Source organism: Williamsia sp. MIQD14 (genome assembly GCF_051025635.1).
Taxonomy (GTDB): domain Bacteria; phylum Actinomycetota; class Actinomycetes; order Mycobacteriales; family Mycobacteriaceae; genus Williamsia_A.
Window position 1 is genome coordinate 1 of record NZ_JBPFDG010000006.1, and the last position, 115,343, is coordinate 115,343.

Below are 115,343 nucleotides of genomic sequence, written 5' to 3' on the forward strand. Positions count from 1 at the left end.
GACGGTGTCGGGGCCGCGGGGGCGGGTGCCGCCGGGGTCGGGGCAGCCGGTGCCGGTGCGGGCGCCGCTGCGGCCGCGGCCGAGGCCGGGCTCGGTGCGGACGGCTTGCGGCCACCGGGCTTGGCGCCCGAACCGGGAGACGGTGCGGGGGTCGCCGTGCCGGCCGAGGCCGTCCCGTTCTGGGCCGAGCCGTTCGAGGCCGCGGGCGCGCCGGAGGCGGCCGGGAACGACTCACGCAGTCGACGCGCGACCGGTGCCTCGACGGTGGATGACGCTGATTTGACGAATTCGCCCTGCTCGCTCAATCGAGCCAGGACTTGTTTGCTCGTGACGCCGAGTTCTTTTGCCAACTCGTGCACGCGGGCCTTGCCTGCCACTGCTCTCCTCACTGGGAGGTCGAGCGGGCTGCCCGCTGCGACCTCGGATTACGTTAGAAACGTGCTCATCGTGGGAACTTCACGGTGTGCTCATGTCTTCTGCCACCCGTTCTGCCGGGGACTCGCGTCCTCGGCTCTCGACCGGTCACCGATGTGACCGGCTCGTGCCCACGGTCGCCCTGCGACCGCCTGTACTTCGCGCTCAGGAATCTCCGCTCCCGGCCATCTCTCTCTCGAGACGGTCGGCGTCGGCGGTGAGTCCCGGCACCCTGAGCGCCGGTCCGAAGGCCTTGCGCCGCACCGCCGCCCGGATGCACTCCGGACTGTGATGCAGCCAGGCACCACGCCCCGGCATGGTTGAGGTGCGGTCGATCGTCACGACCGGCGCACCCTGCTCGACTGCTGCCACGACCCGCACGAGATCTGCGGCCGCGGCTCGCGTCCGACATCCGATGCACGTTCGCACGGGACCGGTGGTCGTCAGCGCTTTTTCTACCATCGGAGAGTCTACCGCCCGCCGCAAATCGCCGACGCCGCGACGCCGAGCCGGGGTGTCGGCCCTCAGGGTCGGTCCGCCGAACCCGCCGCCTCGGCCGCGACCTCGGCATCGGACCGGATGTCGATGCGCCATCCGGTCAGTCGGGCGGCCAGGCGGGCGTTCTGCCCCTCTTTGCCGATGGCCAGCGACAGTTGGTAGTCGGGGACGACGACACGGGCGGCCTTGGCCACCGGATCGACCACGGTCACCGACACCACCTTCGACGGCGACAGCGCGTTGCCGACGAACACCGCCGGGTCGGTGTCGAAGTCGATGATGTCGATCTTCTCGTCGCCCAGTTCCCGCATCACGTTGCGCACCCGCTGACCCATCGGGCCGATGCAGGCACCCTTGGCGTTGAGGCCGGCGACGCCGGTGTGGACGGCGATCTTCGACCGGTGGCCGGCCTCGCGTGCGACCGCGACGATCTCGACCGAACCGTCCTCGATCTCGGGCACCTCGAGGGAGAAGAGCTTCCGTACGAGGTTGGGATGGGTGCGCGAGAGGGTGATCTGCGGACCGCGGGCGCCACGGGCGACGCCGACGACGTAGCACTTGATGCGGTCGCCGTGCTTGTAGGTCTCGCCGGGCACCTGCTCGGCCGAGGGCATGACGCCCTCGGTGCCGGTGGCCTCGCTGCCGATCCGGACGATCACCATGCCGCGGGCATTGGCCCGGGAGTCCTGCTGGACCACGCCGCCGACGATCTGCCCCTCGTGCGCCACGTAGTCGCCGAAGTTCTTCTCGTTCTCCGCGTCACGCAGACGCTGCAAGATGACCTGGCGGGCGGTCGTCGCGGCGATGCGGCCGAAACCCTCGGGGGTGTCGTCCCATTCGGAGATCAGTTGGTCGTTCTCGTCGCGGGTCTGCGCCATCACCCGCACCGCGCCGGTCTTGCGGTTCACGTCGATCCGCGCGTGCTGGGCGAAGCCCTCGGTGTGGCGGTAGGCGGTGATCAGCGCGGTCTCGATGGCGGTGATCACCGTGTCGATCGAGATCCCCTTGTCGGACTCGATCATCCGCAGTGCGGCGATGTCGATGTTCATGCGTGTCCTCTCGTGGCGTCGGGCGCCTGCACGGAGTCGGAGGGTGGGTCGGTGGCGGTGTGCGGGTCGGTGTCGCGGGGGGATTCCTCCCACACCGCGACGGGGGCACGGGAGTCGGTCTCCTCGGGCAGGCCGCACAGATGGCGTTCGTCGCGCGTGGCACGGCCGAAGTCGACCTGCACCACGGCCTTCGCGACCTCGGCGACCGACAGGGTCCGGACGGTACTGCGACCGCGCTCGGTGACGACGACGTCGACGGTCGACTCGTCGTCCCCGAGCCGACCGACACGACCGGCGATCGCGTTCCCGTCGACGAGGTCGACGACGACCTTGCGACCCTGCGCGCGGCGCCAGTGCCGGGGCCTGGTCAGCGGACGGTCGACCCCGGGCGTGGTGACCTCGAGGGTGTAGCGCAGTGCGCCCAGCACGGGCGGATCGGCCGCGTCGAGAACCTCGGAGACGGCGCGACTGAGGTCGGCGAGGAGATCGAGGTCGCCGCCCTGCTCGGAGTCGACGGTCACCCTGACCACACTGCGATCGCCGGAACGGTGCACGGTCACGTCGTCGAGCTCGAAGCCCGCGTCACCGACGACCGGGGAGATCATGACGCTGATCGCCTGGCTGTCATCCGCCATGGGCGCCTCCTCGTCTGAAGTTGTCGCGCAGGGTGCTGCGCGTCGTGGCCGCCGTGGGCGACCGTGGTGCGAGTGGTGAGTTTACCCCGCCGACGGGGGTGCTCCGGTCCACGCCGGACGGGCGTGAGGACCCCGACAGGCGACACGGCCGACAGCCGCGCCGTCGGTCGGCACCGGGAACCGACTGGCAGTATGAACGCCTGTGACCGTCCTCCACCCCGCCCTCCTCACCCGGTCCGTCCTGACGCGGCGGGGCCTCCTGCGCAACACCGCGGTGGTGTCGACCGGTGTGGTTCTCGGTGCCGCGGGGCTCGCCGCCTGCGGCGACAGCGCCGAGGTGACCGAGGACATGCGCATCGCACAGCAGTTGCAACCGCTCTCGATCGCGGCCTCGGTCGATGCGGCGGCGGCGACCGCACTCGCCGCCCGGGCACCCGACCGTGCTGCCGCCCTCACGGTGATCGCGGCCGAGCGCCAGACCCACGCCACGCTGATCAACGACGAGATCGCACGGCTTTCCCCCGACGTCGCACGGCCCAGTTCGACCTCCGGGGTGGTCGCCGATCCGTCACCGGTCGCGACGACGGGCGGCGCGGCCGCACCGACATCCTCCGCGCCATCGGTGGCCGACGCGGCGGCCGCGGTGGCGACCGTCGACGATCTGCGTGCACGCCTGAGCGACGCCCGGTCGACCGCAGCGGGTCTCGCCGTCGCCGGGCAGGGCTACCGCGCCGGGATGCTCGGTTCGGTCGCCGCGGCACTGACCGCCGAGATCGAGGTGCAGCTCGCATGAGTGAGGCCACCGACGCCCTCGGCGCCGCGGTCGAGGCGGAGAACGCCGCCGTCTTCGTCTACGGGGTGGCCGTGGCCTACGCGGCCGCGTCCCGCCGCGACACCATCGCCGACTACACCGCCGAACACCGTTCGCGGCGCGACGAACTCGAACGCCTCATGATCGCGGCGAAGGCCGCCGCGCCGCTGCCGGCCGCGGGGTACGTCCCACCCGTCTCGATCACCGACCCGGTGACCGCCATTCAGGCGGTCCTCGCCGCCGAACAGGACTGCGCCCGCGCCTACCGTTCGCTGCTCGAACGCGCCGACGACCGGTCGCAGCGACAGGCCGGCGTCGATGCGCTCAGCGACTCCGCGCGACGGGCCGCGAACTGGCGTCTGGTGCTGCGGATCTCGCCGGCGACGGTCGCGTCACCGGGCACCCAGAGCTGACCGCACGTCGGCGACGGGGACCTCGCTGACCTCGCCGGTCGCACGGACGCGCACCTCCACGAGGCCGTCGACGAATCCGCGACCGACGACCACGATGTAGGGCGTGCCGAGCAGTTCGGCGTCTTTGAACTTGACCCCGGGTGAGGCCTTGCGGTCGTCGAGCAGCACCTCACGTCCCCAGGAGTCGAGGTCGGCGGCCAGCTCGTGGGCACCGGCGACGATGGCCTGGTCCTTCGCGTTCGCGATGACGACGTGGACGTCGAACGGCGCCACCGACTCCGGCCAGCACAGACCCTTCTCGTCGTGAGTCTGCTCGGCGATGACGGCGACCAGCCGCGACACCCCGACGCCGTAGGAGCCCTGGATGAGGCGGACGGGCTTGCCGTTCTCGCCGAGCACGTCGACCTCGAAGGCGTCGGTGTACTTCTGCCCGAGGGAGAAGATGTGCCCGATCTCGATGCCGCGCGCCGACACCAGCGTGCCGGTCCCGTCGGGTGACGGGTCGCCGTCGCGGATGGCGGCGGCCTCGACCGTGCCGTCGGCGACGAAGTCCCGCCCGGCGACCAGGCCGACGACGTGCTGGCCCTTCTCGTCGGCACCGGTGATCCAGCTCGTCCCGTCGACGACGCGGGGGTCGACCAGGTAGCGGACCCCGTGGGCGATCAGGCCGCGCGGACCGATGTAGCCCTTCACCAGGAACGGGTTGGCGACGAAGTCGGCCTCGTCGAGCAGTTCGACGGTCGAGGGCTCGAACGACGCCTCGAGACGCTTCATGTCGACCTCGCGGTCGCCGGGGACGCCGACGCCGACGATCTCGGGTTCCTTGCCCGGCACGCCGACCTTCACCATCACGTTCTTCAGGGTGTCGGCGGCGGTCACGGGTCGGTCGAGGGTGGCGTTCGCCCAGTCGACGAGGGTCGCGATGGTCGGGGTGGAACCGGTCTCGTACACCGTCGCCTCGGGCTGGCCCTCGATCGGGATCGCCGGCGGGCTGGGGGTGACGACGGCCTCGACGTTGGCGGCGTATCCCGACTCCGGTGAGCGGACGTAGGTGTCCTCACCCACCTCGCTCTCGGCGAGGAACTCCTCCGACGCGCTACCGCCCATGGCGCCGGAGGTGGCCGCGACGATGACGTAGCGGACGCCGAGACGGGCGAAGATCGCCTGGTAGGCCTCGCGGTGGGCGTCGTAGGAGGCCTTGGTGCCCGCCTCGTCGAGATCGAAGGAGTAGGAGTCCTTCATCACGAACTCGCGGCCGCGCAGGATCCCGGCGCGGGGTCGTTCCTCGTCGCGGTACTTCGTCTGGATCTGATAGAGCGTGACGGGCAGATCCTTGTAGGACGAGTACTCCCCCTTCACCAGCTGCGCGAAGAGTTCCTCATGTGTGGGGCCCAGCAGCATGTCCGCGCCGCGACGGTCCTTCAGCCGGAACAGCGCGTCGCCGTACTCGGTCCACCGACCTGTCGTCTCGTACGGCTCCCGCGGCAGCAGCGCGGGCAGCGAGATCTCCTGCGCACCGATGCGGTTCATCTCCTCGCGGACGACGTTCTCGACCCGGCGCAGCACCCGCAGACCCAGTGGCAGCCAGCTGTACACGCCGGGCGCGACGCGCCGCACGTATCCGGCGCGCACGAGCAGCTTGTGGCTCGGCACCTCCGCATCGGCGGGGTCGTCGCGCAGGGTGCGCAGGAACAGGGTCGACATACGGGTGATCACGGGGAGTCAGCCTAGTTGCTCGCCGGACCGCCGGCGTCGGCCGCTAGCGTGGTCGATCGTGCTCATCATCCTGCCGCCGTCGGAGACCAAGTCCGACGGAGGGCGTGGCGCCCCTCTCGATCTCGGCGCCCTGTCGTTCCCCGCGTTGACCCCCGTCCGGCAGCGCCTGGCCGACGCCCTGGTCGATCTCGCCCACGACCCCGAGGCAAGTGCCGTCGCGTTGGGGCTCGGTCGCACCCAGCTCGACGAGGTCGCGCGCAACGCCACGCTGTTCACCTCACCGACCCGCCCGGCGATCGAGCGCTACACCGGCGTCCTCTACGACGCCCTCGACGTCGGAGGGCTCACCCGCGCATCGACGACGAAGGCACGCGACCGGCTCGCGGTCGGGTCGGCGCTGTTCGGCGTGGTCCGCGCGGGCGACCCGATCCCCGCCTACCGACTCTCGGCGGCGTCGCGACTGCCGGGTCTGGGGACACTGGCGTCGCAGTGGAAGCCGGACCTGTCCGCCGCGCTGGAGGAGCTCGACACCGACCTCGTGATCGATCTGCGGTCGGGGGGCTATCGGGCGCTGGGCCCGGTCCCCGGGTCGATCGAGGTGACCGTCCTGACCGAGAACGCCGACGGGTCACGCAGCGTGGTCAGTCATTTCAACAAGCACCACAAGGGTGTGATGGCGCGGACGCTCGTCTCCACCCGCCGAATGGTGCGTGACATCTCGTCGCTGGCGTCGGTGGTCGCCGACGGGGGGCAACGCACTGAGATCGCCTCCGACCGCGAACTGATCATCCTCACCGACTGACCCGTGGGGGTCGGCGGCGGTCATCGGAGTCAGGCGGTGGTCTCGACCGGGCCGCCCTCGTTGGCGGCCTTCTGCGCCAACTGTCCCTCCGCGACCTCGTCGACGGTGAACCGCATGAAGAGCACCACCAGGCCGGTGAGCACGGCGATCGCCGACGCACAGACGAACGCGAGGCCGTAACCGTTGGCCAGGGCGTCGAGCTGGGAGGGGTTCATGTCCACGACGGGCGCGGTGGTCCCGCCCAGCGACAGGGTCCGCGAGGTGACGATGGCGCCGACGATGACCAGACCGATACCGCCGCCGAGGTTCTGACCGACCTGCACCATGGCGGTGACCGGACCGACCTCGTTGACACCGACGCCTGCGACCGCGGCGAGGGTGAGCGGGATCGACGCGACACCGACGCCGAAGCCGATCACGATGACCGGGACGAAGATCGACGGGAAGTAGCTCGGCGACGAGGTCGCGATGCTCGCCGCGTAGAGGCAGCCACCGAGGATGCAGGCGCCGCCCACGACGACGATCCACCGGCACTGCACCCGCTGCGCGAGCCGCGACGCGAGGAACGCACCGACGCCGAGGCCGTACGCGAACGGCACGACGGCCAGGCCGCTCTGCAGCGGCGTGTAGGTGATGATCCCCTGCAGGAACAGGGCGATGTAGACCGCCATCGTCATGAGGATCGCGCCCGACAGCAGGATCGACACCAGCGCGGCGACACGACTGAGGTTGCGGAACAGGGAGAACGGGAGGATGGGGTTCTCGGCCCGGCGTTCGACGAAGACGAACGCGATCCAGGCCGCGATCGCGAGGACGGCCGGGATCAGCACGATCGGTCGTACCCATCCCCCGGGACCCTCGTTGACGGCGAACACCAGCAGCGAGGCACCCGCGGTCGCGAGGACGGCGCCGGGGACGTCGAGGGCGAGGCGGCTGCCCTGTGACTCGGCGAGGAACGCGACGGCCCCGACGACGACGAGCAGGCCGATGGGGACGTTGATGAGGAAGACCAGTCGCCACGACACCTCGGTGAGCGCACCGCCCACGATGAGTCCGGCGACCGATCCGATACCGCTCATCGCGGCGTACACCGCGAAGGCTCGGCTCCGGGGTTTACCGGGCGCGTAGGTGGTGGTCACCAACGCCATCGCGGTCGGTGCGGCGACGGCCGCCGATGCGCCCTGCAGGGCACGACCCACCACGAGGCTCGCCTCGTCCCACGCGAGGCCGCAGAGCAGCGAGGTGAGGGTGAAGGCGGCGACGCCGAAGACGAACATCTTGCGGCGCCCGAAGGTGTCGCCGAGGCGTCCGCCGAGCAACATGAGACCGCCGAAGGCGATGACGTAGGCGGTGATGATCCAGTTGCCGCTGGACTCGCTCAGTCCGAGCGCGTCACGGATACGGGGCAGGGCGAGGGCCGCGACGGTGCCGTCGAGGACCACCAGCAGCTGCATGCCACCGAGGACGAAGATGGGCCAGCCGAACACACGGGATTGCCCGACGCTCGGCGCACGGGTCGTCGAATCGGCGGTCATGACCTCCGACGCTACCGGTCGTCGGTCGTGGCGCGGAAATCCGAGCGCGCCGGGTGCGGCCGGGCAGGGGTCAGACGCCGACGCGCCCCAGCGTCCCGCTCGCGGCGTCGAAGGCCGCGACCTCACCGACGACCACGATCGCCGGCGGTCGTACCGACTGACCGCGGGCGTCGTCGGCGACGGCGGCGAGAGTGGAGGTGAGACGCCGCTGCCCCGGCATGGAGCCCTGTTCGATCACCGCGACGGGGGTCTGCGGGTCGCGTCCGCCGGTGATCAGCGCCTCGGTGAACTGCTCGAGGCGTTCGACGGCCATCATCAGCACCAGGGTGCCCTTGAGCCGCCCCAGCGCCGACCAGTCGACGAGCGACTCGGGGTGTCCGGGCGGCAGATGCCCGGACACGACGACCACCTCGTGGGTGACCCCGCGATGGGTCACCGGGATGCCCGCGGCGGCCGGCGCGGCGATGGCGCTGGTGATGCCGGGCACAACCGTCACCGGGATGCCTGCTTGCACACATGCGGCGAGTTCCTCGAAGCCGCGTCCGTAGACGTAGGGGTCGCCGCCCTTGAGACGGACGACGAACTTGCCGGCGCGGGCGTTGTCGACGAGGGCGTCGTTGATCGCCTCCTGCTTCATGGCCCGCCCGTAGGGCACCTTGGCCGCGTCGATGATCTCGACCCACGGGGCGAGTTCGGCCAACAGGGCGGGCGGGGCGAGGCGGTCGGCGACGACGACGTCGGCCGCGGCGAGCAGTCGGCGCCCGCGCACGGTGATGAGCTCGGGGTCGCCGGGTCCCCCGCCTACCAGCGCGACCCCCGCGGGGTGACTGCCCTGCGAGGGCGTGCCGAGCGAGCCGTCGAGCAGTCCCTGCGCGATCTCCGAACGGATACGTGCTGACCGTCGGTGATCACCCGAGGCCAGGACCCCGATATTGAGGCGGTCGTGCTGGACCGAGGCCGGGGTGACCGCCGTGCCGTGGCGGGCGTCGTCGGCGCGGACACAGAAGATGTGGCGTTCCTCGGCCTCGGCGACGACCTCGGCGTTCACCTGCGGGTCGTCGGTGCAGGCCAGGGCGTACCAGGCGCCGGCGAGATCGCCGGGGCGGTAGGCCCGGGTGGTGACGGTGATGCCGGGGAACGACTCCACCGTCGGCGTGGGGTCGAGGGCGATGACGTGGATGTCGGCGCCGCTCGCGGCGAGGGTGCCCAGGCGTCGCGACACGACCGATCCCCCGCCGATGAGGACGACCCGGCGGCCACGCAGATCGAGCCCGACGAGGTAGTGCTCCTCGTCGGGGTGCGCGTCGCGCCCCGTCACGTCAGGGACTGATCCAGGCATGGCAGAACCGTACCGACGTCGCCGGCGTGACGGTCCTCACCCTCGGCCGCCGCGGCGGCGGCCGCGATGAGTCGCGCCACCGAGTCGGGGGCGCCCGCGGGGTGGGTGTGCAGGTACGACGCGTGCACCGAGCCGCAGGCCACCCCGTCGCGGCACGCGACACCGGCCTTGCGCCAGGCCCACGCGTGGTCGATCGGTCCGATCGCCTCGACGGTGCTGCGGTGGAATTCGTGTCCGGTGATGCGGTCGCCGGCGGCGAAGAGCATCGAGTCGGACACCGCGACCGCGTCGCGATAGCCGAGGGTGAGAGTGGGTCCGAAGTGCCCACGCACGTCGACCACACCGGCCATGGTGTGTCCGTCGAGATCCTGTGCGAGATAGAGCAATCCGGCGCACTCGGCGTGGACGGGGCGTCCGGAGCGCGCGTGTGCGGCGACGTCGGCGAGCATCGGCGTGTTCGCGGCCAGCGCGTGGACGTGCTCCTCGGGGAAGCCGCCGCCGATGATGAGGGCGTCGGTGCCCGGCGGCAGCCGGTCGTGCATCGGGTCGACGGTGACGACCTCGGCCCCCGCCGCGGTGAGCATCTCGGTGTGTTCGGCGTAGCCGAAGGTGAAGGCGGCTCCGCCGGCGACGGCGACACGCACCGGCCGGGTCGGCGTTGACAGGCGCAGGCGCTCGCGGGCACCGGCGATCTCGTCGTCGGCCGACCAGGGGGTGGCAGGTCGGGGCGAACGGGCCCGGGCCGCGGCGACGACGGCGGCCAGGTCGGCGGTGGCCGCGACGAGTTCGGTCATGGCCGCCACGGCCGTCTGCGCGGCACCGCCGTGTTCGGCGGCGGGGATGAGTCCGAGGTGGCGGGAGGGCACGACGAGTTCCGGTGCGCGGCGCAGCACCGCGAACACCGGCAGTCCGACCCGGTCGCACGCCTGTCGCAGGACGTGCTCGTGACGCGGTGACCCGACGCGGTTGAGGATGACGCCGCAGATGTCGACGTCCGGGTCGAAACTGCGCAGCCCGTGCAGGATGGCGGCGAGGGTCTGGCTGTGTCCCGAGGCGTCGATGACGAGGACGACCGGGGCACCGAGCAGGGCCGCGACGTGGGCCGTCGATCCATGGGCGTGGCCCTCGGGCATCGCCCCGCCGGCGTCGGTGTCGTCGGCGATGCGGCCGTCGAACAGGCCCATGACGCCCTCGATGACCGCGATGTCGGCCCCGCGGGAGCCGGCGGCGAACAGGCCGGGGACGCGGTGGGCGCCGACGAGATTCGGGTCGAGGTTGCGTCCGGGGCGTCCGGCCGCGACGGCGTGGTAGCCGGGGTCGATGAAATCGGGACCCACCTTGAACGGCGCGACCCGGTGGCCCGCACGGGTGAGGGCACCGATGAGTCCGGTGGCGACGGTGGTCTTGCCGCTACCCGACGACGGTGCGGCGACGACGATTGCGGGGATCACCATTCGATGCCCCGCTGTCCCTTGCGACCGGCGTCCATGGGGTGCTTTGTCTTGGTCATGTCGGTGACGAGGTCGGCGGCGTCGACCAGTGCCTCCGGCGCGCGACGCCCGGTGATCACGACGTGTTGCTTGCCGGGGCGCTCGCGCAGCACCTCGAGGACCTCCTCGAGGTCGATCCATCCCCAGCCCAGCGGGTAGGTGAACTCGTCGAGGACGTAGAAATCGTGGGTCTCGGCGCGCAGTCGTCGGGCGATCTCGGTCCACCCGGCGCGGGCCTGGTCGGCGTGGTCGGCCTCGGCCTGGTCGCCGTGGCGGATCCACGACCAGCCCGACCCCATCTTGTGCCATTCGACGGGTCCGCCCTGGCCGGTGCGGGCGTGCACCTCACCGAGAGCGGTCATGGCGGTCTCCTCGCCGACCTTCCATTTCGCGTTCTTGACGAACTGGAACACGCCGATGTCCATGCCCGCGTTCCAGGCGCGCATCGCCATCCCGAAGGCGGCCGTCGACTTGCCCTTGCCGTCGCCGGTGTGGACCGCGAGCAGCGCGGTGTTACGACGTTGACGCGTGGTCAGACCGTCGTCGGGCACGACGGCGGGGACTCCCTGTGGCACGCGGGCGCTCCTCTCACGGGTGGTCGGATCTGTCGGGCGGTCGGACCGGTCGCGGCGTCAGGCGGCCCGGCGCACGGCTCCGGCGACCGCGTCGGCGGTGACGTCGTCGACGGTGACGTGGGTGGCATCGAGGTGAACGGCAAGCGTACGCGCCAGTCCGAGCCGGACGATGCCCTGCTCGCAGTCGACGACCACCGAGTTCACGCCCCGACGGCGCAGTCGGTCGGCGGCGGCCGCGGCGCGGCCGGTCGCGTCGGGACCGCTGGTGGCCCGGCCGTCGGTGAGCACGACGAGCAGCGGACGGCGTCGCGGATCGGTGTGCCGGGCGCGGTCGATGAGCACGGCGGCCTCGGTGAGGCCCTCGGCGAGCGGTGTGCGTCCGCCGGTGCGTACACCGCTCAGCCCCCGCAGGGCGATGCTCACCGATCGGGTCGGCGGGACAACCACCTGTGCCGACGATCCGCGCAGGACCACCACGGCGACACGGTCGCGTCGTTGGTAGGAGTCGCGCAGCAGCGCCGCGCAGGCGCCGCTGACCGCGTCGAGGCGGCGGCGCGCGGTCATCGATCCGGAGAGGTCCACCGCGAACACGACGAGGTTGCCCTCGCGTCCGACGCGGACCGCGCCGCGGAGGTCGTCGGCGGTGATGGAGAGGCCGCCGGTCGTGAGGCGGTCGTCGTCGCGGTGACGACCGGCCGCGGCGAGGACGGTCGCGGTGAGGTGCACACCGGAGTGCAGCGTCTCGGTCGCGCCGATGGTCTGGCCGCGTCGGCTCCGTGCGGGTGAGCGCCGACCCGGGTCACCGTGGCCGACACCGGCGACCCGCATCATGCGGGTGACCCCCGCGCGCAGTGTGCCGCGGCGGTCGTCGACGGACAGGTCGATCGGGGTCGGCGCCGATCCTGTGGAGTCCGGTCCCGACGAGGCCGGGGTCGGTTCGCGAGGGGCGGCCGACGGTTCGGGTGCGTCGGCGGGTGGCCCGGCCAGGTGGTCGGGCGTGGGACCGTCGACGGCCGACGGCGCGTCGTCGGACGGTCGTCCCGAGGGTGGTGGCGATCCTCCCGGGGGCGGCGACCCCGGTCCCCCGTCGGGATCGGTGTCGGGGTCGGGATCGCCGTCGGGCGAACCGCCGGACGCATCCGACGGCGCACGATCGGTCTGCTCGGCGGCGGTGTCCATCGCCGCGTCGAGGTCGTCGCGGCTCATGTCGGTGTCGTCGAACGGGTCGCGCCGACGTCGGTGCGGCAGAGCGAGTTCCACCGCGACGCGCACGTCGGTCTCGTCGACGGCGGCCGCACCGCGCCAGGCGGCATGGGCGCGGGCGGTGCGGGCCACGACGATGTCGCCGCGCAGTCCGTCGACGTCGAGGTGAGTACAGACCGCGGCGATGCGCCGCATCTCCTTCGTGGGCACCGACACCGACTCGACCGCGGCGCGCGCGGAGGCGATGGCCGCCGCGGTCTCGACGTCGCGCTCGGCCCAACGCGCGGCGAACCCGGCGGGGTCGGCGTCGTAGTCCATGCGGCGGGTGATGACCTCGACGCGCTCGTCGACGTCGCGGGGTGCGGTCACCGCGACGGTGAGCCCGAACCGGTCGAGCAGCTGGGGTCGCAGCTCGCCCTCCTCGGGGTTCATCGTCCCGACGAGCACGAACCGTGCGTCGTAGCTGTGCGACACCGAGTCCCGCTCGACGGTGACCCGTCCCATCGCCGCCGCGTCGAGCAACAGGTCGACGAGGTGGTCGGCGAGCAGGTTCACCTCGTCGATGTAGAGCACGCCGCCGTCGGCGGACGAGAGCAGGCCGGGGGTGAACGCGGCGTCGCCGTCGCGCAGGATGCGCGCCACGTCGAGGGACCCCACCACCCGGTCGTCGGTGGCGCCGATCGGCAGCTCCACCACCCGTCCGGTGGTGTTCGTCACGGGGTCGGCCGGGAGCAGCGGCGCCAGGGCACGCACGATCGTCGACTTGGCCGTTCCCTTCTCACCGCGCAGCAGGACCCCGCCGATGCCGGGCGAGATGGCGCACAGGATCAGTGCAAGCTTCAGCGACTCCTGGCCCACCACCGCGCTGAACGGGAAGGGTGCTCGCAGCGGTTCGGGGGCACCGTGGGGTCCGGTGGTGCGGTGACGATCGGGATCCGGGTGGGATCGAGAGGTCACGACGGCTGCCAGGGCTCCCCGCCACCGCGGCGCATCGGCACGTGCGGGATGCCGTCGAGCAGGTACTCCTCGCCCTCGGGCGCGAAGCCGTGCTTGGCGTACATGTCGACGAGGTAGGTCTGCGCGTGGATGCGACACGCGTGCGAACCGACCTCGGCGAGCGCGGTGCGCAGCAGACGGGTGGTGTGGCCCTGGCCGCGGTGCGCGCGGTCGGTGCACAGGCGACCGATCCGGAACGACTTGCCGTCCTCGTGCTCCTCGAGCAGACGCAGGGTGCAGACGACCTCGCCGTCCTCCTCGAGCCAGAGGTGTCGGGTGTCGGTGTCGAGATCGAGCCCGTCGAGTTCGGGGTACGGGCACGACTGCTCCACCACGAACACGTCGACGCGCAGTTTCAGGATCTTGTAGAAGGTGGCGATGTCCAGGTCGAGAGCCCAGCTGCGGTGCAGGGACGCGGTGGCAGTCATGTGGTCGTGACTATCACACCGACGTGGGGGCCGCCACGCGGCGGTCGGTGCCCGCGACGGGTTGCTCGGCCGGTGTGGACGACAGTTCGAGCACCTTCGACGTCCAGTCCCAGACCTCGCGGAACAGCGACGGCGTCGTGTTCAACTTCTGCCCGAACGACGGGATCATGTCGGTCAACGCGGGCTTCCAGCTCTCGAAGTGGCGCGGGAAGCACCGCTCGAGGACGTCGAGCATCGCGGGCACGGCGGTCGACGCACCGGGTGAGGCGCCCAGCAGACCGGCCATGGTGCCGTCGGCGGAGTTGACGACCGCGGTGCCGAACTCGAGCGCCCCGTTCATGGGGCCCTTCTTGCGGATGACCTGTACGCGCTGCCCGGCGGTGATCAGCTCCCAGTCGCCGCCCACCGCGCGGGGGACGAACTCCTGCAACGTCTTGACCCGATCGGCAGGGCCGGCCGCGAGCTCGCTGATGAGGTACTTGAGGAGTCCGAACTCCTTCGGCGCGATGCTGGCGATCGGGAACGCGTTGAACGGTGTGATCGACGTCAGCAGGTCGAGGTTCGACCCCTCCTTGAGGAACTTCGGCGACCATCCCGCGTACGGCCCGAACAGCAGCCCCGGCTTGTGGTTGATGACGCGGGTGTCGAGGTGGGGCACCGACATCGGCGGTGCACCGACCGCGGCGCGGCCGTAGACCTTCGCCTGGTGCTCGTCGATCAGTTCGGGGTTGGTGCAGCGGAAGAACGCGCCCGAGACGGGGAACCCGCCGAACTGCCGCGCCTCCTTGATGCCGGACTTCTGCAGCAGGTGCAGGGCACCGCCACCGGCGCCGACGAACACGAACCCGGCATGGATCTTCTGCTTGCGCTTGGTGCGCAGGTTGACGACCTTGACGATCCAGCTGCCGTCGGACTGCTTGTCGAGGTCGGTCACGGCGTGGCCGAAGTTGACCGAACCGCCCTCGGCGACCGAGTTGAGCAGCTTCTGGGTCAGCGCGCCGAAGTCGACGTCGGTGCCGTTCTCGTACCAGTTGAGCGCGACCGGGTCGGCGAAGTCCCGACCCTCCGACATCAGCGGGAGCTTCTTCGCGAACAGCGCGTCGTCGTCGATGTACTCCATGTCGGCGAACAGCGTCTGGCTCGCGAGGGCGTCGTACCGCTTGCGCAGGTAGTCGACGCCGTCCTCGCCGTGACAGAAGCTCACGTGCGGGATGGGGTTGATGAACTCCGAGGGGGTGTCGAGGATCCCCTTCTCGATGGCGTGGGCCCAGAACTGGCGCGACACCTGGAACTGCTCGTTGATGGTGATCGCCTTGGAGATGTCGACACTGCCGTCGGCGGCCTGCGGGGTGTAGTTGAGCTCACACAGCGCCGAGTGTCCGGTGCCAGCGTTGTTCCACGGGTCGCTGCTCTCCGCGGCGGCGGCGTCGAGGCGCTCGAACACCGAGATCGACCAGTCGGGCTGGAGTTGCCGGATCAGTGCGCCCAGCGTGGCGCTCATGATCCCGGCCCCGATGAGCACGACGTCGGTCTTGGTCGTATCTGGGTTGTCGTGTGTGTTCTTGTCGCCGGCCACGTCCTGCTCAACTCCCTTGTCGTCGACCGCTTCTACCGGTCGGCAGGTTGAATGATTCCATTCTCCCTCATCAGGGTGCCCTGGGATAAGCCGGTGTGGGAAAACCCACCGGATCGCCGACGGCGGTCACCGCGCGGCCGCAATTCGTGACCGCCACTACAGTCGGGGCGTGGCACACGACTGGGAACCCGACGTCCTCGGACCGGATTTCGCGGCACTGACCATCGATCTCGGGTCCGATCCCGACGGCGAGACGGACGTCACCGCCACCCTGGTGCGTCATCTGCGGTCCGAACCCGACACCGACGACGAGCATCCCGGCGGCCCGCGGCCGTCGGTGCTCTACGTCCACGGCTTCACCGACTACTTCTTCCAGGCGCCGCTCGCGACGGCGTTCGCCGACGCGGGCTACGACTTCTACGCCCTCGATCTGCGCAAGTGCGGTCGGTCGCGGCGGCCCGGGCACACCCCGCATTTCGTCTCCGATCTCGCGCTCTACGACCGTGAACTCGACGCGGCGCTCGACATCATCGACGCCGCCGCCCCGGGCACACCGGTCGTCGTCGCGGCGCACTCGACGGGCGGGTTGATCACCGCGTTGTGGCTCGACCGCCTCCGTGCGACCGATCCGGGTCGCCACGGCCGCATCACCGGGCAGGTCCTCAACAGCCCGTGGTTCGACCTGCAGGGCGCGCCGGCGCTGCGCAGCTGGGGAACGGTGGCAGTCCGTGCGATCTCCCGGGTCGCGCCGTTCGGTGTGCTCCCCAACCGGCTGCCCGGCGGCTACGGGGAGAGCCTGCACGTCAGTGCCCACGGCGAGTGGGAGTACGACCTGGAGCTCAAGCCGCTCGGCGGGTTCCCCGTCACGTTCGGTTTCCTCGCCGCGGTGCGTCGCGGACACGCCGCGCTGCACCGGGGAATCGACACCGGCGTCCCGTCGTTGGTCCTGCGGTCGGCGCGGTCACTCCTCGGTGGGCCCTACCGCCCCGAGATCGACACCGCCGACACCGTTCTCGACACCGAGCAGATCGCGCGCTGGAGCGGGTGCCTGGGCAACCGGGTGACCGCGGTGCCGATCGAGGGAGCCCGCCACGACGTGTTCCTCTCCCGCGAGGAGCCCCGGGCGGTCGCCTACGCAGAACTGTCGAGGTGGTTGACGGAGAACACCGCAACCCTCTCGGTCCGTCGTTCGATCGAACCCCCACCCGCGGGATCGTCGCGCACCACGCGCGGCGTCTCGTGACCATCAGGAGCGTGCACACATGACAGACGTCGACCTCGCCATCATCGGTTCCGGCAGCGGCAACTCGATCCCCGACGACCGGTTCGACGACTGGTCGATCGCCATCTTCGAGAAGGGCGTCTACGGCGGCACCTGCCTCAACGTCGGCTGCATCCCCACGAAGATGTACGTCTACGCCGGCGAGGTCGCCGAGACCATCCGCGAATCCGCCCGCTACGGCATCGACAGCCACATCGACGACGTGCGGTGGCGCGACATCGTCACCCGGGTGTTCGGCCGGATCGACCCGATCTCGCTGGGCGGGCAGCAGTACCGGGAGGACAAGTGCGACAACATCTCCGTCCTGCACTCGCACGTGCGCTTCGCCGGGACCACCGATGACGGCCGGTACCGCCTGCTGACCGATGCCGGAGACGAGGTGATCGCCCGCAGGGTCGTGATCGCGGCGGGCTCGCGGTCGTTCATCCCCGAGGCGATCGCCTCGGGCAGCGCACCGTTCCACACCAATGAGGACGTGATGCGCCTCGCGTCACTGCCGCGGCACCTCGTGATCGTCGGCGGCGGGTACATCAGCGCCGAGTTCGCCCACGTCTTCGCCTCGCTCGGTACCGAGGTCACCATCATCGCCCGCGGCGACAAGCTGTTGCGCCATCTCGACGCCGACATCTCCGACCGCTTCACCGAGATCGCGAGCAAGCGGTTCGACGTGCGGTTCGAGGCCTCGGTGACCGGCACGAAGATCGGCGACGAGGGCGCGGTGATCGTCGAGTTGTCCGACGGGTCGTCGGTGACCGCCGATGCGCTGCTCGTCGCGACCGGCCGGACCCCCAACGGCGACGGTCTGCATCTCGACACCATCGGCGTCTCGCTCGACGACGCCGGACGCGTGGAGTGCGACGAGTTCGGCCGCACCGCCGCACGGGACGTGTGGACCCTGGGCGATGTCAGCTCGCCCCACCAGCTCAAGCACGTCGCCAACCACGAGGCGCGGGTCATCCAGGCGAACCTGTTGCGCGACTGGGACGCCGACGATCTGGAGATGTTCGACCACCGGTTCGTGCCCGCCGCGGTGTTCACCCACCCGCAGATCGCATCGGTCGGTCTCACCGAGGCGCAGGCACGCGAGCAGGGCCTCGACATCACCGTCAAGGTGCAGGACTACGGCGACGTCGCCTACGGCTGGGCGATGGAGGACACCACCGGCCTGTGCAAGATCGTCGCCGAGCGCGGCACCGGACGGATCCTGGGCGCGCACCTCATCGGCCCGCAGGCCCCCACGGTGATCCAGCCGGTCATCCAGGCCATGCACTTCGGGCTCGACGCCACCTCGATGGCCAAGGGCCAGTACTGGATCCACCCGGCCATGCCCGAGGTGCTCGAGAACGCATTGCTCGGGCTCGACATCTGACCGGTGGTCGGAGACGCCTGGGTGGTGGGACGCGCCTGGGTGGTGTGAGGCGCCCGGGTGGTGGGGGCGCCTACCCGAGCGTCAGGTGATCGGATCCGGCCGACGCGACACCGTCGCGGGCGAAGTCGGCCCACCGGCGACGGATGCGAGGTCCGAGGTCGGTGAGCGACGAGGTGGCGTCGGCGCCCAGCATCGCTGCGTCCGACCATGCCTGCGGTGTCCCGAGCAGGAACGGGATCTCGATGCTGTGGCACGCTCCGACGCCGTAATCGTCGGCACTCCAGGTGAACTCGTAGGTCACCGCGCGACCACCGGCGTCGCGGTGCGCGGCGGCGAACGCCTTCGCCGGACCGGAGAACGCCCGCCGCGTCACGATCGCGGTGAGCAGTCTGCGCAGGGTCGACCCGGCGACCGGTAGGTGCGCGAGCCGCTGCAGTCGAGGGATGGCCTCGACGAAGGGGCTGCCGTCGTCGGAGGTCCACCCGATGAGGACCTCGACGTCCCGGGCGACCGCGCCGCGGCGTGCGGCGACCTCGGTCGGTGCGGGGAGCGGGTGTTCGCCGTACTGCGGGCCGAACGCCATCCCCGAGGCGAACCCGAAATCGGTGGCGGCGGCCAGCGCGGCGGTGTGGGCGGCGAGGACGTCGTCGATCGCGAGGCCACCGGGGTCGTCGCCGAGCGCGCCGCGGGCGGCGTCGCCCATCGCCGCCGACATCGCCGTGGCGTCGCCGCGCAGTGCGAGGGGCGCACTCTGCAGCACCGCCCGGATGAACAGACCCCGCGCGCCGTCGGCGACGAGCAGAGCGGCGATCGAGTCGGCGCCGGCGGAGTGGCCGAACACCGTCACCGCGTGCGGGTCTCCCCCGAAGGCGCCGATGGTGTCGCGCACCCACCGCAGCGCCGCGATCTGGTCGAGGAGTCCGAGATTGGCCGGGGCGACACCGTCGATACCGAGGTATCCGAGGATCCCGAGGCGGTAGGTGACGGTGACGACGACGACGTCGTTCTCCCGGGCGAGCGCCTCGGGATCGTACTTCTCGCTCTCGCCGCCGCCGGAGACGTAGGCGCCGCCGTGCAGCCACACCATCACCGGTCGTGGGCGACCGTCGGGCGTCGGCGCGGTCACCGACACCCGCAGGCAGTCCTCGTCGAGATCGAGCCCGGTGAGCATCGGACCGGTCACCGACTCGATCCGCGACGGCAGCTGCGGGCAGGCCGGGCCGCGGTGGGTCGCGTCGAGGGTGTCGGTCCAGGTCGCCACGGGCACACAGGGTTCGAACCGTCGCGCACGGGCGTAACGCATCCCGCGCGCGAACAGCAGGCCGTCGGTGTGGACGGCGCGAACGGGTCCCGACGGGGTGTCGACGACCAGGGTGTCGAAGGTCATGGCGTCATCGTGGCATCCCGGGCGCGGGCCCTCAGACGTCGGGACCGCGCTGATCCCGCGCGGCGCGGCGTTGCGCCTCGGCGCGCTCGCGGACCGTGCGACGGAACTCATCCTCGGCGCGGGCGTCGTCGGCGGCCGATCGCACCGGGGCCACGGCGGGCTTCGGACGCTCTCGCGGCGGGCGCTGCTCGCCGGGATGCGGGCCGCCGTCGCCGTGAGGGTCGTCCTTCGACGGGCGTCCCAGCGCGAACCAGGCGATCGGTCCGAGCAGCGGGAGGACCATCGCGCCGAGCACCCACACCATCTTCGGCAGGCCCCGGACGGTGCGTCCGTCGGCCACGACGATGTCGACGGCAACCGCGATGATGATGACGGCATAGATCAGGACGAGATACGGCATCGCGCCACCACCTCCTGCGCGGGTGTCGGATCGCAACTGCGGTGCATCGCGGGGCCCTAGAAGGTCGCCGAGCGCAGGGCGATCTCGCTGGCCAGGGCGGCCGGCGCGTTCTGCGGGATCCAGTGGTCGACTCCGGGCAGCTCGCAGAAGCGGTAGTCGGAGTAGACCATCCGTCCGCTGCCCTCCGCCTGTCCCCGCCCGAGCGCGGTGTCGCCGTCGCTCCACACCACGGTGGTCGGCACCTCGATGGGCGGACACGCAAGGTTGGCCTTGATGTCGCCGGTGAAGTTCGCGCGGTACCAGTTGATGGCACCGGTCAGCCCGGAGCGTTCCAGGAGCGGCGCCACGGAGTCGTCGGGCACGATGCTGCGCAGGAACGCGGCGTCGTCGGCGAGGAGTCCGTCCTCGGCCGAGGGGTCGATCAACTTCGGGATGTAGGACGATCGCTCGCGCTGGTCACCGTCGTTCGCCAACGCGCCCGAGATGGCACCGGGGTGGCCCACGCTGACCGCGACGAGACCGGTGAGGCGACCCGGGTGGCGTCCGGCGAGATGCCATGCGACCAGTGCGCCCCAGTCGTGTCCGACGACCAGCGCGTAGGAGATCCCGAGTGCATCGAGGATGCCGACGGCGTCGTCGACGAGATGGGGCAGCCGGTAGGCATCGACGTCGGCCGGTCGTGCACCCGGGGAGTACCCACGCTGATCGGGCACCACGGTGCGCAGACCGGAGTCGTGCAGCCGGGGCACGACGTCGTCGAAACACGTTCCGCTGCTGGGGAAACCGTGCAACAGCAGCACGACGGGGCCGGTGGCGGGCCCACCGACGCGGACGGTGAACTCGTGGTCACCGACGGTCACGATCTGCGTGTCGACGTTCATCACCTCGAGCCTACGTGGCGCTCCGGCGAGGCGGCGCCGCTCGTGGACGTCAGTCCGAGGGTGACCGTCGGCAGGGTCGGCGGTACGCCGTCGGCGAGGAGGGTGTCGATCGCCGCGAGGTCGACGTGATCGCTGAAAAGATCCGCGATCCGGTCGATCTGCGCCATCCGGGCGGCGTCGACGTCGGTGTCGGGGGCCACGACGAAGCGGGGTTTGCCGACCCGCTCGGCGACCTCGGCGAGCAGCGCGCGCCGCACCACACCGTTGGCCAGCAGGCCGTGCCAGTGGGTGCCCCACACCGCACCGACCACGCTGCCCTCGGGGCCGTTGTCGGCGTCGACGATCCAGTGCGGATGCGGCGCCGAGCGGGCGAGTCTGCCGTGGTGGATCTCGTAGCCGGTGATCGTCGGCCCGCCGGCACCGTCGAGGTGACCGGCGACCTCCCGGACCAGCTTGGTCTCGGCGAAGACGATGTCGATGTCGAGCAGCCCGAGTCCGCCGACGACGCCGCCACCGGACTCGACCGTGTCGTCGATCCGTCGCGCCAGCATCTGGTAGCCACCGCACACGCCGACGATCGGACGTCCCCGTTCGGCCCGCTCGATCAGGGCGCCGTCCAGACCGCGTGCGCGAACCCACGCGAGGTCGGACACGGTGGCCCGGGTGCCCGGCAGCACCACGAGGTCGGCGGCGGCCACCGAGGCCATGTCGTCGACCCACCGGACGTCGACACCCGGTTCGCACGCGAGCGCTTCGAGGTCGGTCGAGTTCGACAGTCGTGGGAGTCGGATGGCGGCGACGGTGAGGCGTTGCGACCCCTGCGCCGGGGTCGACGGACCGATCGCCCGCCCGATCGGCGACGACAGCGAGTCCTCGGCGTCGAGCCAGAGGTCGTCGGCCCACGGGATGACCCCGAGGGTGCTGCGGCCACACAGCTCCTCGAGCTGACGCAGGCCGGGGTCGAGGATGGATTGCGCGCCACGGAACTTGTTGATGAGGAACCCGGCGACCCGCGCCTGATCGTCGGGCGGGAGGGCGGCGACGCTGCCGAGCAGGTGCGCCAGCACTCCCCCGCGGTCGATGTCACCGACGACGATCACCGGTATGTCGGCGGCGGCCGCGAGTCCCATGTTGGCGATGTCGGTGGCGCGGAGGTTGATCTCGGCGATCGACCCGGCGCCCTCGCACACGACGACGTCGAAATCGGCACGCAGCGAGTCGAGTTCGGAGGCGACGACGTCGGCGAGGGCGGCTCGGCGCGCGTGGTAGTCGGTCGCGGTGATCCACCCGTCGGCGACCCCGCGGACCACGACCTGCGACCGGCGGTCGCTGCCGGGTTTGAGGAGCACCGGGTTGAACCGTGTCGAGGGTGCGAGGCCGCAGGCGAACGCCTGCATCCCCTGCGCCCGTCCGATCTCGCCGCCGTCGGCGGTGACGACGGAGTTGTTCGACATGTTCTGCGCCTTGAACGGCGCGACCGACAGACCTCGACGGTGGAGAACGCGGCACAACCCGGCCACGAGAAGGCTCTTGCCCGCGTCGGAACTGGTGCCGCCGATCAGGAGTGCACCGCTCACCGACGCACTACTCCGAGGGCAGCGTGAGGATCTCGGCGCCGTCGTCGGTGACGACGAGGGTGTGCTCGAACTGGGCGGTCCACTTCTTGTCGCGGGTGACCACCGTCCAGTCGTCGTCCCACATGTCCCACGCGAGCGTCCCGAGGTTGATCATCGGCTCGATCGTGAAGACCATGCCCGGTTCCATCACCGTGTCCACGTTCGGCTGGTCGTAGTGCAGGACGATCAGCCCGTTGTGGAAGGTCTCGCCGATCCCGTGGCCGGTGAAGTCCCGCACCACGGAGTAGCCGAAGCGGTTCGCGTAGGCCTCGATGACCCGCCCGATGACGTTGAGTTCGCGACCGGGCCGCACGGCCTTGATGGCCCGCATGGTGGCGGTGTGCGTGCGCTCGACGAGATCGGCGTGTTCGGCGCTGACGTCGCCGGCGAGGAAGGTCGCGTTCGTGTCGCCGTGGACACCGTCGATGTAGGCGGTGACGTCGATGTTGACGATGTCGCCGTCGGAGATGACCGTCGAGTCCGGGATTCCGTGGCAGATCACCTCGTTGAGCGAGGTGCAGCACGACTTGGGGAACCCGCGGTAGCCGAGGGTGGACGGGTAGGCGCCGTGATCGATCATGTACTCGTGCGCGATCCGGTCCAGCGCGTCGGTCGTCACCCCCGGGGCCACGGCCTTACCCGCCTCGGCGAGCGCGTCGGCCGCGATGCGACCGGCGACGCGCATCTTCTCGATCGTCTCCGGCGTCTGTACCCACGGCTCGTGGCCCTCGTTCACGCCTGCGCGCCACGCGTACTCCGGTCTCGGGATCGACGGCGGCACCGGCAGGGTCGGCGAGACGACCCCCGGCTCCAGTGCGGTGCGTACGGACATGCCGTCCATCGTATCCGGCACCAATGGTGCGGACGGCGGGGCCGGGTGCGTCAGTCGAGGAAATCCGGCGGCAGCGCGGTGAAGAAGTCACGGGTCACCGCGACGGCGTTGTCCGAACTCGCGCCGAGCACCACCAGCGTCGCGAAGGCGAGGTCGCCGCGGTAGCCGGCGAACCATGCGTGCGAACCGCCGGGGACCTCGGCCTCACCGGTCTTGCCGTAGACCTCGCCCTGATCCTTGATGCGGTCGGCGGTGCCGTCCACCACGACCGCGCGCATCATCGGCCGCAGCTGCCGGATCACCGCGGGACTGATGGTCGGGTGCGGACCCGACACGGTGGTCGCGCGGTCGAGGATGAGCTGCGGGACCGGGGTGGAGCCGTGGGCCACGGTCGCCGCGACCAGGGCCAGACCGAACGGGCTGGTGAGCACCTTGCCCTGACCGAAGCCATCCTCGGTGCGGGAGATCAGCTCCGGCGCGATCGGTACCGAGCCGGAGTCGACCGGGATACCGGGGACGTCGTAGCGGGTGCCGATGCCCATCGACGCCGCGGCGTTGGCCAGATCCGAGGGCCCCATCTCGCTGGCGAGCTTCGCGAAGGTGGTGTTGCACGACTTCGCGAAGGCCTGCAGCATCGACACGTCGCCGAGGGAGAAGTTGTCGTAGTTGGGGATGGTGCGCTCCCCGATCGTCACCGCGCCCGGACATCCCACGGTCGTCGACGGGGTCGACAGACCGGTACCGATCGCCGCGGCCGAGGTGACCATCTTGAACGTCGAGCCCGGCGGGTACTGACCGATGGTCGCGAGCGGTCCGACCTTGTCGGCGAGCGCGTTCTGCGCGACGGCCAACAGCCGACCGGTCGACGGCTGGATCACCACCATCATCGTCTGGAACCGCGACGCGGCGTCGACCGCCCGTTGCGCGGCCTGCTGGACGCTGCGGGACAGGCTGATCGACACCGACGGCGAGGGCGCGGGATCGACCTCGGCCAGCACCCCGGCGGTGGCGCCGTTGGCGTTGAGCGACAACACCCGCCATCCGGCCTTGCCGTCGAGGTCGCTGGCGACCTGCTTCTTGACCTGGCCGAGCAGATCGGGCGCGAAGGTCGGGTCGGTGGGCACCAGGTCGGCGAGGTCGGTGCTGGTGACCCCCGGGATGGCGGCCAGCAGGTCGCTGACCTGGTCGAACTGGCCGCGGTCGAGGGTGGCGACGGAGTAGGTGCCGCTGATCGCGGTGGCGCCCTCGGCGATCGCCTGGGCGCTGACCGTCGGGACGAACCGGCCGATCACCGACGCCAACTGCGTGGCCGAGTCGGAGACCGATCCCGATGCCGCGGCCGTCGACGCGTCGATCCCGACCCGATAGACCGTCCCGGGAACGAGCACCGACGACCCGTCGGACTCGTTCACCGATCCCACCGGGGCGGGGATCGTCTCCAGTGACATCCGTTGCGTCGCACCGAGATCGGGATGGATGTCGGTCGAGTCCCACCGCACCTGCCAGCCCGAGTCGGCCCGGGCCATGCTCAGCGTGGCCGTGTACTTCCACGTCTGGGCGCGCGGGAGGGTCCAGGCGTAGGTGACGTCGACCGTCGCGGTGTCACCGGAGACCTTGGTGCGGCCCGCGGTGGCCGACATCGCCGACGCCTGCAGTCCCGACCACGCCGCGTCGATGTCGGTCGACGCCTGCTGGGGAGAGTCGGTGCGGGCCGCCGCCTGGTCGGTGCGGTGGTTGCCGAACACGTCGAGGAAGGACGCCGCGGCCGCGCGGGGCCCGTCGTCGGTGTCGGAGCACGCCGTCCCCGCGGCCACGATGATCGCGGCCACCGCCACGGCGCCCAGACGTGCTGCGAGTCGGCGCGATCGAGGCGGGTGCGAAGTCGTCATCGGCACCGAGACTAGGTGCCCCGTCCCCCGTCATCGTGGTGCCACGCAGCGCATCCACCTGAGAATCTCCCACTTGTCCCCCGGCGGGTGGGTCAGTCGACGAGAACGGTCGCGAACGTGCCGACCTCGGTGAAACCGACCTTCGCGTAGGCGGCGCGGGCCGCGGTGTTGAATCCGTTGACGTAGAGGCTCGACGTGCGGCCCTCGGCGGCGATCGCGGAGACCACCGCTGCGGTGCCCGACGCCCCGAGTCCCTCGCCGCGTCGGTGGTGCGCGACCCACACGCCCTGGATCTGGCCGACGCCGGCCGACATCGAGCCGATCTCGGCCTTGAACACGACCTCACCGTTCTCGAACCGCGCGAACGCGCGCCCGGCGGCGATGAGTGAGGCGATGCGTCGCCGGTAGGACCGTCCGCCGTCCCCGGCGCACGGGTCGACGCCGACCTCGCCGTGGAACATCTCGATGGCGGCGGGCAGATAGGCGTCGATCTCGCTGATGCGCACGCGGCGCACGGCGCGGTCGGGTCCCACCGACGGCGGCCCGGTCATCGCGAGCAGGGGTTGGTCGGCGCGGACCTCACGGGCCGGACCCCAGTGCGCCTTCGCGTGCTCCCAGAACGCCAGGACGTGCTCGGCTCGCCCGACGATCGACGAACACACGCGCGGGTTGCGGGTCGCGCGCGCGGCGAACATCTCCATGTCGGCGGCGTCACCGAGCATCGGGATGAGGTTGGCGCCCGAGAAGCACAGCGAGGTCGTCGGTTCGGTGTTCGTCCACAGCTCGCCGCCGAGCAGGCGCGGGGTGACGCCCTGCTCCTCCACGCGCGCGGCCACCATGCACATCGCGACCGGGTCGAGAGCCAGTGCGGCACCGACCGCCTCGGCGTCACGCGCGCCGAGGGGCTTGTCGCCCAGCAACTTCAACACGGTCGCTCCCGGCCCGGGCAGTCGTGACTCGGCCCGTCGGACGACGGGTCGAGAGGTGGAGACGGTCCGCGGTGTCGCAGGCGTCGGTGGGCTATCCGACGCTGACGACCGGCGATCCGGTGGTGGCCCCATCGCCAGTCTCCCCCGAATCGGCGGCAATGCGAAGAGCTTCTTCGATCAGAGTTTCCACGATCTGCGCCTCGGGCACGGTCTTGATGACCTCGCCCTTCACGAAGATCTGTCCGCGACCGTTCCCCGAGGCCACGCCCAGGTCGGCCTCGCGGGCCTCGCCCGGACCGTTCACGACGCAGCCCATGACCGCGACGCGCAACGGCACCTCCATGCCCTCGAGCCCGGCACTGACCTCGTCGGCGAGCTTGTAGACATCGACCTGCGCGCGGCCACACGACGGGCAGGAGACGATCTCGAGCTTGCGGGGACGCAGGTTGAGCGACTGCAGGATCTGGTCGCCGACCTTGATCTCCTCGGCCGGCGGAGCCGACAGCGACACGCGGATGGTGTCGCCGATGCCGTCGGAGAGCAACGCGCCGAAGGCGACCGCGGACTTGATGGTGCCCTGGAACGCCGGGCCGGCCTCGGTGACGCCGAGGTGCAACGGGTAGTCCGACTGCGCGGCGAGCTGGCGGTAGGCCTCGACCATGATGACCGGGTCGTTGTGCTTCACCGAGATCTTGATGTCACCGAACCCGTGCTCCTCGAACAGACCCGCCTCCCACAGCGCCGACTCCACGAGGGCCTCGGGCGTCGCCTTGCCGTACTTGGCCAGCAGTCGCGGGTCGAGCGATCCGGCGTTGACGCCGATGCGGATCGGGATGTTCGCATCCTTCGCGGCGAGGGCGACGTCCTTCACCCGGCCGTCGAATTCCTTGATGTTGCCGGGGTTCACGCGGACCGCGGCGCATCCGGCGTCGATGGCGGCGAAGATGTAGCGCGGCTGGAAATGGATGTCGGCGATCACCGGGATCTGGCTCTTCTTCGCGATCACCGCGAGGGCGTCGGCGTCCTCCTGGCGCGGGCACGCCACACGCACGATGTCGCAGCCCGACGCGGTGAGCTCGGCGATCTGCTGCAGGGTGGCGTTGATGTCGTGGGTCTTGGTCGTCGTCATCGACTGCACCGAGATCGGGTGGTCGCTGCCGACACCGACCGTGCCGACCTGGATCTGGCGCGTCTTCCGGCGGGGCGCGAGCACCGGCGGCGGTGCAGCGGGCATGCCGAGTCCGATGGACATCGGACCGGAGGTGGGATCGCTGGGCATGAGGGTGCCTTCCTAGAAGACCTTGATGGGATTGATGATGTCGGCGGAGAGGGTGAGGACCATGTAGCAGCCCATCACCGCGAGCACCGCGTACGTGGCGGGCATGAGCTTGAGGTAGTCGACGGGCCCCTTCGCGATCTTGCCGAGGCGTCGGCGGATCGCGTTGCGGCCCTTCTCGTATCCGATGAGCGCCATGTGGCCACCGTCGAGGGGCAGCAACGGCACGAGGTTGAACAGGCCGAGAAAGAAGTTGATGCTGGCGAGCAGGAAGATGAAGAAGCTCCACGATCCGCGCTCGGCGGCCTGGCCACCGATGACCGAGGCGCCGTAGACGCTGACCGGGGTGTCGGCGGCGCGCTCACCGCCGGTCACCGACGTCCACAGGGCGCCGACCTTCTGCGGCAGCGACAGCAGCGCGTCCCACGTACGCGCCACCAGTTGACCGGTGAACACCACGGCCCCGGGGACCGCGGTCAGCGCCGTGTATTCCTTGATCCCGTTGTCGCCCAGACCGACCCCGATGGCGCCGACGGTGGCGGTCGAGGTGGCGCCGTCGCTCGCGCGGACCGGCCGCTGGACCTGCGACACCGGCACGGTGAGCGTCTGCTCGCGTCCGTCGCGCTCGACGGTGAGGACCACCGACCCGGTGGCCTTCTGGATCGCCGAGACCAGATCGCCCGAGTTGTCGCCGCGGTCACCGTTCACCGCGATCACCCGGTCGCCGGTGCGCAGACCGGCAGCCTGGGCCGGGCTGCCGCCCGAGCACGGGGTGAGGTCGCCGTTGGGCTGCACGGACGGCGCCACACACGCCATCGAGGTCACTGACACCTCGGTCTTGCCGTTGAGCATCGGCAACCCGGAGGTGACCGCCAGGATGACGATGAGCACGAACCCGAGGATGAAGTTCTGCATGGGTCCGGCGAGCAGCACCACGAGCCGCTTCCACGCCTTCTGGCGGTACATCGCGCGGTGTTCGAAGCGCGGGTCGATCTCGTCGTAGGTGGTCATGCCGGCGATGTCGCAGAAGCCACCGAGCGGCAGAGCCTTGATGCCGTACTCGGTCTCTCCCCGCCTGACCGACCAGAGCGTGGGGCCGAAACCGACGAAGTAGCGGCGCACCAGCATGCCGGTGCGCTGAGCGGCCCACATGTGCCCACACTCGTGCCACGCGATCGACGCCAGCAGACCGACCGCGAACAGCAACACACCCAGGATGAAACCCACCGCGCTCGAGACCTCCAGTTCGTCGTTGTCGCACTCGGACGCCGGACCACCCGGCGATCACCTCGCGTGGCGTGTGACCAGTTCATGTGCGCGGTGACGAGCCCAGTCGTCGGCCGCGAGAACCTCCTCCACGGTACTCGGCGTGGCCGTCCACTCGTCGGCCTGCGCGAGCACGTCACCGATGACGCCCACGATCCGCGGGAACGCGATCGTGCCCGCGAAGAACCCGTCGGCCGCGGCCTCGTTGGCCGCGTTGAACACCGCGGTCAGCGATCCGCCCCGCGTGCCCGCCGAACGGGCCAGGTCGATCGCCGGGAACACCTCGGAGTCGACGGGTTCGAAGGTCCACGACGACGCCGTCGAGAAGTCGCAGGCGGCCGAGGCACCGGGTACCCGTCGTGGCCATCCGAGGGCCAGGGCAATCGGCAGCTTCATCGACGGTGGTGACGCCTTGGCGACCGTGGCGCCGTCGACGAAGGTCACCATCGAGTGCACGATCGACTGCGGGTGCACGGTGACGTCGATGCGGTCATAGGGCACCCCGAACAGCAGGTGCGCCTCGACGACCTCGAGGGCCTTGTTCACCAAGGTGGCCGAGTTCAGCGTGATCATCGGGCCCATCGACCACGTGGGGTGCTTGCCCGCCTGCTCGGGCGTCACCGACTCGAGCTGTTCGGCGGTGTGACCGCGGAAGGGTCCACCGGACGCGGTCAACACCAGGCGGTCGACCTCGGCCGCGGTGCCGGCACGCAGGCACTGCGCGATGGCCGAGTGTTCGGAGTCGACGGGGACGATCTGATCGGGGGCGGCCGCGGCGAGCACCAACGCGCCCCCGGCGACCAGCGATTCCTTGTTCGCGAGCGCGAGCGATGCGCCCGTCGCGAGGGCGGCGAGGGTGGGTCGCAGGCCCAGCGATCCGACGACGGCGTTGAGGACGACATCGGCGGGCACCGACTCGACGAGGTCGCACATCGCGTCGGGACCCGAACGCACCGCCGGCCATCCCATCCGGTCGGCGAGAGCCCGGGCGGCGTCGGGGTCGGCGACGGCGACGGCCCCGGCACCGAGCCCCAGAGTGCGGATCTGCTCTGCGAGGACGTCGAGGGTGGACCCGCCCGCCCCGATCCCGACGACGGTGAACAGGCCGGGGTTCGCGGCGATCACCTCGAGGGCCTGCACACCGATCGAGCCGGTGGAGCCGAGGATCAGGACTCGCCGCACGGCGGGGGCGTCGGTGGAGGTCACCGACTCATTGTGGTGGGCGGTGGTGGGTGTGCCAATGTCGGGCCACGTCGGCACGTCGGGCGATCCACACGCGGTCGTGGGACTGCACGTGGTCGAGGAATCGCTCGAGCGCCGCGATGCGGGCCGGTCGGCCCACGATCCGGCAGTGCAGACCGATCGACAGCATGGCCGGCGCGCCGGCGAGGCCCTCGGTGTAGAGCACGTCGAAGGCGTCGCGCAGGTGTGCGAAGAAGTCCTCACCGGTCGAGAACCCCGACGACGACGAGAAGCGCATGTCGTTGGTGTCGAGGGTGTAGGGCACGACGAGGTGGTGCCCGGGGGCCCCGCCTGCGGGTGCGGGCGCCGGGACCCAGTACGGCAGATCGTCGGCGTAGCTGTCGGAGTCGTAGAGGAAACCGCCGTGGGCGATCACCAACGACCGGGTGTTCGGGGAGTCGCGGCCGGTGTACCAGCCGACGGGGGCCTGCCCGGTGATCTCGGTGAGCAGGTCGACCGCCTCGGCCATGTGCGCGCGTTCGATCTCGGGTGCGGTCTCCTGATAGTTGAGCCACCGCAGGCCGTGCGCGGCGATCTCGTGACCCCGCTCGACGAAGGCGTTCGCGACGTCGGTGTTGCGGGCCATCGCCTGGGCGACGGCGAACACCGTCAGCGGCAGCTCCCGACGGTCGAACGTCCGCAACACGCGCCACACCCCGGCGCGGGACCCGTACTCGTAGAGCGACTCCATGCTCATGTGGCGGTCGGGGTAGGCGGCCGGCGCGGCCATCTCGGAGAGGAAGGTCTCACTCGCCGGGTCGCCGTCGAGGACGTTGTTCTCCGAGCCCTCCTCGTAGTTCAGGACGAACGAGACGGCGATCGCGGCATCGTCGGGCCACCGCGGGTGGGGACGGTGCTCGCCGTACCCCACGAGGTCGCGGGGCAGGTTCTCGGACCGGTATCTCGACAGCGACACGCCCGTCATCCTCCCATCGTCGATGCGCCGGTGCACCGGGTCGGGTGCCGACGATATGCTGTGCCTACTACGCGCCATCGTTGACCGCGGCCGACGGCCGCGACACCGGTCATTACAAGGAGAACCCAGTGGCAAGCAGCGAGGTCGAGCACGCCGACACCCACTCCCACGAGGTCGAGGTCGTCGACACCGGGTGGGCCCACGAGCCGCCGGATGCCCCCTCGGCCCGTTTCGGATGGCACGGCGAGAGCCTGCCCGCGATGCGTATCGCCGGTTGGATCAGCGGCATCGCGCTGCTGGCGATGATCATCGGCAACCACCAGGGACACGTCGAGGACCTGTACCTGATCGGTTTCACCGCGGCACTGTGGTTTGTGCTGCTGCGCGACGTGTACCTGCGCCGCGGCAAGTGGCGTAACTGACCGCGCCGGTCTAGCCCTCGGCCGCCAGCTGACCGCAGGCGGCGGCGATCTCCTGCCCACGGGTGTCGCGCACGGTGCACGCCACTCCCCCGGCCACCACCCGTCGCACGAACTCCCGCTCGACCGACTTGGGTGCGGCATCCCATTCGCTGCCCGGTGTCGGGTTGAGCGGGATGACGTTCACGTGCACGAGCTGCCCGAGATGCTTGCGCAGTCGTTTCGCCAGGAGATCGGCGCGCCACGGTTGATCGTTGACGTCCTTGATGAGGGCGTACTCGATCGAGACGCGTCGACCCGAGGTGTCGGCGTAATACCTTGCGGCGGTGAGGACCTCGTCGACCGACCACCGGTTGTTGACCGGCACGAGCGTGTCGCGGAGTTCGTCGTCGGGGGTGTGTAGCGACACCGCGAGACGTACCTGCCACCCCTCGTCGGCCAGGCGTCGGATCGCCGGGGCCAGGCCCACCGTCGAGACGGTCACCGATCGCTGCGAGATGCCGAGACCGTCGGGGGCCGGCGAGATGATCCGCGACACCGCGTCGCGGACCCGGTTGTAGTTCGCGAGCGGTTCGCCCATCCCCATGAACACCACGTTCGACAGTCGGCGCGTGTCCGTGCGTCCGCCCGACAGCTCGCCGTCGGCGACCGCACGCGCCGCGGCGCGGACCTGGTCGACGATCTCGGCGGTCGACAGGTTGCGGTCGAGACCGCCCTGGCCGGTCGCGCAGAACGGGCACGCCATGCCGCAGCCCGCCTGCGACGAGACGCAGACCGTGGTGCGGTCGGAGTAGCCCATGAGCACCGACTCGAGCATCGTGCCGTCGTGCAGGCGCCACAGCGTCTTGCGCGTGGTGCCGTCGTCGCACGAGATGTGACGCACCGGGGTCATCAAGGTGGGGAACAGTTCCCGGCCGACCGACTCCCGGATCGACGCCGGGAGATCGGTCATCTCCTCGGGGTCGGCGCACAGCCGTGTGTAGTACTGCCGGGCGAGCTGATCGGCGCGGAACGCCGGCAGACCCAGCTTCGCCACCGCCTCGGCGCGCTGCGTGCGATCGAGGTCGGCGAGATGCGTCGGCGGCCGCCCCCGCTTCGGGGCGTCGAACACCAAGGGGAGCACCGGACCTGCCATGTGTCGACGGTCTCGCACTCCGGCCCGGAAATCCAATCGTGCGGCGGGTCGCGGCACCCAACGTCCGCCGCAGCGCGAGTCGACAGGCGATGATGGACCCATGACATACAACGAGCCGGTCGACGGCGATCCCACCCCCTCCTCCTCGGGTCTGCCTGCCGCCGATGCGGCCTCGGGCCCCGACCACGTCGAGGCCGACAAGCAGGCCGCGGTGAAGCAGGCCCTCAGCGACGTCCAGCACACCCGCACGAAGTCGGCGTGGGTCGGCATCATCGTGGGCGCCATCGTGCTCATCCTGCTGCTGGTGTTCATCGTGCAGAACCTCGACAGTCGGTCGATCCAGCTGTTCTTCTGGGAGGTCAACCTGCCGCAGGGCGTGAGCCTGCTCATCGCCGCGATCGCCGGAGCGCTCATCACCGCGGTCGTGGGTGGTGCGCGCATGTTCCAGGTGCGTCGCGCGGTGCGCAAGGTCTGAGGCCCGGATCGTCGCGTGTCGCGTCCGTCCGGGCGCGACACGCGGCGGTCGGTGTGCGGCTGTGGCGGACCGAACGGACTAGAGCAGGGCGCCGAGGATGGCCCACACCACGAACGCCGACGGCAGGATCGAGTCGAGTCGATCCATGATGCCGCCGTGGCCGGGGAGCAGCGTGCCCATGTCCTTGATCCCGAGGTCGCGCTTGACCTGTGACTCGACGAGGTCGCCCAGCGTCGCGCACACCACCAACACCGGCCCGAGGATCAGGCCGATCCACCAGTGGGCGTCGACCAGGTAGGTGACGACGAGCACGGCGCCGACCGTCCCGAACACGAGCGACCCCGCCATGCCCTCCCACGATTTCTTGGGTGAGATGGCGGGCACCATGGGGTGTTTGCCGAACAGGACGCCTGCGGTGTACCCACCCACGTCGGAGCACACCACCACGATCATGAGCGTCAGCACGCGCGCCCAACCGTGGCTCTGCAACACCATGGCGACGGCGAACGAGGCCAACAGCGGAAGCCACGCGAGGATCAGCACCGTCACGGCGAGATCGCGCAGATAGTTGACCGGCGCCGTGGTCCGGCCCTGCGACAACAACTTCCAGATCATCGCGACGAGGACCGTCGCCACGAACGACACCAGCGCGCCGGTGGCGCCGAAGGGCCACGCGGTCCACATGATCGCCTGGCCACCACCGATGAGCGGGATGATCCCCACGTCGTAGCCACCGGCGCGGACCCGCTTGGCGACCTCCCAGGTCGCCACTGCGATCGACACCGCCACCACCGGGATCCAGACCAGCGGCGCGAACACGAGGATCAGGATGACGCCGACACCGAGGCCGCCGCCGACGGCGATGGCCGCGGGCAGATCGCGGCCGGCCCGGGACTTCTTCTCCGGTTCCCCGGGCGACGGCGGGTCCGAGACAGACGGGTCCGGATGGGACGGGTCTGGATGGGACGGGTCTGGGGCGGCCGTCGGCCTCGCTTCACTCACACCCAGTCCTTGTCTGTCGTTCCGGTGGCTCCGCCACTGCTGGTCGTCCTCGGCCCCGGTCGCCGGCATGGCCGGTCGCCCTGTCGGGTCACACCTCGAGGAGTTCGCCCTCTTTGCGCGTCACCAGGTCGTCGACCTGCGCGACGTAGCCTGCGGTGGTCTTGTCGAGGTCCTTCTCGGCCCTGTTCACCTCGTCCTCGCCGGCCTCGCCGTCCTTCTGGATGCGCTTGAGCTCGTCGGCGGCCTTGCGACGGACGTTGCGGATGGAGATCTTCGCGTCCTCGCCCTTCGACTTCACCTGCTTCACCAGCTCGCGGCGACGCTCCTCGGTCAGCTGCGGGATGGCCACCCGGATGATGTTGCCGTCGTTGGTGGGGTTCACGCCGAGGTCGGAGTTGCGGATGGCGGTCTCGATCGCGTTCAGCGACGACGCCTCGTAGGGCTTGATGATGATCATCCGCGCCTCGGGGGCGGTGATCGACGAGACCTGCGTGATCGGCGTCATCGCACCGTAGTAGTCGATGACGATGCGGTTGAACATCGACGGGTTCGCGCGTCCGGTCCGGATCGACCCCATGTCGTCCTTGGCCACACCGACGGCTTTCTCCATCTTCTCCTCGGCGTCGAAGAGTGCTTCGTCGATCACGGTTTCGCCTCCGTTGTGTGCTCGCTGCGGGTCGCGCGATTCGTGCTGCTGTGGCTGGTGGTGATCACGTGGTGACCAGGGTTCCGATCTTCTCACCCGCCACCGCACGCGCGATGTTCCCCTCGCGCAACAGGTTGAACACCAGCATCGGCATCTTGTTGTCCATGCAGAGGCTGAACGCGGTGGAGTCGGCGACGGCGAGACCCTTCTCGATCACCTCGCGGTGGCTGATCTCGCTGTAGAGCGTCGCGTCGGGGTTCGTGCGCGGGTCGTCGGAGTAGACGCCGTCGACCGCCTTGGCCATCAGGACGACCTCGGCCTTGATCTCGAGCGCGCGCTGCGCGGCGGTGGTGTCGGTGGAGAAGTACGGCATGCCCATGCCGGCGCCGAAGATGACCACGCGCCCCTTCTCGAGGTGACGCTGGGCGCGCAGCGGGATGTAGGGCTCGGCCACCTGACCCATGGTGATCGCGGTCTGCACCCTGGTCACCACGCCCGACTTCTCCAGGAAGTCCTGCAGCGCAAGGCTGTTCATGACGGTGCCGAGCATGCCCATGTAGTCCGAGCGACTGCGCTCGAGTCCACGCTGCTGCAGTTCGGCGCCGCGGAAGAAGTTGCCGCCGCCGATCACGACCGCCACCTGCACGCCACTGCGGACGACCTCGGAGATCTGGGCGGCCACGGTGGAGACCACATCGGGATCGAGCCCGACCTTGCCGCCGCCGAACATCTCACCGCCGAGTTTGAGGACCACGCGACGGAAACCGGGGCGCGCTCCCCCGTCGATCTCGGTCACATCATGCCTTCCGCTCACCGCTCACCGGACCGGCGACCCGGGCCACCACGGGTGGCGTCGGAGGAGACCGGTTGTCGGCAGTAATCCTATGCGTACACGACAGGCCCCGGTGAGCGCGGTGCTCACCGGGGCCTGTCGTGGATCACGGTCGGGTCGGTCAGGCCTGTCCGACCTCGAAGCGCGAGAACGCGGTCACGGTGACGCCGGCCTCGTCGAGGACGGCCTTGACCGTCTTCTTCGAGTCCTGCACCGACGACTGGTCGATGAGCACGACGTCCTTGTAGAAGCCGTTGACGCGTCCCTCGACGATCTTGGGCAGCGCCTGCTCGGGCTTGCCCTCCTCGCGGGCGGTCTTCTCGGCGATGGACCGCTCGTTCTCGACGATGTCGGCGGGGACCTCGTCGCGGGTGGCGTAGCGGGCCTTGAGCGCGGCGACCTGCATGGCGGCACCGCGCGCGGCCTCAGCCGCCTCGGCACCGTCACCGGTGTACTGCACGAGGACGCCGACGGCCGGGGGGAGGTCCGAGGCACGCTTGTGGAGGTAGCTCGCGACGGGACCGTCGTAGGACACGACGCGACGCAGTTCGAGCTTCTCGCCGATCTTCGCCGACAGCGCGGCCACGGCCTCGGTGACGGTCTGATCGCCGAGCTTCGCCGCCCCGAGCGACTCCAGGTCGGTCGCCTTCTGCTCGGCGGCCGCGGTGACGACGGCGTCGGCGAGCTTCTGGAACTCGTCGTTCTTGGCCACGAAGTCGGTCTCGCAGTTGATCTCGATCATGACGCCGTCGCGGGTGGCGACGAGGCCTTCGGCGGTGGACCGCTCGGCGCGCTTGCCGACGTCCTTCGCGCCCTTGATGCGGAGCTGTTCGACGGCCTTGTCGAAGTCGCCGTCGTTGTCGGCGAGGGCGTTCTTGCAGTCGAGCATTCCCGAGCCCGTGAGCTCGCGGAGACGCTTGACATCGGCAGCGGTGTAGTTCGCCATGTGCGGCGAGCCTCCTTCATCGGTGTCGCGACGCCCACGCTCGGTGGCGCGTCGTCGCGTCGTGTGGTGCCGACGTCGTGTGACGCCGACGGGTGTCAGACGCGATTCGGGCGCCGGGCCTGGTGTGGCCCGACGCCCTCGTCGTCGCTCGAGCCCGAGGGCTCGATCGATCAGGCCTGTGCGGGCGCCTCGTCGGCGGCTGCGGGCGCCGCCTCGGTGGTGGCGGCCGGGGCGGTCGCCTCGACGGCCGGTGCCTCGGTGCCTGCGGCGGGGGTCGTCGCCTGGGTGAGCAGTTCCTGCTCCCACTCGGCGAGCGGCTCGCCCGCTCCGGCCTCGGGCTTGGTGTCGCCGGCGTTCTGTCCGGCACGAGCCTGGACGCCCTCGGCGACCGCCGAGGCGACGACGCGGGTCAGCAGCGCCGCGCTGCGGATGGCGTCGTCGTTACCCGGGATCGGGTAGTCGACCAGGTCGGGATCGCAGTTGGTGTCGAGGATCGCGATGACCGGGATGTTCAGTTTGCGGGCCTCGCCGACGGCGATGTGCTCCTTGTTGGTGTCCACGATCCACACGGCCGACGGCACGCGGGCCATGTCGCGGATACCGCCGAGGGTGCGGTCGAGCTTGGTCATCTCACGCGTGAGCATGAGGATTTCCTTCTTGGTGCGACCCTCGAAACCGCCGGTCTGCTCCATCGTCTCGAGCTCCTTGAGACGCAGGAGACGCTTGTGGACGGTGGAGAAATTGGTGAGCATGCCGCCGAGCCAGCGCTGGTTCACGTACGGCATGCCGACGCGGGTCGCCTCTGCGGCGATCGACTCCTGGGCCTGCTTCTTGGTGCCGACGAACAGGACGGTGCCGCCGTGGGCGACGGTCTCCTTGACGAACTCGTAGGCCTTGTCGATGTAGGTCAGCGTCTGCTGCAGATCGATGATGTAGATGCCGTTGCGATCGGTGAAGATGAATCGCTTCATCTTGGGATTCCAACGACGGGTCTGGTGCCCGAAATGAGCGCCGCTGTCCAGCAGCTGCTTCATGGTCACTACAGCCATGTGTGTGTTCTTCTTCCGTGTGCAGTTGGTCGTCGGGAACGTTGTGCGCCCGACCCTGACGCCTGGGTCCGGTCAGAACCGTGCGGATCGGGATCCGACGGACTGCCTGATCGGAGGTGTTCCGGGCGCGAGCCCCGCATGTGCGAGGTGCCACCCGGTGTCGCAGGCGTGCGAAGTCACCCCGCCGATGAGGACGGAGTGCGTCGTTCAGTGTACGCACGGGCCGCCCCGCCCACGAAATCGCTGATCGACGACGGAACCGCAGGTCGTCGGCCACCGTCTGAACCGGTGTGAGCACAGATGTCGCCGGAGACGACCCGGTCGCGAACCACACCGGACGTGCCGGGTCGTCGATGCGGGACGAGGGGTCGGCGACATCTGCGCTCGTCTCGTCGCGACGAGGCGCGTCGGCACCGTTCCGGACGTGGTTCACCACCGACCTGGGGAGGTCGGTGGTGGGTCTCGTGGCTCTGGTGGCGGTGCTCCTCGTGGCGATCCTCGCCGTGCCCGGGCCCGCGCGGGGCGAGGGGCTCACCCCGGGCGGGTACGGGTGGCCGCTGCGTCCGCGCCCCGAGGTGGTCCGGGGTTTCGATCCGCCGGCGAAGCGGTGGCTCGCGGGGCATCGCGGGGTCGATCTCGCCGCCGCGACCGGCGCACCGGTGTTCTCGGCCGGGTCGGGTGTGGTGCGTTTCGCCGGCGTGGTCGCCGGGAAGCCCGTGGTGTCGGTGATGCACCCCGACGGTGTCCTCACCACGTATGAACCGGTGGCCGCGACGGTGTCGGTGGGAACCGCGGTCGTGCGTGGGACACCGTTGGGAACCCTCGACGGGGTCCACCCCGGCTGCGCGGACGCGTGTCTGCACTGGGGTGCACGACGTGGATCGGGCTCGGCGGCCCGCTATCTGAACCCGTTGGCCCTGCTCGGGGTGGTCCGCGTCCGGCTCAAACCCGTCGGCGACGTCGTCGCAGCCACGCCGGTCGGCCCTCAGGCCCGGGGATGGGCCTGACGGTGGACGGCACGGAGACGCTCCACACCGACGTGGGTGTACAGCTGCGTGGTCGCCAGCGAGGAGTGCCCGAGGAGTTCCTGCACCACGCGCAGGTCGGCGCCACCCTCGAGCAGGTGGGTCGCCGCCGAGTGGCGCAGACCGTGGGGGCCGATGTCGGGCGCCCCGTCGACGGCGCGCGTGGCCGCATGGACCACGGTGCGCGCCATCCGGGGGTCGAGTCGCCCGCCCTTCGCCCCGAGCAACAGCGCCGATCCCGACGTCGGGCCCGCCAGCGCAGGGCGGCCCCGTGCGCGCCACGCGTCGAGCGCCGCCCCGGCGGGTGCGCCGAAGGGCACCGTGCGTTGCTTGTCGCCCTTGCCGACCACGCGGAGCACGCGGCGGCCGTCGTCGACGTCGTCGAGATCGAGACCACAGAGCTCCCCCACCCGGATACCGGTGGCGTAGAGGATCTCGAGGATCGCTGTGTCGCGCAGCATGATCGGGGTCGAGCCCGCCCGCCTGTCCCCGCTCGGCCCGCGCGCCACGGCTGCGACGTCGGGCTCGGGCCGGGCGGCGCCGGTCATCACGCTGCGAGCCTGATCCGGCGAGAGGACGGCCGGCAGGGTGCGATGGGCGCGGGGGGCCTGGAGCCGTGTTGCGGCGTCGTGGGGCATCACGCCTTCGCGGGCCGCCCAGGTGCAGAAGGTCTTCACCGACGACACCTGCCGCGCGATGGTGGTGCGGGCGGCACCGCGCCGCGTCGACTCGGCCAGCCAGGCGCGCAGCACCGCGAGGTCGATCTCGGCGAGCGACACCCGTCGTGCGCCGGCGAAGCTGACCAGCGCGCGCACGTCACCGACGTAGGCGCGGATCGTGTGCTCGCTGCTGCCCCGTTCGTAACGGAGGTACGACTCGAATTCGCCGAGTCGGGTCGAGGAGGTGCTCACGACGACCAGCCAACACCGCGGCCGGTGTGCAGCCCGGCCCTGACACGCTCATCGTGACCAAAGCGTTCCCGCCCGATCACCGGTTCACGAGGCGACGGTCGCGCTCTCCTCGGCCGCTCGCAGCTCGGCCTTCCATGCCCGGAAGCCCTCCTCGGTGCGTCCGCGACGCCAGTACCCGGAGATGGAGGCGCGCCGCGCCGACACACCGCGTTCGGAGCGGATGTAGCGCCGCAGGTTGTGCATGACGGCCTGCGCCTCGCCGTGGATGAAGACGTGCGGCTCCCCGTCGAGCCACGGGGCGTCGCGGACCGCGCGGATCAGTGGCGCGTTGTCGCCGGCCACGTCGTCGGCGGCGGTGTCGGAGCCCGCGCCGCGGTGGACCCAGGTGATCCGGGCGTCGTCCGGGGCGGCGAGTGCGATCTCGTCCTCGGGTCCGGCGACCTCGATGAAGGCGTGCGCGGTCGCGGTCGCCGGAAGCGCCTCGAGGGCCGCGGCGAGTGCGGGGAGTCCCGCCTCGTCGGAGGCGAGCAGGTGCCACGGCGCGTCGCGATCGGGGCGGTATCCGCTCCCGGGACCGAGGAAGCGCACGACGTCGCCGACCCGGGCCGAGGCGGCCCAGGGTCCGGCGATGCCCTCGGTGCCGTGGACGACGAAGTCGATGGCGATCTCGCGACGTTCGGGGTCGACCGATCGCACGGTGTAGGTCCGCAACACGGGTTGCTGCTCGGGACCGAACTCGGCGCGGATCCGCTCGAGGTCGTACGGGTCCGGGTAGGTCACGCCCGGGACTCCGAAGAGGATCTTGACGTAGGCGTCGGTGTCGTCGCTCGCGGCGAAGTCGGAGAAGCCCGGCCCACCGAGGCGGACCCGCATCATGTGCGGGGTGAGCCACTCGGTGTCGGTGACCTCCATGGTGTTCAGTCGCTTGGCCATACCGGCAAGCGTACACCTCGAATTAGGACACCCTAAGTTGCATCCGGGCGGGCGTCAGCCCGGTCCCTCGCGCATGCCCCACGGCTGCCCGTAGCCGCCCTCGGATTCCGGACGTGCCATCAACTCCAGGAACGGTGACGCCTCGAAGGCCTCGGGGCCGAGCACACCCGACCCTGTCCACGCCCCGGTGGCGAGCAGTTCCAGCGCGATGACCGGGCCGAGCGCGGTCTGCCAGACGACGCACTGTGTCCCGTACTCGCGCATGGTCCACTCGTTGTCGCTGACGTGATAGAGGTAGACCTCCCGCGCCACACCGTCTTTCGTCCCCGTGACCCACATCCCCGCGCACGTCTTGCCTGTCATCACCGGGCCGATCGTCGCAGGGTCGGGCAGCGCCGCCGCCACGACGTCGCGCGGCGACACCGACACCGGTCCGTCGGCCGAGCGCACCCGGATCGGCTCGGTCGCATCGAGTCCCAGGGTGTGCAGCGTCTGCAGGACGCCGATGAACTCGGCGCCCAGGCCGTACTTGAAGGTGACGCGGCGCGCGTCGAGCCATCGGGGCATGAGGAGCACCTCCTCGTGCTCGACGTTCACGCACTCGACCGGTCCGATGCCCTCGGGGAACACGAAGGTCTCGGGTTCGGAGAACGGCGCGGTCGTGAACCAGCCGCGGTCGCGCTCCCACACCACCGGCGGGTTGAGACATTCCTCGATGGTGGTCCAGATGGAGAATGACGGCGCGAACATCTCCGCACCGTTCTCGTCGCGGACGACGAGGTTCGCGCCGTCACGGGTGCCGAGTTCGTCGACGGTGTCGAACAGTTCGTCGCAGGCATATCGGGCGAAGACGTCGGACAGTCCCGGCTCGACGCCCATCCCGACGAGAGCCAGTCGGCCCGCGGCGACCCAGTCGTCGTGCGCGGCGAACTGCTGCTCCCCCAACATCACCCCGGTCCGGGTGTGTGGGTCGGTCGGGTGGGGTGTGCTGAGACTCATCGCCATGTCGAGGTAGTCGGCGCCGGCGGCCAGGGCGCCGGCGAACACGGTCGGCACGAAGGCGGGTTCCACGGCGTTCATGACGTGCGTCGCCCCGTGCTCGCGGGCGAGTGCGGCCACCGCGTCGGCGTCGGACGCGTCGATGCGCGCCGCGGTGAACCTGGTGGCCGCGATGTCGCCGTGCCGGTCGGTGATCGCCGCCACCGTGCGCTCCGCGCGGGCGAGGTCGTAGTCGGCGACGACGAGGTGGTCGAAGAAGTCGCGGCGGGCGGCGATCCTCGCGAGGGCGTCACCCACTCCACCGGCGCCGACCAGGAGGATGCGGATGCCCGGATGTGCCATACCTCAGCTTAGGTGGTCGCGGCCGCGCGCCACGGCGATGCTGTTGATCCAGGCATCCTGCAGCGCCAGGCCGGATTCGTACTCGCGGACCATACGCTCGCCCGACGGTGTACGGATGACGAGGAAGTGCCCGATCAGTGCGCTCGCATCGCCGAGACCCGCGGTGGCGATCTGGTGTCGGTAACTCGAGGCGATCCATCCGATGTCGCTCGGCCCGATCGCGACACGCACGATCTGTCGTGCCTGTCCCACGCTCTCGGCGACGCAGCCCTCGACGTCGAGGCCGACGGCGATTTCGCCGTCGGCGACGGCCGCGAGAACCGCGTCACGCGCGGCCAGTTCGCGGACGGCACGGTCGGCGAGCGGGAGCAGGCTCGGGGTCGACCCGGCGGCGATCGCGGTCAGGGCCGCAACCGCATCGGTCGCCTCGGTGCGCGTGAGGACACCCCGGTCGGTCTCGCGCAGGAACAGTTCGAACGCCTCGTGGTTGGAGTCGGGCAACGGCGCAGAGTCCATGACTCCTCCCTCCGCGAACGGTCATCGGACAACTGTGGGGAGCCTATCGCCGGCGACCGACGCTCGAGGGTTCCCGGCGCGACCGACCGTCATCGCCGCGGGAGGCTCCACGTCGCCCCGTCCGAGACCGCGCGCCCGTGCACCTCCATCCGCGCGAGAGTCGATCGCACACGGGTGATGTCGGCGTCGCACGCGGTCGCGATGTCGGCCGGGGTGACGCCGCCCCGCTTCCCGATCGCCGCCGCGACGCGTGTCTCGAACGGGTCGGTCTCACCGCGCTCGGCTGGAACGGAGGAGAGCGCATCCGAGCCGTCGGGCGAGACGAGTCGCTCCAGGGCGGCGACGTCGCCGACGAGCGCGGCGTCGCCGTCGCTGATCAGCGCGTGGCACCCCACCGACATCGCCGAGGTGGCCGGACCCGGCACGGCGCCGAGCGGGATGCCCAGCCGCCGCGCCCACGCGGCGGTGTTCTTCGCGCCGCTGCGGTGTCCGGCCTCGACGACCACGACCGCCTTCGACAGCGCCGCGACGAGCCGATTGCGCGCGAGGAACCGATGCCGCGACGCCCCCATGCCCGGCGGGTACTCGGTCACGACGGCTCCGTTCCGGGCGATCTCGTCGAACAGCAGTCCGTGGTCGGTCGGGTAGTCGATGTCGAGACCACACGCCATCACCGCGACGGTGTCACCGCGGGCGGCCAGCGCCGACCGGTGTGCGGCACTGTCGATGCCGTACGCGCCGCCGGAGATGACGCAGCGACCGTGGTCGACGAGCCCGGTGGCGAGGACCGCGGCCATCCGGGTGCCGTAGCCGCTGGCGGCACGCGAACCCACGAGGGCCACAGCGCGTTCCGACGATTTCGTTATCGAACCCGGGCCCCGTTTCCACAGCACGAGCGGCGGGCCTCCGCGCGCCGAGGTCTCGGCCGTGCTCAGGCCGTGCAGCGCCCACGCGGGCCAGTCCTCGTCGTCGGCGGTCATCAGTCGCCCGCCGAGTCTCTCGGCGACGAGGAGGTCGTGATCGGGGTCGACGAGATGATGGCGCGACGCCGTCGACCGCGCCACCGCCTGATGGCCCTCGGGGAAGCGTCGCGAGCGCACTGCCGCCGCGGCGTCGCGCACCCCGACCGCATCGACGAGCCGCGCGATCGATGCCGCGGGCGGCTCGGCCACACCGGCGAGATACGCCCACGCGCGCAGCTCCCGCGAGTCGATCACCGTCGGGGTCACGATGTGCGGATCGGTCGGGGCCGGCGGGGTCGGCGGGCGCGGCATCGTGTCGTCGACGAGGTCGTCGTCGGGCGAGCCGCCGACCGCGCCATCTGTTCTGACCATCGGTGTGTCGCTCACGCGTATCCCCTGTCCCGGAACAGCAATGCCTGTGCCACCTCGTCCTCCGTCGGTTGTGTGAGCCCGCCGAGATCGGCGAGTGTCCATGCCAGGCGGAGAGCTCGGTCGGCCCCTCGCGCGGTGACGCGTCCGTCGCGCAGGAACAGCTCGATCGGCCGGATGGCCGCGCTCGCGAGCCGGAACCGTTGCCGCAGAACCGAACCGGGTACCTCACTGTTGGTCTGCCACCCGTGGTCGGACCACCGTTCGCGCGCCGTCGTGCGAGCTGCCGACACCCGGGCTCGCACCTCGGCACTGCTCTCCCCGGTCGGGTTCATGAGTGCGGTGTTGCCCGGCGGGTCCATCCGGACGCGGATGTCGACCCGATCCATCAACGGTCCCGAGAGCTTCCCGAGGTAGCGTCGCCGGACCTGCGCCGAACAGACACAGTCGACGTCGGACGCCGGGGCGCACGGACACGGGTTGGCCGACAGGATCAGCTGGAACCGTGCCGGCATCACCGCGACACCGTCACGACGCATCACACGGGTCTCCCCGTCCTCGAGCGGTGTGCGCAGCGATTCGAGTGCCTTCACGCCGAGTTCGGCGCACTCGTCGAGGAACAGCACGCCCCGGTGGGCACGCGACACCGCGCCGGGTCTGGCCATCCCGGTGCCACCACCCACCAACGCGGTCTGCGACGTCGAGTGGTGCGGGGCGATGAACGGCGGCTCGGTGATGAGCGGTCGACCCACCGGCAGCGTCCCGGCGATCGAGTGGATCGCGGTCACCTCCAGTTGTTCGGTCTCACTCAGGGGCGGCAGGATGCCCGGCAACCGTCGCGCGAGCATGGTCTTGCCGATCCCGGGCGGGCCGGTCATGAACAGGTGATGTGCACCTGCGGCGGCGATCTCGAGGGCGTAACGCGCCTCGGCCTGACCCACCACGTCGGCGAGATCGGGTACCGCGGGAGCCGCCGCGACCACACCGACCTCACACACCGTGTCCAATGCACGCTCACCGGCCAGCCACGCGATCACCTCCCGCAGGGTGCTCGCCCCACCGACCTCGACACCGGGGACCAGCGCCGCCTCGGCCACGTTCGTCAGCGGCACCACCACCCGCGCGAAACCGGCGGCGCGCGCGGCCACCACCGACGGCAACACCCCGCGCACCCCACGGATGCGGCCGTCGAGTGCGAGTTCCCCGATGAACACGGTGTCGTCGAGATGGTGGGTCGCCACCAGGTCCTTGGCGGCGAGCACCGCCAACGCGATGGCGACATCGTGGTTGGAGCCCCCTTTGGGGACCGTCGCCGGCGACAGGTTCAGCGTGATCCGCCCCTCGGGCCAGGTGCGGTCACTGTTCGCGATCGCCGCCCGGACACGGTCTTTCGACTCCCGCAGGGATGCATCGGCCAGACCGACCAGCTGCACGCCGGGCAGGCCCTGACCGATGAACGCCTCGATCTCGACCATCTGCCCCTCGACACCGGCCACCGCCGCCGAGCGCGCTCGACCCAGCGACATCAGAGCGCCCCCGCCATCAGAAGACACCCCGCAGATGCGACACGGTGCACACGCCCGCGACATCGATCCGCACGGCGACGACGTCGAACCGGATGGTCGGCCAGTGTCGCTCGGATTCGGCGAGCCACAGACCGGCCAGTCGACGCAGCCGCCGATACTTGTCCGGCGTCACCGCCTGCGCCGGATCGCCGAACATGACACCGGTGCGCGTCTTGACCTCGACGATCACCAGGGATCCGCCACCCCCATCGGTCGGATCGACGGCGACCACGTCGATCTCGCCGTACCGACACCGCCAGTTGCGGTCGAGTACCGACCATCCCGCCGCGGTCAGGTACTCGACCGCGGTGTCCTCACCCCGCCGACCGATCAGCTGTCGTCGGTTCGGTTGCCTGCTCTGCATCGCCACGGGGCAACCCTGACCGCCGATCCCGACCGCGTCGGCCCCCGCGGCACCCGAGCCCGATGGTTCTGTGCAGGACGACGTTCCTGTGCACAACCGGACCCCTTCGCAGGTCCGGGGCGCGCCGCGCTCAGTCGTTCAGCGCGCGGGCGAACTGGGGCCACGAGGCGTGGAGGCTGTCCTGCCAGTACGGCCAGCTGTGGGTTCCTGCGGGCGGCAGACGGAAGGTCGCGGGGATGTCGAGCGCGCTCAGACGCGATCTCAGGGCGACTGTGCAGCGCCGCACGGCGGTCTCGATCACCGCGCCGACCCCGATCCGGGAGACGAGTTCACCGACGTTGCCGTCGATACCCGGCCCGGTGATGGTGTCGTACTGTCCGGGCAGCCCCGAACTGGCCGAGATGAACAGCGATGTGCCGCGCAGCCGTTCGGCGTTGATGTAGGGGTCGTTCTCGCGCCACCGCGGATCGGTCGACACGCCCCACAGGTTGTCGGCGTTGCCGCCGCCACGGGCGACGGTGAGACGGACATAGGCCTGACCCATGGGATCGGCGGTCATCGCGCAGCCGCTGTAGGCGCCGACGGCGCGGTAGAGGCCCGGGTTCTTCTCGGCAAGCTGCAACACCGACGTACCGGCCATGGAGATGCCGGCGAGCGCGTTGCGGCCGTTGCCCCCGAACCTGGCATCCATCAGCGGGGGCAGTTCGCGGGTGAGATAGGTGGCCCACTTCTGGTGTCCGAGTACCGGGTCGTCACGGATCCAGTCGGCGAAGTAGCTGGCCGTGCCGCCCATGGGCACCACGACGGTCACGTTCTTGTCGGCGAAGAAGTCGACGATGTCGGTCTGGTCGAACCAGCTGCTGTCGTTGAACCCGCCCTGGGCGCCGTTGAGGAGATACAGCGTGGGATGCGGCACGCCGGGATCGCGGGCGGGCAGGACTCGCACCTGCATGTCGGCCCGCATCGCGGCGGAGCGGACCCGGAGGTAGCGGACTCCGTGAGGTCCGGTGGACTCGCCGACCACTGTCGCCGACATCGCTGCCGAGGGCGCCTGCGTGGTCGGTGCGGCGGTGGCCGCGGGGACGGCAGCGGCTCCCAGGCCCACGATCAGCGCGACGATCACACCGCCCACCAGCGATGACATCCTGCGTCCGCGGACTCCCGTGCGCGTCGACACGGGCCGGTCGGTCACCCTCGCCATCACTCCCCCTGCTCCCACTCCCCGACGATCGTCACACCGGGACGGCCGCCGCCTCGACGGCCACCACCCAGCGGACGCTCCGGCGACGGTATCCCAGGCACGCGCCCACTCCACGATTTGATATCGCGAACTATTCAGTCAGACAGGCACATTGACAGCCCCTTGGAACAGGTCACAAGTCCGATGTCCGATTCCGGGAGCATCGTTGCTTCGACCACACATCGGACGGTACCTTCCGTGCATTCGAACACGGCCCCGACGGCTCTGACACCCTCGGTTCCGCCCCCACGGCCCTGCTCCGACAGGGTCCCCTCGCGACAGTCGATGATGCCGCCACCGTCCACGGCCGGTTCGAAGCCCACCGTTCCGGCCGACCGACTCTCGTGACCGGAGACATCGTCGGGGACATCACACGCCGAAGGGAACCCTCATGCCCGGATCATCAGCCGCGGACGCACGACGGACGACGACGGGTGCGATCGCATGATCGATTTCGGCCTCATCGACGAGTGGGAGCCTCGCGGCGGCACGCTCACCAGCTGGACCGCGACGCCCGCCTCCGTGGCGCGCGCCGCGTCGGCACCCGCACATCCGGTGCCCGCATCGCACCAGCAGGAGGAGTACCTGCGCGCGGCCGCACGCAACAGTCGCGCCGGCTTCCGGTTCTCGCGCCTGTGTCTGATCTCTTTCGACCTCGAGGGCACACTCGACCGCGAGGCGATGACCGCGACGGTCAACGCGTTCATCCGCCGCCACGACACGTTCCTCAGCTGGTTCTCCCACACCGCCGAGGACGACGCGATCGTGCGTCACGTCATCGACCCCGACGGTGTCGAGTTCGCACCGACGACACACGGTCATCGCGAGCACGCCGCCGAGATCCGCACCCACGTGCAGGACGAGACCCCCGGACCGTTCCACTGGGATTGCTTCACCTTCGGCACGATCGAGCGCGAGACCGGGTTCACGATCTACTTCGCGGTCGACCACCTGAACTCCGACGGCGTCTCGCAGGCCCTCGCGTGCGTCGACCTGATCGCCCTCTACGGCAACGAGCTCGGCGGCGGCTCGAACCCGCCGGCACAGCCGGGCAGCTACCTCGACTACTGCCGACGCGAGCGTGAGGGCACCGCGATCCTGACCGCCGAGTCGCCGCAGATCGCGCGATGGCTGTCGCTGCTGGCCGACAACGGCGGCCGCCTGCCCACCTTCCCGCTCGATCTCGGTGCCGGCGGCGCGGACTACACCCGCAGCGCCATCACGACCGTCCGCGTCTACGACGACGATGCGTCCGGACAACGGCTCGAGGACGTCTGCCGCGCACACGGCGCCGGTGTCGCCGCCGGCGTCATGGCCGCGGCCGCGCTCGTCGCCCACGAGTTCACCGGGACCGAGCACTACCTCGGGATGACGCCGAAGAACACCCGGTCGACGGCGAGCGAGTTCACCTCGGTCGGCTGGTTCACCAACCTCATCCCGGTGGTGGTCGACGTCGACGCCGACTCCACCTTCACCTCCATCGTCGGCCCGGCGCAGGAGTCCTTCGCGGCGGGCAAGACGATGTCGGAGGTGTCGCTGCACCGGGTGCTGCAGCTCATCGACGCTGACTCCGACATCGACATCGCCCCGGGGTGGGTGGTGCCCATGGTCAGCTACATCGACGTGCGCAAGCTCCCCGGCGCGCAGATGTTCGACCACATCAACGGTGGGGTGTTCGGCAACCGCGGCAGTTCCGAGGAGGTCTACCTCTGGGTGAACCGCTTCCCCGACTACACGGTGATGACGCTGCTCTACCCCGACTCCGATCAGGCGCGGGACTCCATCAAGCTCTACATCGACCGACTGCTGGGCGTATTCGGGTCGATCGCCGCCACGGGCGACTACAGCCTCGCGGCGGCGTCGACCACGCGGTGACCTCCACCTCCACCGACGACGCCACGACAACAGTGGCCCGTCGTGCGTGGCCCGCCTTCGCCGCATGTCTGGTGGCGGTGTTCATGCAGATGGTCGACACGACGATCGTCAACATCGCACTGCCCGATCTCACCACCGACCTCGGAGCGTCGTCGGCCGATCAACTGCTGGTCCTGACGGTCTACACATTGGCGTTCGCGTGCACGCTCATGACGGCCTCACGTATCGGGGAACGCCTCGGACGACGACGGGTCTTCATCGCCGCGCTGGCGGGGTTCACCCTCGCCTCGCTCCTGTGCGGGACGGCTGCGGGACCCGGCGAGTTGATCGCCGCGCGCGGACTGCAGGGCGCGTGCGCCGCGTTCGCCTCAGCGCAGACGATCGCCATCATCTCGGCGATTTTTCCCAGGGCTCGCCACGGCCTGGTGTTCGGTGTCTACGGTGCCACCGCCGGCGTCGCGGCGATGCTCGGCCCGGTCCTCGGCGGCGCACTCGTGGGACTCGACGCCTTCGGACTCGGTTGGCGCACCATCTTTCTCGTCAACCTGCCGTTCGGGATCATCGCCTGCGTCATCGCCGCGCGGGCGATGCCCCCGGTGGTCGGGACGCTGCGCGAATCCCTCGACGCGGTCGGCGTCGCGCTGTCGACGGTCGGACTGTTCCTGCTGATCTACCCCTTGTCGACCGGCCGCGAGAAGGGCTGGCCGGTGTGGTTGCTGGGGATGCTGGTCCTCTCGGTCGCCGTCCTCGTCGCCTTCGTACTCCACGAACGCGCCCTGCTGCGGCGCGGCGGCGCTCCCCTGCTGCGTCTCGACCTGTTCGCCGAACGATCTTTCGCGGTCGGCGCGGTGCTGTCACTGCTGTTCTTCAGCGTCTTCACCGCGTTCTTCTTCACCGTCTCGATCACCACGCAGTTCGGTCTCGGCTACTCGCCGCTGCACACCGGACTCATCACGCTGCCGTTCGCACTCGGCGCGGCGGTCGGGTCGCTGCTGTCGCCACTGGTGGTGACGCGGATCGGTCCGCGGACCCTGACGGTCGGGATGGTCGTCTTCGCGGTGTCGGTCGCGTGGATGGCGGTCGTGATCGATCCCGCGCGCCACGACATCGCCCTCGCGACCCTCATCGCGCCGCTGGTCCTCGGGGGCCTGGGCACCGGGATCTTCGTCGCGCCGTTGCAGGCCGTGATCCTGTCGGGGACGACGTCGCGCACGGTCGGTTCGGCGTCGGGGACGATCCCCACGGTCCAGCAGATCGGCGGGTCGGTGGGCCTGGCGATCATCGGGATCGTGTTCTTCGCCCTGGTGGGGTCGGCGTCGTCGGCCGGGGCGTCGGCGGGGGCCGACGATCTGCGGACACGTCTGGGCGACACCGCCGTCCCGGCCGTCGCACAACCCGTCGTCGTGAGCCGGTTCAGCGACTGCGTGTCGCGGCAGTTGTCGTCCCCGCGCCCTGAGGTGTCCCCACCGGGATGCTCGACGCAGGCCGGCGCCGCGACCGAGGCCGGTCCGCAGGCCGCGATCATCCGTGCGGCACAGCCGGCGTTGCAGCCGGCCGCCCGGGTCGCCGCGGCACGGGCGTTCCTCGAGGCGTTCTCGACGATCATGTGGATCATCTGCGCCACCGCGGCGGCGGTCGCGGCGCTCAGCCTCGCCGTCCCCCGGGCACGGGTGACCGTGCCGGTCGGGACGCCGGCGTCAGTCGGGTAACGCGCCGTCCTCGGGCAGACGCAGCTCCGACTTCTCGAGTTCCTCGATGTTGACGTCCTTGAACGTGATCACGCGGACCTGCTTGACGAAGCGTGCCGGCCGGTACATGTCCCACACCCAGGCGTCGGACATCCGCAGTTCGAAGTAGACCTCGCCGTCGGCGTTGCGCGGGACCAGGTCGACCGCGTTGGCGAGGTAGAACCGCCGTTCGGTCTCCACGACGTAGGTGAACTGCCCGACCACGTCCTTGTACTCGCGGTACAGCGAGAGTTCCATCTCGGTCTCGTACTTCTCGAGATCCTCCGCACTCATGGAGGTCAGCCTAGTCACCCATCGGTGGTCACTCGTCTGCGGCCGTCGTGACACGGACGCGCTCACGGACGTTGCGGTAGGACATCCGGTGTTCGCGGGACGGGCCGAGGCGGTCGAGGGCCGACATGTGCAGCTCGGTGCTGTAGCCCTTGTGAACGGCGAAGTCGTATCCGGGCAGGTCGTTCTCCATCGCGACCATGATGCGGTCGCGGGTGACCTTGGCCAGGATGCTGGCCGCCGCGATACACGCCGCCGCACCGTCGCCGCCGATGACGGGGAGCGACGGCACGGTGAGGCCGGGCACCACGAACCCGTCGGAGAGCACGTATCCCAGTGTCACGTCCAGTGTGGCCACCGCACGCCGCATGCCCTCGATGTTGGCGACGTGGATCCCGATCCGGTCGACCTCGTCGGCGTCGACGATCACGACACTGCTCGCGACAGCATGACGGGTGATCGACCGGTAGAGCGTCTCGCGCATCGTCGGGGTGAGGCGCTTGGAGTCGTCGAGGTCGGCGAGTGACACCAACTGGGTGGGCTTGAGGACGCAGGCGGCGACGACCAGCGGACCCGCACACGCACCGCGACCGGCCTCGTCGACACCGGCCACCGGCCCGAGACCGCTGTTGTGGAGCGCGAATTCGTAGGTGCGCAGGCTGGACGCCTTGCGGACGGGCGCCCGGGGTGGCCACCGGTTCACGTCACTCCCCGCTACTTCTGCGGGTTGTGCGCGCCCACACCACCGATCCGGGAGAACGGATAGATGATGAAACGCACCTTGCCGCGGATGTCGGAGACCGGGACGGTGCCGTTGAGCTCGTCGGTGATGTGGTAGCGCGAGTCGGCCGAGTTGCCGCGGTTGTCGCCCATCACCCAGACGTTGCCCTTCGGCACGGTGACCGGACCGAAGTCGGGGCCGAGGCAGCTGCTCAGGGTGCCGTTGTCGGAGACGACCAGGCCGGTGTTCACCTGCGCGTCCTGCTGTTGCAGCGCCTTGTCGACGTAGGGCTCGGTGAGGGGCTTGCCGTTGACGGTCACGCCGACCTTGTCGGCGTTGCGGCACTGCACGGTCTGGCCGCCGACGGCGATGACGCGCTTGACGAGATCGTTCTCGTCCGGCGGGGCGAACCCGAACCACGACAGCGCGTCCTGGGCGCCGCGCAGGATCGTGTTGTCCGATCGCGGTGAGGTCCAGCCCTCGTCCCACGACTGGGTCGGCGCCTTGAACACGACGACGTCGCCGGGTGCGGGATCGTTGAACCGGTAGGTGAGCTTGTCGATCACGATGCGGTCGTTGGTGCACCCGGTGCACCCGTGCAGCGTGTTCTCCATCGACTCCGACGGGATCACGTACTGCCGACCGATGAAGGTCTGCAGGATCCACGTGAGCACGAGGACGCTGACGATGATGATCGCGGTCTCGCGCAGCGCGGACCGCTTACGACCGGAGCGCGGGACGTCCGAGCGGTCGTCGCGAGTTCGCCAGGGGCGGTGGGTGTCCGACTCGCCGTCATCGGTGGCGCGGGCGTCGTCGAACCGGTCCTGCGGGCTGTCCTGGCGGGGGGTGTCGGGCACGACGATCAGCCTAGTGGACGCGCCGAGGGAGCCGGGTCGACCGTGAGGTCGGTGCCCGGCCCGCTGGGCAACGTCAGCGCTTTTCCTTGATCTTGGCGGCCTTGCCGCGCAGGTCGCGAAGGTAGTAGAGCTTCGCGCGACGGACGTCACCGCGGGTGATCACGTCGACCTTGGCGATGTTCGGGCTGTGGATCGGGAAGGTGCGCTCGACACCGACGCCGAACGAGACCTTGCGCACGGTGAAGGTCTCCTGGAGACCGCCACCCTGGCGACGGATCACGACGCCCTTGAACACCTGGACGCGCTCCTTGGAACCCTCGATGACCTTGACGTGCACGTCGAGGGTGTCACCGGGCCGGAAGGCCGGGATGTCGTCGCGCATCGACTGCTTGTCGAGAAAGTCCAGGGTGTTCATCTGCGGATCCAATCGCTGGTCATCGTCACTGAGTCAGAGGAACCTGGCGGCCGGCGCCGCGGACGGCGACACGGTTCGACCGGTTCGTGATCTAGTCGTGGGGTTCGCCGGACGGTGGCACGGACTGCATCGACCTCGACGCAGCCGCGTCTCCCTCGAACGGCAACCCGACCATTGTGCCAGAGCGCCCCCTCCGGGCGGAAATCGACGACGACGTGGACGCGACGCCGACCGTTCCGGCGGCCGGGGTGACCGCCGACCCCGGTGGCGGCGGTGCGGCGTGCACCACCTCGTCGAGCACCGACTCGGCCTCGGAGATGGCGTGCGGGACATCCGGTCGTCCGGCCATGAGGTCCTGCAGATAGATCTTCGCGCGGATCAGCGGGCGCCGCAGTCGGCGCTCGCGCGACATCGCCCGCTCCATCCGGCGCGGTCGGTGGGTGTAGCGCCACCGCGCCCACGGCGATCCCGGGCGGGCGAGTCGCAGGGCGCCCACCAGCAGGAGCGGCCAGGCGAAGATGCCGATCAGTCCGGTCCAGATCTTTCCCTTGGCCAGCACGACGGCGGCGAACACCAGACTGGCCGCGGCGAGCGCGACGGTGACGGCCACCTCGCCCCACCCGTCGTCGGGCGAGAGTCCCGACAACTGGAACAACTCGAGCGGGCGGAACCCGAGCAGGACCATGCCGGTCGCGCCGAGTGCGGCCCACACCGCGTCGATCGAGGCACGCCCCTCCTCGGCCCAGTAGACGTCGCGCAGGTAGAAGATGAGTGCGAACTCGTCGAGGACCAGCGCCGCACCGATCCCGAAGAAGCACGCGAGGACCGACAGCGTGGTCTGCGAGCCGGTGACCGACACCGCGACGATCGACACACCCGACACCAGCGAGACAACGACCCCGAAGACCATGTGGTGGACGTGGGTCGCACCGGTGCTCACGTTGCCGAACCACCACGAGACGTCGGCGCGGATGAGCCGCACGCTGACGCGGGTGCAGACGAAACCGACGATGAACCCGATGAAGAACAGGAACAGCGGGAGGCGCCCGGCGTCGAGGATGTCGTGGGTGAACCAGTGGTGCACCAGGTCAGGCTAGTCCAGCGAATCGCCGTGGATGCCGGACTCGGGCGCGGTGATCAGTGGGGTCGCCGGACGCGGACCCGAGCCCGAGTCGTCCAGCAGATCGGGGCGGCGCGCCCGGGTGCGCTTGAGGGACTGTTCGCGACGCCAGCGGGTGATCGCGGCGTGGTCGCCGCCGAGGAGCACCGGCGGCACGCGCAGCCCGCGCCAGTGTTCGGGTCGGGTGTAGCTCGGCCCCTCCAGCAGTCCGTCGGAGAACGAATCCTGCTGGTGCGACGCGGCGTTGCCCAGGACGCCGTCGATGAGGCGCACGATCGACTCGATCATGGTGATCGCGGCGACCTCGCCCCCGATCAGGACGTAGTCGCCGATGGACAGCTCGCGCACACGGGCACGCCGCGCGACGTCGTCGACGACGCGCTGGTCGATGCCCTCGTAGCGACCGCACGCGAACACCAGATGCGACTCGTCGCGCAGCTCCTCCGCGACGCGCTGGGTGAACGGTTCGCCGGCGGGTGTCGGGACCACCAGGACGGCGTCGTCGGGGCACACGTCGTCGAGGCACGGACCCCACACCTGTGGCTTCATCACCATGCCGGGCCCGCCCCCGTACGGAGAGTCGTCGACGGCACGGTGGACGTCATGGGTCCACTCACGCAGGTCGTGGACGTCGACGGCCAGGATGCCGCGGTCGATGGCGCGACCGAGCAGCGCCATCCGGAGCGGGTCGAGGTACTCGGGGAAGATCGACACGACGTCGATCCGCATCCGCGGCGACGGATCGGTCATTCGAGGTCGAGCAATCCGTCCGGCGGATCGATCTCGATGCCCTCGGTGGTGACCGTCGGGACGATCTCGGTGACGAACGGCACGAGCACCTCCCGACCCTGCGGGGTGCGGACCACGAGGGTGTCGCCGCCGGGCAGGTGCAGGATCTCGGAGAGCTCGCCCAACGGATCACCGGCGACGGTCGTCACCGGGACGCCGATCAGTTCGTGGTCGTAGAACTCGTCGGGGTCGGTGCCGGAGTCGACGTCGGCGGTGTCGATCAGGAACAACACGCCCCGCAGGTCGTCGGCGGCACCACGGTCGTCGACGCCGTCGATGCGCAGCAGCATCCGTCCGCCGTGCTCGCGCGCGCCGGAGACGACGAACTCCCGTTCTCCCCCGCCCCTGGGCAGACGCCCGCGCAGGCGGGAGCCGTCGGCGAAACGGGTGTCGGGGTCGTCGGTGCGTACATCGACGACGACCTCGCCGCGGACGCCGTGAGATTTCACGATGCGTCCGACGACGAGGTCCATCGAATCGGTCTGTTCGGCGATCGGGCGATCAGCGATCGGTGTCGACGATGTCGAGACGCACACCGCGGCCACCGATGCCGGTCACCAGGGTGCGCAGCGCGGTGGCGGTGCGACCGCCCCGGCCGATGACCTTGCCCAGGTCCTCGGGGTGCACGTGCACCTCGACCATCCGTCCCCGGCGACCGGTGATCATGTCCACCGAGACGTCGTCGGGGTTGGCGACGATACCGCGCACCAGGTGCTCGATGGCGTCGGCGACGACAGTGCTCACGCGTCCGTCCCGGCGGACTCGGCGGCCGGTGCGGCGTCGGCGGCGGGCTCGTCGGCCTTCTTCGCGGCCTTCTTCTTCGGGGTGGTGGCCTCGACGGCGGGCTCGCTGTCGGCGGCGGCGAGGGCCGCGTTGAACAGGTCGAGCTTGCTGGTCTTGGGCTCCTTCACCTTGAGGGTGCCCTCGGCGCCCGGGAGGCCCTTGAACTTCTGCCAGTCACCGGTGACCTTGAGCAGCGCCGCGACGGGCTCGGTGGGCTGTGCGCCCACGCCCAGCCAGTACTGCGCGCGCTCGGAGTCGATCTCGATGAGGCTGGGCTCTTCCTTCGGGTGGTACTTGCCGATGGTCTCGATCGCACGACCGTCGCGACGGGTGCGGGCGTCGGCGACGACGATCCGGTACTGCGGGTTGCGGATCTTGCCGAGGCGGGTGAGCTTGATCTTGACAGCCATTGTTTCTCTCTCATCTGCGGTCACAGTGCAATTCAGCGACCCACCCGGTGTGGTGGGCCCGGTTTTGCGGTTTGTGGTGGTGTGACCGTCGGGCGGTGCGTGACCGGGTCCGACGAACCAGCGGCCCATTCTGCCACGCAGGGGTGGCCCCGACGAAATCTCGCGTGCGGGTGCTCTCTACAGGACGGCGCCGCCGCAGACGACGGCGCGCGGGGCACGCAGCGCCTCGAGGTCGACGCGGGGATCGGCGTCGAGAATGATCAGGTCGGCCCGGTCGCCCTCGGCGATCGTCCCGGCATCGAGCCAGCGACGCGATCCCACGGTCGCCGCGGCCAGCACCTGCCCGGCGTCGAGTCCGATGGAGGTGAGCGCCAGCATCTCGTCGACGATGCGCCCGTGCTCGACGAAGCCGCCGGCGTCGGTGCCGGCGTAGATGGCCACTCCGGCCTCGGCGGCGTGCGCGAACACCTCCCGCGCGCCGGCGTGCAGTGCGCGCATGTGGGCCTGATAGGTCGGGAAGCGATCGGCGCCGTCGGCGATGGACGGGAAGTTCTCGACCTGGATCAGCGTCGGCACGAGCGCGATGTCGCGCTGCGCCATCGCCGCGATGAGGTCGTCGGTGAGTCCGGTGCCGTGTTCGATGCAGTCGAAGCCGGCGGCGATCACGCCGTGCAGGGCGTCGGTGCCGAAGATGTGCGCGGTGATGCGCGCACTCTCCTCGTGTGCGGCCGCCGCGGCCGCGACGAGCTGGGCGTCGGTCCACAGCGGTGCGAGGTCGCCGACCTCGCGGTCGATCCAGTCCCCCACCAGCTTCACCCAGCCGTCGCCGTCGCGGGCCTGACGCCGAACCTCGTCGGCGAGGGTGTCGGGATCGTCGAGTTCGACGCCGTAGCCACGCAGGTAGCGCTTGGTGCGTGCGATGTGGCGGCCGGACCGGACGAACCGTGGACCGTGCGGATCGGCGTCGAGCGGGTGGGTGTCGAGCGGCGACCCGACCTCACGTATCAACAACGCCCCGGCGCGGGCGTCGAGGTCGGCGAACCCGCGGGCCTGCTCGAGGGTGACGCCGAGCCCGGGTGCGATGCCGACGTGGTTGTGGGCGTCGACCAGTCCGGAGGTGATCCACCCGCGGTCGCAGACGGTCCGTGCGCCCGACACCGGCTCGAACGTGATCATCCCGTCACGGGTCCAGAACTCGACCGGGGTGTCGTCGTCGACGCGGTGACCGCGGAAATGCAGTGGCGCCGTGGCTGACTCGGGCATCGTGGTTCGCTGCGACGCGCGTGGGCGTCAGCCGCGCTTCTTCGGCTTCTGGAACTGCGAGACGTCGATGCCCTCGAGTCCCGGCGGGAGCTGGTCGAGTCCGGCGGGCATGTTCGACAGGTCCGGGAACCCGGCGGGCATGCCCGGCATCCCCATCCCGGGCATGCCACCGCGCATCTTCGGCGGGGTGGGCCCGCGACCGGTGCCCTTCTTCCCCTTCTTGCCCTTCTTGCTGCGGTTGTTCCGTCGGTTCGCGCCGGGCATGCCCATACGCCCCGACATGGCCGCCATCATCTTGCGCGCCTCGTAGAAGCGGTCGACGAGCTGATTGACCTCGCTCACCGCCACCCCGGAGCCGTTGGCGATGCGCAGTCGGCGTGAGGCGTTGATGATCTTCGGGTTGTCGCGCTCGGCGGGGGTCATGCCGCGGATGATCGCCTGTACGCGGTCGAGCTGCTTGTCGTCGACCTGGCTCAGGGCGTCCTTCATCTGACCGGCGCCGGGCAGCATGCCGAGCAGGTTCCCGATCGGGCCCATCTTGCGGATCATCAGCATCTGCTCGAGGAAGTCCTCGAGGGTGAGCTCGCCCTGGGTGATCTTGGCCGCGGCGGCCTCGGCCTGGGTGGCGTCCCAGTGTTCCTCGGCCTGCTCGATGAGGCTGAGCACGTCGCCCATACCGAGGATGCGGCTCGCCATGCGGTCGGGGTGGAAGGTGTCGAACTCCTCGAGCTTCTCACCCGACGACGCGAACATGATGGGCGCGCCGGTCATCTCGCGGATCGACAGCGCGGCGCCACCGCGGGCGTCGCCGTCGAGCTTGGTGAGGACCACGCCGGTGAAGCCGACGCCGTCGGCGAACGCCTCGGCGGTGGTGACCGCGTCCTGACCGATCATGGCGTCGACGACGAACAGGACCTCGTCGGGTTGCACGGCGTCGCGGATGCCCGCGGCCTGCGCCATGAGTTCGCTGTCGATGCCGAGGCGACCGGCGGTGTCGACGATGACGATGTCGTGCTGTTTGGCGCGCGCCTCGGCGACACCGGCGCGGGCGACCTCCACCGGATCGGCCGCGCTCACGCCGAGCTCACCCTCACCGCCGACCGAGGTACCGGGATGCGGGGCGAACACCGGGGTGCCCGCGCGCTCGCCGACGATCTGCAGCTGGCTCACCGCGCCGGGGCGCTGGAGGTCACACGCGACCAGCAACGGGGTGTGCCCCTGCTTGGTCAACCATGCCGAGAGCTTGCCCGCCAGCGTCGTCTTACCGGCACCCTGCAGACCCGCGAGCATGATGACCGTCGGCGGGGTCTTGGCGAACGCGATCCGCCGGGTCTCGCCGCCGAGGATCCCGACGAGCTCCTCGTTGACGATCTTGACGATCTGTTGCGCCGGGTTGAGCGCACCGGACACCTCGGCACCCTTGGCGCGCTCCTTGATCCGGGCGATGAAGCCACGGACCACCTGCAGCGACACGTCCGCGTCGAGCAGGGCGAGCCGGATCTCCCGACAGGTGCGGTCGATGTCGGCGTCGGTGAGCTTTCCCTTGCCGCGCAGGTCTTTGAGTGCCCCGGTCAACCGGTCGGACAGCGAATCGAACATGGCCCTACCCTATCGGGACGCCGGCGGCAGCCGTCCCGTCGTCGCTCTCGCGGGGCGGTTCGGGCGGTGGGACCACCGCGAGCACCGCATCGGCCAGCGTCTGACGCGTCGCGTCGGTGTCGGGCGAGCCGGTGGGCAGACGCAGACAGAACGTGTCGACAACCGTGCCGCCCATCGTCGACACCGACGCCCACTCGATGGTCACGCCGTGGGTGTCGAGTACCGCGGCGACCCGGCTGAGCAACCCCGACCGGTCGGCGGCGCGCAGCTCCATCACGACACGGTCGGGCGCGTCGCTGTCAGCCTCACCGCCTGCGGCGGTGTCGAGGTCGAACCACAGCACCTTCGGCGGGGCCTGCGCGAACAGCGCGGGTACCGCGATCGGGGCCCCGTCGGGATCGGTGACCGGCGGCGGCGCCGTGGGGATGGGCGACTCGCGTTCGCGGGCGTCGATGCGCGCGATGACGTCGATCGTGCCCGCGGTCGCCTGCAGCAGCTGCTGCCGCAGGAGACCCGCGTCGGGCGGGTCACCGAAGGCAGGAACCACGACGAAGGTGTTGACGATGCTGTCGGCGTACGACTGGACCGCGGCGCTACGGCAGCGCAGGCCGTTGAGCGACAGCACCCCGGCCATCTTCGAGAGCAGGCCCGGTTGATCGGGAGCGATCATCGTCACCAGGTGCGTGTGCATGCTGCCGGTCCCGACGATGTCGACGTGGACGCCACCAGCCTGTGCGCGGGCTCGTTGGTCGTCGGTCAGCGGGTCCGGGCGGTGCAGTTGCTCACCGTCCATGACGCGCAGGCACTTCCGGACCAGATCGCCGATGAGCGACGCCTTCCAGTCGCCCCACACCCCGGGGCCGGTGGCCAACGAGTCGGCCTCGGCGAGTGCGGCGAGCAACTCGAGCAGAAGGCGGTCTCCGCCGAGGGCGTCGACGACTCCCTGGGTCGTCGCGGGATCGTCGAGATCGCGGCGGGTCGCGGTCGCCGGGAGCAGCAGGTGATGGCGGACCATCGCCGAGAGCGTCACGACGTCCTGCGGCCACAGGCCGAAGCGGTTGCCGATCTGGGTGGCGAGTTCGGCACCGACGATGCTGTGGTCGGCGCCGCGGCCCTTGCCGAGGTCGTGCAGCAGGGCGCCGAGTACCAGCAGGTCCGGCCGCGACACCCGCGTCGTCATCGTCGAGGCGTACGCCGTGGTCTCGACGAGATGCCGGTCGACGGTCCAGGTGTGGATGGCGTCGCGCGGCGGGAGGTCGCGGACCGCACCCCATTCGGGCAGCAGCCGTCCCCACAGGCCGGTGCGGTCGAGGGCCTCGATCGGCGCGACCATGTGTCGCCCCGTGCCCAGCAGCACCAACAGGTCCGACAGCGCCTCGGCGGGCCACGGCTCACGCAGTTCGGGGGCGAAGTCGGCCAACCGCGACAGGGTCGAGGCGCTGATCGGCAGTCCGGTGCGGGCCGATGCGCCTGCCACCCGAAGGATCAGTCCGGGGTCCTTGCTGGGGATGGCGTTGCGCGCCAACACCACTTCCCCCGAATGCTCGACGACACCCTCGTCGAGGGGGCGGCGGACCGGTGATCGACGCAGCTTCGCCAGACCGCGACGCGGCAGGGCGTTGCCCGCCGTGCGCAGGCCCACCTCGACCGAGTAGCTGATGGTGCGGGCGCTGTCGCTGATGACCCGGGCGAGGTCGAAGCGGTCGCCGATGCGCAGTGCGGCACCGATCTCGTCGGCGTCCTGGGCGCGGAGTTGTTCACGCGGTCGGCCGGCGATCCGGTGCAGTTCGGTGCGGATGTCGAGCAGCCGGTTGTAGGCGACCTGCAGACCGGCTCCCGGGGAGTCGGGGCGCAGGTTGGCCATGCCGTCGGTCAGCTGCGCGATGGCGAGTGCCCCGAGCATCTGCACGTCACGCAGTCCCCCGCGTCCGTTCTTGAGATCGGGTTCGGCGCGGTGGGCGATGTCGCCGCTGCGGCGCCACCGGTCGGAGGCCTGGTCGACCAGTTCCGGGAAACGCGTGCGGATGTCGCTGCGCCACTGGCGACGGACACCGCTGATGAGCAACGCGGTCAGCGCCTCGTCACCGGCGATGTGTCGGGCCTCGAGCAGTCCGAGCGCGGCGGTCATGTCCGCCGCGGCGACCTGCAGTGCCTGCGGGACGGTGCGCACGCTGTGGTCGAGTTTGATGTGGGCGTCCCACAGGGGGTACCAGAGCGCGTCGGCGACCTCCGACACGCGAGCGGTGTCCATGTCGTCGTGCAGCAGGATCAGGTCGAGATCGGAGTGCGGGAGCAGCTCCTGACGACCGAGGCCGCCGACGGCGACGATCGCGAAGCCGCTGTCGGGGCGGACGCCGATCTCGGCGCCCTTGGTGGTGAGCCAGAAATCGTGGAGGTCGACGAGGATCTGCCGGAGCGCGGGCGCGTCGGCCCGCTTGGCGCCGTCGGTCGTGCGCAGGAGTCGGCGACGGGCGTCGACGAGATCGGTGGCCGCGGTGGGTGCCGCGGGAGTGGGGGTGGGGGGTGTCGCGCTGGGCGACCGCTCCGGCGACGGGGAAGGCCCCGCGTTCGACGTCGAGTCGGACGCAGGGCCTTCCGCGTGGTCGCCGTGCGCATCGTCACCGCTGGTCACGAAGGGCACAGGTGTACGTATGCCTCTAGAGCGCGTCGCCGCCACGCTCGCCGGTGCGCACGCGCACCACCGAGTCGACCGGCGAGACCCAGACCTTGCCGTCACCGATCTTGCCGGTGCGCGCGGCCTCGACGATGACGTCGACCACCTTGTCCACGGCGGCGTCGTCGACGACGACCTCCACGCGGACCTTCGGGACGAAGTCGACCGAGTACTCCGCACCGCGGTAGACCTCGGTGTGGCCCTTCTGGCGGCCGTAACCCTGGACCTCACTGACCGTCATGCCCAGGACCCCGGCCTGCTCGAGTCCGGTCTTGACGTCCTCCAGCGTGAACGGCTTGACGATTGCTGTGATCAGTTTCACTGACTCATCCCTCCTTGCCGAGAGCGACGCCGCTCTGGCTCAATGCACTGCTTCCGGAGCTTCCACCGAGTGCGGCGAAGTCGTAGGCGGACTCGGCGTGTTGCGACTCGTCGGCACCTTCGGCCTCACCCTCGGGATCGATACGGAGTCCGATGGTGAACTTGATGATCAGAGCAATTATGGCAGTTGCGATGGCGGAGTAGCCCAGCACCGCGAACGCGCCGACCGCCTGACGCCACAGCTGATCGAATCCGCCGCCGTAGAACAGACCGTCGACCGCAGCCGGAGCCTGGTGGGTGGCGACCAGTCCGACCAGCAGCGTTCCGATGAGACCGCCGACGAGGTGGACACCGACGACGTCGAGCGAATCGTCGAAGCCGAGCTTGTACTTCAGTCCGACCGCGAGGGCACAGATCGCGCCGGCGACGACGCCGATGACCAGGGCGCCGAGGACGTTGACCGAGGAACACGACGGGGTGATGGCGACCAGACCGGCCACGACGCCCGACGCACCACCGAGCGAGGTGGCGTGGCCGTCGCGGATGACCTCCACGACGAGCCAGGCGAGCATGGCCGCGGCGGTGGCGACCGTGGTGGTCAGGAAGGTGGAGCCCGCGACACCGTTCGACGCGGTGGCCGAACCGGCGTTGAAGCCGTACCAGCCGAACCACAGCAGACCGGCGCCGAGCATCACGAACGGCAGATTGTGCGGACGCATCGGCGTACCGGGCCAGCCGCGGCGCTTGCCGAGGATGATCGCCAGGACGAGGCCCGCGACACCGGCGTTGATGTGGACCGCGGTACCGCCGGCGAAGTCGATCGCCTTGAGCTTGTTGGCGATCCAGCCGCCGGTCTCACCGGTGTAGCCGTCGAACGCGAACACCCAGTGCGCGACCGGGAAGTACACGATCGTCGACCACAGCACCGTGAACGCGGCCCACGCACTGAACTTCATGCGGTCGGCCACGGCGCCGGAGATGAGGGCCACGGTGATGATGGCGAACATGAGCTGGAAGACGACGAACACCGACAGTGGCAGGGTGCCGAAGAGCGGGATGTTGACGGCGTCGGATGCGGCGGTGCCGGTGGCGGGGTCGGCGGCGACCGCGGCCGCGCCGTTGCCGCTGATGACCCCCTTGAGCCCGAGGTACTGACCCGGGTCGCCGATGATGTTCCCCTTGTCGTCGCCGAAGGCGAAGGAGAATCCGTAGAGCACCCAGAGCACGGTCACGATGCCCATCGAGATGACGCTCATCATGATCATGTTGAGGACGTTCTTGGCGCGCACCATGCCGCCGTAGAAGAACGCCAGACCTGGGGTCATCAGCAGCACGAGCGCTGCGCTCGCGAGCATCCAGGCGGTGTCACCGGTATCCGGGACACCCATTGCGGGGTAAGCCACCCTATTCCTCCTCGATTTTCACCACCACGACATGAGGCCGCGGCTTCGATCTGGGAGAACTTTCCTATTCGGATGTTTCGGTGATGGCTACTGCATGTTTCCCGGGTGTGAACGGATCGACGCCCCATATTTCGGGCATGTATCGCCCCAGTTCAGAAAGTCGTGAGCCGAGGCAAACGACTGACGGAATCGGACGAAACGGGCGTCGCGGGGCGGCTCAGCCGAGCAGGGCGTCGACGAACGCACCCGGCTCGAACGGCGCCAGATCGTCGGCACCCTCGCCGAGTCCGACCAGCTTCACCGGTACCCCGAGTTCGTGCTGGACGTGGAAGACGATGCCGCCCTTGGCCGTGCCGTCGAGTTTCGTCAACACCACGCCCGTGATCGAGACGACCTCGGCGAAGACCTTCGCCTGCATCATCCCGTTCTGACCCGTCGTCGCGTCGAGCACCAGCAGCACCTCGTCGACCGCGGCCTTCTTCTCGATGACGCGTTTGACCTTGCCCAACTCGTCCATCAGACCGGTCTTGGTGTGCAGTCGGCCGGCGGTGTCGACCACCACGACGTCGACGCCGTCGGCGACACCGGTCGCGACCGCGTCGAACGCGACCGATGCCGGATCGGCACCCTCGCGTCCCCGGACCGTCTGGGCCCCGACGCGCTCGCCCCAGGTCTGCAGCTGATCGGCCGCCGCGGCGCGGAAGGTGTCGGCCGCACCCAGCAGCACACGCCGACCGTCGGCGACGAGAACACGCGCGAGCTTGCCCACGGTGGTGGTCTTACCGGTGCCGTTGACACCGACCACGAGCAGCACCGCGGGTACGTCGGCGTGCGGGAGTGCCCGGATCGAGCGGTCGAGCTCGGGCATCAGCTCGGCCATGAGCACCGACCGGAGCAGGGCACGGACCTCCGCGGCGGTACGGACCGACGACGTCGCCAACCCGGTGCGCAACGCGTCGACGACGCGGGCGGTGGTGGCGCTGCCGAGGTCGGCCGAGATCAGGGTGTCCTCGATCTCCTCCCACGAGTCCTCGTCGAGGTCGCCGCCGCCGAGGAGTCCGAGCACACCCTTGCCGAGGGTGCCCTGCGAGCGGGCCAGGCGGCTGCGCAGTCGGTGCAGCCGACCGTCGACGGGCTCGATGACGTCGAGCGGGGGTGGCGTGGCGAGGGCCGAGGTGTCGGTCGTCGCGGTCTCGGCGTCGGCGGTGTCCGTCTCCGACGTGTCCGGTCCGGGGGTGTCGAGATCGGGCAGGGAGATGTCGGTCATCCCCCGTTGCGGGGAGTCGCGCGGCACCGACGCGTCGTCACCGACACCGGGTTGACCGTCGGTCTCGGTGCGCTCGTAGGTGGGCGCCGGTGGCGTCACGGGCGGGGGCGTCACGGGCGGGGGCGTCACGGGCGGGGGTGTCGTCTCCGCCGACGGATCGGCGAGGCCGGCGCCGCCACCCTGACTGAAAGTGAAACCGCCGCCCGCCTGGTAGCCGCCCGAGCGGTCGACCTCACGGGTCGCCTCGTCGGTGGAGGTGCCGTCCCGCAACGAGATCCGGCGTCGGTTGGCGACGACCCGGCCGATCAGGACGACGACCAGGATCGCGACGACGGCACCGACGACGATGCCGATGATGAGTTCGGTGTTCACCGGAGTCATTGTGTCAGCCCGCCCCGCGGCAGCTCGTCTCGTGTCGTCGACGAGCCCCGATCATGCGCCGGCGGTGGTGACGTCGACCCCGCGCAGACGCTGGGAGATGACGGTGGTGATGCCGTCGCCCTGCATGCTCACGCCGTAGAGGGCGTCGGCGATCTCCATCGTCGGCTTCTGGTGGGTGATCACGATGAGCTGCGACCGTTCCCGGAGCTGCTCGAACAACCGGATGAGGCGGCGCAGGTTCGTGTCGTCGAGGGCGGCCTCGACCTCGTCCATCACGTAGAACGGCGACGGGCGGGCCCGGAAGATCGCCACGAGCATGGCCACGGCGGTCAGCGACTTCTCGCCGCCGGACAGCAACGAGAGTCGCTTGACCTTCTTCCCCGGTGGGCGGGCCTCGACCTCGATGCCGGTGGTGAGCATGTCGGTGGGGTCGGTGAGCACCAGACGACCGTCGCCACCGGGGAACAGGGTCTTGAACACCTCGACGAACTCGCGTTCGACGTCGGCGTAGGCCTCGGTGAACACCTGCAGGATCTTCGCGTCCACGTCGTCGACGACGTCGAGGAGATCGCGGCGTGCGCTGCGGACGTCCTCGAGCTGGGTCGAGAGGAAGGTGTAGCGCTCCTCGAGTGCCGCGAACTCCTCGAGCGCGAGCGGATTGACCTTGCCCAGCGTCGTGAGGTCTTTCTGGGCCCGTTTGGCGCGCGCCTCCTGGACCGCGCGGTCGAACCGCATCGGTGTCGGCGCGACCACGATCTCGCCCCGCTCGACGGCCTGCTGGTACTCGGTCATCTCCAGCTCGGTCGGCGGCAAATTCACGTCGGGTCCGTACTCGGCGAGCAGGTCGTCGAGGCCGATGGCGTGGGTCGAGACGATCTGTTCCTCGAGCTGTTCGACCCGCAGCGACACCTGCGCACCGGCGACCTCGTCGGCGTGGAGCCGGTCGCGCAGGCGGTTCAGTTCGCCGGCGAGCTCGGCGACCTGCCTCCGGGCGGTGTCGAGCAGCGCCGCTCGCTCGGTGCGTGCGGTCTCGAGGTCGTCGCGGGTCCGCTGCGCGTCGGCGACCGCGCCGCCGAGCCGGGCGATGATGTCGTCGGCGGCGGTCACCACGACCTCGGCCACCGCCGCAGCGTGCGCCCGGGCGCGGTTCTGACGTTCGGCGCGAGCGCGTGCGTCGCGTTCGGACTCGGCGGCACGCCGCAGGGAGTCCGCGCGTCCCCGCACCGACGCCAGCCGTTCCTCGGCGGTGCGCAACGCCAACCGTGCCTCGGTCTCGGCGGTCCGCGCCTCGGCGACGGCGCCGGCCGCGGCGACACGTTCGCCGTCGGTGTCGAGGTCACCCTCGTCGTCGTCGGGGTCGACCTGCGCCGCGCGCAGCCGCTCCTCCATCTCGGCGAGCTCGGCGAGAGCGGTGGTGCGCCCCGACTCGATCGCGCTGCGCTGGGCGGCGAGGCGCGCCGACTCGTCGCGCGCGGCGCGCACGGTCTGGCCCAGGCGGGCGAGCTGCTCGTAGACCGCGCCCACGGCCGCATCGGATTCGTGCAGGGCCACCAGGGCGTCGTCGGCCGACTGGCGGCGGGCCTCCTGCTCACCGAGGGCACCCGACAGCGCGGCGGCGATCTCCTCGCCCTGGTGTGCGGTGATGACGAGATCGGCCTTGGCGGAGTCGATGTCGGCCTGCAGCTCGAGCGTGGAGGGTCGACGGTCGGAGCCGCCGCTGATCCATCCCGGGCCCAGCACGTCGCCGTCGAGGGTCACCACGTGCAGCCGGTCGCCCGTCTCGCGGGCACGGGCGGCCACGGCCGCGGCGACCGTGTCGTTGTCGGCGACGACGGTGTCGGCGAGCAGCAGGTCGACGGCGCCACGCAACTGCTCCGGCGCGGTCACCACCTGGGCGGCCCACCGCGCGCCCGAGGGCAGATCCGAGTTCTCCCGCCGTGTCGCGCTCAACCCGCCGAGCAGGAGGGCGGCTCGGCCCGCGTCGGCGTCCTTGAGGGTCGCGAGCGCGGCGCGCGCGGCATCGGTGTCCTCGGCGGCGACAGCATCGGCGGCAGGTCCGAGCGCGGCGGCGATCGCGGCCTCGTAGCCGGGTGCGACCTTCACCAGGTCGACCACCGAACCCTGCAGTCCGCGAACGTCGTTCGACAGCAGCCAGGCGCCGCCGTCCTTGCGTGTCAGGTTCGTCGACAGGGCCTCGATGCGCGCGGTGAGCGAGGCGACCCGCTGTTCGGCGGCGCGTTCGGCGGCCTCGAGTTCCGCGACGCGTTCGTTGGCGTGGTTCAGGGCGACGACGGTGCGTTCGTGGTGCTCGTCGAGGCCGCGTTCGGTGGCGTCGAGGTCGCCGACGGTCGCCGCGACGGTGTCGAGTTCGGCCTGCGCCTCGTCGGCCCGGCGGTCGGCGTCGACGATCGCGGCCGACAGACGGGCGGCCTCGGCGTCGGTCGACTCCGCGCGGGTGGCGAGATTGGTGACCTGACCCTCGAGGCGCACCAGTCCCTCGCGCCGGTCGGCGACCGCGCGCACCGCGGCCAGGTGGGCTCTGTCGGCCTGCGCGGCAACCGATTCCGCGGCGGCGAGCGCCGCGCGCGTGGCCTGGAGTGCGTCGTCGGCCTCGGTGACCGCGTAGGCGCGGATCTCCTCCTCCTCGGCTGCGGCGGCGGCCTGGGCGTCGAGCTCGTCGGGATCGCGGCCGGTGGAGGCGGCGACGACGGGTTCGGCGAGGTGACGCACCCGCTCGGAGGCGACGCGGCGGGTCGCGTCGACCCGTTCGGCCAGCGCCGAGAGTCGGAACCACGCCGCGGCGGCCTGCTGGGCGGCAGGGGCGATTGCGGCGACCTGGGTCTCGAGGTCGGTCATCTCGGCGGTGGCACGGTCGAGGTCGGCGGCGACGCGGTCGGAGTTCTCCCTGATCAGGCTCTCGGTGGCGGTCTGCTCGGCCATGGCCGTACGCAGGGTCACCAGGTCGTCGGCGGCCAGTCGCAGACGGGCGTCGCGCAGGTCGGCCTGGACGGTCTGGGCTCGCCGGGCGACCTCGGCCTGGCGACCCAGCGGCTTGAGCTGTCGACGTAGTTCGTCGGTGAGATCGGTCAGACGGGCGAGGTTCGCCTGCATCGACTCGAGCTTGCGGACGGCCTTCTCTTTGCGCTTGCGGTGCTTGAGGACACCGGCGGCCTCCTCGATGAAGGCCCGACGGTCCTCGGGCCGCGACTCGAGGATCGCGGCGAGTCGTCCCTGGCCGACGATGACGTGCATCTCGCGTCCGATACCGGAGTCGCTGAGCAGTTCCTGCACGTCCATCAGGCGACACGTGCTGCCGTTGATCTCGTACTCCCCGGCGCCGTCGCGGAACATCCGGCGGGTCACCGAGACCTCGGAGTAGTCGATGGGCAGGGCGCCGTCGGAGTTGTCGATGGTGAGGGTGACCTCGGCGCGGCCCAGGGGCGGACGCCCGGAGGTGCCGGCGAAGATGACGTCCTCCATCTTGCCGCCGCGCAGGGCCTTGGCCCCCTGCTCCCCCATCACCCAGGTCAGCGCGTCGACGACGTTGGACTTACCCGACCCGTTCGGCCCGACGACACAGGTGATCCCCGGCTCGAACTTCAGGGTGGTGGCCGACGCGAAGGACTTGAATCCCTTCAGCGTCAGGCTCTTGAGGTGCACGACGGTAGAGATTACCCACGTGCCACACCCCCGGTGGACATCCGAGTCGTCGCCGCCCGGTCACCGGGGCGAAACCTCCGCCTCACCTGTCGGTTCGGTTCACCGTTCGACGAAACCGTCGAGCCCACCGTCGGCGGGTCCGAGGTCGTCGACCACCAGATCGACCCGCCCCGGTGTGGTGTCGCCGCGCAGGAGGCGAAGGAGGGCGTCGACCGCGTCACGGGGACCTTCGGCGACGACGAGCACCCGACCGTCGGGCTGGTTGGTGGCGTGACCGACCAGTCCCAGTTCCAGCGCTCGCGCGCGCGTCCACCAGCGGAAACCCACGCCCTGGACGTGCCCGTGCACCCACGCGGTCAACCGGAGGGTGCCATCGGCGGGGGGCCTGCTCACGGCGTCGGGAGGGTCAACGTCACCTCGGTGCCCGCCTTGAGGGTGCGGCCCACGGTGCACGACGCGTCGACGGCTCGCGTCACCACGGTGAGCAGTCGCTGCGCGGTGTCGGCGTCGAGCCCCGACAGGTCGATGTCGAGGTCCTCGTCGAGTCGCGGGTAGAGCTCGGCCTCGCGGTCGGCGGCGCCGGAGACGCGCACGGTGGCGGCGTAGTCGTCGCCGAGCCGTCGTGCGAGCGGTGCGTCCGAGCTCATCCCTGTGCACGCGGCGAGCGCGATCTTGAGCAGCTCACCCGGGGTGAACACCCCCTCGACGTCCTCGGATCCGACGAGCACCTGCGCTCCCCGCGAGCTGTGGCCGGTGTAGCGACGCGTGCCGGTGCGCTCGACCCAGAGTGTCGTGGCGGCGGGCGCGGTGTTCTCGAGGCTCATAGCAGCATTGAACACCTCACCGACGCCGTTGATTCCGCTCACCTCACGAAGCGGTAGCCCATCCCGGCCTCGGTGATGAGGTGTCGGGGGCGGGTGGGGTCGGGCTCGAGTTTGCGACGCAGACCCGCGAGATACACACGGAGATAGTGGGTCTGGGAATCGTAGGAGGGCCCCCACACCTCGTGGAGCAGCTCGCGCTGTCCCACGAGCTTGCCCTCGTTGCGCACGAGCATCTCCAGGACACCCCATTCGGTCGGGGTGAGGTGGACGTCGGTGCCGTCGCGGGTGACGAGTTTGGCGCGGAGATCCACCACGAAGGATCCGGCGTCGACGACCGGCTCCTCCAGCCCGGGGGTCGGGGCACTCGCACGACGGACCGCGGCGCGCAGTCGGGCGAGGAGTTCCTCCATGCCGAACGGCTTCGTCACGTAGTCGTCGGCGCCGGCGTCGAGCGCCTGCACCTTGTCACCGGAGTCGGTGCGCGCCGACAGGACGATCACCGGGACGGTGGTCCAGCCACGCAGTCCCTCGAGGACCTCGAACCCGTCGATGTCGGGCAGGCCGAGGTCGAGGATCACCACCTGGGGGTTGGTCTGGGCGGCCGCGCGCAGTGCGCCGGCACCGGTCGAGGCGGTCGTGACGTCGAAGCCGCGGGCGTTGAGGTTGATGCGCAGCGCGCGCAGGATCTGTGGCTCGTCGTCGACGACGAGCACCCGGGTGTGCTCGACCGGTTGCGGCTGTGTCACCGGTGGCCTCCCTCGGTCTGGCGGGCGTCGGCGGACGACCGGGAGTCGACCGGCGCGCCGGGGAGGTCGACGACGAGCGTCAGTCCCCCGCCGTCGGTGTCGATCGCCTCGAGTCGACCGTCCATCGCCTCGGTGAAACCCTGCGCCACCGACAACCCCAGTCCCACTCCCGAACTCCCGTTCTGATCACCCACCCGATGGAAGGCCGCGAACATCTGTTCCCGGTCGGCGGGATCGATGCCCGTCCCGTGGTCGATCACGCGGATCCGCACACGGGTCGGGGCGTCGGGATCGGTCACCGAGGTCGAGGTGCCGACGCGCTCGTCGGGGCCCGCGGGGACGACCTCGGCGCACACGGTCACCTCGCTCTCTCCCTCGCCCCCTCCCACGCCGCCGTACCCGTCCCGATTCCCACTGTGGCGCAACCCGTTGTCGATGAGGTTCGCCAGCACGCGTTCGAGCAACACGGGGTCGGCGTAGACGAGCGTGTCACCCAGGGCGAGTCGCACCCGGGCGAGTTGGCGGTTGTCGTATGCCGACATGCCCACCAGCACGCGGCCGACGACCTCGGTGAGGTAGACGAACTTCATCTGCGGCCGCACCACACCGGCGGCCAGGCGCGAGGAGTCGAGCAGGTTGCCCACCAGGGCGGTGAGGTGGTCGGTCGACTCCTCGATCGTCGCGAGCAACTCGGCGGTGTCCTCGGGTGAGAACGACACGTCGGTGCTGCGCAGGCTCGACGCCGCCGCCTTCACCGCCGCCAGCGGGGTGCGCAGATCGTGGCTGACCGCCGAGAGCAGGGCGCGTCGCAGTCGGTCGGTCTCGCTGAGCGCCTTGGCGTTCGAGGCCTCCTCGGCGAGTTGCCGCCGCTCGGCCGCCGCGGCGGCCTGCGAGGCGACCGCGGTCAGCACCCGACGGTCGCGCCCGGTGACGACGGGGCCGCGCAACAGCAACGCATACGGCCCCGACGGCACGGTGCAGACGGTGTCGGCCTGCTCGGGGGCGGTGGCCGGGTCGTCGCCGACCGCGTCGGTGACCACCGGCGCCGAGGCGCCCTCGTCGGTCCGCACCACCGACACCGCCCGTTGGTCGAAGGTCGTCCGGACCAGGTCGAGCAGGGTGTCGAGGCCCTGCCCCCGGAGCACGGCGCCGGCGAAGGTGGTCAACAGCTCGGCCTCGCGGGCCGCACGTGTCGCCTCCCGCCGCCGCACCGTCGCCGAGTCCACCAGCACCGCAACGGCGATCGCGATGAGCAGCATCACCACGATCGTCGAGAGGTTCTCGACGCTGTCGATGGTGAACGTGTAGCGGGGTGCGGTGAAGAAGAAGTTGAGCAGCAGTCCCGAGGTGATGGCGGTGAGCGACGCGGGCCCGACGCCGCCCAGCATCGAGATCGCGAGCACCACCACGAAGAAGATGGCGGTCTCGCTGGCGAATCCGAGCCATCGGTCGAGGCCGAAGATGGCCGCGGCCGCGACGCACGGCACCACCACCGCCAACACCCAGCTCAGGGGCCGGTGCAAGCGTGTCTCGCGGATGTCGAGCCGGTTGCGGCGGCGCGCCTGCTCGTGGGTCACCATGTGCACGTCGATCTTCCCCGACATGCGGACCACCGACGCCCCCGTCCCCTCGTCGAGGAGTCGTTGCCATCGGGACCGCCGCGAGGTCCCCATCACCAGCTGGGTGGCGTTCACCCCGCGGGCGAAGTCGAGGAGCGTCTCGGGGATGGAATCACCGACCGCGGTGTGGATCCGGGCACCGAACCCGGCGGCCAGCTCGGTGAGCGAGGGCATGTCCCCGGAGAGGCGGTCGAGCAGGCCGTCGCCGCGCACCACGTGCACCGCGATCAGTTCCGCACTCGAGCGCGACGCGATGCGGGAGGCGCGGCGCAGCAGTGTCGCCGACTCGGGTCCGCCGGTGACCGCGACGACCACGCGCTCGCGGGTCTCCCAGGTGTCGGTGATGGCGTGCTCGGCGCGATAGTCGGCCAGCGAGTCGTCGACCCGATCGGCGAGCCACAGCAGTGCGAGCTCGCGCAGGGCGGTGAGGTTGCCCTGCCGGAAGTAGTTGACCAGCGCACCCTGAATCCGTTCCCCCGGGTAGACCTTCCCCGCGGCCAGACGGCGCCGGAGCGCCTCGGGGGCGATGTCGACGAGTTCGATCGCGTCGGCCGCCCGCACGATCTCGTCGGGGACCGTCTCGCGCTGGGTGACCCCGGTGATCTGCGCGACGACGTCGTTGAGGCTCTCGAGGTGCTGGATGTTGACCGTCGACAGCACCGAGATACCGGCGTCGACGATGTCGCGGATGTCCTCCCACCGTTTGGCGTTGCGACTGCCCGGGGCGTTGCTGTGCGCCAGTTCGTCGACGAGGACGACGTCGGGCGCACGGGCGAGCACCGCCTCCAGATCGAGTTCGGACAGCACCGTGCCCCGGTACTCGACCGTCACGGTCGGGACGACCTCGATGCCCTCGAGCATCCGCGCCGTACCCGTCCGGCCGTGGGTCTCGACGACCGCGGCGACCACGTCGGCACCCTCTGCGGCCAGCGTCGCGGCCTGCGCGAGCATCTCGTAGGTCTTGCCGACCCCGGGAGCGCAGCCCAGGAAGATCTGCAGGGTGCCGCGTCGTTCGGTGCTGTCGGGTCCGGTGGTCACCTCACGATCATCGTCGGACGCCGCCACCGCCCGCTACCCGCACTTCGGTGCCGTGGCGCCCAGCGCGATGTTGACCTGCAGGACGTTCACGCGCGACTGCCCCAGGAACCCGAGTTGGCGGTCGGAGGTGTGGGCGTCGACGACGGCCTGCACCTGCTGCGGCGTCATGTCGCGGACGCGGGCGATCCGGGGCACCTGCAGCGCCGCGTAGGACTCGCTGATGTCGGGGTCGAGACCGGAGCCCGAACCGGTCACGGCGTCGACCGGGACCTGTCCCGGGGCGATGCCCTCGCGAGCCGCGATGGCCGCACGGCGCGCCGCGATGTTCTTCGCCAGCAGTTCGCTGTTGGGGCCCTGCTGGCTCGCCCCCGACGCCGACGGGTCACCGGGGGCGAACGGGTCGTCGGCCGAGCCGACCACACGCGAGTGCAGGAACGGATCGGGGGTGCCCGCAGGCACCGCCACGTCCACCCCGAGGAGCTTCGACCCGACGACGCACCCGCGGGCGTCGGTGACCTGCGAGCCCTCGGCGGAGTTCGTCGTCAGGCGCGAGATGCCCCACACCGCAGCGGGATAGGCCACCCCCAGCAGCAAGGTGAGGCCGATGAGGACGGCGAGGCCGACGAGCGACTGCCGTGCGACGTTTCGGATGACGAGCATGTGCTGCTACCCCATTCCCGGGAGAAAGCGGACGACGAGATCGATGAGCCAGATGCCGACGAACGGTGACACCACACCGCCGACGCCGTAGACGGCCAGGTTGCGCCCGAGCAGCGTCGAGGCCGAGGACGGCCGGTAGCGGACACCTTTGAGCGACAACGGAATCAGCGCGACGATGATGAGCGCGTTGAACACGACCGCCGAGACGATCGCCGACTGCGCCGAGTGCAGGCGCATCACGTTGAGCGAGTCGAGTTGCGGGTAGATGCCGCTGAACAGCGCCGGCAGGATGGCGAAGTACTTGGCGAGATCGTTGGCGAGTGAGAACGTGGTGAGCGCACCGCGGGTGATGAGCAACTGCTTGCCGATCGCGACGACGTCGATGAGCTTGGTCGGGTCGGAGTCGAGATCGACCATGTTCCCGGCCTCCTTGGCCGCCGAGGTGCCGGTGTTCATCGCCAGACCCACGTCGGCCTGGGCCAGCGCCGGTGCGTCGTTGGTGCCGTCGCCCGTCATCGCGACGAGCCGGCCGCCGGTCTGCTCGGTCTTGATCAGCGCGAGCTTGTCCTCGGGGGTGGCCTCGGCGATGTAGTCGTCGACGCCCGCCTCGGCCGCGATCGCGGCGGCGGTGCGCGGGTTGTCGCCGGTCACCATCACCGTCTTGATGCCCATCGCCCGCAACTGTGCGAAGCGTTCGGCCATACCGGGTTTCACCACGTCGGACAGCGCGATGACACCGAGGACGCGCACCGGTTCCGCACCGGCGCGGTCGGCCACCAGCAGCGGCGTGCCACCGCCGGCCGCGATCTCCTCGACCGCTGAGGTGACCGCGTCGTCGACCGCGGTACCCCCGTCGCGGGCCCAGCGCACCACGGCGTCGGCGGCACCCTTGCGGATCGACAGGTCGCCCTCGTCGGGCAGGTCGAGACCGCTCATCCGGGTCTGGGCGGTGAAGGCGACGATGGTGGCCGACCCGGGTGCGGGACGCAGCGCGTCGACGTCGACGCCGTAGCGCTCGCGGCACAGGTCGATGATGCTGCGGCCCTCGGGGGTGTCGTCGCCGAGGCTCGAACGGCAGGCGGCGCCGGCGATGTCACCGACCGCGACACCGGGCGCCGGGACGAGGGCGGTGGCCCTGCGGTTGCCGAAGGTGATGGTGCCGGTCTTGTCCATCAGGAGCGTGTCGATGTCGCCGGCGGCCTCGACGGCGCGCCCCGACATGGCGAGCACGTTGCGTTGGACGAGCCGGTCCATGCCCGCGATGCCGATCGACGACAGCAGCGCCCCGATGGTCGTCGGGATGAGGCACACCAGCAGCGCGATGAGCTTCACCGGATCGGGGGTCGAGCCCGCGTACTGCTGCATGGGACCGATGGCGACGACCGCGAGCAGGAAGATGACGGTGAGGCTCGCGAGCAGGATGTCCAGCGCGATCTCGTTCGGTGTCTTCTTGCGCGATGCACCCTCGACGAGGGCGATCATCCTGTCGACGAACGACTCGCCGGGCATGGTGGTGATCTCGACGACGATGCGGTCGGAGAGGACCACGGTCCCTCCGGTGACAGCGCACCGGTCGCCGCCGGACTCGCGGATCACCGGCGCCGATTCACCGGTGATCGCCGACTCGTCGACGGTGGCGATGCCGTCGACGACGTCGCCGTCACCGGCGATGACCTCGCCCGCCTCGACGACGATGCGGTCACCGACGGTGAGATCCGATCCGGGGACCCCGGTGATCGTCCCGTCGTCGGCCAGACGTCGGGCCATGGTGTCGCGCTTGACCTTCCGCAGGCTCGCGGCCTGGGCCTTGCCGCGTCCCTCGGCCACGGCCTCGGCGAGGTTGGCGAACAGCGAGGTGAACCAGAGCCAGAACGTGATGGCCCACGAGAACCAGGACGGCTGGTAGATCGCGAGTGCGGTGGTCGCGATGGCCCCGAGGTAGACCACGAACATGACGGGGTTGCGGGCCTGCTCGCGCGGGGTGAGTTTTCGTACCGCGTCGGGCAGTGAACGGATCAGCTGGGTGGGCGAGAACGCCCCGCTGCCGGCCATGTCGTCGGACACCGCGGGGGCATCCGGGGAGCCGGCCGGGCTCGGACGGGACGGAACAGGGTTCGACGGCCCGGGATCGGTGATGGTCATGCAAGCGCCTCCGCGATGGGCCCCAGGGCAAGGGCGGGGAAGAAGGTGAGGCCGGCGACGAGCAGCACCGTGCCGGTGACCAGGCCGCCGTAGAGCAGGCCGTGGGTCGGGAGGGTCGCCGTCGAGGCGGGTTTCGGCTTCTGTCTCGCCAGCAGTCCGGCGAGTGCGAGGGTGAAGATGATCGGCAGGAACCGGCCGAACAGCATGCACACGCCAAGCGACACCTGGAACCAGTCGCTGGTGACCGTGAGGCCGCCGAAGGCGCTGCCGTTGTTGTTGGAGGCCGAGGCGTAGGCATAGAGCACCTCGGAGAAGCCGTGGATCGATCCGGGCGTACCGGGGTCACCGCTGTTGCCCTGGAAACCGGTGGTGGACGGCAGGATCGCGGTGACGGCGGTGCCGATGAGCACCAGGGCGGGCATCACGAGGATCGACAGGGCCGCCATCGTGATCTCCTGCTGACCGATCTTCTTGCCCAGGAACTCCGGGGTGCGTCCGACGAGCAGACCGCCGACGAAGACCGCGATGATGGCCAGCACGAGGATGCCGTAGAGACCGGTCCCGACGCCGCCGGGGGCGACCTCGCCGAGCAGCATGTTCCAGATCACCGCGCCGCCGCCCGCCGCGGAGAAGCTGTCGTGTTGGGAGTTGACGGCGCCGGTGGAGGTACCTGTGGTGGCGACCGCGTAGAGGACCGACGCCGGTATGCCGAACCGTTGTTCCTTGCCCTCCATCATCGCGCCGGCCGCGCCTGCCGCGGCACCGTTCGTCCGCTCCTCGAAGAACCATGTGACGGCGAGGATCAGGGCGAACAGCGTCGCCATGACACCGAGCACGGTGTAGCCCTGGCGACGGTCGCCGACCATGGTGGCGTAGGTCCGTGTGAGACACACCGGGATGACGAGGATCGCGATGATCTGGGCGATGTTCGTCAGCGGTGTCGGGTTCTCGAACGGGTGCGCGGAGTTCGTGGCCAGCGAGCCACCGCCGTTGGTGCCGAGTTCTTTGATCGCCTCCTGCGAGGCGAACGGGCCGACGACGGCGCGACCGTCGCCGCCGCCGAGTCCGGTGAAGTCGAAGCCCGAGTGGAACGACTGCACAACGCCCTGGGCGACGAACAAGATCGCGAACAACACACTGAGCGGCAACAGGATACGGACGACACCGCGCATGAGGTCGACCCAGAAGTTGCCGATCTCACCGGTGGTGGTGCGCGCGATGATGCCGCGCACGAGAGCGATCGCGACCGCGAGACCGACGGCGGCGGAGAGGAAGTTCTGTACCGCCAGGCCACCGGCCTGGGTCAGGTTGCCCATCACCACCTCGGGTGAGTACGACTGCCAGTTGGTGTTCGTGACGAACGAGACCGCGGTGTTGAACGCCATCGCCCCCGGCACCCCGGGACGACCACCCGACATCGGCAGGTGCCCCTGGATGCGTTGCAGCACATAGAGGAAGAGCACACCGACCAGGGAGAACCCCAGGAGTGCTGCGGCGTACCCGACCCAGGTCTGCTGCCGACCGGCGTCGACCCGCACCACGCGGTAGAAGACACGCTCGACGGCGAGGTCGCGGGCGCCGGTGAAGACGCGGGCCATGTAATCGCCCAGGGGGACGTACACCAGCGCGAGGACGACGATGACGACGCCGACCTGGAGGGCGGCGGCGAGTGCGGGGTTCACGTGTGTCAGAACCTCTCCGGGAAGACCAGTGCGGCGAGCAGATAGAGGGCCACCACGAGCGCGGCGACCAGCAGGATGACGTTGACCGTTCCCGAGGCGGTCATCGAGACATCCGCCCCGACACGGCGCGCAGCACCAGTGCACAGGCGAGGAACAACCCGATGATGGTGAGCACGAAGACGAAGTCGGTCACGCGATCTCCTGGCGGACTCGGGATCGGACTCGACGTGGTCCGATCTACGAGCCCGATCGTGACCCATCCGATCCCCCGGATCCGCGGTCGTTAACGGACTTCCGACGCCGCGACCTGGCACCTTTACGGGATCCCTACGGCAGGGTGCGACCCTTCTACGCTATTGTTCGGGTCGCTAAGTTCTTCGTCGTGCCGGGCATCAGGCGCCGCGCGGACGCACCTGACACTTCGGGCAGCTGAACGAGCTGCGGTTCATGAATTGTTCGCGCCGCATGATCCGCCCGCACCGTCGACAGGGTTGCCCCTCGCGGCCGTAGGCGTTGAGCGATCGTTCGAAGTACCCCGACTGGCCGTTGACGTTGACGTAGAGCGAGTCGAACGAGGTCCCACCCGACGCGAGCGCCTGTTCCATGACCTCGGTCGCCGCGGCGAGCAGGTCGCTCAGCTTGCGCGGTCCGATCTCGTCGGTCGGCCGCGCGCCGTGGATCCTGGCGCGCCACAACGCCTCGTCGGCGTAGATGTTGCCGATCCCGCTGACGACGGTCTGATCGAGCAGGGCCCGCTTGATCTCGGTGTGCCGGGTACGCCAGGTGGCCACCACCGCCCGCGGATCGAACGCGGGATCGAAGGGGTCGGGACCGATGTGGGCGATCGTCGAGGGGATGCCAACACCGGTGTCGGTGTCGGTGTCGGTGTCGGTGTGGGCGTCGAGGAACCATCCACCGAACGTCCGCTGGTCGACGAACCGCAGTTCCATCCCGTCGCCGAGGGCCGCCCGCACCCGCAGATGTGTGGGGTCAGGGGTGGCGGGGTCGCAGACGAGCATCTGACCGCTCATCCCGAGGTGGATGACGAGTGCGACATCGGTGGGGGCCTCGGTCAGCGGATCGACCCCCGACGTCGGTTCGCCTCCGGCCGACGATGATGCCGCGGTGTCGATGTCGAGCCAGAGGTACTTGCCGCGACGTCGGGCGGCGACGATGCGCGTCCCGGCCAGGACACCCGCGAGGTCCTCGGCACCGGGCAGGTGACGACGCACCGCCCGCGGGTGGTGCACGGTGACCGACTCGATCGTCCGGCCGACGGCGTGGGCGTCGAGACCGCGCCGGACCACCTCGACCTCGGGGAGCTCAGGCACCGCGCACCCGACCGAGGGACGCGGCGATCACGAGGCGGGGCCGGCCTTCGACTCCGAGATCACCTGCCATGCCGTGGCGGCCGCCTTCTGCTCGGCCTCCTTCTTCGTCCGCCCCGAACCGACACCCATCGCCGAGCCGGCGACGACCGCGGTCGCGGTGAACTCCTTGGAGTGATCGGGTCCGGTGGAGGTGATCTCGTACTGCGGGACACCGAGGCCGCGTTCTGCGGTCAGCTCCTGCAGCGAGGTCTTCCAGTCCAGTCCGGCGCCGAGCACGGCCGCGCGGTCGAGCGAGGGTGCGAACAGGGCACCGACGACGCGCTGCGCCGTCTCGAAGCCGTGATCGAGGTAGACCGCGCCCAGGATCGACTCGGTGCCGTCGGCGAGGATGCTCGCCTTGTCGCGACCGCCGGTGAGTTCCTCACCGCGGCCCAGCAGGATGTGGCGGCCGAGACCACCGCGGCCGAGGCCGCGGGCGATGTCGGCGAGCGCGTACATGTTGACCACACTGGCCCGGATCTTCGCGAGCTCACCCTCGGGACGGTCGGGGTACGTCAGGTAGAGGGTCTCGGTCACCACGACCCCGAGGACCGAGTCCCCGAGGAACTCGAGGCGCTCGTTGGTCGGCAACCCGCCGTTCTCGTAGGCGTAGGACCGGTGGGTCAACGCGAGCGTCAACAGTCCCCGCGAGATGTCGACACCGAGGGCGTCGAGCAGATCGGTCGGATCGTCGACGAGGTCGGGCAGCCCCGGCAACGACTGCGCGCGCGCGGAACCGGCGTCCGGGGAGTCGGGGGTCTTCGGTGCCACCGTGTTCACCCGGTGGGGCCGGCCGGGTCGCGCGTGGGGGCCTCCGACGCCGCAGGCTCGGCGAACTTCTCGCGCAACGCCGCCCACTTCGGGTCGATGAACTCGTGGCCGTGTTCGGGATCGGCGGTGTCGAGCCGCACCCCGCACTCCACGCACAGCCCGCCGCAGTCCTCGCGGCACAGCGGGGTCATGGGCAGATCGAGACCCACCGCGTCGATGACCGCCTGCTCGAGATCGACGCGGTCGTCGACGATGCGATGCACGTCGTCGGCGTCGGTGGTCTGCTCGGTGACGCTGTCGGGGTAGGCGAACAGTTCGGTGAGGAACACGTTGACCGTGCCGCTCACCGGCTCGAGGCAGCGCGCGCACTGTCCCTCGGTCTCGCCGCTGACGGTCCCGGTCACCAGGACGCCCTCGTTCACCGACTCGAGGCGGAGATCGAGGTCGATCTCGCTGTCGGCGGGGATGGCGATGAGATCGAGACCCAGGCTGTGGTCACAGGTGACCGTGCGATGGATCTGGGTCATCGTGCCGGGACGACGTCCCAGGGAACGGATGTCGAGGACGAACGGGGTGACCGCGGAACTCGATCGAAGACGCTGATCGGACACGGGAGTAGACGATACGCCGACGCGACGTCCGTCTCCCACCTCACCCGAGGTGGGAGACCTCGTCAGACCGCGACGCCGGTCGGGTAGTCGTCGCGCACGGCACGGGGGTGCTCGCCGTAGTCGTGCACTCCGGCACCGGTGCGCAGCTGCTGGCGGCCGCGGTTCACCGAACGCATAGTGGAGGTGAGGACCTCCTCGAAGTCGGCGAGCTTGTTGTCGACGTAGACGTCGCACTCGCCGCGCAGGCGGTCGGACTCGGCGTGGGCGGCGTCGATGATGCGGTCGGCCTCGCTCTTCGCGGCGGCGACGACCTCGGTCTCCGACACCAGTCGCTGCTGCTCGGCGATGCCGTCGGCGACCGACTTCTCGTAGCTGGCGTTGCCGGACTCGATCATCCGGGCGGCCTCGGCGCGGGCCCGGCCGGTCACGGCCTCGAACTCGCGAGCGGCGCCGGCTGCGGTGCGCTGCGCGTCGGCGGTGGCGTCGGTGACCAGCTCGGTGGCGTGGGCCGAGGCCTCACCCACCATCCGGTCGGCCTGCGACTTCGCCTCGGACAGGATCCGGTCGGCCTCGGCGCGGGCGTGGGCGACCATCGAGTCCGACTGCGACGTCGCCTCGGAGACTGCGCTGTCGGCGTGTGCCCGCGCGTCCCCGATGAGCTTGTCGCGCTGGTCGAGCACGTCCTGCGCGTCGTCGAGTTCGGCGGGGATGGAGTCCTTGACGTCGTCGAGGAGCTCGAGCACATCGCCACGGGGGACGACGCATCCGGCGGTCATCGGGACCCCGCGCGCCTCCTCGACGATGGCACCCAGTTCGTCCAGAGCTTCGAATACCCGATACACAGCTACCTCGTTTCTCGGCCGGGCGAACCCGACTCGAGTGGTTGGTGTTGTTCCTGTGACTATTGTGCCCACTGTTACGACGAATCCCGGGCAGGTGCGCCCCGGTGTGTCGGCGCGGTCGGCAGCAACTACGCGAGTTTGGCACCCAGCGCCGCGAAGACCGGCGGCGGCAGGAATGCCTCGACGTCGCCGCCGAGGCGCGCGACCTCCTTCACCAGGGAACTCGACACGTGCGCCCATCGCGGCTCGGTGAGCATGAAGTAGGTCTCGACGTCGGCCAGGTCGCGGTTCATGGTCGCCATGGGCATCTCGTAGTCGAAGTCGACCGATCCCCGCAGGCCCTTCACCACCGTGGTGAGGTCCTTCTCGCGGAGATAGTCCACGAGGAGCCCCTGCCAGCGGTCGACGCGGACGTTCGGCAGATGCGACGTGCACTCCGTGATCAGCGCGACCCGCTCGTCGATGTCGAACAGACCAGATTTCGACGGGTTCACCGTCACCAGGACCACCAGCTCGGAGAACCGGGGGGCGCAGCGCTCGATGACGAAGAGGTGACCGCGGGTGAGCGGATCGAACGATCCCGGACAGACGGCTCCAGCCATACCGGTCAAGCTAGCAGTCCCCCTCCGACGCGACCGGTCACCGATCGGCGTCGGGCCCGACCAGCTCGGCCAGGTCGACGCGGGTCTCCCCGTAGCGCCGCGATCGCTCCGCACCGAACGCCGACGGCCAGGTGGTCTGCGGCGATCGCGCCGACCGTTCGACCACCACGAGCGCGTCCGGTGCACACCAACCGTGGACGGCGAGCGCCTGCAGGTGCCCCTCGACGACCCGGGCGTCGACGTCGTAGGGCGGGTCGCAGAACACGATGTCGAAGCGGTCGTCGGCCGCGGCGGCGACCATCGTCTCGACGCGTCGTCGTCGGACGTCGAACGACCCGCCCGCGAAGCCGCACCGTGCGGCGTTCGCGGCGATGGTCGATGCCGCTCGCGCATCCGACTCGACGAAGACCGCCCGTGCTGCCCCGCGCGACAGCGACTCCAGTCCGAGCGCGCCGGACCCCGCGTACAGATCGAGGACGCGGGTCCCCTCGAGGTCGATGCGGGCGTCCAGCATGGCGAACACCGACTCGCGAACGCGATCCGACGTCGGTCGGGTACCGGCCGGCGGCGCGGTGATCGGGCGCCCGCGAGCCGAGCCCGCGATGATCCTCATGGCGGTGATTGTCCTATCCCCTCTCCCACCCCTGGCACCGACGTGCCAGCGGCGAGGCCGGGCACGACACGACGCCGCCGGACCGAGGTCGGGAGCCGATTCGTGACGGGTATCACAAAGAGTGTTTGTACTGGCCCTTAGAGGCGCTTTCACCAGCAAATATCCGGTTCTGGGTGACATCGGTGTGACCCGTTGTTAACTTCAGAGATGCCATGACCCCCATACAGACGAGTGCCACCCTGACCACCACACCCGAGGTCTCCTTCCGGGAGCCCGATGTCTCCGATGGCGTTCGTCTCTGGGAAATCGCCCGCGACTCCGAGGTCCTCGACCTCAACAGCAGCTACGCCTACGTGCTGTGGTGCCAGGATTACGCGCGCACGAGCATCGTGGCCGAGGTCGACGGAACCGTCGTCGGCTTCGTGACCGGGTACGTGCGGCCGCAGGCTCCCGACACCGTCATGGTGTGGCAGGTGGCGGTCGACGCGGACCAGCGCGGACTCGGCCTCGCCGGGCGCATGCTCTCCGCGCTCATGGACCGTGTGGAGACCGACTCCATCACACGGATGCAGACCACCATCAGCCCCGACAACGAGGCGTCGCAGAAACTGTTCACCTCGTTCGCCGAGCGTCGTGACATGACCATCACCCGACGCGACTACTTCGCGCCCGAGGATTTCCCGGACTCCCACGAGCCCGAGGACCTCTACACCATCGCTCCGCGCTCGTAGACCCCGACGGCGCCCGGATGAGCACGTGTCGATCCGGGCGCATCTCACCGTCCGAGCGGACGACGATGTTCGCCGCGTTTCCGGGTACAGCCATGTCGCCCGGCACGCACGCCCCGCCGCAGCCGTGACCATTCACCAGCTCCCAGATCTGAGGACGACCATGACCTTCTCTTCCGACATATTCGAGACCCGAGAGTCCGAGGTCCGCAGCTACAGCCGCGGGTGGCCCGCCGTCTTCGAGAAGGCGTCGGGATCGTGGCTCACCGACCGCGAGGGTGTGCGCTACCTCGATTTCTTCGCCGGCGCCGGCGCCCTGAACTACGGGCACAACCACCCGGTGCTCAAAGAGGCACTGCTGGAGTACATGTCCGGCGACGGCATCACCCACGGTCTGGACATGTCGACCGTCGCGAAGGGTGAGTTCCTGCAGTCCTTCCAGGACACCATCCTGATGCCGCGCAACCTCGACTACAAGGTGATGTTCCCCGGCCCCACCGGCACGAACACCGTCGAGGCCGCCCTCAAGCTGGCCCGCAAGGTCACCGGCCGCGAGGCCATCATCAACTTCACCAACGCCTTCCACGGCATGACGCTGGGTGCGCTGTCGGTGACCGGCAACGCGTTCAAGCGCGCCGGCGCGGGCGTGCCACTCGTGCACACGACCCCGATGCCCTACGACGACTACTTCGACGGCGACATGAAGGACTTCCGCTGGTTCGAGCAGGTTCTCGGCGACTCCGGCAGCGGGTTCAACAAGCCCGCCGGCGTCATCGTCGAGACCGTGCAGGGTGAGGGCGGCGTCAACGTCGCCCGTGCCGAGTGGTTGCGTGGGCTCGCCGACCTGTGCAAGCGCCACGAGATCCTGCTCATCGTCGACGACGTCCAGATGGGTTGTGGCCGTACCGGTCCGTTCTTCTCGTTCGAGATCGCCGGCATCACCCCGGACATCGTCACGCTGTCGAAGTCGATCGGCGGCTACGGCCTGCCGATGGCGCTGACCCTGTTCAAGCGCGACCTCGACGTGTGGAGCCCCGCCGAACACAACGGCACCTTCCGCGGCAACAACCCGTCGTTCGTCACCGCGAAGGCCGCCATCGACCACTTCTGGTCCGACGACACCTTCGAGAAGGCCACCATCGCGAAGGGCAACCGGATCCACGAGGTCTTCACCGAGCTGTCCGAGAAATACGACGGCGTCAGCACCCGTGGTCGCGGCATGGCCCAGGGTCTCGTCTTCGACGTCGCCGAGAACGCCGGCAAGGTGTGCTCGCTCGCCTTCGACGAGCACCTGCTGACCGAGACCGCCGGACCGTCCGATCAGGTCGTCAAACTGCTTCCGCCGCTGACGATCTCCGACGACGAGCTCGAACAGGGACTCGACATCCTCGCGCGGGCGACCGCCAAGGTCGTCTGACCGCGGAGGAGCACACGCAACTCCCCGGCCCGACCGGGCCGGACCGCTGAACGGGAAGGAACGCGTCCATGATCGTCCGCACCACCACAGAGATCACCGACACCGACCGCGACATCGTCGCCGAGAACGGCAACTGGCGTTCGAAGCGGATCATCCTCGGTGGCGACAAGGTCGGCTTCTCGTTGCACGAGACCGTGATCAAGGCCGGCACCGTCAACGAGTTCCACTACGCGAACCACGTCGAGGCCGTGTGGCTCATCTCCGGTGAGGGCACACTGCTCGATCGCGAGACCGGCCAGGAGTACCCGTTGGGTCCCGATACGATGTACCTGCTCAACGGCCACGAGCGCCACACCGTCACCGCGACGACCGAACTGCGCATGTACTGCGTCTTCAACCCGCCGGTGGTGGGTAACGAGACCCACGACGAGAACGGCGTCTACCCCCTCGTCACCGTCGAGGACTGACACCCCGCCATGGCACCGATCGGCGACTCCACCCCTGTCGCCCTCCTGCCCGGCCACGACGAGCACCTCACCGCGGCGATCGAGTCCGCCGGTGGGGTGCTCGTCGCTTTGGAGGACGCGCACGTGCTGGTGTGGGCGGGAGGTGTCGACGACTTCCCCACCGCGATCCCCGACGCGGTCCGCTGGGTGGCGCTCAAGCTCGCCGGCATCGAGGAGTTCATGGCCGCCGGACTCATCGACGACCGTCGCATCTGGACGAACGCGTCGGGCTTCTACGCCGAGAACGTCGCCGAACACGCGCTGGCGCTGTTGCTCGCCGGTCTGCGTCAGATCCCCGCGGCCGTGACGTCACGGTGGGACAAGCAGGTCATCGACACCACGATCCGCTCCCTGCACGGCTCGACCGTGGCGATCATCGGCGCCGGGGGCATCGCGCGATCGCTCATCCCGCGGCTGGTCGCGTGTGGTGCCGAGGTCATCGCCGTCAACCGATCCGGTCGCCGGGTCGACGGAGCCCGCGAGACCCTGCCCGCGGAGCGGATGGATGAGGTGTGGTCGCGCTGCGATCACGTCGTCCTCGCCGCCCCCGCGACGGCGCAGACACGTCATCTGGTCGACGAGTCGGTTCTCGCCGCGCTCCCCGACCACGCCTGGATCGTCAACGTCGCCCGCGGCAGCCTCATCGACCAGACCGCACTGCTGCAGGCGATTCGCCGGGGCGAGATCGCCGGGGCGGCCCTCGATGTCACCGATCCCGAGCCGCCGCCCGCCGACGACCCGATCTTCGACGAACCGCGGGTCATCATCACCCCGCACGTCGCCAACCCCGCGTCGGGTCTCACCCGGACCCTGGCCCCGTGGATCGCCGAGAACCTGCGACGCTTCCGGGCCGGCGACGACCTCGTCTCGACCATCTCCCCCGACAGCACCTACTGATCGCCTCACCGCACCTCGAGGCGGCCGCGCACCGGCCCACGACGACCCTGCGCCGGGGAGATCGTCGGTACCGTGGACGGTGATGCGGACGCGTAGCCAGGTCGCCTGGACCCCGGGAGAACCCACCGAGATCGACCTCGACCTCGAGGGTGCGGTCGCTCGGCTGTCGCAACTCGTCGCGGGTCGGCGCACCGTCGTCCTGTCCGGGGCGGGCATGTCCACCGACTCGGGAATCCCCGACTACCGCAGCCCCGATGCCGCTCCCCGCACGCCGATGACCATCGACGCGTTCCTCGCCTCGGCCGAGTTCCGTACGCACTACTGGGCGCGCAATCACCTCGGGTGGCGCCACATGGACGCCGCGACGCCCAACCGTGGACACCTCGCCATCACCGATCTGCAGCGGCTCGGACTGGTGTCGGGGGTGATCACCCAGAACGTCGACATGTTGCACACCAAGGCGGGCAACCATCCCGTGCTCGAACTGCACGGGTGCTACGGCCGTGTCTGCTGCATCGACTGCGGGTGGCAGATCTCCCGACACCGCCTCGCGGCCATGCTCGAACCCCTCAACGCGGACTTCACCGCGCGCATCCGCAGCCGCGGTGCGATCGAGGTCGCCCCCGATGCCGACGTCGCCGTCGGCGACACCGACGACTTCGTGATGATCGACTGTCCCGCGTGCGGCGGACCGCTGAAACCGGCGATCGTCTACTTCGGCGAGAGTGTGTCCGCCGAGGTCGTCGACCGCGCGTACGCGATGGTCGACGCCGCCGACACCCTGCTCGTGCTCGGGTCCTCGCTGACGGTCATGTCCGGTCTGCGATTCGTCAAACACGCCAAACGGCAGGGCAAGTCGGTCGCGATCGTCAACCGCGGACGCACCCGGGGCGACAGTCTCGCCGATCTCACCATCGACCACCGGTGCGCCGAGGTCCTCACCGCGCTCGTCGAGCGGGTCGGTGACCGTGCCGGCTCAGACACCGATACGGACGTCGTCTCAGATGCCGACGAGGTCGTCGGCGTGCACCACCGGACGCCGTAGGCCGGGCGGCAGGTCGCCGGTCGACTTCCCCACCATCTCCCCCACCTCGTCGACGTCGTAGGCGATGACGCCGCGCGCGCGGATCGTTCCCGCGCTGTCGACCACGTCGACCACGTCGCCGGCCGAGAACCGTCCGTCGGCCCCGACGACGCCGGCCGGCAGCAACGACTTCCGACGCGAGATGGCCACCGCGGCACCGTCGTCGACCATGATGCGTCCTCGGGTCTCCGCGGCGTGCCGGACCCAGAACCGGCGCGCCGTCATGCGGGTGGTGCGCGCCGCGAACGCGGTGCCGACGGCGGCGTCGCCCAGCGCCGCCTGCGCGTCGGCCGCCGCGGCGAGCAACACCGGGACCCCGGCATCGGCGGCGAGTCGCGCCGCGGACAACTTCGAGGCCATCCCGCCCGTCCCGAGGGCGCCACCGGAGCCGGCGATCACCCCGTCGAGATCGGCGGTTCCGGCCACCTCGGGGATCAGGCGTGCGTCGCCCTTGCGCGGGTCGCCGTCGTAGAGGCCGTCGACGTCGGAGAGCAGGAACAGGGCATCGGCGCCGGCGAGGTGGGCCACGAGCGCGGCCAGTCGATCGTTGTCGCCGAAACGGATCTCGTCGGTGGCGACGGTGTCGTTCTCGTTGACCACGGCCACCGCACCCAACGACCGCAGACGGTCCAGTGTGCGTTGGGCGTTCGCGTGTTGGGCACGCATCGAGATGTCGTGCGCGGTGAGCAGGACCTGGCCGACCGTCCGTCCGTGGCGGGCGAACGACGTGCCCCAGGCGTGGGCCAGCGCGAGCTGCCCGACGCTGGCCGCGGCCTGTTTGGTGGCCAGGTCGGTCGGGCGGCGCTTCAGTCCCAGCGGGGCGATACCCGCGCCGATGGCGCCCGACGACACGACGATGACGTCACTGCCCGCGGCCATCCGGGCCTCGAGGGCGTCGGCCAACCGGTCGAGGCGGTCGAGATCCAGGCCGCTGTCGATGTCGGTGAGTGCCGAGGAGCCGATCTTGACGACGATGCTGCGCGCAGAGGCGATCTGGGCGCGAACGGCCGAATGCTCACCGGTGGTCACCGGACTCCCTCAGTGGTCGGTGTCGTGTGTGTCGGGGTCGATGGTGTCGCGTGTGCCGGGATCGACGGTGTCGTCGGATCCGATCGACACCCACCCCGCGCCGATGTCGTCGGCGTGGTGGCGCCTGGCCTTGCGGGCCACCTTGCGGTCGGCGGCGCCGATGCGATCGGGCCTGTCCAGGCGGACATCAGTGCCACGACCCTGGATGGGGACGTCCTCACCGCTGGGCACCTGGGGTTCCCAGTCGAACGTGATTGCCCCGATGGTGACGGGGGCACCCGGCTGCGCACCCCGCTTCACCAGCTCGGCCTCGACGCCGAGTCGGTTCAACCGGTCGGCCAGGTACCCCACGGCCTCGTCGTTGTCGAAGGCGGTCTGCTTGATCCACCGTTCGGGGCGAGTGCCGCGGACGATGAAGCCACCGGGCTGGTCCGGATCGGCGATCACGGTGAACCCCGCCTCGTCGACGGCCTTGGGACGCACCACGGCCCGACGCGGCACCGGCGGCGGGTTCTCGGTCCGGTGACGGCGTACCAGGTCCGCCAGGGCGTAGGTCAACTCGTTGAGTCCGGTCCGGCTGACCGCGGAGATCGCGTAGACGGGCCAGCCGCGTTCGGCCAGCTCGGGCCGGACGAGGTCGGCGAGCTCGGCGGCGTCGGGGACGTCGATCTTGTTGAGGATCACCGCACGCGGGCGGGTCGCGAGATCCTCGAGCCCGTGATCGGAGCTCAGCGCGGGGGTGTAGGCAGCGAGCTCGGCCTCGAGGGCGTCGATGTCCGACAGCGGGTCGCGACCCGGCTCCAGGGTCGCGCAGTCGACGACGTGCGCGAGGACGGCGCACCGTTCGAGGTGCCGGAGGAACTCCAGGCCGAGACCCTTGCCCGCCGATGCGCCGGGGATGAGCCCGGGGACGTCGGCGATGGTGAACACCTCCGCGCCCGCGGTGACGACACCGAGGTTGGGGGCGAGGGTGGTGAAGGGGTAGTCGGCGATCTTCGGCTTCGCGGCCGAGAGCACCGACACCAGCGACGACTTGCCCGCCGACGGGAAGCCGACGAGGCCGACGTCGGCGACCGACTTCAGCTCCAGGACGAGCTCGTTGACCTCACCCTCCTCGCCGAGGAGCGCGAAGCCCGGTGCGCGCCGCGCGCGGGAGGCGAGGGCGGCGTTGCCGAGTCCTCCGCGTCCACCGGACGCGGCGGCGAAGGTGGTGCCGGCACCGACGAGGTCGGCGAGGATCGTCCCGTCACCGTCGAGGACCACGGTGCCGTCCGGGACGGGCAACACGAGGTCGTCGCCGTGGGCGCCGTCGCGGTTCGATCCGGCGCCGGGCCGACCGTTGCCCGCGCGGGCGTGCGGACGGAAGTGGAAGTCGAGGAGGGTGTGCACCTGGGGATCGACGACGAGGGTGACGTTGCCGCCGTTGCCACCGTTACCGCCGTCGGGGCCACCGAGGGGCTTGAACTTCTCGCGATGCACCGACGAGCAGCCGTGACCGCCGTTGCCCGCCGTTGCGTGGATGGTCACGCGATCGACGAATCTCGACATGTGCGGGCCTTTCTCGGTGCTGACGTGGTTCTGGCCGCCGTGTCGGCGGGTGGTGCAGACGCCACGAGGGGCGGGCCGGGTTCACGATCACCCTGGCCCGCCCCTCGTGGAGCGTTGTCCGGTTCGAAAACGCCGCGCGTCAGGCCTGCGCGGCGGCCGGGACGATGTTGATGGTCTTGCGGCCACGCTTGGCGCCGAACTCGACCGCACCCGCCGAGAGGGCGAACAGGGTGTCGTCGCCGCCACGGCCGACGTTGACGCCGGGGTGGAAGTGGGTGCCGCGCTGGCGGACGAGGATCTCGCCTGCGCTGACCTGCTGGCCTCCGAAACGCTTCACGCCGAGGCGCTGGGCGTTGGAGTCACGACCGTTGCGCGAGCTGGACGCGCCCTTCTTGTGTGCCATGTCTGTGGATCCCTTCTAGCAGTCGCGTCGCGTTACTTGATTCCGGTGACCTTGAGGACCGTCAGCTTCTGACGGTGCCCCTGGCGCTTGTGGTAACCGGTCTTGTTCTTGAACTTGTGGATCCGGATCTTGGGGCCCTTGACGTGCTCGACGACCTCGCCGGTCACCGAGGCCTTGGCGAGAGCGGCGGCGTCGGTGGTGAGCGTCGAACCGTCCACCACGAGGGTGACCGGGAGGGAGACCGTCGCGCCCACGGCGCCGTCGATCTTCTCGACCTTCACGAGGTCGCCTTCAGCGACCTTGTACTGCTTACCGCCGGTCTTGACGATCGCGTACGTTGCCATCGAAGCACTACCTCTTACTGTCTGTTGTCCGGGCGCGTCGCGGTTGCGCGGGCGCTGTTGGCGTCTGTCTGTCGTGCGGGTGTCACGGTCGCACCGCGTGGGATCCGACGATGCCGTCGGGGAGCTCGGTCGCCGTCCGTCGCGGAACGTTCTCCGCGACAGGGGCGTCACGCTGGTTTCGGACACAGCGCCACCATGCTCGCCCTGAGGCGACCGTCCAAGGTTACGGGAGCGCCGACGGCCGGGTCAAACCGCTCCCCCGCCCACCGGCGGTCACTCGTCGACCGGTGGTCCCGCGGGTCGGCCCGCCGCCCGTCGCCGCGGTCGGGTGCGCACCGCCACGGTCGGCTCCTCCGAGGTCGCGGCGGTGATCGTCGTGACCGGGGTGGTGACCGCGACCGTCGCGGCCAGGGTCTCCGCGGTCCCGGCGACGGCCTCGCCGCCACCGGCGGGCGCCGCCGCAGGCCGGCGGGCGGCCCGACGTCGCCGCTTCGGCGCCGCGGCCTCGGGTGCGGCGTCGGCCGACGGTGGGGTCTCGGATGCGGGGGTCTCGGGTGCGTCGGTCTCCGATGCGGCGGCGACGTCGTCGGCGACCTCCGGGGACGCGTCGACCTCGGCGGGTCCGGTCACCTCGACGACGGCGACCTCGGTGTCGGTCCCGGTCTCGACGACCACCTCGACCGCGGTCGCGTCCGCGGTCGCGACCTGTGCGGTGTCGTCGGTCGTGGTCTCGGCTCCCGCGCCGTCGGCGGTCTCGTCACCGTGCGAGGCCATGGCCCGGAACATCGGGTGCTCGGCGGGACTGTGCGCCGGCTTCGATTCGGTCGACGGCTCGGACTTGCGCTTGCCGCCGCGACGGGACCGCTTGGAGCCGTCCTGCCGGGGCGCGTCGTCACCCGACTGCACCTCCACCGGATCGGCGTGCACCACGATGCCCCGACCGTTGCAGCAGGTGCAGGTCGACGAGAACGCCTCCAGCAGACCCGTTCCCAGCCGCTTGCGGGTCATCTGGACCAGTCCCAGCGACGTGACCTCGGAGACCTGGTGGCGGGTCCGGTCACGCGAGAGGGCCTCGGTGAGTCGACGCAGCACCAGGTCGCGGTTCGACTCGAGCACCATGTCGATGAAGTCGACGATGATCATGCCGCCGATGTCGCGCAGACGCATCTGGCGGACGATCTCCTCGGCGGCCTCGAGGTTGTTGCGGGTGACCGTCTCCTCGAGGTTGCCGCCCGACCCGGTGAACTTGCCGGTGTTGACGTCGACGACGGTCATGGCCTCGGTGTGCTCGATGATCAGCGTGCCGCCCGAGGGCAGCCAGACCTTGCGCTCGAGGGCCTTGGCGAGCTGCTCGTCGATGCGATGCACCACGAAGGCGTCCGGCGCGTCGGCGTGGGCCTTCTCGAAGCGTTCGAGTCGTTCCATGAGGTCGGGGGCGACCGCCTCGACGTACCCGTGCACCTGATCCCAGGCCGAGTTGCCGTCGACGATGAGGCTCGTGAAGTCCTCGTTGAACAGGTCACGGACGACCTTCACGAGCAGATCGGGCTCGGAGTAGAGCGCCTGCGGCGCCGACCCCTTCGAGCCGTTCTTGCCGCCCTTGCCCCCACCGGCCTCGGCGGTGACCTTCTCGATCTGCGCCCACTGGTTCTTGAGGCGATCGATGTCGGCGGCGAGTTCCTCGGCACTGACACCCTCGGACGCGGTGCGGATGATGACACCCGCATCCGACGGGATGAGCTTCGACAGGATCGACTTCAGACGCTTGCGTTCGGTGTCGGGCAGCTTGCGGCTGATGCCGGTCGACGAACCGCCGGGCACGTACACGAGGTAGCGGCCGGCCAGCGAGATCTGAGTGGTCAGACGGGCACCCTTGTGTCCGACGGGGTCCTTGCTGACCTGCACGACCACCGGGTCACCCGGCTTGAGGGCCTGCTCGATCTTGCGGCTGCCGCCGTCGAGACCGGCGGCGTCCCAGTTCACCTCGCCCGCGTACAGGACGCCGTTGCGGCCGCGACCGATGTCGACGAACGCGGCTTCCATGCCGGGGAGCACGTTCTGGACGCGGCCCAGGAAGATGTTCCCGACCATCGACGACGAGGTCGAGGTGGTCACGAAGTGCTCGACGAGTACGCCGTCCTCGAGCACGGCGACCTGGGTGTAGTCCTCGGTGGCCGTGGTCTCACCGGTGTCGTCGTTGAGGCGGGTGTTGGCCGAGCGCTCCCGCACCACCATCACGCGGTCGACGGCCTCGCGCCGGGCCAGGAACTCGCTCTCGGTGAGGATCGGCGGCCGACGACGCCCGGCGTCGCGGCCGTCCCGACGACGCTGACGCTTCGCCTCGAGTCGCGTCGACCCCGAGATGCCCTGCACCTCGTCACGGTCGCGACTGCGCGACTTGTTCCGCGGCTCTCGCTCGTGGACCACGGTGTTCGGCGGATCGTCGTTGGTCGACCCGTCGGCCGCACCGTCGGAGCCGTCGGCCCCACCCTTGCGACGGCGGCGACGACGGCGACGGCGGGTACCCGAACCGGCATCGTCGTCGGAGTCGTCGGCATCGCTGTCGGAGTCGTCGTCGGCGCTCGACGCGGACCCGTCGGATGATGAGCCGTCGGGGGTCTCGTCGTCGGTCGCGTTCGCGCCGTCGCCCGAACCCTTGCCGCTCGACCGACGGGCGTTGCGCGACCGTCCCGATCCTCGTGATCCCGTGGTCTCCGACGCGTCGCCGTCGGTGGTGTCGGCGTCGGTGGCGTCGGGGGCCTGCTCGGCGTCGTCGCCCGTCGCGGCATCGCCCGCGTCACCGTCACCCGACGGACCGGAGGTCGCGTCGTCGGAGCCGCTCTGCTCGTCGCTGTTCTGCTCGTCGCCGCTCTGATCGCCGCGACCGCGGCCACGCCCACGACGTCCACGACGCCGACGACGGTTCGCGCCGCCCTCGCCGTCGGTGTCGGACCGGTCGTCGGATGCCGCCCGGTCGCCGTCGGTGGCCTCGGCGTCGTCGGCGGTGGTCGAGGCGGTGTCACCATCGGCCGCGGGGGTCTCGCGCGGCGGGGTGTCGGTGCTGTTCTTCTCGGCGGTGGCCTCGGCGCTCGGACGCTCGGCGCGGCGTGTCCGGGCGGGACGCTCCGGTGCCTGCGGCTGCAGGAACAGCGGGGTCTGTGCTGCGTCGGTCGCGGACTCGGATGGGGGTGCATCGGCGGCGGGGGCCACCGGTTCGGCGGTCGCGGCCGCGGAGAACAGCGACGGGGTCTGCTCGAACGCCGAGGGCGCGGCCTTCTCGGTCGCGGGGACGCTGTCGGTGGGCGTGTCGCCCTCGGCGGGCGGGGCGACGGCGTCGCCCTCGGGTGCCGCTGCCCGGTCGCGTACCTGCACCGCCGCGCTGCGGTCGATGCTGGACTGCGGGCTGCGGGCCGCCACACCGAGTTCGGCGAGGAAGGCGAGGACCTCGCGGCTCGTGATCCCGAGGATCCGGGCCAGGGCGTGCACTCTCATCTTGTGCGGGAACTCCTGCGCCGAGGTCGGTTCGTTGCTCTGATCCTCGGGCGCGCCATTGTCGGCCACGTGCTCTCCTAACCCCCGGGCGCATCGTCGTGACGCGGCCTCGCGAGGGTGTGCTCTGTGTATCGGGTCGCGGACGACCCGAATTCTCTATGGTCTCGCGTCGCAGGACCTCGGTTGTGCCGTGTCGCTGCCACGCCTTGGTGGTGATGGCTGCACCGGTGTCCGTACGGTCCACACCGCGATGCGTCGTTGTGATCGACGCCGTCGCGTTGTTGTGATCAACGCCTGTAGCGGGGACCGAGGAATCGGCTGGTCATCGTGTCGTCACCGAACTGTGTCGAGGACAACTCCACGAGTATCCCACACCGGCACGCCCCGACCCCGCAGCGGATCGCGCAACGCCGGCCACCTCGACCAGCGGACACACCGGATCGGACAGGCGTGGGGACCGACCCGGGACATGAGTCGGCCCGCCGGTCTGCGAGGCGGAGCTCGAAGGCGGCGGGCCGAGGGGACGGTCGGTCAGGTCAGGACAGGCCCGGGAACCAGAGGGCGATCTCGCGCTCGGCGGACTCGGGCGAGTCCGATCCGTGGACGAGGTTGTTCTGGGTCTCGAGGGCGAAATCACCGCGGATGGTGCCGGGCACGGCCTTCTCCACCGGATCGGTGCCGCCGGCGAGCTGCCGGAAGGCGGCGATGGCGCGCGGGCCCTCGACCACGGCGGCCACCAGCGGCCCCGAGGTGATGAACTCGAGCAGGGACGGGAAGAAGGGCTTCTCCGCATGTTCTGCGTAGTGACCCCGTGCCACCTCGTCGCTGACGGTGGTGAGCTGCAAGGCGACCAGCGACAGGCCCTTGCGTTCGATTCTGCTGATGATCTCGCCGACCACTGCCCGGGCTACGCCGTCGGGCTTGATCAGGACCAGTGTCCGTTCAGTCACGCCTCACAGCGTAGCGAGGTGCTCAGTCGCAGAACTCGCCCGCCACCGGGAAGAAGCCGTAGTCGAACAGATTGCCGTCGGTCGCCCGCGGGTTCACGACGACCTGCACGCAGCCACCCTTCGAGGTGAGTGCCTCGGCGACGGTCGCCTCGAAGCGGTCGGCGAGCGCGAGGTTCGCCGCGCGGTACTGCTCGGGCACCGGGATCGAGGCCACGAAACCGGCGAGGTCGGTCGAGGCGGCCCGGACCGTGAGGTCGTGGGTGGCGACGTATCCGAACTCCGACGGAGCGACCGGCACGGGCGGTCCCGGCGCGATGACCACCTGCGTCGACCCGGTCTGCGTCGCCCCGGTCTGGGGCGTCGCGCCCTGCGGCACGTCGGCACCGGAGGGTGCGACCACCGTCAGACACAGACCGGCGAACACACCGGCGGTGACGGCCGGGAACAGGATGCGGGGACGGGGCATGAGGCGGTGGGCCTTTCGTCGGTGATGGTCCGCGGACTCCATGGATGCGGGGTCGGGCGACCGCGCTCGGCGGCGACCCACACAGGCATCGTGTCAGTCACCCCGGCCCGCGTCTCGGCGACGACGCCGATCGGCAGGTCACGAATCGGACACGCCGCCGGGGTCGTCGCCGTCGACGGGGACCTGGCCGGGCAGCTGCCCCCGCGCGACCCGTTTCTCGACATCGCGCTTGATGTAGGCGATGTAGACCCACACGAGTCCGAACACGATGCCGACGGCGCAGATCGCCCAGTGAAATACCACGCCCGCGATCAGCAACACCTGCAGCGTGAGGTCGAAGGGCATGGCCCACGACCGGCCCTGCAGGCCTGCACCGAGGAACATCGCGACCGTCAACACCACCAGGTAGGTGGTCGACGCCGCGGTCAGTCCGCCGCCGACCTTGGCCACGATCGGCAGGGCGAGGATCACCACGATCCCCTCGAGCACCAGGGTGCCCGCCATCACCCCGCGCAGTCCGCGCCACGGATCGTTGACCGGCGGGGTGAAACGGGTCTCGCTCACGCGGGATCCTTTCCGAAGAGGGTGCGGGCGGCGCCGGCGGTCACCACCGAACCGGTGATCACCACGCCCGCGCCGGAGAGGTTGTCGAGGTCGTCGCCGGAGTCCTCCGCCGAGGCGATCGCGGCCTCCACCGCGTCGGGCAGGAACGGGTGCACCGCCACCCGGTCCTCGCCGAAGATCGGGAGGGCGAGGTCGGCGAGCACCTCGGCCTCCATCGATCGCGGCGAACCGCTGTGCGTGGTGATGATCGAGTCGACGACCGGCTCGAGCGCCGTCAGCAGACCGACGGCGTCCTTGTCGGCCATCACGCCGACCACGGCGACGAGTCGACGGAAGTCGAACTCCTCGGTGAGGCTGCGGGCCAGGGCCGCGGCCCCGTGCGGGTTGTGGGCGGCATCGAGGAACACCGACGGCGCCGACCGCACGCGTTCGAGGCGACCGGGGGTCGTCACCGACGCGAAACCGGCTCGGACCGCCTCGATGTCGAGCTGACGGTCGGCTCCGGCGCCGAAGAACGCCTCGACCGCGGCCAGGGCGATCGCCGCGTTGGAGGCCTGGTGTCCGCCGTGGACGGGCAGGAAGATATCCGAGTACACCCCGCCGAGGCCCTGCAGTTCCAGCAGCTGCCCGCCGACGGCGGTGCGGCGCTCGAGCACACGGAACTCCGATCCCTCACGGGCGACGAGGGTTTCGGTCTCCACGGTCCGGGCGAGCAGCACCTTCTCGGCCTCGGGATCCTGCACGGCGATCACGGTGACGGGATCGACGGGCACGAGGTCGTCGGTGGCGGCCTTGATGATCCCCGCCTTCTCCCCCGCGATGGCCGCGAGTGTGTCCCCGAGATAGTCGGCATGGTCCATCGCGATGGGCGTGATGACGGCGACCGACGGCTCGATGACGTTCGTGGCGTCCCAGGTCCCACCCATCCCGGTCTCCACGACCGCGACGTCGACGGGCGCCTCGGCGAACACCGCGTACGCCATCGCGGTGAGCACCTCGAACTTGCTCATCCGCGGACCACCCTGTGCCTCCGAGGAGTCGTCGACCATCGTGATGAAAGGCTCGAGCTCGCGGAACGCGTCGACGTAGCGGCGCGGCGAGATGGGTTGTCCGTCCACCGAGATGCGCTCGGTCGCGAGCTGCAGGTGGGGGCTGGTGATGCGACCGGTGCGGCGGTGCAGTGCGGTCAGCAGGGCGTCGATCATGCGGGTCACCGACGTCTTGCCGTTGGTCCCGGCGATGTGGATCGAGGCGTATCCGCGCTGCGGCGACCCCAGCAGATCCATCAGTGCGGTCATCCGCGTGAGCGACGGCTCGATCTTCGTCTCCGGCCACCGACCGTCGAGTTCTGTCTCGACATCGGCGAACTCGGCGAGGTCCTCGGGGGTGGGCGCGGTGTCGGCGGGCCCCGACGAGCCCGGCCCGCCGGCGTCGATCGTGCTCACGCGCCACCGAGCGACGCGAGCTTCGCGCCGATCCGTTCGACCTCTTCGGTGGCGATCCGCTGACGCAGCCGGATCTTCTCCACCACCGGGTCGGGCGCCTTGGCCAGGAACTGCTCGTTGGACAGCTTCGCCGCGGTCTGCGTCAGCTCCTTCTCGGCGGCCGCGAGATCCTTGGCCAGTCGGCGCTTCTCGGCCTCGACGTCGATCGCCTCGGAGGTGTCGAGATCGACCGTGACCGTCATGGTCGACAGACGCACCTCGAGCGTCGCGGTCGCGGTGAACTCGGGTCCCGGCGCGGTGAGCTTCGCCAACGAGTCGGCGTAGGGCCGCAGGTGTCCGATGCCCGCGGCGTCGATGCCGTCGAGGCGTGTGGGGACCCGTTTGTTGTCGGGTATCCCCTGATCTCCGCGGAAGCGTCGGATCTCGGTGATCAGGTGCTGCAGATCGGCGATGCGGTTCGCCGCGTCGGCGTCCCGCGTGGCGCCACCCGCGGTGGGCCACGGCGCGGTCACCACCGTCGACTCGCCGGTCAGGGTGGTCCACAGGGTCTCGGTGACGAACGGCATCACCGGGTGGAGCATCTTGAGGATCGCGTCGAGCACGGTGCCCAGCACCAGGCCGGTCGATCGCACGCGGTCGTCGTCGACCCGTCCGTCGGAGTCGGCGTAGACCTGGACCTTCGACAGCTCGACGTACCAGTCGCAGAACTCGTCGCGCGCGAAGTGATACAGCGATTCACATGCCCGGGCGAACTCGTAGGACTCGAACCCCGAGTCGGCGTCGGCGAGCACCTCGTCGAGCCGGTCGAGGATCCAGCGGTCGGCGTCGGTGAGGGTCGCCCGGTCGGGCAGCGTCCCCAGGGTGGCGCCGTTCATCAGGGCGAAACGTGTGGCGTTGAACAGCTTGGTGGTGAAGTTGCGCGACGCCTCGGCGTGCCGTTCACCCACCGACAGGTCGCCACCGGGGGTGGCGCCGCGGGCCAGGGTGAACCGCATCGCGTCGGCACCGAAACGGTCGACCCAGTCGAGCGGGTCGATGCCGTTGCCCTTCGACTTCGACATCTTCTTGCCGTGCTCGTCGCGAACGAGCCCGTGCAGGAACAGGTCTCGGAACGGGACCGGTGCGTCCTGCTCGAGCGTCGCACCGACGTAGGTGCCGAACATCATCATCCGCGCGACCCAGAAGAACAGGATGTCGTAGCCGGTGACCAACACACTCGTCGGATAGAACGCGCGCAGATCCTCGGTGTCGTCGGGCCAGCCCAGCGTCGAGAACGGCCACAGGCCCGAGGAGAACCACGTGTCGAGGACGTCGGGGTCCTGGATGTAGCCCTCGGGCGGATCCTCGCCCGGCGCGGTGCAGACGACCTCGCCGTCGGGGCCGTAGAAGATCGGGATCCGGTGGCCCCACCACAGCTGACGCGAGATGCACCAGTCGTGCATGTCGTCGACCCAGCCGAACCAGCGCGGTTCCATCGACGCCGGATGGATCCGTGTCGCACCGCTGCGCACGGCGTCGCCCGCCGAGCGGGCCAGAGACTCCACGTTCACCCACCACTGCATGCTCAGGCGCGGTTCGATCGGTTCCCCGCTGCGCTCGGAATGACCGACGCTGTGCAGATAGGGACGGACCTCCGACACGATGCGCCCCTGCTCGGCCAGGGCCTCGCGGACGGCGACGCGCGCGTCGAACCGGTCGAGCCCGTCGAACTGCGTGCCGGTGTCGGCGATCGCGCCGGCCGCGTCCATGATCGTCGGCATCGGCAGACCGTGACGCGACCCGAGCGCGAAGTCGTTGGGGTCGTGGGCGGGGGTGATCTTCACCGCGCCGGTGCCGAATTCGGGGTCGACGTAGTCGTCGGCGACCACCGGGATCGACCGGTCCAGGAACGGGTGCGGCAGTTCGGTCCCCACCAGGTCCGCGTAGCGCTCGTCGTCGGGGTGCACCGCGATCGCGGTGTCGCCGAGCATGGTCTCCAGCCGTGTGGTGGCCACCACCAGGTGGGGTTCGGCGTCGTCCATCGAGCCGTAGCGGAAGCTGACCAGTTCGCCCTCGACGTCGTCGTAGGACACCTCGATGTCGCTGATGGCGGTCTGCAGCACCGGCGACCAGTTGACGAGCCGCTCGGCGCGGTAGATCAGTCCGTCGTCGAACATCCGCTTGAACACGGTGTGCACCGCACGCGAGAGGCCCTCGTCCATCGTGAACCGCTCGCGCGACCAGTCGACGCCGTCACCGAGACGGCGCATCTGCGCACCGATGTCACCGCTGATCTCCGCCTTGGCCTGCCACACCCGCTCGATGAACGCCTCACGACCGAGGTCCTGGCGGGTGATGCCCTCGGTGGCGAGTCGCTTCTCCACCATGGCCTGCATGGCGATCGCGGCGTGGTCCATGCCGGGCAGCCACAGCACCTCGAAACCCTGCATCCGTCGACGCCGGGTGAGGGCGTCCATCAGGACGTGTTCGAACGCGTGGCCCATGTGCAGGGACCCGTTGACGTTCGGCGGGGGGATGACGATCGAGAAGGTCGGTTTGCCGCTCGCCGGGTCGGCCGTGAAGAGGCCGTCGTCGATCCATCGCTGATAGATGGACGACTCGTGGGCGGCGGGTTCCCAGGACTTGGGCAGCCTCTCGGCAGGGGTGGGCGCGTCTGGGAGTTCGGTCACCCCTCGATTCTAGTGACGCCCCTCCTAGGGGATGCTCACGCCTGCCGTGTCGGGGGCGACGCCGCTCCCGGCGTGGCGTAGACGGTGCAGATCCTCGGGCGCGTTCACGTTGGTGAGCCAGGTGACGTCACTCACCGCGACGCGGTTGGCCGAGATGGCGTCGAGTGCGGCCAGCATGCGTCGTTCGCCGGTCGCGGCCAGGTCGCGGATCCGTCCGGCGCACGATGTCCGGTAGACGCCGGCGAAGGGATGGACCCGCTGCGAGTCGACGGCGATCGCCGCGTCGTCGCTCTCGCGCAGGCCCAGCAGCAGCTCGTCGACGATCGCGACCTCGATGAGCGGCATGTCGGTGGCGCACACGAAGGCGATCTCGCAGCCCGCGGCGGCGGCATCGGCCAATCCGGCGGCCAGGGCGCCGAGCGGTCCGGCCCCGGCCTGTTCGTCGGTCACCCAGTGGGCCTCGGGTCCGCCGGATCCCTTCAGGGTCTTGTACGCGGGTGACGACGCCGCGGCCACGACCGACACCGGGGAGCAGCGGAGGCCCACCTCGGCGACGATCCGGGCGAGCATCGGCTGGCCCTCCCAGTCGAGACCGGCCTTGTCCGAACCCATTCGTCGCGACGCTCCACCGGCCAACACCACACCCGCCACATCGGTCATCACACGAGTATCGCGTGACGCACCCCGTACTCGGGGCCACTATGGAGGAATGACTTCCATCGAATCCGATCCCACCGCCGCCGGAGCCACCGAACGCGGCTCCGCCGCGGAGGCGACCGAGACCGACGTCGACGAACCCACCACGACCCGGGTCGGACACCGCAAGTCCTACGCCGCCGGCGTGCCCGCGGTGGCGGTGTCGATGCAACGCGGCCTGACCCAGATGGGTCCGCTGCGCACCGCACGCACGTTGCTCGAACTCAACCAGCGCGACGGGTTCGACTGCCCCGGATGCGCGTGGCCGGAGAAACCGGGCGGACGCAAGCACGCCGAGTTCTGTGAGAACGGCGCGAAGGCGGTCGCCGAGGAGGCGACCCGTCGCACGGTGACGCCGGAGTTCTTCGCCGCCCACAGTGTCGACTCGCTGCGTGACCGCACCGAGTACTGGTTGTCGCAACAGGGCCGACTCACCCACCCGATGGTGTTGCGCGAGGGCGACACCCACTACCGGCCGATCGACTGGGACGACGCCTACGCCCTCATCGCCGACGAGCTCGCCGCGCAGTCCTCACCGGACGAGTCGGTGTTCTACACATCGGGTCGCACCAGCAACGAGGCCGCGTTCACCTACCAGCTGCTCGCCCGCAGCCTCGGCACCAACAATCTGCCGGACTGTTCGAACATGTGTCACGAGTCCTCGGGCCACGCACTGTCGACGACCATCGGCATCGGCAAGGGATCGGTGTCGGTGCTCGACGTCGAGAACGCCGATCTCATCGTCATCGCCGGACAGAACCCTGGAACCAACCACCCGCGGATGTTGTCGATCCTCGACGCGGCCAAGCGCAAGGGCGCGAAGATCGTCGCGGTCAACCCGCTGCCCGAGGCCGGGTTGATGCGGTTCAAGGACCCCCAGCGCGTCAACGGTGTCGTCGGTTCCGGCACCACGATGGCCGACGAGTTCCTGCAGATCCGGCTCGGCGGCGACATGGCGCTGTTCCGAGGCCTCGCGACCCTGCTCCACCGCGCCGAGAAAGCCGCTCCGGGAACGGTCTTCGACACCGAGTTCCTCGACACCTACTGCGACGGTGTGGACGAGTACGTGGCCACGCTCGCCGACACCGACATGGACGAGATCGTCGAGGCCACCGGGCTGTCACTACGCCAGATCGAGGAGTTCGCCGACCGGTGGGCGAACTCGGAGCGGATAATCGTCTGCTGGGCCATGGGATTGACCCAGCACGCCCACGCCGTCGCCACCATCGAGGAGGTCACCAACACGCTCCTGCTGCGCGGGATGATCGGCAAGCCCGGCGCGGGTGTGTGCCCGGTGCGCGGACACTCCAACGTCCAGGGCGACCGGACGATGGGGATCTGGGAACAGATGGACGAGGCCTTCCTCGCCGCGGTCGATGCCGAGTTCGGCATCACCAGCCCCCGCGACCACGGTTGGGACGTCGTCGATTCCATCCGCGCCATGCGCGACGGCAAGGTGTCGATGTTCATGTCGATGGGCGGCAACTTCGTCTCGGCCACCCCCGACACCGACGTCACCCGCGCGGCCCTGAACCGCTGCCGTCTCACCGTGCAGGTGAGCACCAAGCTCAACGCATCGCATCTCGCCACCGGATCGACCGCGCTGATCCTGCCGACCCTCGGTCGCACCGACCGCGACATGCGGGCAGGCCGCAAGCAGAAGGTCACCGTGGAGGACTCGATGGGATCGGTGCACCTGTCACGCGGTTCGCTGACGCCCGCGAGTGACGAACTGCGCAGCGAGGTCGGCATCATCTGCGAGCTGGCCGAGAAGGTTCTGGGCACAGACCATCCCGTGGACTGGTCGGCGATGGCGAGCGACTACGACGTGATCCGCGACCACGTCGAGAAGGTGGTACCGGGATTCGACGACTTCAACACCCGGGTGCGTCAGCCCGACGGCTTCCTGCTCCCCCACCCTCCGCGCGACGACCGCGAATTCCCCACCGACAACGGCAAGGCCAACCTCACCGTCAACCCGCTGCAGTGGTTGCCCACACCGCAGGGCCGCCTGATCCTGCAGACGATGCGCAGCCACGATCAGTACAACACCACCATCTACGGCCACGACGACCGTTACCGCGGCATCAAGGGCAACCGTCGCGTGATCCTGTGCAACGGTGACGATCTGACCGAACTCGGTCTGCGCGACGGGCAGTCGGTGTCGATCGTCTCCGAGTTCGCGACCGACGACGGCGTCGAGGAACGCCGCGTCGACGGCTTCACGGTGGTCGCGTACTCCACACCGCGCGGCAACGCCGCCGCCTACTACCCCGAGACGAACCCCCTCGTCCCCCTCGATCACGTGGCCGTGAAGTCGAACACGCCGGTGTCGAAGGGGATCACGGTGCGTCTGATCGCCGCCTGATGGGACGCGTCACCACCCGCGTACCGGTCCGTCGGATCCGCGGGGAACTCGACGCCACCCGACCGGACACGCTCGCCGTCGAGGAGCCGCTCGAGATCCGCGTCGGTGGGCGGGCGCTCACGGTCACCATGCGCACCCCCGGCGCCGACATCGACCTGGTGCACGGATTCCTGTTGTCGGAGGGACTGATCGGGTCGGTCGACGACATCGCCACCATCCGGTACTGCGACGGCGTCGATGCCGCCGGCGCGAACACCTACAACGTCATCGACGTGACGCCGGCCGACGGTGTGTCCATCGCGCCGCGACCCCGGGCCTTCGTGTCGAACTCGGCCTGCGGGGTGTGCGGGTCGTCGGCCATCGACGACATCCGCGCGACCTCACGGTTCGATCTCGCCGCCGACGACTCGTCCATCGGCGTCGAGGCGCTGGGTGCTCTCCCCGACCGGCTGCGATCGGCGCAGACCACCTTCACCGCGACCGGCGGGACGCACGCCGCCGCGCTCTTCGACACCGACGGCACCCTGTTGGTCGTCCGCGAGGACGTCGGGCGCCACAACGCGCTCGACAAGGCCGTCGGGTGGGCCCTGCGGGAGGGGCGTATCCCGTTGCGCCACACGGTCGCGATGATGTCGAGCCGGGTGTCGTTCGAACTGGTGCAGAAGTCGGTCATGGCGGGGATCCCGATCATCGCGGCGGTCTCGGCCCCGTCGTCGCTCGCCGCCCACCTCGGCGCCGAACTCGACCTCACCGTCGTCGGCTTCCTGCGCGGCGAGTCGATGAACGTCTACTCGGCCCCGCGTCGCATCGTCGGTTCCTGACCGGTCCCGGGTGCGCGCACGCGCCTCAGGGCACGTCGTGTGCCGCGATCTCCACGTCACCGAGGACGTCGGGGAGGTCGACGGTCTCGCCGAGTACGTGCTGGGCGAGGAACGCCAGCACCACCTGGTACCAGATGATCGCGTTCTGCGGCTTGAGGATCCAGTGGTTCTCGTCAGGGAAGTACAGGAACCGGTGCACGGTCGTCCCGTCGTCGGCGGCGGGCAGCCCCGACTCCGACAGCAACTCGTACCAGAGCCGCAGCGACTCGCCGACCGGGACCCGATAGTCCTTGTCGCCGTGGATGACGAGCATCGGCGTCACGATGTCGGCGACGTACAGGTGGGGTGAGTTCTCGACCGCCATCTCCGGCGACATCTCCCGCGACCAGTAGTCGGCGCCGTCGGTGGTGGGCCCGAACTGATCGAGCGCCCACAGGCTCGCGTGGGTGACCACGGCCCGGAACCGGTCGGTGTGCCCGGCGATCCAGTTGGCCATGTACCCGCCGAACGATCCACCCATGAGAGCCGAGCGCTCGGCATCGATGCGGGGGTCCGCCTCGGCGGCGTCGGTCACCGCCATGAGATCGGTGTAGGGCTCGAATCCCCAGCTCCCCCAGCCGCGCTGGATGAAATTCTGCCCGTATCCCGTCGAGAGAGCGGGGTCGGGTAGGACGACCGCATACCCGGCGGCGACGGCGATCCACGGGTTCCACCGCCACGACCACGCGTTCCACGACGCCAGCGGTCCGCCGTGCACCCACACCAGCAGCGGGACCCGATCCTGCTCACTCGCACCGTGGGGCAGCGCGAACCACGCCCGCAGGGGCGTGCCGTCGATGGTGTGGGTGTGCACCTCCTCCACCGTGCCCGGGAGGACGGGCTGCTCGGCGGGTCCGGGCAGCGGGGTCACCGCGCCGTCGCCGAGGTCGATGCGCACCACGTGGGGCGGCTGCGCGGGCGAACTGCGCAGCGCGAACACCGTTACGCCGTCGGGGTGTACGCACACATCGCTGTAGCAGTGGTCCGTCGACGTCACCGCACGCACGGGGTCGTGTCCGGCCGCGTCGACCAGGAACACCTGCCCACGACCGGCGTCGTCGGCGGTGACGATCAACGCCGATCCGTCCGCGGACCACGACACGGAATTCGGCCACCGGTCCCAGCCGGCGGCCGGATCGGTGACCGCGCCCGAGGCAAGGTCGAGGACACCGACGGTGATGACCGGCGCCGTGGTGGGGGTGGTCACCGACTCCGACAGGAAGGCGACCCGTGTGCCGTCCGGTGAGATCGTCGGAGCGAAGAAGTCGACGTCGGGATCCGCACGTAGGGTCACCGGCTCAACGGGTGTGTCGGCACGAAGGTCGATGCGCACCAAGGCGGTTCGCGTCGCCGCCTGCGGTGCGCCGGTCCGCCAGGTCGTGACCGCGACGTCGCCGTCGGGCGCGATCGACACGGTGGCCTCACGCAGCGCCGTACCCGGTCGCGCGATCATCGATGTGAGTCGGCCGTCGGGGGCGGCGTCGAACAGGTGCGGTCGCCCCGGTCCGAGGTCGGCGTCCCAGTGCCGTACGGGATAGCGGTCGTGCAGGATCGCCGACGACGTCGCCTTCCGTCGACGCTCCCGGACCTCGGCGTCGGCGTCCGGCGTGGCTGCGAGGACATCGGCGAGGAGCAGAACCCGGTCACTCGCGCGCGCGGTCACGATCGTCTCCACGCCGCCGGGGCGCAGTGCGACCCGCTCGGCCTCACCGACCGAGGGCAGGCGCCAGAGCGCCGTCACCGGGTCCCCGTCCGAGTGGGGCTCGGAACCACCCGCGGACTTCCGGAGGAACCACAGTGTGCCGCTGCCGTCGAAGGAGGGCCCGGTGGCGCTGTCGGCGCCTCGGGTGAGACGGTGTGCCGGCCTGTCGCCTGTGGGGTCGATCTCCCACAGGGCGGAGACGTACTTCGTGGCGACATCGTCGAGGGTGGCCACCGTGGTGACCAGGCGCCTGCCGTCGGGTGACATCGTCAGCCCGTTCACGCGGGGCAGTGCGATGTAGCGGTCGAGATCGGCGAAGGATGAGTTCTCGGCGTGCGTCACGCCGCGAGACTACGCGGTCTTGTCGCGCCGTTCGTCGCGACGCGGCTTGCGCGGCACGATGGTCGGCAACACGTTGTCGCGCACGGTTTCTCCGGTGACGACCACCTTGGCGACGTCGTCGCGGCCGGGGATGTCGTACATCACCGGGAGCAGGACCTCTTCCATGATGGCGCGCAGACCACGAGCGCCGGTGCCCCGGTGGATCGCCTGGTCGGCCACGGCGTCGAGAGCGTCGGGGGTGAACTCGAGTTCGACGCCGTCCATCTCGAAGAGGCGCACATACTGCTTCACGAGGGCGTTCTTGGGGGTCGAGAGGATCGAGACCAACGACTCCTTGTCGAGGTTGGTCACCGACGCCACCACCGGCAGACGACCGATGAACTCGGGGATCAGACCGAACTTGATGAGGTCCTCGGGCATGACCTCGGCGAACGCGTCGACCATCTCGTCGTCGTTCTTCTTCGCGACCTCGGTACCGAAACCGATGCCGCGCTTGCCGATCCGATCGGAGACGATGCGCTCGAGACCCGCGAACGCGCCGGCCACGATGAACAGCACGTTCGTGGTGTCGATCTGGATGAACTCCTGATGCGGATGCTTGCGGCCGCCCTGCGGGGGAACCGAGGCCTGCGTGCCCTCCAGGATCTTGAGCAGCGCCTGCTGCACGCCCTCGCCGCTGACGTCGCGGGTGATCGAGGGGTTCTCGCTCTTGCGGGCGATCTTGTCGACCTCGTCGATGTAGATGATGCCGGTCTCGGCACGCTTCACGTCGTAGTCGGCGGCCTGGATCAGCTTCAGGAGGATGTTCTCGACATCCTCACCGACGTAGCCCGCCTCGGTCAGCGCGGTCGCGTCGGCGATGGCGAACGGTACGTTCAGCATCTTCGCCAGGGTCTGCGCGAGGTAGGTCTTACCGCAGCCGGTGGGGCCGAGCATGAGGATGTTCGACTTCGCCAGTTCCACGGCCTCGCCGCCGCGGGAGTCCTTGCGGTCACCGGCCTGGATGCGCTTGTAGTGGTTGTAGACGGCCACGGCGAGGGTCCGCTTCGCGGTGTCCTGACCGATGACGTAGTTCTCGAGGAAGTCGCGGATCTCCGAGGGCTTGGGCAGCTCGTCGAGTTTGACGTCGCTCGACTCGGCGAGCTCCTCCTCGATGATCTCGTTGCACAGGTCGATGCACTCGTCGCAGATGTACACGCCGGGGCCCGCGATGAGCTTCTTGACCTGCTTTTGGCTCTTTCCGCAGAACGAGCACTTCAGCAGATCGCCACCGTCTCCGATTCGCGCCATCGTGTGATGTACCTCTTCCTTGTGCACCGGCGCGATGGGCATCGCGCCGGGCGAACCGACCTGGCGTCAGTATGAACGACCGTACCCGCGGGTCGACCGAACTTCGACCGATAAACACTTTTGTCACGCCCGCGTCGGCGGGGGCCGATACGGGTGGGGAACACGAGTTCGCAGTGGTCCCAGGCGTACAGGATCACCCTTCGACGGGCACGCCGGGCGCAATCGCTGCGCACCCGGCGTGTCGTCGGAGTCTGTCGCCTCGCCGTCAGCTGCGGCGTGCGGACTTCTTGCGGTACTCGAAGACCTCGTCGATGATCCCGTACTCCTTGGCCTGCGCCGCGGTGAGGATGTTGTCGCGGTCGGTGTCGCGTCGGATCTTGTCGGAGTCCTGGCTCGTGTGCCCCGACAGGATCTCGTCGAGAAGCCGACGGATGCGCTCGATCTCGGCGGCCTGGATCTCCAGGTCGGACACCTGGCCCTGGTACGAGCCACCGGTGCGCGGCTGGTGGATGAGCACCGTCGCGTTGGGCAGCGCGGCGCGCTTGCCCGGGGTGCCGGCGGCCAGCAGCACCGCAGCGGCCGAGGCCGCCTCACCGAGGCAGACCGTCACGATGTCGCAGTGGACGTACTGCATGGTGTCGTAGATCGCCAGCATGGCGGGCACGCTGCCACCGGGCGAGTTGATGTACATGGTGATGTCCCGGTCGGGATCCTGGGACTCGAGGACCAGCAGCTGGGCCATGATGTCGTTCGACACCGTCTCGTCGATCGGGGTGCCGAGGAAGACGATGCGCTCCTCGAACAACTTGGCGTACGGGTTGTACTCGCGCATGCCGTTGGGGGTGTGCTCGATGAACGAGGGCAGGATGTAGCGACTCTGGAGTCCGGCGGCTGCCACGCCTGCGGGACTGGGGGTGGATCCGAACACGTTGCTCATGGTTTCTCCGTGGTTCTGGGGCGGCGGTACGCGCAGGGCGTGGATGGAGTCGGGTCGGGGTGGGTCAGGCCCGCGAGATCACGTGGTCGACGAATCCGTACTCCTTGGCCGCGTCCGCGGTGAACCACTTGTCACGGTCGGCGTCGGCCTCGATCTTCTCGAGCGGCTGCCCGGTGAACTCGGCGTTGAGACGGTTCATCTCCTTCTTGGTCAGCGCGAACTGCTCGGCCTGGATGGCGATGTCGGCCGCGGTGCCACCGATGCCCGCCGACGGCTGGTGCATCATGATCCGCGCGTGCGGCAGGGCGTGACGCTTGCCCTTGGCGCCGGCGGCGAGAAGGAACTGGCCCATCGAGGCGGCCATGCCCATCGCGTAGGTCGCGACGTCACACTGCGCGAGCTGCATGGTGTCGAAGATGGCCATGCCCGCGGTGACCGATCCACCGGGCGAGTTGATGTAGAGGTTGATGTCCTTGGAGCTGTCCTCGGCGGCGAGCAGCAGGATCTGGGCGCACAGCCGGTTGGCGATGTCGTCGTCGACCTGGGTGCCGAGGAAGATGATCCGCTCGCGCAGCAGGCGCTCGAAGACCGAGTCGCTCAGGTTCAGGCCGGACATGCCCGAGCTGGCGGTGACACCCGAGCTCATCGCAGGCGTGTGGATCTTCGACTCGGTCACGATTCCTACTTTCGAAAGAGGTCGGGAGAGATCTCGGGGGTCGGCGCGGGGCGCCGGACACGAGATCGTTGTGCGGGAGTGCTCTTCGTCGACACTAACGAACAGGGGCGGCACCGAGTCGTCGGAGCCGCCCCTATTCGCTGACAGCGGAACACCTCGGTGGCCGCTGCCGTCGGTGGTCCTAGCTGGTCTCGGCGTCCTTCGTCGCGGCCTCGTCCTGCTCGCCCTCGGTGGTCGCGGGGGCGTCCTCGGCGGTCTCGGCGTCCTCGCCGCCACCGAAGAACTCGGCGGTGTCGACGGTCGCACCGCTGGTGTCGGTGACCGACACCAGACCGATGACACCGGCGAGCGCCTTGCTGCGACGGACATCGGCGTAGATCGCGCCGACCTGGCCCGCCTGCTGCAGCTGGGCGATGAAGTCCTGCGGCGCCATGCCGTATCGCTGGGCCTGGAACATGATCTGCTGGGTCAGCTCGTCCTGGCCGACGACGGTCTCGCGCGCGTCGGCGATCGCGTCGAGCAGCAGCTGCGACCGGACCGACTTCTCCGCACCCTCACGCGCCTCGGTCTCCCACTCCTCGCGGGTGGTGCCCTGCTGCGCGAGGAACTCGGCGACCTTCTCGTCGTCGTGATCGAAAGCGTGGACGACCTGGTGCATCTGGCTCTCGGCCTCGGCGTCGACGACGCCCTGGGGCAGCGGCACCTCGACGGAGTCGAGCAGCTTCTCGAGCACCGCGTCGCGGATCGCGCTGGCCTGCTCCATCTTCTTCGACTGGCCGACCCGCTCGGTGAGGTCCGCGCGCAGCTCGTCGATGGTGTCGAACTCGCTGGCCATCTGGGCGAAGTCGTCGTCGGCCTCGGGCAGCTCGCGTTCCTTGACCGAGTTGACGGTCACGGTCACCTCGGCCTCGGCACCGCTGTGCTCGCCCGCGACCAGCGTGGTGGTGAAGACCTTGTCCTCGCCGGCGCTCATGCCGACCAGGGCCTCGTCGAGGCCGTCGATGAGCTGACCGGAGCCGACCTCGTGGGACAGCCCGGTGGTGGAGGCCTCCTCGACCTCGGCGCCGTCGACGGTGGCGGCGAGATCGATCGAGACGAAATCGCCGTCCTTCGCGGGCCGCTCGACGCCGGTCAGGGTGCCGAAGCGGGCGCGCAGGGCGTCGAACTGCTCGGTGACCGCGGCGTCGTCGACCTCGACGGGCTCCACCTCGACCGACAGCGACGCGAAGTCGGGCAGGGCGATATCGGGACGGACATCGACCTCGGCGGTGAACGTGATCGACTTGCCGTACTCGAGTTCGGAGAGGTCGATGTCGGGCTGACCGATCGGGTTGGTCTCCGTCTCGGCGATGGCCTCGGAGTACTTGCCCGGCAGCGCGTCGTTGACGACCTGTGCGAGCACCGAATCGCGTCCGACCCGTGCCTCGATCAGCTTGGCGGGGGCCTTGCCCGGACGGAAGCCGGGGATACGGATCTGCTGGGCCAACGACTTGTAGGCGCGGGCGAAATCCTTCTCGAGCTCCTCGAACGGGACCTCGACATTGAGTTTCACGCGCGTCGGGCTCAGCTGCTCGACAGTGCTCTTCACGAACTTGACTCCTTGTGTGATGACGGTGGTACGGGTCTGTGGACGCGTCGGGGGTTTCTCGCCCGGGGATCCATCTGTCGTCGGGATGACAGGATTCGAACCTGCGACCCTCCGCTCCCAAAGCGGATGCGCTACCAAGCTGCGCCACATCCCGGACTCGCCGGTGTCACAGCGGAGAAGAAGGCTCGCAGTCCTCGCAGACACCGAGCGCAAATACTACGTTGCCGCGGTACGACCTCGGGAATCGCCTCGGACGGAGTCCGCAATGCGTTGCGGACGGAGTCCCACACGCGTTGCGGGCGGGGTCCGGCTGTCTGCCAGGGCGGTGCGGCGACCGATACGACGCAGGCGCCGGATCGCGGTGCGATCGGCGCCTGTGTCGGTCTGTGAGCGGGTGACGGGAATCGAACCCGCGTAGCTAGTTTGGAAGACTAGGGCTCTACCATTGAGCTACACCCGCGAGCACACCGCGCCGAGTGGGATCGCCATCGGCGCCGCGTGCGGAAGCGACTGTACCGCGTCGGCGCGGTCGATCCGAAATCCCGGGCGAGGCGGTTCGGACCGTCTCATGTGACACGCGTCTCCCACCGGCTTCATGCGCACGCACACTCTCATGCGCCTCATGCGCCACATGACAACGCTCCTGTAACGAATCAGACACAGTCTGGGTTGGGTGCAGTCCGCGGTCCGTGTCACCATGGGTGGGCGCGTGGGGTCTCGCGCCGTACACCCGTATCCGATCGAAGGACAGGTCTCGAACTCGTGCTGACTCCCAAGTCCACCCGCCGTGCCCACACCGTGCGCCGCGTGCTCACCGTGCTCATGGGTGTCGTGATCGCCCTCGTGGCCGTCCCGACCGCGGCGATGGCCGCGCCCGCCGCCCCGACACCGACCATCCCCGGCCTGCCGGGTGTGCCCGTGCCGGACTTCCTCAAGCCGCTGCTGCCCGCCCCGCCGGCGCCGCAGGCCACCCCCGAGCCCGCTCCCGCCCCGGCACCGCCCGCCGAGCCCGCGCCGCCGGTCCCCACCAAGACCGGCTGGGTCGCGCTGGCCGACGACGCATCGAAGATGCTCACCGTCTGGCACAACGGCAAGGTCGTGCGCACCATGCCGATCTCGATGGGGTCCAACGATCACCCGACACCCAACGGCACGTACTTCACCAAGGAGAAGTACCGCGACATGTACATGGACTCGTCCACGTACGGCGTCCCGGTGGACTCCCCCGGTGGCTACCGCACCTACGTCGAGTACGCGATCCGTATGAGCTGGGACGGCATCTTCCTCCACGCCGCACCGTGGTCTGTCGCCCAGCAGGGCAAGACGAACGTCAGCCACGGCTGCATCAACGTGAGCACCGAGAACGGCAAGTGGGCGTTCGAGAACTTCCCCACCGGCACGCCGATCGTCGTCCGCGGCACCGTGGGCGGGCAGTACGTGCAGGGCAGCTGACCCTCTCGCTCCACCGACGAGGCCCGACCGTGATCCACGGTCGGGCCTCGTCGCGTTCGCGGGCGGCCGCCGCGCGGCGGTGTCAGTGCGCGCCGAGTTCGTGTCCGTTGCCCTCACCGGTGACCCGGGAGATCGCGCGCATCTTGTTCACCGCATCGAGTGCGGCGACCTTGTACCCCTCGGCGAGGGTCGGGTAGTTGAACACCGCGTCGACGAGGTAGTCGACCGTTCCACCGCAGCCCATCACCGTCTGCCCGATGTGGACGAGTTCGGCGGCGTTGCTGCCGAACACGTGCACACCCAGCAGGGTGCGGTCATGGGCGTGGACGAGCAGTTTGAGCATCCCGTAGGAGTCGCCCATGATCGCACCGCGGGCGAGTTCGCGGTAGCGCGCGACACCCACCTCGAACGGGACGGTGTCCTCGGTCAGCTCCTCCTCGGTCTTACCGACGTAGCTGACCTCGGGGATCGAGTAGATGCCGATGGGCTGGATGCCGGTTCCGTCGCCGATCGGCTCCCCGAACGCGTGGTAGGCGGCCCGCCGGCCCTGCTCCATCGAGGTCGCCGCGAGCGCGGGGAAGCCGATCACGTCGCCGACGGCGTAGATGTGGTCGACCTCGGTCTGGAAGTACTCGTTCACCTCGAGACGCCCGCGGTCGTTGCCGACGAGCCCGGCCTCCTCCACCCCGAGTTCGTCGGTCACACCCTGGCGGCCCGCGGAGTAGAGCACGCACCCCGCGGGGATCTTCTTCCCCGACTCCAGGATCGTGAGCGTGCCCTGGGGGTGCTTCTCCACCGTCTTCACCGACTCCGAGAAGCGGAACGTGACACCACGTTCGCGGAGTTGGTACTGCAACGCCTCCACGATCTCGCGATCGCAGAAGTCGAGCATGTGCGGCCGCTTCTCGACGACGGTGACCTTGGTGCCGAGCGCGGCGAACATCGAGGCGTACTCGATGCCGATCACCCCCGCACCGACGACGACCATCGACTGCGGCACGTGGTCCATCCCGAGGATCTGATCCGAGTCGACGATGGTCGCGCCGTCGAACTCCACCGTCGAGGGCCGCGCCGGGCGGGTGCCGACGGCGATCACGACGTGGTCGGCGGTGATTACCTTGCGCTCGCCGTCGGGCCCGTCGACGGCGATCTCGTGGGGACCGGTGAAGCGAGCGTTGCCGATGAGCAGCGCGACGCGGTTGCGCGTCAGCTGACTCTGGATGACGTCGATCTCCTTGGCCACCACGTGCTGGGTCCGCGCCGAGAGGTCGGTCACGGTGATGTCGGACTTCAGCCGGTAGGACTGGCCGTAGAGCTCACGCTGGCTGAGACCCGTGAGGTAGAGAACCGCTTCGCGCATGGTCTTCGAGGGCACGGTGCCGGTGTTGATGCAGACACCGCCGACCATGTCGCGTCGTTCCACCACCGCGGCGCGTTTGCCGAGTTTGGCCGCGGCGATCGCCGCCTTCTGGCCCGCCGGGCCCGATCCGATGACGACGAGGTCGTAGTGATCCACAGTTGCACTCCGCTTCGGTGACAGGCGACACGCACAGACCGGCTCAGTCTCACGCAGTTCGGGCGCCACCACATGTCGTGGACGTGAATTTCCCGCGCGACGCACCTCAGGCGCTGCGCGGCAACCGCCTGTCGACGGCGAACGTGGCCTGCACCTGCATCCACTGCGCCAGCACCTCGCAACCGCAGAGTTCCCCGCGACCGCCCAACGGCTCGGACCCGTAGGCGACGTGGCGCCCGCCCCGGCGGTTGGTGATGGTGATGCCGTGCCACATGATCACCGCGGGCAGGTAGGCGATGATCTCGATCAGTGCCGTTCGGATCCGGGTGATGTCGCGACGCCACTGCCGTGGACGAATCGCGGTGCGCGCCGCGTTCTGGAAAGCGTTGGCGCGCAGTGTCTGTCCGATGCGCCGCAGCCAGACGGCGACATCGCGCAGCGACAGTGCGCTGGTGAGGTCGGCGATGTCACGGACCAGTGAGTCGTCACTGGCGTTGCAGATCATGTCGTTGGGGTCGGCGATCCACATCGTCGCGATACCCGGCGGCAGGTCCGGACCGGGCCCGGCGATACCGAATCCCTCGCATCCGTCGACCGCGCCGGGTGGTTGGTGGGGGTCGGCGACCAGGCCCACGCCGAGCACCGACGACAGGTCGCGTCCTCGACGTCGTGCACGGTCCAGCGCGTCGCGGATGACCACGCAACCCTGCGAGTAGCCGATGAGCATGACGGGTCCGTCGACCGCTGCCATGGCGGCCTGGAGTCGCGCCGAGCCGACGGCGACAGACTCGGCGAAACTCATGCCGTCGCGCTGCGGCACGGGTCCGTAGCTCGACGGATAGCCCACCCACCGGCAGCGGAACCGGTGGTCGAGGTGTGCGCCGACCTCGGCGAGCAGGCCGGAGAGGTCGGTACGCGGGTCGCCCGGCCAGGACTCCCCGGTCCCGCCGACGGCGAGGACGGTGACTGTGGTCATGGATCCCATCCTCGACCCGCCACCTGAGAGATCGAGCTCGTGAACTCTGAGGATTGCCTGGCAGTCGAGCGCAGGGATCAGTCGGGCTGGCAGGAGGGGCACCAGAACAGGTTGCGGCCCTCCATCACCTCACCGAGGATCGTGTTCCCGCAGATACGGCACGGTTCGCCCCGGCGACGGTAGACGTAGCTGCGCGGCCGCCCACGGATGCCCTGGGTCCCGTGATCGTCCTGCGGGCGGATCGTGATGATCTTTCCTTTACGCACGCCGACATCCATGAGGGCGACGATGTCGTCCCAGATCTCCTGCCACACAGCCTGATCGACTGCGGTACCGATGCGATGGGGGTGCACACCGGCGCGGAAGAGCACCTCGGCCCGGTAGACGTTGCCGATCCCGGCGACGATCTTCTGGTCCATGAGCATCGCGCCGATCATCCGCTTCGAGCGGTGCACGCGGGCGAAGGCCTTGTCGGGATCGGCGTCGGGACGCAACGGATCGGGTCCGAGACGCGCGACGAGCGCGCCGAGGTCCTCCGGGGTGAACATCTCGCAGGCCGTGGGGCCGCGCAGGTCACCGCCGTGGTCGTCACCCTCGATGCGGAGGCGTACCTGTCCGACCGGCGGCGGCATGGGTGCCTTCACATCGGAGAACTTGCCGTACAGCCCGAGGTGGATGTGCACCATGTCGCCCGAGTCATAGTGGTGCAGAAGGTGTTTGCCCCACGCCTCGGCCTTGGTGAAGTACTGGCCGTCGAGACGCTCGGCCTCGTCGACGAAACGCCCCTGGGGACTCGACACCGCGAGTTGCTGCCCGCGATAGCGGCGGTGGTGCAGACGCGCGAGCCGGTGGATCGTATGGCCCTCGGGCATACCCCGCTCAGTTCGCGGGCAGGGCGGGAGCCTGTCCCGTTCGCTCGTAGTCGGCGAGGATGTCGATGCGCCGCTGATGGCGCGGCTCCTCCGACCACGGCGTGGCGAGGAACGCGTCGACGATCGCGAGCGCCTCGTCGGTGGAGTGCATGCGTCCGCCGATACCCATCAGCTGGGCGTTGTTGTGCTGGCGGGCCAGCTGCGCGGTCTCCACGCTCCAGGCCAGTGCGCACCGGGCGCCGGGCACCTTGTTCGCCGCGATCTGCTCGCCGTTGCCGCTACCGCCCAACACGATGCCGAGGCTGCCCTCGTCGGCGACCGTCGCGAGCGCCGCCGCCACGCAGAACGCCGGATAGTCGTCCTGCGCGTCATAGGTGTGGGCACCGCAGTCGGTGACCTCGTGGCCCGCGGCGGTCAGGTGGTCGAGGATCTGGTTCTTGAGTTCGAAGCCGGCGTGATCGGCCCCCAGGTAGACGCGCATGCGCTACAGCATGCCAGGTCATCGGGGGCCGACCACACGGTGGCCGGGGACTGCTCAGTCGAACTGCGGTCCCTCGTCGCGGCTGCGCTTGAGTTCGAAGAAGTGCGGGTAGCTCGCCAGCGCCACGGCGCCGTCCCACACGCGCCCGGCGTCGTCGCCGCGTGGGATGCGTGAGAGCACCGGACCGAAGAACGCGACGTTGTTGATGTGGATGGTCGGCGTGCCCACGTCGTCGCCGACGGCGTCCATGCCCTCGTGGTGGCTCTTCCGGATCGCGTCGTCGAACTCGCCGGAGTCGGCGGCGTTGGCGAGGTCGGCAGGCAGATCGGCATCCGACAGCGACGCGGCGATCGCCTTCTCGAAGTCGTCGACGCCCTTGTTGTGGATCTGGGTCCCCATGGCGGTGTAGAGCGGGTCAAGGACCTCATGGCCGTGCGCGTCGACCGCGGCCTGCAGCACGCGGACCGGCTTCCA

General features: G+C 69.9%; 106 protein-coding genes and 2 tRNA genes (1 of these 108 running past the window's edge). 18 read left to right on the top strand and 90 right to left on the bottom strand.

From position 1 onward, the window contains the following. The 4 genes from ACQ7HM_RS19950 to rimP all read right to left on the bottom strand — a co-directional run. Positions 1 to 377 (bottom strand): translation initiation factor IF-2 N-terminal domain-containing protein (locus tag ACQ7HM_RS19950; RefSeq protein WP_434217994.1); only part of this gene is annotated, 377 nt, incomplete at its 3' end. 202 nt (positions 378 to 579) lie between these two features. After that, a complete protein-coding gene (locus ACQ7HM_RS19955; RefSeq protein ID WP_434217995.1) occupies positions 580 to 876 on the bottom strand; it encodes a YlxR family protein in 297 nt (98 codons plus the stop codon). A 62-nt stretch (positions 877 to 938) separates the two neighbouring features. Then, positions 939 to 1,961: a transcription termination factor NusA gene (gene nusA / locus ACQ7HM_RS19960; protein ID WP_434217996.1), complete on the bottom strand. Its 1,023-nt coding sequence runs from the start codon at positions 1,959 to 1,961 to the stop codon at positions 939 to 941. Beyond that, a complete protein-coding gene (gene rimP / locus ACQ7HM_RS19965; RefSeq protein ID WP_434217997.1) occupies positions 1,958 to 2,596 on the bottom strand; it encodes a ribosome maturation factor RimP in 639 nt (212 codons plus the stop codon). The genes nusA and rimP overlap by 4 nt, the downstream gene beginning before the upstream one ends. Before the next feature lie 202 nt (positions 2,597 to 2,798). Here rimP and ACQ7HM_RS19970 point away from each other — a divergent pair, with 202 nt between their 5' ends. Next, positions 2,799 to 3,389, top strand: coding sequence for a hypothetical protein (locus ACQ7HM_RS19970; RefSeq protein ID WP_434217998.1), 591 nt, complete (start codon positions 2,799 to 2,801; stop codon positions 3,387 to 3,389). Then, the gene (locus tag ACQ7HM_RS19975) at positions 3,386 to 3,820 is read left to right on the top strand and encodes a DUF4439 domain-containing protein (protein WP_434217999.1); all 435 of its coding nucleotides are present in this window, start codon (positions 3,386 to 3,388) and stop codon (positions 3,818 to 3,820) included. Before ACQ7HM_RS19970 ends, ACQ7HM_RS19975 begins: the two co-directional genes overlap by 4 nt. Here ACQ7HM_RS19975 and ACQ7HM_RS19980 read toward each other — a convergent pair. Then, entirely contained in the window at positions 3,800 to 5,524 is a 1,725-nt protein-coding gene (locus ACQ7HM_RS19980) for a proline--tRNA ligase (protein ID WP_434218142.1), read from the bottom strand. The genes ACQ7HM_RS19975 and ACQ7HM_RS19980 overlap by 21 nt on opposite strands. 70 nt (positions 5,525 to 5,594) lie before the next feature. Here ACQ7HM_RS19980 and yaaA point away from each other — a divergent pair, with 70 nt between their 5' ends. Beyond that, positions 5,595 to 6,338, top strand: coding sequence for a peroxide stress protein YaaA (gene yaaA, locus ACQ7HM_RS19985; RefSeq protein ID WP_434218000.1), 744 nt, complete (start codon positions 5,595 to 5,597; stop codon positions 6,336 to 6,338). A 29-nt stretch (positions 6,339 to 6,367) separates the two neighbouring features. Here yaaA and ACQ7HM_RS19990 read toward each other — a convergent pair whose 3' ends face one another. The 7 genes from ACQ7HM_RS19990 to mqo form a co-directional block, all read right to left on the bottom strand. After that, positions 6,368 to 7,873, bottom strand: coding sequence for an MFS transporter (locus tag ACQ7HM_RS19990; RefSeq protein ID WP_434218001.1), 1,506 nt, complete (start codon positions 7,871 to 7,873; stop codon positions 6,368 to 6,370). Positions 7,874 to 7,943: 70 nt separating this feature from the next. Continuing rightward, entirely contained in the window at positions 7,944 to 9,212 is a 1,269-nt protein-coding gene (gene cobA / locus ACQ7HM_RS19995) for a uroporphyrinogen-III C-methyltransferase (RefSeq protein WP_434218002.1), read from the bottom strand. Continuing rightward, positions 9,188 to 10,666 (bottom strand): cobyrinate a,c-diamide synthase, encoded by a 1,479-nt coding sequence (locus tag ACQ7HM_RS20000; RefSeq protein WP_434218003.1) that lies wholly within the window; start codon positions 10,664 to 10,666, stop codon positions 9,188 to 9,190. Before ACQ7HM_RS20000 ends, cobA begins: the two co-directional genes overlap by 25 nt. After that, positions 10,660 to 11,277, bottom strand: a complete 618-nt coding sequence (cobO, locus tag ACQ7HM_RS20005; RefSeq protein WP_434218004.1) for a cob(I)yrinic acid a,c-diamide adenosyltransferase — start codon at positions 11,275 to 11,277, stop codon at positions 10,660 to 10,662. Before cobO ends, ACQ7HM_RS20000 begins: the two co-directional genes overlap by 7 nt. Before the next feature lie 57 nt (positions 11,278 to 11,334). Then, positions 11,335 to 13,437 carry a VWA domain-containing protein gene (locus ACQ7HM_RS20010; protein WP_434218005.1) on the bottom strand — a complete coding sequence of 701 codons (2,103 nt, stop codon included), beginning with the start codon at positions 13,435 to 13,437 and terminating at the stop codon, positions 11,335 to 11,337. Next, positions 13,434 to 13,904: a GNAT family N-acetyltransferase gene (locus tag ACQ7HM_RS20015; protein ID WP_045822466.1), complete on the bottom strand. Its 471-nt coding sequence runs from the start codon at positions 13,902 to 13,904 to the stop codon at positions 13,434 to 13,436. Before ACQ7HM_RS20015 ends, ACQ7HM_RS20010 begins: the two co-directional genes overlap by 4 nt. Before the next feature lie 13 nt (positions 13,905 to 13,917). Then, positions 13,918 to 15,480 (bottom strand): malate dehydrogenase (quinone), encoded by a 1,563-nt coding sequence (mqo, locus tag ACQ7HM_RS20020; protein WP_434218006.1) that lies wholly within the window; start codon positions 15,478 to 15,480, stop codon positions 13,918 to 13,920. A gap of 169 nt (positions 15,481 to 15,649) precedes the next feature. On the opposite strand from mqo, the gene ACQ7HM_RS20025 reads away from it, so the two are divergent. After that, entirely contained in the window at positions 15,650 to 16,723 is a 1,074-nt protein-coding gene (locus ACQ7HM_RS20025) for an alpha/beta hydrolase (RefSeq protein WP_434218007.1), read from the top strand. Between the two features lie 19 nt (positions 16,724 to 16,742). After that, positions 16,743 to 18,131, top strand: coding sequence for a mycothione reductase (gene mtr, locus ACQ7HM_RS20030; protein ID WP_434218008.1), 1,389 nt, complete (start codon positions 16,743 to 16,745; stop codon positions 18,129 to 18,131). A gap of 70 nt (positions 18,132 to 18,201) precedes the next feature. Here the strand turns inward: mtr and ACQ7HM_RS20035 are convergent, their stop codons facing one another. From ACQ7HM_RS20035 to puuE, 11 genes are all read right to left on the bottom strand, one after another. Beyond that, positions 18,202 to 19,518 carry a carboxylesterase family protein gene (locus ACQ7HM_RS20035; protein ID WP_434218009.1) on the bottom strand — a complete coding sequence of 439 codons (1,317 nt, stop codon included), beginning with the start codon at positions 19,516 to 19,518 and terminating at the stop codon, positions 18,202 to 18,204. A gap of 31 nt (positions 19,519 to 19,549) precedes the next feature. Further along, positions 19,550 to 19,918, bottom strand: coding sequence for a PLD nuclease N-terminal domain-containing protein (locus tag ACQ7HM_RS20040; RefSeq protein WP_434218010.1), 369 nt, complete (start codon positions 19,916 to 19,918; stop codon positions 19,550 to 19,552). Positions 19,919 to 19,974: 56 nt separating this feature from the next. Beyond that, positions 19,975 to 20,799 carry an alpha/beta fold hydrolase gene (locus ACQ7HM_RS20045; protein ID WP_434218011.1) on the bottom strand — a complete coding sequence of 275 codons (825 nt, stop codon included), beginning with the start codon at positions 20,797 to 20,799 and terminating at the stop codon, positions 19,975 to 19,977. Continuing rightward, a complete protein-coding gene (locus ACQ7HM_RS20050) occupies positions 20,799 to 22,376 on the bottom strand; it encodes a cobyric acid synthase (protein WP_434218012.1) in 1,578 nt (525 codons plus the stop codon). The genes ACQ7HM_RS20045 and ACQ7HM_RS20050 overlap by 1 nt, the downstream gene beginning before the upstream one ends. A gap of 7 nt (positions 22,377 to 22,383) precedes the next feature. Then, positions 22,384 to 23,247: a type I methionyl aminopeptidase gene (gene map, locus ACQ7HM_RS20055; protein ID WP_434218013.1), complete on the bottom strand. Its 864-nt coding sequence runs from the start codon at positions 23,245 to 23,247 to the stop codon at positions 22,384 to 22,386. A 50-nt stretch (positions 23,248 to 23,297) separates the two neighbouring features. Beyond that, positions 23,298 to 25,136: a penicillin-binding transpeptidase domain-containing protein gene (locus tag ACQ7HM_RS20060; RefSeq protein ID WP_434218014.1), complete on the bottom strand. Its 1,839-nt coding sequence runs from the start codon at positions 25,134 to 25,136 to the stop codon at positions 23,298 to 23,300. Positions 25,137 to 25,228: 92 nt separating this feature from the next. Further along, positions 25,229 to 26,065, bottom strand: a complete 837-nt coding sequence (locus ACQ7HM_RS20065; RefSeq protein ID WP_434218015.1) for a GNAT family N-acetyltransferase — start codon at positions 26,063 to 26,065, stop codon at positions 25,229 to 25,231. A 91-nt stretch (positions 26,066 to 26,156) separates the two neighbouring features. Next, on the bottom strand, positions 26,157 to 27,344 hold the full coding sequence (gene ispG, locus ACQ7HM_RS20070) for a flavodoxin-dependent (E)-4-hydroxy-3-methylbut-2-enyl-diphosphate synthase (RefSeq protein WP_434218016.1): 1,188 nt from the start codon (positions 27,342 to 27,344) through the stop codon (positions 26,157 to 26,159). Between the two features lie 12 nt (positions 27,345 to 27,356). Next, a complete protein-coding gene (locus tag ACQ7HM_RS20075; protein WP_434218017.1) occupies positions 27,357 to 28,568 on the bottom strand; it encodes a M50 family metallopeptidase in 1,212 nt (403 codons plus the stop codon). A gap of 57 nt (positions 28,569 to 28,625) precedes the next feature. Next, positions 28,626 to 29,813 (bottom strand): 1-deoxy-D-xylulose-5-phosphate reductoisomerase, encoded by a 1,188-nt coding sequence (dxr, locus tag ACQ7HM_RS20080; RefSeq protein WP_434218018.1) that lies wholly within the window; start codon positions 29,811 to 29,813, stop codon positions 28,626 to 28,628. Between the two features lie 4 nt (positions 29,814 to 29,817). Continuing rightward, on the bottom strand, positions 29,818 to 30,774 hold the full coding sequence (puuE, locus tag ACQ7HM_RS20085; protein WP_434218019.1) for an allantoinase PuuE: 957 nt from the start codon (positions 30,772 to 30,774) through the stop codon (positions 29,818 to 29,820). Positions 30,775 to 30,893: 119 nt separating this feature from the next. On the opposite strand from puuE, the gene ACQ7HM_RS20090 reads away from it, so the two are divergent. Further along, positions 30,894 to 31,187: a DUF2631 domain-containing protein gene (locus ACQ7HM_RS20090; protein ID WP_045822476.1), complete on the top strand. Its 294-nt coding sequence runs from the start codon at positions 30,894 to 30,896 to the stop codon at positions 31,185 to 31,187. 10 nt (positions 31,188 to 31,197) lie between these two features. On the opposite strand, the gene rlmN is transcribed toward ACQ7HM_RS20090, so the two are convergent. Beyond that, positions 31,198 to 32,319: a 23S rRNA (adenine(2503)-C(2))-methyltransferase RlmN gene (rlmN, locus tag ACQ7HM_RS20095; protein ID WP_434218020.1), complete on the bottom strand. Its 1,122-nt coding sequence runs from the start codon at positions 32,317 to 32,319 to the stop codon at positions 31,198 to 31,200. Between the two features lie 100 nt (positions 32,320 to 32,419). Between rlmN and ACQ7HM_RS20100 the strand changes: the two genes are divergently transcribed. Continuing rightward, a complete protein-coding gene (locus ACQ7HM_RS20100; protein WP_434218021.1) occupies positions 32,420 to 32,794 on the top strand; it encodes a LapA family protein in 375 nt (124 codons plus the stop codon). Positions 32,795 to 32,872: 78 nt separating this feature from the next. On the opposite strand, the gene ACQ7HM_RS20105 is transcribed toward ACQ7HM_RS20100, so the two are convergent. The 5 genes from ACQ7HM_RS20105 to rpsB all read right to left on the bottom strand — a co-directional run bounded on the left by ACQ7HM_RS20105 (position 32,873) and on the right by rpsB (position 37,269). Beyond that, on the bottom strand, positions 32,873 to 33,796 hold the full coding sequence (locus tag ACQ7HM_RS20105) for a phosphatidate cytidylyltransferase (RefSeq protein ID WP_434218022.1): 924 nt from the start codon (positions 33,794 to 33,796) through the stop codon (positions 32,873 to 32,875). 88 nt (positions 33,797 to 33,884) lie between these two features. Then, positions 33,885 to 34,442, bottom strand: a complete 558-nt coding sequence (frr, locus tag ACQ7HM_RS20110) for a ribosome recycling factor (protein WP_045822439.1) — start codon at positions 34,440 to 34,442, stop codon at positions 33,885 to 33,887. 64 nt (positions 34,443 to 34,506) lie between these two features. Further along, positions 34,507 to 35,238, bottom strand: a complete 732-nt coding sequence (gene pyrH / locus ACQ7HM_RS20115) for a UMP kinase (RefSeq protein WP_434218023.1) — start codon at positions 35,236 to 35,238, stop codon at positions 34,507 to 34,509. A 157-nt stretch (positions 35,239 to 35,395) separates the two neighbouring features. Then, positions 35,396 to 36,220 carry a translation elongation factor Ts gene (gene tsf / locus ACQ7HM_RS20120; RefSeq protein ID WP_434218024.1) on the bottom strand — a complete coding sequence of 275 codons (825 nt, stop codon included), beginning with the start codon at positions 36,218 to 36,220 and terminating at the stop codon, positions 35,396 to 35,398. 170 nt (positions 36,221 to 36,390) lie between these two features. Beyond that, positions 36,391 to 37,269 (bottom strand): 30S ribosomal protein S2, encoded by an 879-nt coding sequence (gene rpsB / locus ACQ7HM_RS20125; protein WP_434218025.1) that lies wholly within the window; start codon positions 37,267 to 37,269, stop codon positions 36,391 to 36,393. Positions 37,270 to 37,757: 488 nt separating this feature from the next. On the opposite strand from rpsB, the gene ACQ7HM_RS20130 reads away from it, so the two are divergent. Beyond that, positions 37,758 to 38,276, top strand: a complete 519-nt coding sequence (locus ACQ7HM_RS20130; protein WP_434218143.1) for a murein hydrolase activator EnvC family protein — start codon at positions 37,758 to 37,760, stop codon at positions 38,274 to 38,276. Here ACQ7HM_RS20130 and ACQ7HM_RS20135 read toward each other — a convergent pair. From ACQ7HM_RS20135 to ACQ7HM_RS20170, 8 genes are all read right to left on the bottom strand, one after another. Beyond that, entirely contained in the window at positions 38,255 to 39,205 is a 951-nt protein-coding gene (locus ACQ7HM_RS20135; RefSeq protein ID WP_434218026.1) for a tyrosine recombinase XerC, read from the bottom strand. The two genes, ACQ7HM_RS20130 and ACQ7HM_RS20135, sit on opposite strands and share 22 nt — an antisense overlap. Before the next feature lie 84 nt (positions 39,206 to 39,289). Beyond that, entirely contained in the window at positions 39,290 to 40,138 is an 849-nt protein-coding gene (locus ACQ7HM_RS20140; RefSeq protein ID WP_434218027.1) for a siderophore-interacting protein, read from the bottom strand. A 54-nt stretch (positions 40,139 to 40,192) separates the two neighbouring features. Beyond that, a complete protein-coding gene (locus ACQ7HM_RS20145) occupies positions 40,193 to 41,464 on the bottom strand; it encodes a saccharopine dehydrogenase family protein (RefSeq protein ID WP_434218144.1) in 1,272 nt (423 codons plus the stop codon). A gap of 18 nt (positions 41,465 to 41,482) precedes the next feature. Continuing rightward, the gene (locus ACQ7HM_RS20150; RefSeq protein ID WP_434218028.1) at positions 41,483 to 41,995 is read right to left on the bottom strand and encodes a hypothetical protein; all 513 of its coding nucleotides are present in this window, start codon (positions 41,993 to 41,995) and stop codon (positions 41,483 to 41,485) included. An 89-nt stretch (positions 41,996 to 42,084) separates the two neighbouring features. Beyond that, the gene (dprA, locus tag ACQ7HM_RS20155) at positions 42,085 to 43,329 is read right to left on the bottom strand and encodes a DNA-processing protein DprA (RefSeq protein ID WP_434218029.1); all 1,245 of its coding nucleotides are present in this window, start codon (positions 43,327 to 43,329) and stop codon (positions 42,085 to 42,087) included. Positions 43,330 to 43,340: 11 nt separating this feature from the next. Beyond that, the gene (locus ACQ7HM_RS20160; protein WP_434218030.1) at positions 43,341 to 44,852 is read right to left on the bottom strand and encodes a YifB family Mg chelatase-like AAA ATPase; all 1,512 of its coding nucleotides are present in this window, start codon (positions 44,850 to 44,852) and stop codon (positions 43,341 to 43,343) included. A 16-nt stretch (positions 44,853 to 44,868) separates the two neighbouring features. Then, the gene (locus ACQ7HM_RS20165; RefSeq protein ID WP_434218145.1) at positions 44,869 to 45,255 is read right to left on the bottom strand and encodes a YraN family protein; all 387 of its coding nucleotides are present in this window, start codon (positions 45,253 to 45,255) and stop codon (positions 44,869 to 44,871) included. Between the two features lie 130 nt (positions 45,256 to 45,385). Then, the gene (locus tag ACQ7HM_RS20170) at positions 45,386 to 46,399 is read right to left on the bottom strand and encodes an alpha/beta hydrolase (protein WP_434218146.1); all 1,014 of its coding nucleotides are present in this window, start codon (positions 46,397 to 46,399) and stop codon (positions 45,386 to 45,388) included. A 540-nt stretch (positions 46,400 to 46,939) separates the two neighbouring features. Between ACQ7HM_RS20170 and ACQ7HM_RS20175 the strand changes: the two genes are divergently transcribed. Together ACQ7HM_RS20175 and ACQ7HM_RS20180 are read left to right on the top strand one after the other, a co-directional pair. Next, entirely contained in the window at positions 46,940 to 48,370 is a 1,431-nt protein-coding gene (locus ACQ7HM_RS20175; RefSeq protein WP_434218031.1) for a condensation domain-containing protein, read from the top strand. Beyond that, positions 48,367 to 50,079, top strand: a complete 1,713-nt coding sequence (locus tag ACQ7HM_RS20180) for a DHA2 family efflux MFS transporter permease subunit (RefSeq protein ID WP_434218032.1) — start codon at positions 48,367 to 48,369, stop codon at positions 50,077 to 50,079. The genes ACQ7HM_RS20175 and ACQ7HM_RS20180 overlap by 4 nt, the downstream gene beginning before the upstream one ends. Here ACQ7HM_RS20180 and ACQ7HM_RS20185 read toward each other — a convergent pair. The 30 genes from ACQ7HM_RS20185 to rsmD form a co-directional block, all read right to left on the bottom strand. Then, positions 50,068 to 50,391, bottom strand: coding sequence for a DUF2469 domain-containing protein (locus tag ACQ7HM_RS20185; protein WP_045822426.1), 324 nt, complete (start codon positions 50,389 to 50,391; stop codon positions 50,068 to 50,070). The genes ACQ7HM_RS20180 and ACQ7HM_RS20185 overlap by 12 nt on opposite strands. 28 nt (positions 50,392 to 50,419) lie before the next feature. Then, positions 50,420 to 51,091: a ribonuclease HII gene (locus ACQ7HM_RS20190; protein WP_434218033.1), complete on the bottom strand. Its 672-nt coding sequence runs from the start codon at positions 51,089 to 51,091 to the stop codon at positions 50,420 to 50,422. A gap of 11 nt (positions 51,092 to 51,102) precedes the next feature. Beyond that, entirely contained in the window at positions 51,103 to 51,966 is an 864-nt protein-coding gene (gene lepB, locus ACQ7HM_RS20195; RefSeq protein ID WP_434218034.1) for a signal peptidase I, read from the bottom strand. 73 nt (positions 51,967 to 52,039) lie between these two features. Further along, complete coding sequence (gene rplS / locus ACQ7HM_RS20200; RefSeq protein WP_045822423.1) at positions 52,040 to 52,381, bottom strand: 50S ribosomal protein L19; 342 nt, start codon at positions 52,379 to 52,381, stop codon at positions 52,040 to 52,042. Positions 52,382 to 52,472: 91 nt separating this feature from the next. Then, entirely contained in the window at positions 52,473 to 53,465 is a 993-nt protein-coding gene (locus ACQ7HM_RS20205; protein WP_434218035.1) for a hypothetical protein, read from the bottom strand. A gap of 9 nt (positions 53,466 to 53,474) precedes the next feature. Beyond that, positions 53,475 to 54,230 (bottom strand): tRNA (guanosine(37)-N1)-methyltransferase TrmD, encoded by a 756-nt coding sequence (gene trmD / locus ACQ7HM_RS20210; protein ID WP_434218147.1) that lies wholly within the window; start codon positions 54,228 to 54,230, stop codon positions 53,475 to 53,477. 17 nt (positions 54,231 to 54,247) lie between these two features. Continuing rightward, a complete protein-coding gene (rimM, locus tag ACQ7HM_RS20215; RefSeq protein ID WP_434218036.1) occupies positions 54,248 to 54,763 on the bottom strand; it encodes a ribosome maturation factor RimM in 516 nt (171 codons plus the stop codon). Between the two features lie 28 nt (positions 54,764 to 54,791). Beyond that, a complete protein-coding gene (locus tag ACQ7HM_RS20220; protein ID WP_045822421.1) occupies positions 54,792 to 55,034 on the bottom strand; it encodes an RNA-binding protein in 243 nt (80 codons plus the stop codon). Then, positions 55,031 to 55,483: a 30S ribosomal protein S16 gene (gene rpsP / locus ACQ7HM_RS20225; protein WP_434218037.1), complete on the bottom strand. Its 453-nt coding sequence runs from the start codon at positions 55,481 to 55,483 to the stop codon at positions 55,031 to 55,033. Before rpsP ends, ACQ7HM_RS20220 begins: the two co-directional genes overlap by 4 nt. Before the next feature lie 177 nt (positions 55,484 to 55,660). Further along, the gene (locus ACQ7HM_RS20230) at positions 55,661 to 56,746 is read right to left on the bottom strand and encodes an amidohydrolase family protein (protein ID WP_434218038.1); all 1,086 of its coding nucleotides are present in this window, start codon (positions 56,744 to 56,746) and stop codon (positions 55,661 to 55,663) included. Positions 56,747 to 56,773: 27 nt separating this feature from the next. Beyond that, a complete protein-coding gene (gene ffh / locus ACQ7HM_RS20235) occupies positions 56,774 to 58,345 on the bottom strand; it encodes a signal recognition particle protein (protein WP_434218039.1) in 1,572 nt (523 codons plus the stop codon). Positions 58,346 to 58,349: 4 nt separating this feature from the next. Continuing rightward, entirely contained in the window at positions 58,350 to 60,986 is a 2,637-nt protein-coding gene (locus ACQ7HM_RS20240) for a [protein-PII] uridylyltransferase (protein WP_434218040.1), read from the bottom strand. A 16-nt stretch (positions 60,987 to 61,002) separates the two neighbouring features. Beyond that, on the bottom strand, positions 61,003 to 61,341 hold the full coding sequence (locus ACQ7HM_RS20245) for a P-II family nitrogen regulator (RefSeq protein ID WP_045822416.1): 339 nt from the start codon (positions 61,339 to 61,341) through the stop codon (positions 61,003 to 61,005). A 4-nt stretch (positions 61,342 to 61,345) separates the two neighbouring features. After that, positions 61,346 to 62,728: an ammonium transporter gene (locus ACQ7HM_RS20250; RefSeq protein ID WP_434218148.1), complete on the bottom strand. Its 1,383-nt coding sequence runs from the start codon at positions 62,726 to 62,728 to the stop codon at positions 61,346 to 61,348. Positions 62,729 to 62,960: 232 nt separating this feature from the next. Next, positions 62,961 to 64,382 carry a signal recognition particle-docking protein FtsY gene (ftsY, locus tag ACQ7HM_RS20255; RefSeq protein WP_434218041.1) on the bottom strand — a complete coding sequence of 474 codons (1,422 nt, stop codon included), beginning with the start codon at positions 64,380 to 64,382 and terminating at the stop codon, positions 62,961 to 62,963. A gap of 60 nt (positions 64,383 to 64,442) precedes the next feature. Next, positions 64,443 to 68,051 (bottom strand): chromosome segregation protein SMC, encoded by a 3,609-nt coding sequence (gene smc / locus ACQ7HM_RS20260; RefSeq protein ID WP_434218042.1) that lies wholly within the window; start codon positions 68,049 to 68,051, stop codon positions 64,443 to 64,445. Between the two features lie 99 nt (positions 68,052 to 68,150). Further along, entirely contained in the window at positions 68,151 to 68,444 is a 294-nt protein-coding gene (locus ACQ7HM_RS20265; RefSeq protein ID WP_434218043.1) for an acylphosphatase, read from the bottom strand. Continuing rightward, positions 68,441 to 68,875: an OsmC family protein gene (locus ACQ7HM_RS20270; protein ID WP_434218044.1), complete on the bottom strand. Its 435-nt coding sequence runs from the start codon at positions 68,873 to 68,875 to the stop codon at positions 68,441 to 68,443. Before ACQ7HM_RS20270 ends, ACQ7HM_RS20265 begins: the two co-directional genes overlap by 4 nt. Positions 68,876 to 68,913: 38 nt before the next feature. After that, positions 68,914 to 69,621, bottom strand: a complete 708-nt coding sequence (locus ACQ7HM_RS20275) for a response regulator (protein ID WP_434218045.1) — start codon at positions 69,619 to 69,621, stop codon at positions 68,914 to 68,916. Beyond that, entirely contained in the window at positions 69,618 to 72,278 is a 2,661-nt protein-coding gene (locus ACQ7HM_RS20280) for a DUF4118 domain-containing protein (RefSeq protein WP_434218046.1), read from the bottom strand. Before ACQ7HM_RS20280 ends, ACQ7HM_RS20275 begins: the two co-directional genes overlap by 4 nt. Positions 72,279 to 72,311: 33 nt before the next feature. Next, positions 72,312 to 72,938, bottom strand: a complete 627-nt coding sequence (locus tag ACQ7HM_RS20285) for a potassium-transporting ATPase subunit C (protein ID WP_434218047.1) — start codon at positions 72,936 to 72,938, stop codon at positions 72,312 to 72,314. 6 nt (positions 72,939 to 72,944) lie between these two features. Then, complete coding sequence (gene kdpB / locus ACQ7HM_RS20290; RefSeq protein WP_434218149.1) at positions 72,945 to 74,990, bottom strand: potassium-transporting ATPase subunit KdpB; 2,046 nt, start codon at positions 74,988 to 74,990, stop codon at positions 72,945 to 72,947. Positions 74,991 to 75,076: 86 nt separating this feature from the next. Beyond that, complete coding sequence (gene kdpA, locus ACQ7HM_RS20295) at positions 75,077 to 76,762, bottom strand: potassium-transporting ATPase subunit KdpA (protein WP_434218048.1); 1,686 nt, start codon at positions 76,760 to 76,762, stop codon at positions 75,077 to 75,079. Positions 76,763 to 76,767: 5 nt separating this feature from the next. Beyond that, positions 76,768 to 76,866, bottom strand: a complete 99-nt coding sequence (locus ACQ7HM_RS20300) for a potassium-transporting ATPase subunit F (protein ID WP_055789125.1) — start codon at positions 76,864 to 76,866, stop codon at positions 76,768 to 76,770. Positions 76,867 to 77,154: 288 nt separating this feature from the next. Continuing rightward, positions 77,155 to 78,093 carry a bifunctional DNA-formamidopyrimidine glycosylase/DNA-(apurinic or apyrimidinic site) lyase gene (gene mutM, locus ACQ7HM_RS20305; protein WP_434218049.1) on the bottom strand — a complete coding sequence of 313 codons (939 nt, stop codon included), beginning with the start codon at positions 78,091 to 78,093 and terminating at the stop codon, positions 77,155 to 77,157. A 27-nt stretch (positions 78,094 to 78,120) separates the two neighbouring features. Beyond that, entirely contained in the window at positions 78,121 to 78,849 is a 729-nt protein-coding gene (gene rnc, locus ACQ7HM_RS20310; RefSeq protein WP_434218150.1) for a ribonuclease III, read from the bottom strand. A 59-nt stretch (positions 78,850 to 78,908) separates the two neighbouring features. Beyond that, a complete protein-coding gene (locus ACQ7HM_RS20315) occupies positions 78,909 to 79,514 on the bottom strand; it encodes a YceD family protein (protein ID WP_434218050.1) in 606 nt (201 codons plus the stop codon). 62 nt (positions 79,515 to 79,576) lie between these two features. Then, positions 79,577 to 80,356 (bottom strand): DivIVA domain-containing protein, encoded by a 780-nt coding sequence (locus tag ACQ7HM_RS20320; RefSeq protein WP_434218051.1) that lies wholly within the window; start codon positions 80,354 to 80,356, stop codon positions 79,577 to 79,579. 128 nt (positions 80,357 to 80,484) lie between these two features. Further along, positions 80,485 to 80,958, bottom strand: a complete 474-nt coding sequence (coaD, locus tag ACQ7HM_RS20325) for a pantetheine-phosphate adenylyltransferase (protein WP_434218052.1) — start codon at positions 80,956 to 80,958, stop codon at positions 80,485 to 80,487. Between the two features lie 37 nt (positions 80,959 to 80,995). Continuing rightward, entirely contained in the window at positions 80,996 to 81,571 is a 576-nt protein-coding gene (gene rsmD, locus ACQ7HM_RS20330) for a 16S rRNA (guanine(966)-N(2))-methyltransferase RsmD (RefSeq protein WP_434218053.1), read from the bottom strand. Between the two features lie 212 nt (positions 81,572 to 81,783). Here rsmD and ectA point away from each other — a divergent pair, with 212 nt between their 5' ends. From ectA to ACQ7HM_RS20355, 5 genes are all read left to right on the top strand, one after another. Then, positions 81,784 to 82,302 (top strand): diaminobutyrate acetyltransferase, encoded by a 519-nt coding sequence (gene ectA / locus ACQ7HM_RS20335; protein ID WP_434218054.1) that lies wholly within the window; start codon positions 81,784 to 81,786, stop codon positions 82,300 to 82,302. A 160-nt stretch (positions 82,303 to 82,462) separates the two neighbouring features. Beyond that, entirely contained in the window at positions 82,463 to 83,716 is a 1,254-nt protein-coding gene (gene ectB, locus ACQ7HM_RS20340) for a diaminobutyrate--2-oxoglutarate transaminase (RefSeq protein ID WP_434218055.1), read from the top strand. A gap of 68 nt (positions 83,717 to 83,784) precedes the next feature. Continuing rightward, entirely contained in the window at positions 83,785 to 84,183 is a 399-nt protein-coding gene (locus ACQ7HM_RS20345) for an ectoine synthase (RefSeq protein ID WP_434218056.1), read from the top strand. A 9-nt stretch (positions 84,184 to 84,192) separates the two neighbouring features. Next, the gene (locus ACQ7HM_RS20350; RefSeq protein WP_434218057.1) at positions 84,193 to 85,119 is read left to right on the top strand and encodes a D-isomer specific 2-hydroxyacid dehydrogenase family protein; all 927 of its coding nucleotides are present in this window, start codon (positions 84,193 to 84,195) and stop codon (positions 85,117 to 85,119) included. Between the two features lie 82 nt (positions 85,120 to 85,201). After that, positions 85,202 to 86,164: a Sir2 family NAD-dependent protein deacetylase gene (locus ACQ7HM_RS20355; RefSeq protein WP_434218058.1), complete on the top strand. Its 963-nt coding sequence runs from the start codon at positions 85,202 to 85,204 to the stop codon at positions 86,162 to 86,164. On the opposite strand, the gene proB is transcribed toward ACQ7HM_RS20355, so the two are convergent. The 11 genes from proB to mobA form a co-directional block, all read right to left on the bottom strand. Beyond that, positions 86,120 to 87,232, bottom strand: a complete 1,113-nt coding sequence (gene proB / locus ACQ7HM_RS20360) for a glutamate 5-kinase (protein WP_434218059.1) — start codon at positions 87,230 to 87,232, stop codon at positions 86,120 to 86,122. The genes ACQ7HM_RS20355 and proB overlap by 45 nt on opposite strands. Before the next feature lie 9 nt (positions 87,233 to 87,241). Next, positions 87,242 to 88,780 carry a GTPase ObgE gene (gene obgE / locus ACQ7HM_RS20365; protein WP_434218060.1) on the bottom strand — a complete coding sequence of 513 codons (1,539 nt, stop codon included), beginning with the start codon at positions 88,778 to 88,780 and terminating at the stop codon, positions 87,242 to 87,244. Between the two features lie 139 nt (positions 88,781 to 88,919). Continuing rightward, positions 88,920 to 89,183, bottom strand: a complete 264-nt coding sequence (gene rpmA / locus ACQ7HM_RS20370; RefSeq protein ID WP_055789151.1) for a 50S ribosomal protein L27 — start codon at positions 89,181 to 89,183, stop codon at positions 88,920 to 88,922. A gap of 32 nt (positions 89,184 to 89,215) precedes the next feature. Beyond that, positions 89,216 to 89,527 (bottom strand): 50S ribosomal protein L21, encoded by a 312-nt coding sequence (gene rplU, locus ACQ7HM_RS20375; protein WP_045822393.1) that lies wholly within the window; start codon positions 89,525 to 89,527, stop codon positions 89,216 to 89,218. Positions 89,528 to 89,800: 273 nt separating this feature from the next. Continuing rightward, a complete protein-coding gene (locus ACQ7HM_RS20380; RefSeq protein ID WP_434218061.1) occupies positions 89,801 to 93,088 on the bottom strand; it encodes a translation initiation factor IF-2 N-terminal domain-containing protein in 3,288 nt (1,095 codons plus the stop codon). 467 nt (positions 93,089 to 93,555) lie between these two features. Continuing rightward, positions 93,556 to 93,969 (bottom strand): nucleoside-diphosphate kinase, encoded by a 414-nt coding sequence (ndk, locus tag ACQ7HM_RS20385; RefSeq protein ID WP_045822391.1) that lies wholly within the window; start codon positions 93,967 to 93,969, stop codon positions 93,556 to 93,558. A 22-nt stretch (positions 93,970 to 93,991) separates the two neighbouring features. Further along, complete coding sequence (locus tag ACQ7HM_RS20390) at positions 93,992 to 94,435, bottom strand: hypothetical protein (protein WP_434218062.1); 444 nt, start codon at positions 94,433 to 94,435, stop codon at positions 93,992 to 93,994. A 138-nt stretch (positions 94,436 to 94,573) separates the two neighbouring features. Next, positions 94,574 to 94,939, bottom strand: coding sequence for a DUF4233 domain-containing protein (locus tag ACQ7HM_RS20395; protein WP_434218151.1), 366 nt, complete (start codon positions 94,937 to 94,939; stop codon positions 94,574 to 94,576). A gap of 56 nt (positions 94,940 to 94,995) precedes the next feature. Then, positions 94,996 to 96,435 (bottom strand): bifunctional tetrahydrofolate synthase/dihydrofolate synthase, encoded by a 1,440-nt coding sequence (folC, locus tag ACQ7HM_RS20400; protein WP_434218152.1) that lies wholly within the window; start codon positions 96,433 to 96,435, stop codon positions 94,996 to 94,998. Between the two features lie 5 nt (positions 96,436 to 96,440). Then, the gene (locus tag ACQ7HM_RS20405; RefSeq protein ID WP_434218063.1) at positions 96,441 to 99,113 is read right to left on the bottom strand and encodes a valine--tRNA ligase; all 2,673 of its coding nucleotides are present in this window, start codon (positions 99,111 to 99,113) and stop codon (positions 96,441 to 96,443) included. Between the two features lie 24 nt (positions 99,114 to 99,137). Continuing rightward, positions 99,138 to 99,773 carry a molybdenum cofactor guanylyltransferase gene (gene mobA, locus ACQ7HM_RS20410; protein WP_434218064.1) on the bottom strand — a complete coding sequence of 212 codons (636 nt, stop codon included), beginning with the start codon at positions 99,771 to 99,773 and terminating at the stop codon, positions 99,138 to 99,140. Positions 99,774 to 99,822: 49 nt separating this feature from the next. Here mobA and ACQ7HM_RS20415 point away from each other — a divergent pair, with 49 nt between their 5' ends. Together ACQ7HM_RS20415 and fdhD are read left to right on the top strand one after the other, a co-directional pair. Next, positions 99,823 to 102,177 carry an FdhF/YdeP family oxidoreductase gene (locus ACQ7HM_RS20415; protein ID WP_434218065.1) on the top strand — a complete coding sequence of 785 codons (2,355 nt, stop codon included), beginning with the start codon at positions 99,823 to 99,825 and terminating at the stop codon, positions 102,175 to 102,177. Then, positions 102,177 to 102,998: a formate dehydrogenase accessory sulfurtransferase FdhD gene (fdhD, locus tag ACQ7HM_RS20420; RefSeq protein ID WP_434218066.1), complete on the top strand. Its 822-nt coding sequence runs from the start codon at positions 102,177 to 102,179 to the stop codon at positions 102,996 to 102,998. The genes ACQ7HM_RS20415 and fdhD overlap by 1 nt, the downstream gene beginning before the upstream one ends. 25 nt (positions 102,999 to 103,023) lie before the next feature. Here fdhD and ACQ7HM_RS20425 read toward each other — a convergent pair whose 3' ends face one another. The 7 genes from ACQ7HM_RS20425 to ACQ7HM_RS20455 all read right to left on the bottom strand — a co-directional run bounded on the left by ACQ7HM_RS20425 (position 103,024) and on the right by ACQ7HM_RS20455 (position 110,032). Beyond that, positions 103,024 to 105,006 (bottom strand): S9 family peptidase, encoded by a 1,983-nt coding sequence (locus tag ACQ7HM_RS20425; RefSeq protein WP_434218153.1) that lies wholly within the window; start codon positions 105,004 to 105,006, stop codon positions 103,024 to 103,026. 84 nt (positions 105,007 to 105,090) lie between these two features. Further along, positions 105,091 to 106,371, bottom strand: a complete 1,281-nt coding sequence (clpX, locus tag ACQ7HM_RS20430) for an ATP-dependent Clp protease ATP-binding subunit ClpX (protein WP_434218067.1) — start codon at positions 106,369 to 106,371, stop codon at positions 105,091 to 105,093. Positions 106,372 to 106,636: 265 nt separating this feature from the next. Next, on the bottom strand, positions 106,637 to 107,308 hold the full coding sequence (locus ACQ7HM_RS20435; RefSeq protein ID WP_434218068.1) for an ATP-dependent Clp protease proteolytic subunit: 672 nt from the start codon (positions 107,306 to 107,308) through the stop codon (positions 106,637 to 106,639). A 64-nt stretch (positions 107,309 to 107,372) separates the two neighbouring features. Beyond that, entirely contained in the window at positions 107,373 to 107,984 is a 612-nt protein-coding gene (locus ACQ7HM_RS20440) for an ATP-dependent Clp protease proteolytic subunit (protein ID WP_434218069.1), read from the bottom strand. Between the two features lie 181 nt (positions 107,985 to 108,165). Then, on the bottom strand, positions 108,166 to 109,572 hold the full coding sequence (gene tig / locus ACQ7HM_RS20445; RefSeq protein ID WP_434218070.1) for a trigger factor: 1,407 nt from the start codon (positions 109,570 to 109,572) through the stop codon (positions 108,166 to 108,168). A gap of 80 nt (positions 109,573 to 109,652) precedes the next feature. Next, positions 109,653 to 109,726: transfer RNA gene (locus tag ACQ7HM_RS20450), tRNA-Pro, on the bottom strand. 235 nt (positions 109,727 to 109,961) lie between these two features. After that, positions 109,962 to 110,032 (bottom strand) — tRNA-Gly (locus ACQ7HM_RS20455). A 302-nt stretch (positions 110,033 to 110,334) separates the two neighbouring features. Between ACQ7HM_RS20455 and ACQ7HM_RS20460 the strand changes: the two genes are divergently transcribed. Continuing rightward, positions 110,335 to 111,024 carry a L,D-transpeptidase gene (locus tag ACQ7HM_RS20460; protein WP_434218071.1) on the top strand — a complete coding sequence of 230 codons (690 nt, stop codon included), beginning with the start codon at positions 110,335 to 110,337 and terminating at the stop codon, positions 111,022 to 111,024. 82 nt (positions 111,025 to 111,106) lie between these two features. On the opposite strand, the gene sthA is transcribed toward ACQ7HM_RS20460, so the two are convergent. The 5 genes from sthA to ACQ7HM_RS20485 all read right to left on the bottom strand — a co-directional run. After that, positions 111,107 to 112,540, bottom strand: coding sequence for a Si-specific NAD(P)(+) transhydrogenase (gene sthA, locus ACQ7HM_RS20465; protein ID WP_434218072.1), 1,434 nt, complete (start codon positions 112,538 to 112,540; stop codon positions 111,107 to 111,109). A 106-nt stretch (positions 112,541 to 112,646) separates the two neighbouring features. Next, positions 112,647 to 113,516 carry a PE-PPE domain-containing protein gene (locus tag ACQ7HM_RS20470; RefSeq protein WP_434218073.1) on the bottom strand — a complete coding sequence of 290 codons (870 nt, stop codon included), beginning with the start codon at positions 113,514 to 113,516 and terminating at the stop codon, positions 112,647 to 112,649. A 77-nt stretch (positions 113,517 to 113,593) separates the two neighbouring features. Next, complete coding sequence (locus ACQ7HM_RS20475; protein WP_434218074.1) at positions 113,594 to 114,388, bottom strand: Fpg/Nei family DNA glycosylase; 795 nt, start codon at positions 114,386 to 114,388, stop codon at positions 113,594 to 113,596. A gap of 7 nt (positions 114,389 to 114,395) precedes the next feature. Next, positions 114,396 to 114,869, bottom strand: coding sequence for a ribose-5-phosphate isomerase (locus ACQ7HM_RS20480; RefSeq protein ID WP_434218075.1), 474 nt, complete (start codon positions 114,867 to 114,869; stop codon positions 114,396 to 114,398). Positions 114,870 to 114,923: 54 nt separating this feature from the next. Further along, on the bottom strand, positions 114,924 to 115,343 hold the 3' portion of the coding sequence (locus tag ACQ7HM_RS20485; protein WP_434218076.1) for a mycothiol-dependent nitroreductase Rv2466c family protein. The gene runs 228 nt beyond the window's last position; 420 of the gene's 648 nt are visible here — the last part of the coding sequence; its start codon lies off the right edge, out of view — the gene reads right to left on this strand; it ends in the stop codon at positions 114,924 to 114,926.

Bases quoted from the DNA above. Each gene is read 5' to 3' on its own strand.
- ACQ7HM_RS20185 (WP_045822426.1), bottom strand. From the start codon at position 50,391: ATGAGTGCGGAGGATCTCGAGAAGTACGAGACCGAGATGGAACTCTCG.
- ACQ7HM_RS20435 (WP_434218068.1), bottom strand. From the start codon at position 107,308: ATGAGCAACGTGTTCGGATCCACCCCCAGTCCCGCAGGCGTGGCAGCC.
- nusA (WP_434217996.1), bottom strand. From the start codon at position 1,961: ATGAACATCGACATCGCCGCACTGCGGATGATCGAGTCCGACAAGGGG.
- cobA (WP_434218002.1), bottom strand. From the start codon at position 9,212: ATGCCTGGATCAGTCCCTGACGTGACGGGGCGCGACGCGCACCCCGAC.
- ACQ7HM_RS20100 (WP_434218021.1), top strand. From the start codon at position 32,420: ATGACATACAACGAGCCGGTCGACGGCGATCCCACCCCCTCCTCCTCG.
- ffh (WP_434218039.1), bottom strand. From the start codon at position 58,345: ATGTTCGATTCGCTGTCCGACCGGTTGACCGGGGCACTCAAAGACCTG.
- tsf (WP_434218024.1), bottom strand. From the start codon at position 36,220: ATGGCGAACTACACCGCTGCCGATGTCAAGCGTCTCCGCGAGCTCACG.
- ACQ7HM_RS20395 (WP_434218151.1), bottom strand. From the start codon at position 94,939: ATGGCGGGCACCCTGGTGCTCGAGGGGATCGTGGTGATCCTCGCCCTG.
- coaD (WP_434218052.1), bottom strand. From the start codon at position 80,958: ATGGCTGGAGCCGTCTGTCCGGGATCGTTCGATCCGCTCACCCGCGGT.
- ectA (WP_434218054.1), top strand. From the start codon at position 81,784: ATGACCCCCATACAGACGAGTGCCACCCTGACCACCACACCCGAGGTC.
- ACQ7HM_RS20175 (WP_434218031.1), top strand. From the start codon at position 46,940: ATGATCGATTTCGGCCTCATCGACGAGTGGGAGCCTCGCGGCGGCACG.
- rimM (WP_434218036.1), bottom strand. From the start codon at position 54,763: ATGGACCTCGTCGTCGGACGCATCGTGAAATCTCACGGCGTCCGCGGC.
- ACQ7HM_RS20165 (WP_434218145.1), bottom strand. From the start codon at position 45,255: ATGCAGAGCAGGCAACCGAACCGACGACAGCTGATCGGTCGGCGGGGT.
- ACQ7HM_RS19955 (WP_434217995.1), bottom strand. From the start codon at position 876: ATGGTAGAAAAAGCGCTGACGACCACCGGTCCCGTGCGAACGTGCATC.
- ACQ7HM_RS20300 (WP_055789125.1), bottom strand. From the start codon at position 76,866: ATGACCGCCTCGGGAACGGTCAACGTCATCCTGCTGGTCGCCGCGCTC.
- fdhD (WP_434218066.1), top strand. From the start codon at position 102,177: ATGGGACGCGTCACCACCCGCGTACCGGTCCGTCGGATCCGCGGGGAA.
- ACQ7HM_RS20015 (WP_045822466.1), bottom strand. From the start codon at position 13,904: ATGACTGCCACCGCGTCCCTGCACCGCAGCTGGGCTCTCGACCTGGAC.
- rplS (WP_045822423.1), bottom strand. From the start codon at position 52,381: ATGAACACCCTGGACTTTCTCGACAAGCAGTCGATGCGCGACGACATC.
- ACQ7HM_RS20150 (WP_434218028.1), bottom strand. From the start codon at position 41,995: ATGGACTCTGCGCCGTTGCCCGACTCCAACCACGAGGCGTTCGAACTG.
- ACQ7HM_RS20480 (WP_434218075.1), bottom strand. From the start codon at position 114,869: ATGCGCGTCTACCTGGGGGCCGATCACGCCGGCTTCGAACTCAAGAAC.
- ACQ7HM_RS20350 (WP_434218057.1), top strand. From the start codon at position 84,193: ATGGCACCGATCGGCGACTCCACCCCTGTCGCCCTCCTGCCCGGCCAC.
- dprA (WP_434218029.1), bottom strand. From the start codon at position 43,329: ATGGTCAGAACAGATGGCGCGGTCGGCGGCTCGCCCGACGACGACCTC.
- ACQ7HM_RS20040 (WP_434218010.1), bottom strand. From the start codon at position 19,918: ATGCCGTATCTCGTCCTGATCTATGCCGTCATCATCATCGCGGTTGCC.
- puuE (WP_434218019.1), bottom strand. From the start codon at position 30,774: ATGACGGGCGTGTCGCTGTCGAGATACCGGTCCGAGAACCTGCCCCGC.
- ACQ7HM_RS20250 (WP_434218148.1), bottom strand. From the start codon at position 62,728: ATGGGTGTCCCGGATACCGGTGACACCGCCTGGATGCTCGCGAGCGCA.
- ACQ7HM_RS20345 (WP_434218056.1), top strand. From the start codon at position 83,785: ATGATCGTCCGCACCACCACAGAGATCACCGACACCGACCGCGACATC.
- rsmD (WP_434218053.1), bottom strand. From the start codon at position 81,571: ATGAGGATCATCGCGGGCTCGGCTCGCGGGCGCCCGATCACCGCGCCG.
- ectB (WP_434218055.1), top strand. From the start codon at position 82,463: ATGACCTTCTCTTCCGACATATTCGAGACCCGAGAGTCCGAGGTCCGC.
- ACQ7HM_RS20270 (WP_434218044.1), bottom strand. From the start codon at position 68,875: ATGAGCCTCGAGAACACCGCGCCCGCCGCCACGACACTCTGGGTCGAG.
- ACQ7HM_RS20230 (WP_434218038.1), bottom strand. From the start codon at position 56,746: ATGCCCGAGTCAGCCACGGCGCCACTGCATTTCCGCGGTCACCGCGTC.
- ACQ7HM_RS19975 (WP_434217999.1), top strand. From the start codon at position 3,386: ATGAGTGAGGCCACCGACGCCCTCGGCGCCGCGGTCGAGGCGGAGAAC.
- ACQ7HM_RS19980 (WP_434218142.1), bottom strand. From the start codon at position 5,524: ATGTCGACCCTGTTCCTGCGCACCCTGCGCGACGACCCCGCCGATGCG.
- kdpB (WP_434218149.1), bottom strand. From the start codon at position 74,990: ATGGCCGGCAGCGGGGCGTTCTCGCCCACCCAGCTGATCCGTTCACTG.
- rimP (WP_434217997.1), bottom strand. From the start codon at position 2,596: ATGGCGGATGACAGCCAGGCGATCAGCGTCATGATCTCCCCGGTCGTC.
- mobA (WP_434218064.1), bottom strand. From the start codon at position 99,773: ATGACCGATGTGGCGGGTGTGGTGTTGGCCGGTGGAGCGTCGCGACGA.
- obgE (WP_434218060.1), bottom strand. From the start codon at position 88,780: ATGTCGAGATTCGTCGATCGCGTGACCATCCACGCAACGGCGGGCAAC.
- ACQ7HM_RS20045 (WP_434218011.1), bottom strand. From the start codon at position 20,799: ATGAACGTCGACACGCAGATCGTGACCGTCGGTGACCACGAGTTCACC.
- rpmA (WP_055789151.1), bottom strand. From the start codon at position 89,183: ATGGCACACAAGAAGGGCGCGTCCAGCTCGCGCAACGGTCGTGACTCC.
- ACQ7HM_RS20035 (WP_434218009.1), bottom strand. From the start codon at position 19,518: ATGACCTTCGACACCCTGGTCGTCGACACCCCGTCGGGACCCGTTCGC.
- ACQ7HM_RS20355 (WP_434218058.1), top strand. From the start codon at position 85,202: ATGCGGACGCGTAGCCAGGTCGCCTGGACCCCGGGAGAACCCACCGAG.
- map (WP_434218013.1), bottom strand. From the start codon at position 23,247: ATGTCCGTACGCACCGCACTGGAGCCGGGGGTCGTCTCGCCGACCCTG.
- rpsP (WP_434218037.1), bottom strand. From the start codon at position 55,483: ATGGCTGTCAAGATCAAGCTCACCCGCCTCGGCAAGATCCGCAACCCG.
- ACQ7HM_RS20415 (WP_434218065.1), top strand. From the start codon at position 99,823: ATGACTTCCATCGAATCCGATCCCACCGCCGCCGGAGCCACCGAACGC.
- ACQ7HM_RS19990 (WP_434218001.1), bottom strand. From the start codon at position 7,873: ATGACCGCCGATTCGACGACCCGTGCGCCGAGCGTCGGGCAATCCCGT.
- ACQ7HM_RS20140 (WP_434218027.1), bottom strand. From the start codon at position 40,138: ATGGCCAAGCGACTGAACACCATGGAGGTCACCGACACCGAGTGGCTC.
- trmD (WP_434218147.1), bottom strand. From the start codon at position 54,230: ATGCGGATCGACGTCGTGTCGATCTTCCCCGAGTACCTCGACCCGCTC.
- ACQ7HM_RS20060 (WP_434218014.1), bottom strand. From the start codon at position 25,136: ATGACGACTTCGCACCCGCCTCGATCGCGCCGACTCGCAGCACGTCTG.
- ACQ7HM_RS20285 (WP_434218047.1), bottom strand. From the start codon at position 72,938: ATGCTCGTCATCCGAAACGTCGCACGGCAGTCGCTCGTCGGCCTCGCC.
- rplU (WP_045822393.1), bottom strand. From the start codon at position 89,527: ATGGCAACGTACGCGATCGTCAAGACCGGCGGTAAGCAGTACAAGGTC.
- ispG (WP_434218016.1), bottom strand. From the start codon at position 27,344: ATGCCCAGCGATCCCACCTCCGGTCCGATGTCCATCGGACTCGGCATG.
- ACQ7HM_RS20000 (WP_434218003.1), bottom strand. From the start codon at position 10,666: ATGGTGATCCCCGCAATCGTCGTCGCCGCACCGTCGTCGGGTAGCGGC.
- ACQ7HM_RS20160 (WP_434218030.1), bottom strand. From the start codon at position 44,852: ATGTCGCTGGGTCGAGCGCGCTCGGCGGCGGTGGCCGGTGTCGAGGGG.
- rlmN (WP_434218020.1), bottom strand. From the start codon at position 32,319: ATGGCAGGTCCGGTGCTCCCCTTGGTGTTCGACGCCCCGAAGCGGGGG.
- clpX (WP_434218067.1), bottom strand. From the start codon at position 106,371: ATGGCGCGAATCGGAGACGGTGGCGATCTGCTGAAGTGCTCGTTCTGC.
- mtr (WP_434218008.1), top strand. From the start codon at position 16,743: ATGACAGACGTCGACCTCGCCATCATCGGTTCCGGCAGCGGCAACTCG.
- ACQ7HM_RS20425 (WP_434218153.1), bottom strand. From the start codon at position 105,006: ATGTCACCCGACGGCAGGCGCCTGGTCACCACGGTGGCCACCCTCGAC.
- ACQ7HM_RS20170 (WP_434218146.1), bottom strand. From the start codon at position 46,399: ATGTCATCGCTGGTGGGCGGTGTGATCGTCGCGCTGATCGTGGGCCTG.
- rpsB (WP_434218025.1), bottom strand. From the start codon at position 37,269: ATGGCTGTAGTGACCATGAAGCAGCTGCTGGACAGCGGCGCTCATTTC.
- ACQ7HM_RS20470 (WP_434218073.1), bottom strand. From the start codon at position 113,516: ATGACCACAGTCACCGTCCTCGCCGTCGGCGGGACCGGGGAGTCCTGG.
- ACQ7HM_RS20475 (WP_434218074.1), bottom strand. From the start codon at position 114,388: ATGCCCGAGGGCCATACGATCCACCGGCTCGCGCGTCTGCACCACCGC.
- ACQ7HM_RS20390 (WP_434218062.1), bottom strand. From the start codon at position 94,435: ATGCCCCGTCCCCGCATCCTGTTCCCGGCCGTCACCGCCGGTGTGTTC.